109 protein-coding genes (2 of these 109 running past the window's edge) are annotated in these 114,375 nt (G+C 59.9%); 85 read left to right on the top strand and 24 right to left on the bottom strand.

The features are described from left to right. From cpaB to ACEN8Z_RS24590, 8 genes are all read left to right on the top strand, one after another. Positions 1–211 carry the 3' end of a Flp pilus assembly protein CpaB gene (gene cpaB, locus ACEN8Z_RS24625; RefSeq protein ID WP_495595966.1) on the top strand. It extends 599 nt beyond the left edge of the window, so 211 of the gene's 810 nt are visible here — the last part of the coding sequence; its start codon lies beyond the left edge, outside the window; its stop codon occupies positions 209–211. 75 nt (positions 212–286) lie between these two features. Then, positions 287–1,618, top strand: a complete 1,332-nt coding sequence (locus ACEN8Z_RS24620; protein WP_495595965.1) for a TadE/TadG family type IV pilus assembly protein — start codon at positions 287–289, stop codon at positions 1,616–1,618. A gap of 8 nt (positions 1,619–1,626) precedes the next feature. Continuing rightward, positions 1,627–2,112: a TadE/TadG family type IV pilus assembly protein gene (locus ACEN8Z_RS24615; protein WP_495595964.1), complete on the top strand. Its 486-nt coding sequence runs from the start codon at positions 1,627–1,629 to the stop codon at positions 2,110–2,112. Continuing rightward, a complete protein-coding gene (locus ACEN8Z_RS24610) occupies positions 2,112–2,606 on the top strand; it encodes a TadE/TadG family type IV pilus assembly protein (RefSeq protein WP_495595963.1) in 495 nt (164 codons plus the stop codon). The genes ACEN8Z_RS24615 and ACEN8Z_RS24610 overlap by 1 nt, the downstream gene beginning before the upstream one ends. After that, positions 2,600–3,820, top strand: coding sequence for an AAA family ATPase (locus ACEN8Z_RS24605; RefSeq protein WP_495595962.1), 1,221 nt, complete (start codon positions 2,600–2,602; stop codon positions 3,818–3,820). The genes ACEN8Z_RS24610 and ACEN8Z_RS24605 overlap by 7 nt, the downstream gene beginning before the upstream one ends. 3 nt (positions 3,821–3,823) lie before the next feature. After that, positions 3,824–5,260, top strand: coding sequence for a TadA family conjugal transfer-associated ATPase (locus ACEN8Z_RS24600; protein WP_495595961.1), 1,437 nt, complete (start codon positions 3,824–3,826; stop codon positions 5,258–5,260). A 2-nt stretch (positions 5,261–5,262) separates the two neighbouring features. Further along, a complete protein-coding gene (locus tag ACEN8Z_RS24595) occupies positions 5,263–6,249 on the top strand; it encodes a type II secretion system F family protein (protein ID WP_495595960.1) in 987 nt (328 codons plus the stop codon). Between the two features lie 29 nt (positions 6,250–6,278). Continuing rightward, the gene (locus ACEN8Z_RS24590) at positions 6,279–7,244 is read left to right on the top strand and encodes a type II secretion system F family protein (RefSeq protein ID WP_495595959.1); all 966 of its coding nucleotides are present in this window, start codon (positions 6,279–6,281) and stop codon (positions 7,242–7,244) included. Between the two features lie 199 nt (positions 7,245–7,443). Here ACEN8Z_RS24590 and ACEN8Z_RS24585 read toward each other — a convergent pair whose 3' ends face one another. From ACEN8Z_RS24585 to ACEN8Z_RS24570, 4 genes are all read right to left on the bottom strand, one after another. After that, entirely contained in the window at positions 7,444–7,713 is a 270-nt protein-coding gene (locus ACEN8Z_RS24585) for a DUF3613 domain-containing protein (protein WP_495595958.1), read from the bottom strand. Positions 7,714–7,731: 18 nt separating this feature from the next. Then, positions 7,732–8,445: a tetratricopeptide repeat protein gene (locus ACEN8Z_RS24580; RefSeq protein ID WP_495595957.1), complete on the bottom strand. Its 714-nt coding sequence runs from the start codon at positions 8,443–8,445 to the stop codon at positions 7,732–7,734. A gap of 119 nt (positions 8,446–8,564) precedes the next feature. Further along, on the bottom strand, positions 8,565–9,788 hold the full coding sequence (locus ACEN8Z_RS24575) for a type II and III secretion system protein family protein (protein ID WP_495595956.1): 1,224 nt from the start codon (positions 9,786–9,788) through the stop codon (positions 8,565–8,567). A 635-nt stretch (positions 9,789–10,423) separates the two neighbouring features. Then, the gene (locus ACEN8Z_RS24570; RefSeq protein WP_495595955.1) at positions 10,424–11,050 is read right to left on the bottom strand and encodes an alanyl-tRNA editing protein; all 627 of its coding nucleotides are present in this window, start codon (positions 11,048–11,050) and stop codon (positions 10,424–10,426) included. 90 nt (positions 11,051–11,140) lie between these two features. On the opposite strand from ACEN8Z_RS24570, the gene ACEN8Z_RS24565 reads away from it, so the two are divergent. Then, positions 11,141–12,139 (top strand): LysR family transcriptional regulator, encoded by a 999-nt coding sequence (locus ACEN8Z_RS24565; RefSeq protein WP_495595954.1) that lies wholly within the window; start codon positions 11,141–11,143, stop codon positions 12,137–12,139. A 57-nt stretch (positions 12,140–12,196) separates the two neighbouring features. Here the strand turns inward: ACEN8Z_RS24565 and ACEN8Z_RS24560 are convergent, their stop codons facing one another. Together ACEN8Z_RS24560 and ACEN8Z_RS24555 are read right to left on the bottom strand one after the other, a co-directional pair. After that, positions 12,197–12,604 carry a PA2817 family protein gene (locus tag ACEN8Z_RS24560; protein WP_150705363.1) on the bottom strand — a complete coding sequence of 136 codons (408 nt, stop codon included), beginning with the start codon at positions 12,602–12,604 and terminating at the stop codon, positions 12,197–12,199. Between the two features lie 74 nt (positions 12,605–12,678). Next, on the bottom strand, positions 12,679–15,126 hold the full coding sequence (locus tag ACEN8Z_RS24555; protein WP_495595953.1) for an acyl-CoA dehydrogenase: 2,448 nt from the start codon (positions 15,124–15,126) through the stop codon (positions 12,679–12,681). 249 nt (positions 15,127–15,375) lie between these two features. Here ACEN8Z_RS24555 and ACEN8Z_RS24550 point away from each other — a divergent pair, with 249 nt between their 5' ends. The 4 genes from ACEN8Z_RS24550 (at position 15,376) to ACEN8Z_RS24535 (ending at position 18,544) form a co-directional block, all read left to right on the top strand. Continuing rightward, positions 15,376–16,035 carry a transglutaminase-like domain-containing protein gene (locus ACEN8Z_RS24550; protein WP_495595952.1) on the top strand — a complete coding sequence of 220 codons (660 nt, stop codon included), beginning with the start codon at positions 15,376–15,378 and terminating at the stop codon, positions 16,033–16,035. Positions 16,036–16,078: 43 nt separating this feature from the next. After that, positions 16,079–16,702 carry a glutathione S-transferase family protein gene (locus tag ACEN8Z_RS24545; protein ID WP_495595951.1) on the top strand — a complete coding sequence of 208 codons (624 nt, stop codon included), beginning with the start codon at positions 16,079–16,081 and terminating at the stop codon, positions 16,700–16,702. Between the two features lie 133 nt (positions 16,703–16,835). Next, a complete protein-coding gene (locus tag ACEN8Z_RS24540; RefSeq protein ID WP_007996639.1) occupies positions 16,836–17,768 on the top strand; it encodes an ABC transporter ATP-binding protein in 933 nt (310 codons plus the stop codon). Then, complete coding sequence (locus tag ACEN8Z_RS24535; protein WP_007996641.1) at positions 17,765–18,544, top strand: ABC transporter permease; 780 nt, start codon at positions 17,765–17,767, stop codon at positions 18,542–18,544. The genes ACEN8Z_RS24540 and ACEN8Z_RS24535 overlap by 4 nt, the downstream gene beginning before the upstream one ends. Before the next feature lie 180 nt (positions 18,545–18,724). On the opposite strand, the gene ACEN8Z_RS24530 is transcribed toward ACEN8Z_RS24535, so the two are convergent. Further along, a complete protein-coding gene (locus tag ACEN8Z_RS24530; protein ID WP_007996643.1) occupies positions 18,725–19,243 on the bottom strand; it encodes a DUF2062 domain-containing protein in 519 nt (172 codons plus the stop codon). Positions 19,244–19,378: 135 nt separating this feature from the next. On the opposite strand from ACEN8Z_RS24530, the gene ACEN8Z_RS24525 reads away from it, so the two are divergent. The 12 genes from ACEN8Z_RS24525 to ACEN8Z_RS24470 all read left to right on the top strand — a co-directional run bounded on the left by ACEN8Z_RS24525 (position 19,379) and on the right by ACEN8Z_RS24470 (position 30,838). Next, complete coding sequence (locus ACEN8Z_RS24525) at positions 19,379–21,613, top strand: DNA internalization-related competence protein ComEC/Rec2 (protein WP_495595950.1); 2,235 nt, start codon at positions 19,379–19,381, stop codon at positions 21,611–21,613. A 98-nt stretch (positions 21,614–21,711) separates the two neighbouring features. Next, positions 21,712–22,347: a MotA/TolQ/ExbB proton channel family protein gene (locus ACEN8Z_RS24520; RefSeq protein ID WP_033052763.1), complete on the top strand. Its 636-nt coding sequence runs from the start codon at positions 21,712–21,714 to the stop codon at positions 22,345–22,347. Further along, positions 22,344–22,772, top strand: coding sequence for an ExbD/TolR family protein (locus tag ACEN8Z_RS24515; protein WP_116263332.1), 429 nt, complete (start codon positions 22,344–22,346; stop codon positions 22,770–22,772). The genes ACEN8Z_RS24520 and ACEN8Z_RS24515 overlap by 4 nt, the downstream gene beginning before the upstream one ends. Beyond that, positions 22,772–23,782, top strand: coding sequence for a tetraacyldisaccharide 4'-kinase (lpxK, locus tag ACEN8Z_RS24510; RefSeq protein WP_495595949.1), 1,011 nt, complete (start codon positions 22,772–22,774; stop codon positions 23,780–23,782). Before ACEN8Z_RS24515 ends, lpxK begins: the two co-directional genes overlap by 1 nt. Before the next feature lie 24 nt (positions 23,783–23,806). Beyond that, complete coding sequence (locus tag ACEN8Z_RS24505; RefSeq protein WP_003179363.1) at positions 23,807–23,992, top strand: Trm112 family protein; 186 nt, start codon at positions 23,807–23,809, stop codon at positions 23,990–23,992. Then, a complete protein-coding gene (gene kdsB / locus ACEN8Z_RS24500) occupies positions 23,989–24,753 on the top strand; it encodes a 3-deoxy-manno-octulosonate cytidylyltransferase (protein WP_007995874.1) in 765 nt (254 codons plus the stop codon). Before ACEN8Z_RS24505 ends, kdsB begins: the two co-directional genes overlap by 4 nt. Continuing rightward, positions 24,753–25,217 (top strand): low molecular weight protein-tyrosine-phosphatase, encoded by a 465-nt coding sequence (locus ACEN8Z_RS24495; RefSeq protein ID WP_495595948.1) that lies wholly within the window; start codon positions 24,753–24,755, stop codon positions 25,215–25,217. The genes kdsB and ACEN8Z_RS24495 overlap by 1 nt, the downstream gene beginning before the upstream one ends. After that, positions 25,214–26,233, top strand: a complete 1,020-nt coding sequence (murB, locus tag ACEN8Z_RS24490; RefSeq protein ID WP_495595947.1) for a UDP-N-acetylmuramate dehydrogenase — start codon at positions 25,214–25,216, stop codon at positions 26,231–26,233. The genes ACEN8Z_RS24495 and murB overlap by 4 nt, the downstream gene beginning before the upstream one ends. Positions 26,234–26,473: 240 nt before the next feature. Further along, positions 26,474–26,944 carry a (2Fe-2S)-binding protein gene (locus ACEN8Z_RS24485; RefSeq protein WP_495595946.1) on the top strand — a complete coding sequence of 157 codons (471 nt, stop codon included), beginning with the start codon at positions 26,474–26,476 and terminating at the stop codon, positions 26,942–26,944. Further along, complete coding sequence (locus ACEN8Z_RS24480; RefSeq protein WP_495595945.1) at positions 26,941–29,262, top strand: xanthine dehydrogenase family protein molybdopterin-binding subunit; 2,322 nt, start codon at positions 26,941–26,943, stop codon at positions 29,260–29,262. The genes ACEN8Z_RS24485 and ACEN8Z_RS24480 overlap by 4 nt, the downstream gene beginning before the upstream one ends. Then, positions 29,262–30,245 (top strand): XdhC family protein, encoded by a 984-nt coding sequence (locus tag ACEN8Z_RS24475; RefSeq protein ID WP_495595944.1) that lies wholly within the window; start codon positions 29,262–29,264, stop codon positions 30,243–30,245. Before ACEN8Z_RS24480 ends, ACEN8Z_RS24475 begins: the two co-directional genes overlap by 1 nt. Further along, on the top strand, positions 30,242–30,838 hold the full coding sequence (locus tag ACEN8Z_RS24470; protein ID WP_495595943.1) for a nucleotidyltransferase family protein: 597 nt from the start codon (positions 30,242–30,244) through the stop codon (positions 30,836–30,838). The genes ACEN8Z_RS24475 and ACEN8Z_RS24470 overlap by 4 nt, the downstream gene beginning before the upstream one ends. A gap of 172 nt (positions 30,839–31,010) precedes the next feature. Here ACEN8Z_RS24470 and rne read toward each other — a convergent pair whose 3' ends face one another. Beyond that, a complete protein-coding gene (gene rne, locus ACEN8Z_RS24465; protein ID WP_495595942.1) occupies positions 31,011–34,232 on the bottom strand; it encodes a ribonuclease E in 3,222 nt (1,073 codons plus the stop codon). 701 nt (positions 34,233–34,933) lie between these two features. Here rne and rluC point away from each other — a divergent pair. The 3 genes from rluC to ACEN8Z_RS24450 are packed head-to-tail and all read left to right on the top strand — an operon-like array spanning position 34,934 to position 37,559. After that, the gene (rluC, locus tag ACEN8Z_RS24460; protein WP_095963753.1) at positions 34,934–35,896 is read left to right on the top strand and encodes a 23S rRNA pseudouridine(955/2504/2580) synthase RluC; all 963 of its coding nucleotides are present in this window, start codon (positions 34,934–34,936) and stop codon (positions 35,894–35,896) included. After that, complete coding sequence (locus ACEN8Z_RS24455; protein WP_495595941.1) at positions 35,883–36,545, top strand: HAD-IA family hydrolase; 663 nt, start codon at positions 35,883–35,885, stop codon at positions 36,543–36,545. The genes rluC and ACEN8Z_RS24455 overlap by 14 nt, the downstream gene beginning before the upstream one ends. Before the next feature lie 24 nt (positions 36,546–36,569). Continuing rightward, complete coding sequence (locus tag ACEN8Z_RS24450) at positions 36,570–37,559, top strand: S49 family peptidase (protein WP_495595940.1); 990 nt, start codon at positions 36,570–36,572, stop codon at positions 37,557–37,559. A gap of 203 nt (positions 37,560–37,762) precedes the next feature. On the opposite strand, the gene ACEN8Z_RS24445 is transcribed toward ACEN8Z_RS24450, so the two are convergent. Then, positions 37,763–38,341 (bottom strand): Maf family protein, encoded by a 579-nt coding sequence (locus tag ACEN8Z_RS24445; protein ID WP_495595939.1) that lies wholly within the window; start codon positions 38,339–38,341, stop codon positions 37,763–37,765. A 105-nt stretch (positions 38,342–38,446) separates the two neighbouring features. Between ACEN8Z_RS24445 and ACEN8Z_RS24440 the strand changes: the two genes are divergently transcribed. The 16 genes from ACEN8Z_RS24440 to ACEN8Z_RS24365 all read left to right on the top strand — a co-directional run bounded on the left by ACEN8Z_RS24440 (position 38,447) and on the right by ACEN8Z_RS24365 (position 51,786). After that, positions 38,447–38,974: a YceD family protein gene (locus ACEN8Z_RS24440; protein WP_007942001.1), complete on the top strand. Its 528-nt coding sequence runs from the start codon at positions 38,447–38,449 to the stop codon at positions 38,972–38,974. 13 nt (positions 38,975–38,987) lie between these two features. Continuing rightward, positions 38,988–39,170 carry a 50S ribosomal protein L32 gene (gene rpmF / locus ACEN8Z_RS24435; protein WP_003179396.1) on the top strand — a complete coding sequence of 61 codons (183 nt, stop codon included), beginning with the start codon at positions 38,988–38,990 and terminating at the stop codon, positions 39,168–39,170. Positions 39,171–39,174: 4 nt separating this feature from the next. After that, positions 39,175–40,185 (top strand): phosphate acyltransferase PlsX, encoded by a 1,011-nt coding sequence (gene plsX, locus ACEN8Z_RS24430; RefSeq protein ID WP_495595938.1) that lies wholly within the window; start codon positions 39,175–39,177, stop codon positions 40,183–40,185. 125 nt (positions 40,186–40,310) lie between these two features. After that, positions 40,311–41,249 carry an ACP S-malonyltransferase gene (gene fabD / locus ACEN8Z_RS24425; protein ID WP_495595937.1) on the top strand — a complete coding sequence of 313 codons (939 nt, stop codon included), beginning with the start codon at positions 40,311–40,313 and terminating at the stop codon, positions 41,247–41,249. A gap of 16 nt (positions 41,250–41,265) precedes the next feature. After that, a complete protein-coding gene (gene fabG / locus ACEN8Z_RS24420; RefSeq protein WP_007997043.1) occupies positions 41,266–42,006 on the top strand; it encodes a 3-oxoacyl-ACP reductase FabG in 741 nt (246 codons plus the stop codon). Positions 42,007–42,203: 197 nt separating this feature from the next. Next, positions 42,204–42,440 (top strand): acyl carrier protein, encoded by a 237-nt coding sequence (gene acpP / locus ACEN8Z_RS24415; protein ID WP_007987170.1) that lies wholly within the window; start codon positions 42,204–42,206, stop codon positions 42,438–42,440. A gap of 108 nt (positions 42,441–42,548) precedes the next feature. Continuing rightward, the gene (fabF, locus tag ACEN8Z_RS24410; protein ID WP_007997045.1) at positions 42,549–43,793 is read left to right on the top strand and encodes a beta-ketoacyl-ACP synthase II; all 1,245 of its coding nucleotides are present in this window, start codon (positions 42,549–42,551) and stop codon (positions 43,791–43,793) included. Then, positions 43,793–44,608: an aminodeoxychorismate lyase gene (gene pabC / locus ACEN8Z_RS24405; RefSeq protein ID WP_495595936.1), complete on the top strand. Its 816-nt coding sequence runs from the start codon at positions 43,793–43,795 to the stop codon at positions 44,606–44,608. Before fabF ends, pabC begins: the two co-directional genes overlap by 1 nt. A 3-nt stretch (positions 44,609–44,611) precedes the next feature. Further along, positions 44,612–45,844: an endolytic transglycosylase MltG gene (gene mltG / locus ACEN8Z_RS24400; RefSeq protein ID WP_007997049.1), complete on the top strand. Its 1,233-nt coding sequence runs from the start codon at positions 44,612–44,614 to the stop codon at positions 45,842–45,844. Positions 45,845–45,863: 19 nt separating this feature from the next. Next, entirely contained in the window at positions 45,864–46,496 is a 633-nt protein-coding gene (tmk, locus tag ACEN8Z_RS24395; RefSeq protein ID WP_495595935.1) for a dTMP kinase, read from the top strand. Continuing rightward, positions 46,489–47,475: a DNA polymerase III subunit delta' gene (locus tag ACEN8Z_RS24390; protein ID WP_007997053.1), complete on the top strand. Its 987-nt coding sequence runs from the start codon at positions 46,489–46,491 to the stop codon at positions 47,473–47,475. The genes tmk and ACEN8Z_RS24390 overlap by 8 nt, the downstream gene beginning before the upstream one ends. 72 nt (positions 47,476–47,547) lie before the next feature. Beyond that, a complete protein-coding gene (locus tag ACEN8Z_RS24385; RefSeq protein WP_495595934.1) occupies positions 47,548–48,345 on the top strand; it encodes a TatD family hydrolase in 798 nt (265 codons plus the stop codon). A 342-nt stretch (positions 48,346–48,687) separates the two neighbouring features. Further along, positions 48,688–49,326 (top strand): TetR/AcrR family transcriptional regulator, encoded by a 639-nt coding sequence (locus ACEN8Z_RS24380; RefSeq protein ID WP_007997056.1) that lies wholly within the window; start codon positions 48,688–48,690, stop codon positions 49,324–49,326. 137 nt (positions 49,327–49,463) lie between these two features. After that, positions 49,464–50,432, top strand: coding sequence for a GTP 3',8-cyclase MoaA (locus ACEN8Z_RS24375; RefSeq protein ID WP_495595933.1), 969 nt, complete (start codon positions 49,464–49,466; stop codon positions 50,430–50,432). Positions 50,433–50,600: 168 nt separating this feature from the next. Beyond that, positions 50,601–51,209 (top strand): DUF4823 domain-containing protein, encoded by a 609-nt coding sequence (locus ACEN8Z_RS24370; protein ID WP_007997387.1) that lies wholly within the window; start codon positions 50,601–50,603, stop codon positions 51,207–51,209. A 16-nt stretch (positions 51,210–51,225) separates the two neighbouring features. Then, positions 51,226–51,786, top strand: a complete 561-nt coding sequence (locus tag ACEN8Z_RS24365) for a DUF1285 domain-containing protein (RefSeq protein WP_495595932.1) — start codon at positions 51,226–51,228, stop codon at positions 51,784–51,786. A 280-nt stretch (positions 51,787–52,066) separates the two neighbouring features. On the opposite strand, the gene ACEN8Z_RS24360 is transcribed toward ACEN8Z_RS24365, so the two are convergent. Both ACEN8Z_RS24360 and ACEN8Z_RS24355 read right to left on the bottom strand, forming a co-directional pair. Continuing rightward, positions 52,067–52,393 (bottom strand): hypothetical protein, encoded by a 327-nt coding sequence (locus ACEN8Z_RS24360; protein WP_495595931.1) that lies wholly within the window; start codon positions 52,391–52,393, stop codon positions 52,067–52,069. Positions 52,394–52,474: 81 nt separating this feature from the next. Continuing rightward, complete coding sequence (locus ACEN8Z_RS24355) at positions 52,475–53,680, bottom strand: MFS transporter (protein ID WP_495595930.1); 1,206 nt, start codon at positions 53,678–53,680, stop codon at positions 52,475–52,477. A 291-nt stretch (positions 53,681–53,971) separates the two neighbouring features. Here ACEN8Z_RS24355 and ACEN8Z_RS24350 point away from each other — a divergent pair, with 291 nt between their 5' ends. The 6 genes from ACEN8Z_RS24350 (at position 53,972) to ACEN8Z_RS24325 (ending at position 59,889) form a co-directional block, all read left to right on the top strand. Continuing rightward, positions 53,972–54,454: a GNAT family N-acetyltransferase gene (locus ACEN8Z_RS24350; protein WP_007997380.1), complete on the top strand. Its 483-nt coding sequence runs from the start codon at positions 53,972–53,974 to the stop codon at positions 54,452–54,454. A gap of 260 nt (positions 54,455–54,714) precedes the next feature. Then, positions 54,715–55,707 carry a 2-dehydro-3-deoxygalactonokinase gene (locus ACEN8Z_RS24345; RefSeq protein WP_495595929.1) on the top strand — a complete coding sequence of 331 codons (993 nt, stop codon included), beginning with the start codon at positions 54,715–54,717 and terminating at the stop codon, positions 55,705–55,707. Between the two features lie 19 nt (positions 55,708–55,726). Continuing rightward, positions 55,727–56,347, top strand: coding sequence for a 2-dehydro-3-deoxy-6-phosphogalactonate aldolase (locus tag ACEN8Z_RS24340; protein WP_495595928.1), 621 nt, complete (start codon positions 55,727–55,729; stop codon positions 56,345–56,347). A 47-nt stretch (positions 56,348–56,394) separates the two neighbouring features. Further along, positions 56,395–57,543, top strand: a complete 1,149-nt coding sequence (gene dgoD, locus ACEN8Z_RS24335; protein WP_495595927.1) for a galactonate dehydratase — start codon at positions 56,395–56,397, stop codon at positions 57,541–57,543. Between the two features lie 171 nt (positions 57,544–57,714). Next, positions 57,715–59,025 carry an MFS transporter gene (locus ACEN8Z_RS24330; RefSeq protein WP_108229806.1) on the top strand — a complete coding sequence of 437 codons (1,311 nt, stop codon included), beginning with the start codon at positions 57,715–57,717 and terminating at the stop codon, positions 59,023–59,025. A gap of 60 nt (positions 59,026–59,085) precedes the next feature. After that, complete coding sequence (locus ACEN8Z_RS24325; RefSeq protein WP_495595926.1) at positions 59,086–59,889, top strand: IclR family transcriptional regulator; 804 nt, start codon at positions 59,086–59,088, stop codon at positions 59,887–59,889. Positions 59,890–60,066: 177 nt separating this feature from the next. Here ACEN8Z_RS24325 and ACEN8Z_RS24320 read toward each other — a convergent pair whose 3' ends face one another. Then, positions 60,067–61,731 carry an electron transfer flavoprotein-ubiquinone oxidoreductase gene (locus ACEN8Z_RS24320; protein ID WP_008004324.1) on the bottom strand — a complete coding sequence of 555 codons (1,665 nt, stop codon included), beginning with the start codon at positions 61,729–61,731 and terminating at the stop codon, positions 60,067–60,069. Positions 61,732–62,279: 548 nt separating this feature from the next. On the opposite strand from ACEN8Z_RS24320, the gene ACEN8Z_RS24315 reads away from it, so the two are divergent. The 10 genes from ACEN8Z_RS24315 to ACEN8Z_RS24270 all read left to right on the top strand — a co-directional run bounded on the left by ACEN8Z_RS24315 (position 62,280) and on the right by ACEN8Z_RS24270 (position 72,051). Then, positions 62,280–63,029: an electron transfer flavoprotein subunit beta/FixA family protein gene (locus ACEN8Z_RS24315; RefSeq protein WP_007987229.1), complete on the top strand. Its 750-nt coding sequence runs from the start codon at positions 62,280–62,282 to the stop codon at positions 63,027–63,029. Further along, entirely contained in the window at positions 63,030–63,959 is a 930-nt protein-coding gene (locus ACEN8Z_RS24310; RefSeq protein ID WP_495595925.1) for an electron transfer flavoprotein subunit alpha/FixB family protein, read from the top strand. Between the two features lie 196 nt (positions 63,960–64,155). Further along, complete coding sequence (locus tag ACEN8Z_RS24305; protein ID WP_495595924.1) at positions 64,156–64,992, top strand: substrate-binding periplasmic protein; 837 nt, start codon at positions 64,156–64,158, stop codon at positions 64,990–64,992. Between the two features lie 9 nt (positions 64,993–65,001). Then, entirely contained in the window at positions 65,002–65,358 is a 357-nt protein-coding gene (locus ACEN8Z_RS24300; protein ID WP_442099310.1) for a DUF4398 domain-containing protein, read from the top strand. Next, positions 65,355–66,167, top strand: a complete 813-nt coding sequence (locus ACEN8Z_RS24295) for an OmpA family protein (protein ID WP_495595923.1) — start codon at positions 65,355–65,357, stop codon at positions 66,165–66,167. The genes ACEN8Z_RS24300 and ACEN8Z_RS24295 overlap by 4 nt, the downstream gene beginning before the upstream one ends. Positions 66,168–66,368: 201 nt before the next feature. Continuing rightward, the gene (locus ACEN8Z_RS24290) at positions 66,369–67,808 is read left to right on the top strand and encodes an aminotransferase-like domain-containing protein (RefSeq protein WP_007973699.1); all 1,440 of its coding nucleotides are present in this window, start codon (positions 66,369–66,371) and stop codon (positions 67,806–67,808) included. 80 nt (positions 67,809–67,888) lie between these two features. Continuing rightward, positions 67,889–68,368: a translation initiation factor 2 gene (locus ACEN8Z_RS24285; protein ID WP_495595922.1), complete on the top strand. Its 480-nt coding sequence runs from the start codon at positions 67,889–67,891 to the stop codon at positions 68,366–68,368. A gap of 166 nt (positions 68,369–68,534) precedes the next feature. Further along, positions 68,535–68,789 (top strand): YkgJ family cysteine cluster protein, encoded by a 255-nt coding sequence (locus ACEN8Z_RS24280; protein WP_008004333.1) that lies wholly within the window; start codon positions 68,535–68,537, stop codon positions 68,787–68,789. A 96-nt stretch (positions 68,790–68,885) separates the two neighbouring features. Next, positions 68,886–69,491, top strand: a complete 606-nt coding sequence (locus ACEN8Z_RS24275; protein ID WP_277530731.1) for an START domain-containing protein — start codon at positions 68,886–68,888, stop codon at positions 69,489–69,491. A 466-nt stretch (positions 69,492–69,957) separates the two neighbouring features. Next, positions 69,958–72,051, top strand: coding sequence for an LTA synthase family protein (locus tag ACEN8Z_RS24270; RefSeq protein ID WP_495595921.1), 2,094 nt, complete (start codon positions 69,958–69,960; stop codon positions 72,049–72,051). 57 nt (positions 72,052–72,108) lie between these two features. Here ACEN8Z_RS24270 and ACEN8Z_RS24265 read toward each other — a convergent pair whose 3' ends face one another. Continuing rightward, positions 72,109–72,267, bottom strand: coding sequence for a DUF3309 family protein (locus ACEN8Z_RS24265; RefSeq protein WP_177318962.1), 159 nt, complete (start codon positions 72,265–72,267; stop codon positions 72,109–72,111). 279 nt (positions 72,268–72,546) lie between these two features. On the opposite strand from ACEN8Z_RS24265, the gene ACEN8Z_RS24260 reads away from it, so the two are divergent. The 3 genes from ACEN8Z_RS24260 to csrA all read left to right on the top strand — a co-directional run bounded on the left by ACEN8Z_RS24260 (position 72,547) and on the right by csrA (position 74,099). Further along, a complete protein-coding gene (locus ACEN8Z_RS24260) occupies positions 72,547–73,362 on the top strand; it encodes an SDR family oxidoreductase (RefSeq protein WP_495595920.1) in 816 nt (271 codons plus the stop codon). Positions 73,363–73,426: 64 nt separating this feature from the next. Beyond that, positions 73,427–73,759 carry a YnfA family protein gene (locus tag ACEN8Z_RS24255; RefSeq protein WP_007985350.1) on the top strand — a complete coding sequence of 111 codons (333 nt, stop codon included), beginning with the start codon at positions 73,427–73,429 and terminating at the stop codon, positions 73,757–73,759. A gap of 154 nt (positions 73,760–73,913) precedes the next feature. After that, positions 73,914–74,099 (top strand): carbon storage regulator CsrA, encoded by a 186-nt coding sequence (csrA, locus tag ACEN8Z_RS24250; protein WP_495595919.1) that lies wholly within the window; start codon positions 73,914–73,916, stop codon positions 74,097–74,099. A gap of 5 nt (positions 74,100–74,104) precedes the next feature. On the opposite strand, the gene ACEN8Z_RS24245 is transcribed toward csrA, so the two are convergent. The 5 genes from ACEN8Z_RS24245 to mnmC form a co-directional block, all read right to left on the bottom strand. Further along, entirely contained in the window at positions 74,105–74,332 is a 228-nt protein-coding gene (locus ACEN8Z_RS24245; protein WP_003199186.1) for a YheU family protein, read from the bottom strand. Between the two features lie 211 nt (positions 74,333–74,543). Beyond that, on the bottom strand, positions 74,544–75,734 hold the full coding sequence (locus ACEN8Z_RS24240; RefSeq protein WP_008004349.1) for an osmoprotectant NAGGN system M42 family peptidase: 1,191 nt from the start codon (positions 75,732–75,734) through the stop codon (positions 74,544–74,546). A gap of 156 nt (positions 75,735–75,890) precedes the next feature. Further along, the gene (ngg, locus tag ACEN8Z_RS24235) at positions 75,891–77,639 is read right to left on the bottom strand and encodes an N-acetylglutaminylglutamine synthetase (RefSeq protein ID WP_495595918.1); all 1,749 of its coding nucleotides are present in this window, start codon (positions 77,637–77,639) and stop codon (positions 75,891–75,893) included. Positions 77,640–77,642: 3 nt separating this feature from the next. Beyond that, complete coding sequence (locus tag ACEN8Z_RS24230) at positions 77,643–79,415, bottom strand: N-acetylglutaminylglutamine amidotransferase (RefSeq protein WP_495595917.1); 1,773 nt, start codon at positions 79,413–79,415, stop codon at positions 77,643–77,645. Between the two features lie 170 nt (positions 79,416–79,585). After that, entirely contained in the window at positions 79,586–81,565 is a 1,980-nt protein-coding gene (mnmC, locus tag ACEN8Z_RS24225) for a bifunctional tRNA (5-methylaminomethyl-2-thiouridine)(34)-methyltransferase MnmC2/FAD-dependent 5-carboxymethylaminomethyl-2-thiouridine(34) oxidoreductase MnmC1 (RefSeq protein WP_495595916.1), read from the bottom strand. Positions 81,566–81,701: 136 nt separating this feature from the next. Between mnmC and pap the strand changes: the two genes are divergently transcribed. From pap to ACEN8Z_RS24210, 3 genes are all read left to right on the top strand, one after another. Beyond that, positions 81,702–83,213 (top strand): polyphosphate:AMP phosphotransferase, encoded by a 1,512-nt coding sequence (gene pap, locus ACEN8Z_RS24220; RefSeq protein WP_495595915.1) that lies wholly within the window; start codon positions 81,702–81,704, stop codon positions 83,211–83,213. Positions 83,214–83,327: 114 nt separating this feature from the next. Further along, positions 83,328–84,512, top strand: a complete 1,185-nt coding sequence (locus ACEN8Z_RS24215; protein ID WP_495595914.1) for a thiolase family protein — start codon at positions 83,328–83,330, stop codon at positions 84,510–84,512. 232 nt (positions 84,513–84,744) lie between these two features. Beyond that, positions 84,745–85,704 (top strand): DMT family transporter, encoded by a 960-nt coding sequence (locus ACEN8Z_RS24210; protein WP_495595913.1) that lies wholly within the window; start codon positions 84,745–84,747, stop codon positions 85,702–85,704. A gap of 110 nt (positions 85,705–85,814) precedes the next feature. Here the strand turns inward: ACEN8Z_RS24210 and ACEN8Z_RS24205 are convergent, their stop codons facing one another. After that, positions 85,815–87,209, bottom strand: coding sequence for a class II fumarate hydratase (locus ACEN8Z_RS24205; protein ID WP_495595912.1), 1,395 nt, complete (start codon positions 87,207–87,209; stop codon positions 85,815–85,817). A gap of 191 nt (positions 87,210–87,400) precedes the next feature. Between ACEN8Z_RS24205 and ACEN8Z_RS24200 the strand changes: the two genes are divergently transcribed. The 7 genes from ACEN8Z_RS24200 (at position 87,401) to ACEN8Z_RS24170 (ending at position 95,216) form a co-directional block, all read left to right on the top strand. Beyond that, positions 87,401–87,925, top strand: coding sequence for a DUF2059 domain-containing protein (locus ACEN8Z_RS24200; RefSeq protein WP_007997268.1), 525 nt, complete (start codon positions 87,401–87,403; stop codon positions 87,923–87,925). Positions 87,926–87,937: 12 nt separating this feature from the next. Beyond that, on the top strand, positions 87,938–88,237 hold the full coding sequence (locus tag ACEN8Z_RS24195) for a BolA family protein (protein ID WP_007973667.1): 300 nt from the start codon (positions 87,938–87,940) through the stop codon (positions 88,235–88,237). Positions 88,238–88,339: 102 nt separating this feature from the next. Beyond that, the gene (gene trhO / locus ACEN8Z_RS24190; protein ID WP_495595911.1) at positions 88,340–89,281 is read left to right on the top strand and encodes an oxygen-dependent tRNA uridine(34) hydroxylase TrhO; all 942 of its coding nucleotides are present in this window, start codon (positions 88,340–88,342) and stop codon (positions 89,279–89,281) included. A gap of 3 nt (positions 89,282–89,284) precedes the next feature. Beyond that, positions 89,285–89,920, top strand: a complete 636-nt coding sequence (locus ACEN8Z_RS24185) for a DsbA family protein (protein ID WP_116263279.1) — start codon at positions 89,285–89,287, stop codon at positions 89,918–89,920. Beyond that, the gene (locus ACEN8Z_RS24180) at positions 89,913–91,730 is read left to right on the top strand and encodes an ABC transporter ATP-binding protein (RefSeq protein WP_495595910.1); all 1,818 of its coding nucleotides are present in this window, start codon (positions 89,913–89,915) and stop codon (positions 91,728–91,730) included. Before ACEN8Z_RS24185 ends, ACEN8Z_RS24180 begins: the two co-directional genes overlap by 8 nt. A 188-nt stretch (positions 91,731–91,918) precedes the next feature. Continuing rightward, on the top strand, positions 91,919–94,378 hold the full coding sequence (locus tag ACEN8Z_RS24175; RefSeq protein ID WP_495595909.1) for an EAL domain-containing protein: 2,460 nt from the start codon (positions 91,919–91,921) through the stop codon (positions 94,376–94,378). A gap of 76 nt (positions 94,379–94,454) precedes the next feature. Next, positions 94,455–95,216 carry an iron-containing redox enzyme family protein gene (locus ACEN8Z_RS24170; protein ID WP_495595908.1) on the top strand — a complete coding sequence of 254 codons (762 nt, stop codon included), beginning with the start codon at positions 94,455–94,457 and terminating at the stop codon, positions 95,214–95,216. Positions 95,217–95,351: 135 nt separating this feature from the next. Here ACEN8Z_RS24170 and ACEN8Z_RS24165 read toward each other — a convergent pair whose 3' ends face one another. From ACEN8Z_RS24165 to ACEN8Z_RS24145, 5 genes are all read right to left on the bottom strand, one after another. Beyond that, positions 95,352–96,278: a GGDEF domain-containing protein gene (locus ACEN8Z_RS24165; RefSeq protein ID WP_495595907.1), complete on the bottom strand. Its 927-nt coding sequence runs from the start codon at positions 96,276–96,278 to the stop codon at positions 95,352–95,354. Positions 96,279–96,655: 377 nt separating this feature from the next. After that, the gene (locus tag ACEN8Z_RS24160; protein WP_007999919.1) at positions 96,656–97,396 is read right to left on the bottom strand and encodes a YciK family oxidoreductase; all 741 of its coding nucleotides are present in this window, start codon (positions 97,394–97,396) and stop codon (positions 96,656–96,658) included. 174 nt (positions 97,397–97,570) lie between these two features. After that, positions 97,571–98,242, bottom strand: coding sequence for an N-acetylmuramic acid 6-phosphate phosphatase MupP (gene mupP, locus ACEN8Z_RS24155; protein WP_007999922.1), 672 nt, complete (start codon positions 98,240–98,242; stop codon positions 97,571–97,573). A gap of 4 nt (positions 98,243–98,246) precedes the next feature. Continuing rightward, the gene (ubiG, locus tag ACEN8Z_RS24150) at positions 98,247–98,945 is read right to left on the bottom strand and encodes a bifunctional 2-polyprenyl-6-hydroxyphenol methylase/3-demethylubiquinol 3-O-methyltransferase UbiG (RefSeq protein WP_007985381.1); all 699 of its coding nucleotides are present in this window, start codon (positions 98,943–98,945) and stop codon (positions 98,247–98,249) included. A gap of 57 nt (positions 98,946–99,002) precedes the next feature. Then, positions 99,003–100,337 carry a TRZ/ATZ family hydrolase gene (locus ACEN8Z_RS24145; RefSeq protein WP_495595906.1) on the bottom strand — a complete coding sequence of 445 codons (1,335 nt, stop codon included), beginning with the start codon at positions 100,335–100,337 and terminating at the stop codon, positions 99,003–99,005. Positions 100,338–100,445: 108 nt separating this feature from the next. Between ACEN8Z_RS24145 and mtnA the strand changes: the two genes are divergently transcribed. The 12 genes from mtnA to ACEN8Z_RS24085 form a co-directional block, all read left to right on the top strand. Beyond that, the gene (gene mtnA / locus ACEN8Z_RS24140) at positions 100,446–101,522 is read left to right on the top strand and encodes an S-methyl-5-thioribose-1-phosphate isomerase (protein ID WP_495595905.1); all 1,077 of its coding nucleotides are present in this window, start codon (positions 100,446–100,448) and stop codon (positions 101,520–101,522) included. 430 nt (positions 101,523–101,952) lie between these two features. After that, positions 101,953–104,607: a DNA gyrase subunit A gene (gene gyrA, locus ACEN8Z_RS24135; RefSeq protein WP_495595904.1), complete on the top strand. Its 2,655-nt coding sequence runs from the start codon at positions 101,953–101,955 to the stop codon at positions 104,605–104,607. Positions 104,608–104,837: 230 nt separating this feature from the next. Beyond that, positions 104,838–105,923 (top strand): 3-phosphoserine/phosphohydroxythreonine transaminase, encoded by a 1,086-nt coding sequence (serC, locus tag ACEN8Z_RS24130; RefSeq protein WP_218501436.1) that lies wholly within the window; start codon positions 104,838–104,840, stop codon positions 105,921–105,923. Then, positions 105,923–107,017: a prephenate dehydratase gene (gene pheA, locus ACEN8Z_RS24125; RefSeq protein ID WP_007999931.1), complete on the top strand. Its 1,095-nt coding sequence runs from the start codon at positions 105,923–105,925 to the stop codon at positions 107,015–107,017. The genes serC and pheA overlap by 1 nt, the downstream gene beginning before the upstream one ends. Positions 107,018–107,030: 13 nt before the next feature. Next, complete coding sequence (gene hisC, locus ACEN8Z_RS24120) at positions 107,031–108,143, top strand: histidinol-phosphate transaminase (RefSeq protein WP_007999933.1); 1,113 nt, start codon at positions 107,031–107,033, stop codon at positions 108,141–108,143. 28 nt (positions 108,144–108,171) lie between these two features. After that, positions 108,172–110,379 (top strand): bifunctional prephenate dehydrogenase/3-phosphoshikimate 1-carboxyvinyltransferase, encoded by a 2,208-nt coding sequence (locus ACEN8Z_RS24115; RefSeq protein WP_495598187.1) that lies wholly within the window; start codon positions 108,172–108,174, stop codon positions 110,377–110,379. After that, positions 110,376–111,065, top strand: a complete 690-nt coding sequence (gene cmk, locus ACEN8Z_RS24110) for a (d)CMP kinase (protein ID WP_007973641.1) — start codon at positions 110,376–110,378, stop codon at positions 111,063–111,065. Before ACEN8Z_RS24115 ends, cmk begins: the two co-directional genes overlap by 4 nt. 120 nt (positions 111,066–111,185) lie before the next feature. Continuing rightward, positions 111,186–112,877, top strand: a complete 1,692-nt coding sequence (gene rpsA / locus ACEN8Z_RS24105) for a 30S ribosomal protein S1 (RefSeq protein ID WP_007973639.1) — start codon at positions 111,186–111,188, stop codon at positions 112,875–112,877. Between the two features lie 207 nt (positions 112,878–113,084). Beyond that, positions 113,085–113,366 (top strand): hypothetical protein, encoded by a 282-nt coding sequence (locus ACEN8Z_RS24100; RefSeq protein WP_495595903.1) that lies wholly within the window; start codon positions 113,085–113,087, stop codon positions 113,364–113,366. 151 nt (positions 113,367–113,517) lie between these two features. After that, entirely contained in the window at positions 113,518–113,841 is a 324-nt protein-coding gene (ihfB, locus tag ACEN8Z_RS24095; protein ID WP_007999939.1) for an integration host factor subunit beta, read from the top strand. After that, a complete protein-coding gene (locus ACEN8Z_RS24090; RefSeq protein WP_495595902.1) occupies positions 113,834–114,079 on the top strand; it encodes a lipopolysaccharide assembly protein LapA domain-containing protein in 246 nt (81 codons plus the stop codon). Before ihfB ends, ACEN8Z_RS24090 begins: the two co-directional genes overlap by 8 nt. Positions 114,080–114,303: 224 nt before the next feature. Continuing rightward, positions 114,304–114,375 carry the start of an LPS O-antigen chain length determinant protein WzzB gene (locus tag ACEN8Z_RS24085; protein ID WP_495595901.1) on the top strand. Its footprint extends 957 nt past the window's final position, so only the first 72 of its 1,029 coding nucleotides appear in the window; it begins with the start codon at positions 114,304–114,306; its stop codon lies beyond the right edge, outside the window.

The raw sequence follows: 114,375 nt of genomic DNA, 5'->3' as shown, positions 1-114,375 counted from the left end.
GACGGCGCAGACCGAAGGCAAGTTGCAACTGGCGCTGCGTAACCCGCTGAACCTAGAGAAGAAAACCGCGGCCGTTGCGCCTGCCACACCGCTTATGGCGGTGGCTACCGCCACAGAGCCAAAACGCGTAGTGCCGCGTGGTAATGGAGAGAGTGGCAGAGCCGTCACCATTATCCGCGGGATCGAGGCCAATGTAGTCAGAATTCGCTGACAGGGCGCAACAGGTGCCTGGGCACCACGGTATTGGCGCAGCCGATCCGGATCGGTATCGGCAATCGAGGGCTTGATGATGAATCTTCGTATTCAGCGGCCGTTCACTTCGACGCCAAGGCGCCAGGAAGGATCGGTGAGCGTATTGATGGTGATCGCGTTGGCGGCGATGGCCATGATGGCGGCATTGGCTCTGGACGGCGGGCATATGATGCTGAACAAAACGCGCCTGCAGAATGCGGTGGACGCCGCCGCCCTGAGTGGCGCAAAAACCCTGAGTCAGGTGGAGGGTGGCGTCAACAGTGCTAGCACGACGCGGACTGCCGCGCTCAATACGCTAACGCAAAATGCCAATGCCACGGGCAACAGCGAATTGGCCACGGCTGTCGGCGGCAACGCAAATTTTGCAGTGGTGGAACTGGCAAGCAGTGTCTATGGCCCGTTCTCCTATCCCGGTCCGGCGGATGCCAAGTATGTTCGGGTATCGGTACCGAGTTATAACCTGACGGGTTTTTTCTGGAATTTCGCACAGGCATTCGGCGCTGGCGGCCTGGGAGCCAAAGCGGTGGCGGCGATCGCCACCGCTGGCCCCAGCCCTACCAGCCCGTGCGATCTCGCACCTTTGATGGTCTGTGGCGACCCGACTAAATACAACCCGGGCGCCGGCCTGTTCTGGGGCTTCCAGTTTGGTGATTTGAAAGTATTGAAGACGGCTTCCGGCAACAAGTCGCCCATTGGTCCAGGCAACTTTCAGTTGCTCGATTTTGGCTCGGGCGGCAATGCGGTCAGGGAGGAGATGGCCGGAGGCGGCAAGGTCTGCCGCAATGTGGGAGACAACGTCACGACCGAGCCTGGCAACAAGGTCGGCCCTGCGTCTCAAGGCCTGAATACGCGCTTCGGCATCTACGACGGCGGCCAGATCAGTGCCTCGGCCTATCCGCCGGACCTGGTGACCACGTTCAGTAACCCCGCAATCACTGACGACGGCACAGGCCCGAAGTACCAGGGGCAAACCGTTACCTCGAACAATGGCAATCTCACGGCGGGCGGCAACCCGATACTGGACTACAACGACTGGCGTGCGAGCGTTGCCGCGTGTGTGGCAGGGGGCAGTGGCTGTCAGGGCAATGGGGTGTTCGAGCGCCGGATGCTGAAAATCGTGGTGGGCAACTGTGCCGGGAAAAATAATGGTTCAACCTCGATCCCCGTCCTCGGTTTTGGCTGTTATTTCGTGGTGCAGCCCATGGATGGTGGGGGCGGGGAAGCGGAGATCTTCGGCCAGTTCGTGAAGGAGTGCGAAGGCGACAACGTAGCCGGCCCCTCGCCGTCAACCGATTCCGGACCTCAGATCATTCAGCTCTACAAAACCTATCTCACCGGCAGCGGCACTCCGAGCACTGACTCATAGGGGGCGTCATGAGACTTCACGGATTTAAACATTGGCAGCGCCAGCAAGGCCTGGCCATGGTGGAGTTCACCCTCGTGTTGCCGGTGTTGCTGTTGCTGTTACTGACCTTCGGTGAATTCGGCCGCATGTTCTATCAGTACAACTTGTTGCTGCAGGCCAGCCGTGATGCCAGCCGTTTCGTCGCCAGCCAGGCCTGGAACTCGACGCTCGGCGCTGCCATTGTTCCGAGTGGCAGCACGCTGGAGACCCAGACGAAAAACGTTGCGGTGTATGGCGTACCGGTCAACACCGGGACCGCTGTGGTGTCAGGGTTGACGACTGGCAACGTGGTCGTTGCCGCAGTGGGCACCAACCATGTGCGAGTCACCATCACCTACAACTTCTGCCCGGTGATTGGCGCTGGTAATTGTGCCGGCTCGATTCCAGGATTTTTTGGTAGTCAGATTGCGCTGAGCATTCCGCTGGTCGCCACTACCGTCATGAGGGCACTGTGATGAATCGCAAACGCATGCGTGGCGTCTATGTTGTGGAGTTCGCCATCATCGGCATGCTGGTATTCACGCTGTTGTTCGGCGTGCTGGAAATGGGCCGGCTATACTTCACTGTCAATGCGCTGGATGAGGCCGTGCGGCGGGGGGCGCGTCTGGCGGCGGTGTGCAACATCAGCGATCCGGTGGTCTTGCGGCGGGCGATCTTCAACGCCGCGACCGACGCCGGTACGAGCCAACTGATCACGAGTCTGGCCACCAGCAACCTGACGCTGACCTATCTGGACGTCAACGGTGCTGTGATAGCCAACCCCGGCGACCTGGTCAGCGTCAACGGTTTTCGTGCCATCCGCTATGTCCAGTTGAGTCTGCAAAACTTCGTTTTCAATCTGTTTATTCCCGGGTTCGGCGTGCCCATTACCCTGCCTACATTCAGGGCAACGTTGCCACGTGAAAGTCTCGGGCGTCATTCCGATTCCGGGGAGATCACGCCATGCTGAATACCAGGGACACTCCACTCTCCAGTTCGACCGGCAAAGCCGGGCTCAGGTTGCTGATCAGCAGCCGTGATGCCACGTCGTTGCGCGACCTGCAGAGCGTCTGCCAGCGCATGCCCAGCCTGGAGGTGAGCACTCGACTGGTCAGCAATGGGCATGTCGACCCGCTCTACGGCCTGGACCGGATGCCCGATCTGCTGCTGTTGCGCGTCAGCCACCTGTGGCGTGAAGAGCTGTCGGCACTGTTGCAGCGCCCGGCCCATGAGCGTCCACCGATGTTGGTGTGCGGGCTGCTGAGCGAACAGGAAGGCATGCGCCTGGCGATGCAGGCCGGCGCCCGTGACGTGCTGCCGGAGCCCGTCGCCGAGACAGAACTGGTCGCCGCCTTGAATCGGCTGGTCATGGAGGTTCGGACCGGCAGCGGGACAGAAGGGAAATTGCTCGCCGTGATCAGCGCCAAGGGCGGATCCGGCGGCACCATGCTGGCTTGCAACCTGGCTCAGCAGCTCAGCATGAAGGGCGGCAGTACCCTGTTGTTGGATATGGACCTGCAATTTGGCAGCGTGACGCATTACCTGGATGTGGCGCAAACACACAGCCATCTGGAGGTGTTGCATCAGATCGACGGCATGGACAGTGTTGCGCTACGCGGTTTTTGCAGCCACTTCAGCCCGACCTTGCATGTGCTGGGTGGCCGGGCCGGTGAGCTGTGTCTGCCGCAGGATGCCCAACCCGAGCAACTTGATACCCTGATGCAATTGGCCCGCGCCAGCTATGACTGGGTAGTGATCGATCTGCCGCGGCAAATCGACCACCTCACCGGTTCCGTGCTGGAACAGGTGGATAGGGTGTACGTGGTGGTGCAGCAGAGCGTCAGTCATCTGCGCGATGCCAGCTCCCTGGTGCGGATTCTTCGCGAAGACCTCGGCGTGCGTGGGGATCAATTGCAGATAGTGGTCAACCGCTATGACAAGACGGCAGCGGTCAGCCTCAAGGATATCGGCGAGGCGCTGCGCTGCACGAACCTGTCGAAATTACCCAACGACTTCAACCTGGTCAGCCAGAGTCAGAACACTGGCGTGCCGTTGGGTCTGCATGCGCCGAAGGCGGCGATCACCGTTGCCCTGCGCAACGTGGCCGATGACCTGCTCGGCAACCAGGTGGCTGGAAAAAAAGGCGTGTTCAAACGCGCCTTCAACCGTTTTTTCGGGGGGTGACCCATGATCAGCGACTTTCGTAACCGCTTGCGCAAACAGACCGGTAAACCCGCCACATCGCAGGCTAACCAGCCGGGTGACGACCTGCTGGATCCGGCAGAGGAAATAATGGCGTGGGAGCGCGCAACTCCGGACGTTCTTTACGAAACCAAAAGTCAGGTCACCCCGGTGGAAGCCGAGTGGCGAGAAAAGATCTACCAGCAGTTGCTCAAGGTCATGGACCTGTCCTTGCTGGACTCCCTTGAACAGGCTGAGGCCGCGCGGCAGATTCGTGATATTTGCCAGCGCCTGCTCGATGAACATTCTGCACCGGTGAGTACGTCCAGCCGCCAGTTGATCATCAAGCAGATCACCGACGAGGTGCTCGGCCTTGGTCCTCTGGAACCATTGCTGGCTGATCACAGCGTGTCCGACATTCTGGTCAACGGTCATGCCTCGGTCTATGTCGAGCGCTTTGGCAAACTGCAACGCACCGATGTGCGCTTTCGCGATGATCAGCATTTGCTGAACATCATCGACCGCATCGTCTCCAGCCTGGGTCGGCGTATCGACGAGTCCTCGCCGTTGGTGGACGCCCGGCTCAAGGATGGTTCGCGGGTCAACGCGATTATCCCGCCGCTTGCCATCGACGGCCCGAGCGTATCGATCCGGCGCTTTGCGGTGGACCTGCTCAATACCGACAGTCTGATCCAGGTGGGGACGTTGACCCCGGCCATTGCCCTGCTGCTCAAGGCGATTGTCCGTGGGCGCTTGAACGTGCTGATTTCCGGCGGTACCGGTTGCGGCAAGACCACCATGCTCAACGTCCTGTCCAGTTTCATTCCGCACAACGAGCGGATCGTCACCATCGAAGACTCGGCTGAACTGCAACTGCAGCAACCCCATGTGGTGCGCCTGGAAACCCGGCCTTCGAATATCGAAGGGCGTGGCGAGGTGAGCCAGCGGGAGTTGGTGCGCAACAGCCTGCGGATGCGTCCGGACCGCATCGTGATCGGCGAAGTACGCGGCGTCGAGGCGCTGGACATGTTGACAGCAATGAACACCGGCCATGACGGCTCGTTGACCACGATCCACGCCAACACCGCGCGCGATGCATTGGGGCGGATCGAGAACATGGTGTCGATGACTGGGGCGACCTTCCCGATCAAGGCCATGCGTCAGCAGATTGCATCGGCCATTGATGTAGTCATCCAGCTGGAACGTCAGGAGGACGGCAAGCGCCGCCTGGTCAGCGTGCAGGAGATCAATGGCATGGAAGGCGAGATCATCACCATGACCGAAATCTTCTCCTTCGCGCGCCATGGCATGGGCGAAAACGGCGAAGTGCTGGGTGATTATCGGCCCAGTGGCATGATCCCCGCCTTCCGTGATGTGCTGGCCAAGCGCGGTATCGAGCTGCCGCTTACGATGTTCAGGCCTGAATGGATGGAGGCACGGTAATCATGAGCCAGGTTCCTGGTGAATATATTCTGATGTTCCTCGGTATGGTGTTTATTGCCGTCTTCCTCCTGTCCCAGGGCGTGGCAGTGCCGGTATTCGGTGAGGCCGGCAAGATGCGCAAGCGCATCCGCGGCCGCTTGCATGTATTGGAGAAGGCCAACAATCTGCCCAATATGCAAACGGTATTGAGGCAGAAGTACCTGACGCGTTTGTCGCCACTGGAGGCCAGGCTTGAGCAACTGCCCTTTATGGAAGCATTGACGCAAATGATTGAGCAGTCCGGGCACGAATACCGGGCCTATCGGGTATTGCTGCTCGGGCTGGTGCTGGGGGGCTCGGCGGGTATCTTGATCTGGATGGGCTCGTCAGTCTGGTGGATGGCGCTGATCGCGGGTTTCGCGGTCTTCTGGTTACCCATACTGAAAATCTCTCGTGACCGTGGCAAGCGTTTCGCTGAGTTCGAGGAAGGCCTGCCGGACGCGCTGGATGCCATGTGCCGCGCTTTGCGCGCCGGACACCCCTTCAACGAAACCCTGCGCCTGGTGGCCGAGGAACACAAGGGGCCGGTGGCTCATGAGTTCGGCCTGACCTTCGCCGATATCAACTATGGCAACGATGTGCGCCGGGCCATGCTCGGCCTGCTGGAGAGGATGCCCAGCATGACGGTGATGATGCTGGTGACCTCGATCCTCATCCATCGCGAGACCGGCGGCAATTTGACTGAAGTGCTGGAGCGTCTGAGTCGCCTGATCCGCGGGCGCTTTCGCTTCCAGCGCAAGGTCAAGACCCTGTCGGCCGAAGGGAGGATGTCGGCCTGGATACTGGTGGCCATTCCCTTCGTGCTGGCGGGGGCGATCGTGTTCACCACCCCTAAATACATGCCGTTGCTGCTCAATGATCCGGTGGGCCATAAGCTGATACTCGGGGCTTTTGGTTCCATGTTGGCCGGGATTTTCTGGATTCGCAAAATCATCCGGATTCAGGTTTAAGCGGGGTTCACTACCGGGAGGTACAGGTCATGGATTTTTTGCTCGGGTTGTTCAGTCGGGTCACGGGGAACGAGGAGATGGCGCGCCTGTTGTTCCTTGGCGCGATCGGTTTGAGTACGGTGCTTGCGGTCGTCGCTGTGATCTTGCTGATGCAGGGGCTTCAGGACCCGGTGCAGCGTCGTCTGACGCTAATCAAGCGTGGTCATTTAGGTAACACGACCGGGCAGGAAGCACCGGGTAATCTGCAGCTGTTGCTGGAGCGGGTCGGCCAGCGCTTTGCCTCGGCCGAATCGGCTCAGACTTCGGTCACCCAGACCCTGTTGATGCATGCGGGGTACCGCTCCTCGTCGGCGGTGCAGATGTACTGGGCGGTACGCTTGATGTTGCCCCTGTTATTGATGGGTATTGCGTTGCTGCTGTTGCCGATGATTCCCAAGGTTTCCCTGATCATGGGGCTGCTGTTGGTGGTCTTGATGGCTGGAGTCGGATGGTTGATGCCAGCGCTGTATGTCGCAAAGCGCAAGCAGATGCGACAAGGCCGACTGCGTGCCGCGTTTCCGGATGCACTGGATCTGATGGTGGTGTGCGTGGAGTCGGGCCTGGCCTTGCCTACGACCATCGAACGGGTGGCTGAGGAGATGTCGGTCAGTCAGGCCGAACTGGCTGAAGAACTGGCCATGGTCAATGCACAAATCCGCGCGGGCATTTCCAGTACCGAGGCGCTCAAGCAACTGGCTGTGCGCACTGGCTTGGATGACGTACAAGGGCTGGTCAACCTGTTGGCGCAGAGTATCCGTTTTGGTACCAGTGTGGCCGACACCTTGCGCATCTATGCCGATGAGTTCCGTGACCGGCGTACGCAGGCCGCTGAAGAGATGGGGGCGAAAATTGGCACCAAAATGATATTCCCGCTGATTTTTTGTCTGTGGCCGAGCTTCTTCCTGATAGCCATTGGCCCCGCCATGATCGGGGTACTCAAGGCATTCGGTAAGTGAGCAGGAGTGGCTTGCCGTCGAACAGGATGGCTGTACTGCATAAGAACGGGATGGAGCAGGCGAATAGAGTGCATTCACTCCAATCGCTTGCTTCAACTTGTAGTACCTGGACTGTATTTTCCTACACTCGTGATTGAGCCTGGCTTTTTAGCTAGGCCACTCTGGACTACGCCAGAGGCTGATCACCCATCGACAGGCCTCAGTTGCCGATGGTCATTTTTCCCGCTGCATCCTGGTCATAAAATTCCGGAATCGGGTAGTTGAAGCTATTCAGCCAGCGCTGCATGGCCAGGTCGCGTTCGGTGGCCGAAGCGGTTTGCAGTTTAGGGGAGGCAACCACGCCGCGAATCTGCAACTGCAACCACTGTTCGGTGCCTTGTTGATACGGCGAGGAGGGGCCCGGCTCAATAGCCCAGGCAGTGGTGGACAGGCAAGCCATGCACAGGATCAACAGCCTTTTGGTACTCATCTCGACTCCTCGTACGTTCTACTTGTTCGCACTGGAAGAGGTATCGGCTACCTCGGTTCCGCGATTGCCCTCGCTAGCCACCACTTTTTTGGCGGAGGCCTTGAGTTTTTCCGCGCGGGTTTGAGCCTCTACGACTTGCTTGGGGCTCAAGTCGGCGCGGGTCACCAGTTCGGCAGCCGCCTTCCAGTTATCCTGGTATATCAGCAGCGTCACCATATTGAGTGCCGCCAGTGTGTTGGCCTGCTTGAGCTCCATGGCGGTCATGAACTCAAAGCGTGCTTCAGGGATCCGTCGCTGATTGAGATAGACGACCCCCAGGTCATTGCGCATCCTTTCGTCAGTGGGGGCCATCTTCACCGCACGCTCGAGGTGAGTGGCGGCGCTGGCGTTATCATTCCTGGCGGCGGCCAACTGGCCCAGGCCATGTTCCCCTTCAGCCGCCAGACAGGTGCCGAGCAAGCTTTCGTACAACGGCTGCGCGTCGCCGCTACGCCCCATCAGGCGCAGCACCCGAGCCTTGCGCAGGCGAACCTGGACCAGGTTATCGGGCAAACCTTCCAGATTCGCCAGGCTGGCATACAAACGGCCTTCGTCGGCCATGCTGTCGGCCAGGTTCAGGGACAGTTCTTGTTCCGAACCGGGCTTGGCACAGCTGGCCGGTCGCGAAGACAGGCCATTGCTGGCACAACCTGCGAGCATTAATGTCGCCGCTATTGCAATGACTGCTTTCATTGAAGGTCCTCTGGCTACAACAGGTTGAACGCCTGGCCAATGGCAATAAGGCTGGCCCGGCCAGCGTGCAACGTCACCGTTACGAGTGAGGGCGAGACAAGTCCGGTTCAGGCTCCGGCTCATTGCGAAAGCCCGCTACGACTGTCGAAGTCGCCATTCTCCAGGAAGAACATGCGGTAGAAGTTCGGGTCGTAATTACGCAGTTGCTCGCCAGGCAATGACGGTAGTTGTGCATTGGCCGCCAGTGGCTGGACCAGATGCGGGGTGACAACCATCAGCAGTTCGCGCTCTTCACGGTTGATGGTGTTGTCGCGGAAAAACGCGCCCAGAACCGGGATATCGCCCAGCCCCGGAAACTTGTTCACCTGGGAATCGTTGTGGGTGCTGATCAGGCCGCTGATGACGAAGCTTTCGCCGTCGGCCAGGGAGATGCTGGTATCGGTACGGCGCACGGTCAGGGCCGGGACGACCGTGCCGGCGATGCTCACGGCGTTGGTGAAGTCCAGCTCACTGACCTCCGGTGCCACCTTCAGCGCGATACGGTTTTTCCCGATGATGGTCGGCGTCAGGCTCAGGCGGATACCGAATTCCTTGTACTCGATGGACACGCTATCGCTGCCTGAACTGGGCACCGGAATCGGTATTTCACCGCCAGCCAGGAAGCTCGCACTCTGCCCGCTGAGCGCTACCAGGCTTGGCCGCGCCAGGGTGTAGGCGAAACCACTACCTTCCAGCGCGTTGAGCGCCACCAGGGTATTGCCGGTAGCAAACGTGAGGTTGAACTGGTCGTTTCTCACCGGTATCGACGGCGTGACAATACCGCCGATGGTGGGCAAGGTTCTCGGCGAGCCGAACAGGAAGTTGCCGCGGATGCCGAAAATCGAGGCGGAGGCTTCCTTGAGCTTGGTCCGGCTGACTTCAACGAAGCGGATATCGGTCTGCACCTGGCTCGGCAGCAGCGGGTCGTCGGAAGGCACCGACGGCACGCTGGTCAGCGCCGCTGTGGCTTTACCCTTGACGAACACCATGCTTTGGCGCGGCGTTTTCGAGCAGGCGGTCCAGACCATCAGGCTGGTGGTCCCCGGCGCAAGGCCCGTGAGTATGAAAGCACTGCTGCCGCTGGGTTGCACGTCGGCAATTTTCGGGTCACCCACCGCCAGTTGCGTTACCGGAACGGGGCTGCGCAGTTCACTCTGCAGCCCCTGACCGACCTCGTACGTTGTCGGCCAATTGTCCAGTTGCGGGCAATTGGCCGGCGCGGCCTGAGCCGCATCCACGCTGAGGCCCACCCAGAACAGGCCATGGATAATTCGCTTGAAAGCGGGCTCGGTACGAAAGCTCATTAAGTACATCCTCACTGGATAGGCCGTCTTTAGGCGGACTGAGTTGTCTCGGATCACTTCACGGGGATCGGGCTATCCCCCCCCATGCGCCAGACCCGTTATCCATGGCCTTGGGGTTACTCCTTGCGTGCGACACACGAGCGGGCGCAATTCGCTGGTCTGGCTGGACAGCGAGCGACCTTTGCTGAAACGGTTTTTAGTGATCCGGTTACCTGGACTGCCCGCCAGAGCGATACTTGCGGCCATGGACGGCGGTGTCCGACGACCTGGTTCCCCCGGAAAGTAATCGGCAATGCAGGTACAGAGCCGGAAAACGCCTGCCAGGATCATGGTGAGGTAACTCCTTTTGCCAATCCGCTGTCTGATCACTGAAGCCGACGTGGAAAATCGAGCCGTCATGACTTCTTATTGTTTGAAGGTAGTTCAATCAAACCAAAGTGCCATGAGTTAAACGAAAACTATTGGTGCAAAGGCTGGAGACAGGCGGGTGGGCAGGGTCGCAGCGCAGTGCAGTTGCCCGATGTCGAAGGGGTGTGCCGAGGCAAAAAAAGGCCCGCCAGTCTGACTGAGCGGGCCTTTTGCGTTCCGGGCAATGCTGCATCGATAAAATCAGGCGTCTCACCAACGCCCTGTGCTCAGTCGACCAGGTAGTGGACGGACAGCGTGCCTTTCTTTTGCGAAAGGCTGTTGATCGTGACCGCGCCCAAATCTTTCAGGCTACGTACATGGGTGCCGCCGCAACCGTAGGCGGGCAGTTCTCCGAAGCCGATTTCCCGGACACCTTCGCGCAGTGAGGTCAGGCGCGGCAGGTTGTGGTCGATCCACTGTCCGATGCCGTGCTCAATTGCCTGGGCCTCAACATCCTGCGGTGAATTGCCCGGCTTGAATTGCACACGGCCTTCACCAGGCCAGTGATGCGCCTTGATCGGTATCCAGCCCATGGCTTGTACAAAGTGGCCGATCAAATGCCCGGCCGAATGCATGCGCGTGTTGAACAACCGGCACTGCTCGTCGACGCGGATTTGCGTCATGCCGGTTTTTACCGGTCGGTCGACAAAATGAATGATCCGCTCGGGATCCTGAATCACGCGCAGCACCTGGCTTTCGCCGATCCAGCCAGTGTCCGAAGGCTGTCCGCCGCCTTGAGGGTGGAACAGGGTCGCTCGCAAGACCACGGCAAACTCGTTTTCGTGGGGTGTGCATTCCAGGACTTCCACGTTGGCCTTGAGCTCATCACTATGGAAAAAAAGGCGCAGCGTCATATTTCAGGCTCGAATTGAATTTCTGTTTTTTATTATAGGAAACCTGTAAATACGTGATAATCAGGCCAAACATCAAAGGACTGTTGCGCTGTGAGCATAAATCTTCTGCTGCCGCTGCTGGGTGAAATGGCGATTTTCGTCAAGGTTGTCGAGGTGGGCAGTTTCTCCGAGGCGGCTCGTCAGTTGGGTTCTTCGCCCTCGGCGGTCAGTCGCAGCATTTCGCGTCTGGAGAAGGCGCTCGCCACCCGCTTGCTGCAACGAACCACGCGCAAGTTGCGCCTGAGTGACGGTGGCGAGGAGGTGTTCAAGCGCTGCCAGGAAATGGTCAATGCCGCCCGGACGGTGATGGAAGTCAGTGGTCAGTTCACGGATGAGCCCGAGGGGCTGGTGCGTATCAGCGTGCCGAAAGCAGTAGGCCGAATCGTGATTCACCCGCACATGCCGGAGTTTTTGCGCCGTTATCCCAAGGTGGATGTGGAGCTGTTGCTTGAGGACCGCCAGGTCGATCTGATCGACGATCACGTCGACCTGGCGATTCGCATCACTGACCGGCCGCCTGCGGGGCTGGTGGGACGGCGATTACTGACCATCGATCATTTGCTCTGCGCCACACCGCAGTATCTGGCCGAGCACGGTACGCCGACTCACCCCCATGACTTGCTCAATCACAGTTGCATTTACTTGGGCGAAACCCCGAGCGATGCGCGCTGGAAATTCAAGAAGGGTAGCCAGTCGGTCACCGTCGGTGTGCGTGGGCGATATGCCGCCAATCACACCGGCGTACGTTATGGCGCGGTGTTGCAGCACATCGGGATTGGCAGCCTGCCGTATTTCACGGCGCGCCATGCCCTGGAGAAAGGGTTGATGGTGCAAGTGCTGCCGGACTGGACCTTTCTGGCGTCCTACCACGGAGGTGCCTGGTTGCTGCATTCGCCAACCCGATACCTGCCGCCAAAGCTACGGGTGTTGATCGATTACCTGGTGGAGTGCCTGGAGAAGGAGCCGACGCTGGGCAAGCCGGGTAAGTCGAATGGTCCGGGCTGGTCGCCATCGGAGTATGAACTACCGGAGAGTGACGGCTTGTTCTGAGCGAAAAAAAGGCCCGCATGTTCAACCATGCGGGCCTTTTGCATGACCAGTCGAGGATCAGTGCTTGCTGTCCTGGTTTGACATCGCCAGCAGTTGTTTTTCCTGGTTCCAGTCGAAAGGTTCGTCGTTCTGTTCGGCTTCGAAGCGGCGTTCTTCCAGTGCCTGATACAGGTCGATTTCATCATCGGGCATGTAATGCAGGCAGTCACCGGCGAAATACCACAACAGGTCGCGCGGAACCAGGTGAGCGATTTGCGGATAGCGAGTGATGACCTGGCACAGGATGTCCTGGCCCAGGTACTGGCTTTCGATCGGGTCGACAGGCAGTAACGCAAGCAGTTCGTCGAAGCGCTCAAGGAACAAGGCATGACTTTCGTCGGGAACCTGCTCGGCCTCACCTACGGCGACCAGGATACTGCGCAGGTGGTCGAGTAAAACGAGATGATCGGCAACGATGTTGGACACGAGATAAGTCCTCAAGAGCAAAACGGGCGCGGAAGTATAAAGCGCCCGCGCCCGTTTTTACATGTCTGGAGGGATCAGCGGACTTTTCCCTTGGCCAGTGCCAAAGCCTTTTTGTCAAAGTCATCGACATCGATCACCTTGCGCCGGGCCGCTTCGGCTTCACGCAGGGTTTGGGCCTCCACCGGCTGCAACACGCCAGCCTCGAGCGCGGCATCGATCACCGACTCACCGGCCAGCGGTTTGACCTGGCCACTCTTGAGTGCCACGTGCAGCTTTTTCTGCAGTGGCTGTGCGGCGCTCAACAGATTGCAGGCGTGTTGCAATGCCCCGACCGGATCGTCGCTCGCTTGTGGGCGATAGCAACCCTGGAGCAATTCCTCCAGAGCAGGGTCGCCCTTGGCGCGGCCAATCAACGCAGCGACTTCGGCACCGAGTTTGTCCGATGGCCCTTTGTGCCGGCGACCGAACGGGAACACGATCACCCGCAACAGGCAGCCCACGACTTTGTTCGGGAAGTTGCTCAGCAGTTCATCCATGGCCCGTTCCGCCTGCCCCAGGCTTTCCTCCATGGCCCAGGCCAGCAGCGGCGTCATGTACGGCGGTGAGTCGAGATCGTGGTAGCGCTTGAGTGCGGCCGAGGCCAGGTAAAGGTTGCTCAGCACGTCACCCAGCCGTGCGGACAGACGTTCCCGGCGTTTCAACTCACCACCCAGCAGCATCATGCTGAGGTCGGCGAGCATGGCGAAAGCAGCGGCCTGACGATTGAGTGCGCGGAAGTAACCCTGGCTGAGTTTGTCGCCCGGGGTGTGTTCCAGGTGCCCGAAACCAAGATTCAACACTAGCGTACTGGCGGCGTTGCCCACGGCAAAACCGATGTGCTTGAGCAGCAGCTCATCGAATTCTCTGAGCGCCTGATCCTTGTCTTCACGGCCGGTGAGGGCCATTTCCTTGAGTACGAAGGGATGGCAGCGAATCGCGCCCTGGCCGAAGATCATCAGGTTGCGCGAGAGAATGTTTGCGCCTTCCACGGTGATGAAGATCGGCACGCAGTTCCATTTGCGGCCGAGGTAATTGTTCGGCCCCATGATGATCGCCTTGCCGCCGTGCACGTCCATCGCATCGTTGATGCAGTCGCGGCCGCGCTCGGTCAGGTGGTACTTGAGAATCGCCGACAGTACCGACGGTTTCTCGCCCAGGTCGACCGCATTGGTGGTCAGCATGCGGGCGGCGTCCATCATCCAGGTGTTGCCGCCAATGCGCGCCATGGCTTCCTGAATGCCTTCGAAAGCGGCAATCGGCACATTGAACTGCTCGCGAACCTGAGCGTATTGGCCCGTCACCAGGCTGGTGAACTTGGCCATGCCGGTGCCCACCGCCGGCAGGGAAATCGAACGCCCGACCGACAGGCAATTCATCAGCATCATCCAGCCTTTGCCGAGCATCTCCTGGCCGCCGATGAGGAATTCCAGCGGGACGAACACGTCCTTGCCTGAGTTCGGGCCATTCATGAATGCGGCGCCCAACGGCAGATGGCGGCGGCCGATCTCGACGCCTGCGGTGTCGGTCGGAATCAGCACCAGGCTGATGCCCAGGTCTTCCTTGTCGCCCAGCAGGTGATCAGGGTCGTAAGCCTTGAAGGCCAGGCCGAGGAGGGTGGCCACCGGGCCGAGGGTGATGTAACGCTTTTCCCAGTTCAGGCGCAGGCCGAGGACTTCCTGACCCTGCCATTCACCTTGGCAGATCACTCCGGAGTCCGGCATGCCGCCGGCGTCGGAGCCGGCCAGCGGGCCGGTAAGGGCAAAGCACGGGATGTCGTCGCCGCGTGCCAGACGTGGCAGGTAATGATTGCGTTGTTCGTCGGTGCCGTAGTGCAGCAGCAATTCGGCCGGGCCGAGGGAGTTGGGGACCATCACGGTAGTTGCGAGGTCGCCGCTGTGGCTCGCCAGTTTCATCGCCACTTGCGAGTGGGCATAGGCAGAGAAACCCTTGCCGCCAAACTCTTTGGGGATGATCAGGGCGAAAAATCCGTTGTCCTTGATGAATGTCCAGGCTTCGGGTGGCAGGTCCATGGATTGACCGAGCTGCCATTCACTGACCATGGTGCAGAGTGTTTCGGTCGGCCCGTCGATGAAAGCCTGTTCCTCTTCATTCAATTGCGCTTTGGGATAGGACAGCAGTTTGCTCCAGTCCGGACGGCCACTGAACAGTTCGCCGTCCCACCACACCGTGCCGGCGTCGATGGCATCGCGTTCGGTTTGTGACATGGGTGGCAGGGTTTTCTGGAACCAGTTGAACATCGGCGCGCTGAGCAATTTGCGGCGCAGGTCGGGCAGCAGCAAGGGCGCGGCGACGGCGGCGATCAATACCCAGTAAACCAGCAACAACCAGCCCGGCGCACGGCTGAAAGCGCCCATTGCCACGACATAGACGGCCACGATGGTCAGGGCGGGCAGCGGGGCGATGCGGCGGTGGGCCAAATAAGCAATTCCGACCAGCAGAACCAGTATCCACAACAGCAGCATAATCATTCCTCCGTGAAACCAGGGCGAACCAGCCCACAGAGCTTAGACCGCATCCGCGAAACAGGCTGGTTGGAGCGATGTGATTGGAATCGTGGGAAACCCCGGATGATTTTCGTGCGACAGATGGGCCGCAAACGTGAAAAAAACGTTCATTGAGCGAGCGGCAAAGCGCCCATGTTTGGCCGAAATGTCGTTATCTCTGTGCTGAAGCTCTCGCTAGACTCGGGGCTTCCCCAGGAGATTATTCTCATGCACGAGTATCTGAGCCCCGGCCGCTTCATCGATAGTGACCATCCGTCCGTGGTGGAGTTCGCTGAAAAACACCGCGGCGCCAGTCGCGATCCGCTTGAACAGGCGATCAATCTCTATTACGCCGTGCGCGAAGCGGTGCGCTACAACCCGTACACATTCAGTCGCGATCCGCAGACCCTGCGCGGTAGTTATGCATTGGCGGCCGGGGAGAGTTACTGCGTGCCCAAGGCCACGTTGCTGGCCGGTGCCGCGCGGCATTGCGCGATTCCCGCGCGGATCGGCCTGGCGGATGTGCGCAATCATTTGTCGACGCCACGGCTGCTTGAATTGCTCAAGAGCGACATGTTCGCCATGCACGGCTACACCGAGTTTTATTTGCAGGATCGCTGGGTCAAGGCGACACCAGCGTTCAACCGCAAACTCTGCGACCTGTTCAATGTGGCGCCGCTGGAATTCGACGGGATCAACGACAGCGTTTTTCATCCCTTCAACCGCGATGGCGCGAAGCTGATGGAGTACCTCGTCGATCACGGCCAGTTCGCCGACGTACCTGAAGCGTTCTTTTTCGAACACCTGGAAAAATGCTATCCGCACCTGTTCGGTGAGCAACAGCAACCGCTGTCGGGTGACATGCAGAGCGATTTGAGACGCGCCTGATCCGGCGTATGCTGCCTGCCCACTTACCGAAAAAGAGGCGGTCATGCTGAAGATCTGGGGTCGGAAAAACTCATCGAATGTCAGAAAGCCATTGTGGGCCGCCGAAGAACTGGGCCTGGCCTACGAGGCTATCGATGCCGGTGGCGCCTTTGGTGTCGTCGATACACCCGAGTACCGCGCGATGAACCCCAACGGTCGGGTGCCGGTGCTGGATGACGATGGTTTTGTGTTGTGGGAATCCAACGCCATCGTGCGTTACCTGATGGCCCGTCACGCCGACGGCACGGCCTGGTATCCGGCGGATCTGCAAGCCCGCGCCAGCGCTGACAAATGGATGGACTGGACCACCTCAAGCTTTGCCGGCCCGTTCCGTACCGTGTTCTGGGGTGTGCTGCGTACCCCGGCAGACCAGCAGGACTGGCCTGCCATCAAGGCGGCGATCAAGGAATGCGACACGCTGCTGGCGATGGCCGATCAGGCGTTGGCGAGCAAGCCCTATCTGTCCGGAGACGAGATCGGCATGGGCGATATTCCCCTGGGCAGTTTCATTTATGCCTGGTTCGAGATGCCGATCGAGCGTGCGCCACAACCGCATCTGCAGGCCTGGTACGCACGATTGAAACAGCGTCCGGCGTACCGGAAAGCCGTCATGACTGCGTTGACTTAATACTCACTATCGACACACTTGACTGTACTTGTGTGGCGGCGACAAGCACCATTGCGCACATGCGACGTGGTTGCAATGCGCGCCGCCCGCCCTTACCTGACCCTTTCTTCCCTTCTTGGTGCGTAAATCAGATATGAGTTCCGCTCTGTCCATCCGGCAGCTAACCAAAACCTACGGCAACGGTTTCCAGGCCCTGAATGGTATCGATCTGGATGTCGCCGAAGGTGACTTTTTCGCCTTGCTCGGCCCGAACGGCGCCGGCAAATCCACGACCATCGGCATTCTCTCGACCCTGGTGAACAAGACCAGCGGCACGGTGAATATCTTCGGTCACGACCTGGACAGGAATCCTGCGCAGCTCAAACGCTCCATTGGCGTGGTGCCTCAGGAATTCAACTTCAACCAGTTCGAAAAGACCTTCGACATCGTCGTAACCCAGGCCGGCTACTACGGCATCCCGGCGAAAATCGCCAAGGAACGCGCCGAGCAGTACCTGACCCAGCTGGGCCTGTGGGACAAGAAGGACGTGCCGTCGCGTTCGCTGTCCGGCGGCATGAAGCGTCGGCTGATGATCGCCCGCGCCCTGGTTCATGAACCGCGACTGCTGATCCTCGACGAACCGACTGCCGGGGTGGACATCGAGCTGCGTCGCTCGATGTGGAGCTTCCTCACCGAGCTGAACCAGAAAGGCATCACCATCATCCTCACCACCCACTATCTGGAAGAGGCTGAGCAGTTGTGCCGTAACATCGGCATCATCGACCATGGCACCATCGTCGAGAACACCAGCATGCGTCAGTTGCTCAGCCAACTGCATGTCGAAACCTTCCTGCTGGACCTCAAGGGCGTCCTGCCAGCCGCGCCTCAATTGCTCGGCTACCCATCCCGGCTGATCGACAGCCACACCCTGGAAGTCCAGGTGGACAAGTCCATGGGCATCACCGCGCTGTTCACCCAGCTGGCGCAACAGAACATCGAAGTGTTGAGCCTGCGTAACAAAACCAATCGCCTCGAGGAGTTGTTCGTGTCCCTGGTGGAGAAAAATCTGTCGAAGGTGGCGGTATGAGTTCCGAGCTGCGCCCCAACCTCGTTGCCCTCAACACCATCGTTTACCGTGAAGTCCGGCGTTTCACCCGGATCTGGCCGCAGACCTTGCTGCCGCCGGCCATCACCATGGTCCTGTACTTTGTGATCTTCGGTAATCTGATCGGTCGGCAAATCGGTGACATGGGTGGCTTCACTTACATGGAGTACATCGTGCCGGGGCTGATCATGATGTCGGTGATCACCAACTCCTACGGCAACGTGGTGTCGAGTTTCTTCGGGAGCAAGTTCCAGCGGTCCATTGAAGAACTGATGGTCTCGCCGTTGTCGCCGCACACCATTCTGATCGGCTACACCCTGGGCGGCGTGCTGCGCGGTTTGATGGTGGGGATCATCGTGACCCTGCTGTCGCTGTTCTTCACCCATTTGCAAGTGCATCACCTGGGCGTGACCATTCTGGTGGTGGTGCTGACCGCGACGATCTTCTCGTTGCTGGGTTTCATCAATGCGGTGTTTGCGCGCAATTTCGATGACATCTCGATCATTCCGACCTTCGTGCTGACGCCACTGACCTACCTGGGCGGGGTCTTCTACTCGATCACCTTGCTGCCGCCGTTCTGGCAGACCGTGTCCCTGGCCAACCCGGTGCTGCATATGGTCAACGCATTCCGTTACGGCATTCTCGGCGTATCGGATATCCGCATCAGCGTGGCGATCGCCTTCATGCTGGTGGCGACCGTGGTGCTGTATCTCGGTTGTGCACGGTTGCTGGTCAGCGGGCGCGGGATGCGTACCTGAGGACGACCGAGTCGTCTGTATCGTCGGAACGCCGCCCGGAGCAAGCCCGCTCCCACAGGTTTCTGGTGTGAATGCGATTCATGTCACTCAGCAGATCCTTGTGGGAGCGGGCTTGCCCGCGATGGCGTCAGTCCAGACCCTGCATAAAAAATCGGCCTCCAAATGGAGGCCGTTTTGCATTTATCTCATCCGGCTCTTCTTGCGCCGCTTCCATTGTCTGGCCACCCACCAGCGCCAATACGCCATTACCATGAAGTAGGACAGCGCACCGAGTGCCAGCCCCGTCACGACCGAGCCCAACAGAAACGGTTGCCACAAGGTCGAGATTTCTCCCCTGATCCATTCCCAGGTCAGCGAGTCCGGCAACTGTCGGGCGGGAACGTCCATCAGCCAGGCGCCGGCCTGGTAGGTGCAGAAGAATACGGCGGGCATGGTGATCGGGTTGGTCAGCCAGACCAGGCTCACGGCAATCGGCATGTTGCCGCGCACGATGATGGCGAGAATTGCCGCCAGCAGCATCTGCAGCGGGATCGGCAGGAACGCGGCGAACAGACCCACCGCCATGGCGCGGGCAACGGAGTGGCGGTTGAGGTGCCACAGGTTCGGGTCATGCAGCAGCGTGCCGAGAAAGCGTAAGGACTTGTGTTCCCTGATGCTCATCGGGTCTGGCATGTAACGTTTGAATAAGCGCCGGGGCATAAGGCTTCTCGGTCGGTCAAGGCGGCAAGTATGTCTGGATTCTATGAGCTGCCCATTCAGACTTTGTGACAATTATTGACGACGCCCATGCGACGGGCGGGCTAAGCCTTGAAGGGTACTCTCAAGGACGGGCTTATGCGCACAGGGATGATGGCGCTGGCGTTGGGTCTGCTGACCTTGCGCTTTTTACCGGCATTGCCGCCGGTCTGGTTGTGGCTGGCGATGCCGGTGGCGGGTTTGATGTTGCTGCCGTTCAGGACCTATCCGGCGGCGTTTTTTCTGTTTGGCTTGAGTTGGGCCTGCGCGAATGCGCAGTGGGCGCTGGATGACCGCTTGCCGCCGGCCCTGGACGGAGAAACCCGCTGGGTCGAAGGGCGGGTCACAGGTTTGCCCAGGCATGACGACAGTGTCGTGCGTTTCGAATTGACCGATATCCAGTCCCGACGTACCCGGCTGCCGCGGCAAATGCGTCTGGCCTGGTATGGCGGGCCGCCGGTGAACAGTGGCGAGCGCTGGCGCCTGGCCGTCAAGTTGAAGCGCCCGGTCGGGCTCCTCAATCCGCAGGCCTTCGACTACCAGGCCTGGTTGCTGGCACAACATATCGGGGCGACCGGGACGGTCAAGGACGGCGAACGCCTTGCGCCAGCCCAATGGGCCTGGCGTGATGCAATCCGTCAGCGTTTGCTGGCGGTGGATGCCCAAGGGCGAAGCGGCGCGCTGACGGCATTGGTACTCGGGGACGGCGCCGGGCTGAGTCGCGAAGACTGGCAGGTATTGCAGGACACCGGCACGGTGCATCTGTTGGTGATTTCCGGGCAGCACATCGGATTGCTGGCGGGCGTCGTGTATCTGCTGATTGCCGGCCTGGCCCGCTTTGGGCTATGGCCGAACCGTCTGCCATGGTTGCCCTGGGCGTGTGGCCTGGCATTCGCCGCTGCGCTCGGTTACGGGATGCTGGCCGGTTTCGGGGTGCCGGTGCGACGGGCCTGCCTGATGATTGGAATGGTGTTGTTGTGGCGTCTACGGTTCCGTCATCTCGGAGCATGGTGGCCACTGTTGTTGGCACTCAACGGCATTTTGCTGCTGGAGCCGCTGGCGAGTCTTCAGCCTGGTTTCTGGCTGTCTTTCGCGGCCGTGGCCGTCTTGATATTGACCTTTGGCGGCCGGTTGGGGCCGTGGCGTTGGTGGCAGACCTGGACCCGTGCCCAATGGCTGATTGCAATCGGACTGTGCCCGTTGTTGCTGGCACTGGGGTTGCCAATCAGTCTCAGCGGGCCGCTGGCCAATTTGTTCGCGGTGCCCTGGATCAGTCTGGTGGTCCTGCCGCCGGCGTTGCTCGGGACGCTGTTGCTGCCGGTGCCTTATGTGGGGGAGAAACTGCTTTGGCTGGCTGGGGGCTTGATCGACGGGTGGTTCAGGGGATTGGGGCTCATCTCCGGTCAGGTTCCCGCGTGGGTGCCCGCGGCAGTCCCGCTATGGGCCTGGCTAATCGGTGTCATTGGCACTTTTTTGCTCTTGCTGCCGCGGGGCGTACCGATGCGCCCGTTAGGGTGGCCCATGCTGTTGATGCTGGTTTTTTCGCCCAGGCCGATGTTGCAGGAAGGCATGGCCGAAGTCTGGCAACTGGATGTCGGTCAGGGTCTGGCGATTCTGGTGCGCACTCGGCATCACACGTTGCTGTATGACGCCGGACCGCGTTTCGGTGAGCTCGACCAGGGGGAACGGGTGGTGCTGCCGGCATTGCGCAAACTGGGGGTGAAGGGGCTCGACCTGATGCTGATCAGCCACGCCCATGCTGATCATGCCGGCGGTGCCCCGGCGATTGCCAGGGGCTTGCCGGTGAAACAGGTGGTCAGTGGTGAGCCGTCAGACTTGCCTGTGGAGTTGCAGGCAGAGCGTTGTGAGAGCGGTCGGCAATGGACCTGGGATGAAGTCGACTTCCAGCTTTGGCATTGGCCACTGGCCGGCGACAGCAATCAGAACTCCTGTGTCTTGCTGATCGAGGCCAATGGCGAACGGTTGCTGTTGAGTGGCGACATCGATGCCGCCGCCGAGAGAGCCCTGCTGGACGGTCCGTTGGCCCTGCCCACCGATTGGCTGCAGGCGCCTCACCACGGCAGTCGCAGTTCGTCGTCCATGGCCCTGTTGAATGTCCTGCAACCTAAGGGTGCGCTGATCTCCCGCGGGCAGGGCAACTCGTTTGGCCATCCGCATCCCACGGTCATCGCGCGTTATCAAAAACGTGGAATGGCGATCTACGACAGCGCCGAACACGGTGCCATTCGTCTGCAACTGGGGCGCTTCGAGCCGCCGTGGTCAATGCGTCAGGAACGGCGTTTCTGGCGCGATCCGCCGCCCTTGAAGCAATAACCGAGTGTTATCAAAGCCCGACCGGATGCGACATCACGGTCTTCGGTGCGTCCACCCCCTATGTTAGAGTGGCGCACTTTTTCGAGGGGACTGTCACTGTGTGGGAATTGGTCAAATCCGGCGGCTGGATGATGCTGCCGATCATTCTGAGTTCCATCGCGGCCATGGCGATCGTCGCCGAGCGTCTCTGGACCCTGCGCGCCAGCCGCGTGACCCCGGAGCACTTGCTCGGGCAGGTCTGGGTCTGGATCAAGGACAAACAGCTCAATAAAGAAAAACTCAAGGAACTGCGTGCCAATTCGCCTTTGGGCGAGATCCTGGCGGCCGGCCTGGCCAACTCCAGGCATGGTCGCGAGATCATGAAAGAGTGCATCGAAGAGGCCGCTGCCCGGGTGATCCACGAGCTGGAGCGCTACATCAACGCGCTGGGCACCATCGCCGCCATGGCGCCGTTGCTGGGTCTGCTGGGTACCGTGTTGGGCATGATCGAGATCTTCAGTTCGTTCATGGGCACGGGCATGACGACCAACGCCGCAGTGCTGGCCGGCGGTATTTCCAAAGCCTTGATTACCACGGCTTCGGGCCTGATCGTCGGTATCCCGTCGGTGTTCTTCCACCGGTTTCTGCAACGGCGCATTGATGAGCTCGTCGTGGGCATGGAGCAGGAAGCCATCAAGCTGGTTGAAGTGGTGCAGGGCGACCGTGACGTTGATCTGGCCGAGGGCAAAGCGTGAAATTCCGCCGCAAGCAACGGGAGAACGTGGACATCAACCTCGTGTCGCTGATCGACGTGGTGTTTGTCCTGCTGCTGTTTTTCGTGGTGACCACCACCTTTACCCGTGAAACCCAGTTGCGCGTTGAGCTGCCGGAAGCGGTCAGTGGCGCATCTGCCGACGACCAGACCCGGCAGCTCGATATCGCCATCAGTGCCGACGGTGTGTTCTCGGTGAACAACCATGTATTGCCGAAAAGCGACCTGGCCACGTTGATGGAAGCGCTGCAGAAAGAATCCAATGGTGATACCAATCTGCCGTTGTCCATCAGCGCCGACGGCAAATCCCGGCATCAGTCGGTCATCACTGCGATGGACGCCGCCGGCAAACTCGGTTTCAGCCACTTGCGCATGACCACCATCGAGGCGGCGCCCCCCGCGCCCTGATGGCCATGTCCAACCGATTGCTCGCCGCGTGGTATGACGGTCATCCGGCCCTGAAGCTGTTACAGCCACTGGAATGGCTGTACCGGCGCGTGGTCATGAACAAGCGCAAGCGCTTTCTGGCGGGTGAGGGCGAGATCTATCAGCCGTCGGTGCCGTTGATCGTCGTTGGAAACATCACCGTTGGCGGTACCGGCAAGACGCCGCTGATTCTGTGGATGATCCAGCATTGTCAGCGCAGCGGCCTGCGGGTCGGTGTGGTCAGCCGCGGCTACGGCGCCAAGCCGCCGCAGTTGCCGTGGCGGGTCGAGGCTGATCAGAGCGCCGATTTCGCCGGTGACGAGCCGTTGCTGATCGTCCAGCGCACGGGCGTGCCGTTGATGATCGACCCCAATCGCAGCAACGCCGTCAAAGCGTTGCTGGCCAGTGAACCGCTGGACCTGATCCTGTCCGACGACGGCATGCAGCACTACCGCCTGGCCCGCGACCTGGAGCTGGTGTTGATCGACGCCGCCCGCGGCCTGGGCAATCGCCGTTGCCTGCCCGCCGGGCCGTTGCGCGAACCGGTCGAGCGCCTGCAAAGCGTCGACGCGGTCCTCTACAACGGTGCCGCGGCTGACCGCGAGGATGGTTTTGCCTTTCAATTGCAACCCACCGCGCTGATCAATCTGCGCAGCGGCGAACGGCGTCCCCTCGACCATTTCCCCAGCGGCCAGGCCCTGCACGCGGTGGCCGGCATCGGCAATCCGCAACGTTTCTTCAAGACCCTCGAAACGCTACACTGGCAGCCGGTTCCACATGCGTTTGCCGACCACGCCGAATACAGCGTGGAGGCTTTGAATTTCACACCGTCGTTGCCGTTGGTGATGACGGAAAAGGACGCGGTGAAATGCCGTGCCTTTGCCGCCGCCGATTGGTGGTACCTGGCGGTCGATGCTGTGCCGTCGCCGGCCTTCGTGGCCTGGTTCGACACCCAGCTGATGCGCCTGCTGCCGGATCGTTTGTTGCCTTAACTCCGTTTTTTCCAGGGAATGCTCATGGACACCAAATTGCTCGATATCCTCGCTTGCCCGGTCTGCAAAGGCCCGCTCAAACTCAGCGCCGACAAGACCGAGCTGATCAGCAAGGGTGCAGGCCTGGCCTACCCGATTCGCGACGGCATCCCGGTGATGCTCGAATCCGAAGCGCGCACCCTGACCACCGACGAGCGCCTGGATAAATGACCACAGCCTTTACCGTCGTCATTCCATCGCGTTACGCCTCCACCCGCCTGCCGGGCAAGCCGCTGCTGCTGATCGCCGGCAAGCCGATGATCCAGCACGTCTGGGAACAGGCAAGCAAAAGCAGCGCCGAGCGGGTGGTGGTTGCCACCGACGACGCACGCATCATCGAGGCCTGCAACGGCTTTGGTGCCGAAGTGGTGCTGACCCGTGAAGATCACAACTCCGGTACCGATCGCCTGGCCGAAGTCGCGATGAAGCTGGGCCTGGCGCCCGACGCCATCGTGGTCAACGTCCAGGGTGACGAGCCGCTGATCCCGCCGAGCGTGATCGATCAGGTCGCCGCCAACCTGGCGGCCCACGCCGAAGCGCGCATGGCCACCCTGGCCGAGCCGATCGAAGACGCGGATACCCTGTTCAATCCCAACGTGGTCAAGGTCGTCAGCGACCTCAATGGCCTGGCGCTGACGTTCAGTCGCTCCACCTTGCCCTGGGCGCGGGATGCGTTCGCCGTGAACCGTGAGCAGTTGCCCGAAGGTGTGCCGTATCGCCGCCATATCGGCATCTATGCCTACCGCGCCGGTTTCCTGCAGGATTTCGTCAGCTGGGGTCCATGCTGGCTGGAAAACACCGAGTGCCTGGAACAGCTGCGAGCCCTGTGGCACGGCGTGCGGATCCATGTCGCCGACGCACTGATCGCGCCGCCAGCCGGCGTCGATACCGTTGAAGACCTTGAGCGCGTTCGTCGCCTGCTGGAGGCGTGATGCGGGTCCTGTTTGTCTGCCTGGGCAACATCTGCCGCTCTCCCACGGCCGAAGGCGTGCTGCGGCACAAGTTGCGTGAAGCGGGGCTGGCCGATCAGGTCGAAGTCGCTTCCGCCGGCACCGGTGACTGGCATGTCGGCAAGGCGCCGGACAAGCGCAGTCAGGCCGCGGCGAAGTTGCGCGGTTATGACTTGTCCGCCCAGCGTGCCCAGCAAGTCACCCGCGCCGATTTCGCCACCTACGACCTGATCCTGGCGATGGACAACAGCAACCTGCGCAACCTCAAGGCCTTGCAGCCCACCAAGGGCAAGGCCGAGCTGGACCTGTTCCTGCGTCGTTACCAGTCGCAAATCGATGAAGTGCCGGACCCGTACTACGACGGCGAACAAGGCTTCGAGCAGGTGCTGGACCTGATCGAGCGCGCCAGCGATTTGCTGGTGATCGAATTGAAGGGACGGTTATGAGTTTGCAGGTTCAATCACAGGTTTCGCTCAAGCCGTTCAACAGCTTTGGCGTGGATGTCCAGGCCCGGCTGTTTGCCGAGGCCCATAGTGACGCCGATGTGCGTGAAGCCCTGGCCTATGGGCTGGAACACAAAGTGCCGGTGCTGGTGATCGGCGGTGGCAGCAACCTTCTGCTGACGGCGGACATCGATTCGCTGGTGCTGCGCATGGCCACTCGCGGGATTCGCGTGCTGAGCGATGACGGTAGCCAGGTGGTGATTGAAGCCGAGGCGGGTGAGCCCTGGCATCCCTTTGTGCAACATACACTGTCCGTGGGACTGTCCGGCCTGGAAAACCTCAGTCTGATTCCCGGCACGGTCGGTGCGGCACCGATGCAGAACATCGGCGCTTATGGCGTCGAGATCAAGGACGTGTTCGCCGGCCTGACCGCCCTCGATCGCCAGACCGGCGAACTGCGCGACTTCACGCTGCAAGAGTGCAACTTCGCTTACCGCGACAGCCTGTTCAAGCAGGAACCGGGGCGTTGGGTGATCCTGCGTGTGCGTTTCGCTCTCGACCGTGCCGCGCACTTGCACCTCGAATACGGACCGGTACGTCAGCGCCTGACCGAACAAGGCATCGACCATCCGACCGCCAGTGATGTCAGCCAGGCCATTTGCAGCATCCGCAATGAAAAGCTTCCGGACCCGGCCGTACTCGGCAATGCCGGCAGCTTCTTCAAGAACCCTTTGGTGTCGGCGGCGCTGGCTGCACGGCTCAAGGGCGAATACCCGGACCTGGTGGCCTATGCGCAGCCGGATGGTCAGATGAAACTGGCTGCCGGTTGGCTGATCGAGCGGGCAGGGTGGAAAGGTTTCCGTGAGGCTGATGCTGGCGTGCATAAATTGCAGGCGCTGGTGCTGGTCAACTATGGCGGCGCGACGGGCCTGCAACTGCTGAACCTGGCGCAGCGCATCCAGAAAGACATTTTCGAGCGTTTCCATGTCGACCTGGAAATGGAACCGAACAGGTATTGAGCTAAGCTTTCAGGACGGATCAAAAAGCCCTGCACGATGTTTATTGTGCAGGGCTTTTTTGTTAATGCTCGGTTAACTTAGTCAGCTAACGATGCACTCTCTTGCTCCACCAAAGGCCCGGTGCAGACGTCTGTGTCCGCATAAGAGAGCCTATTAGCCTGAGTCGATCTGCGTGCGACCCACCGAGATCCAGCGGCAGATTGCTCGACCCCATAACGCGAGAACTATGCGGGCGTGCCCATGATTACCCTGAAACTCAATGGTCAAGACCATCAACTCGACGTCACCGAGGACATGCCGCTGCTCTGGGCGATCCGCGACGTGGCCGGTTATAACGGCACCAAATTCGGCTGCGGCCTGGGCCTGTGCGGGGCTTGCACCATCCATATCGAAGGGGCTCCGGCACGTAGTTGCATCACGCCCATCGGTTCAGTCGTCGGACAGAACGTCAGCACCATCGACAACCTGCACACCGATCCGATCGGCAAAGTCGTGCAGCAAGCCTGGCTCGACACGGCGGTCGCCCAATGCGGTTTCTGCCAGGGCGGGCAAATCATGTCGGCGACGGCGCTGCTCAAGACCAACCCGAACCCGAGCGACGAGCAGATCGAAGAGGCGATGGTCGGCAACATCTGCCGCTGCGGCACCTATAACCGCATCAAGACTGCCATCCGCCAGGCCTCCACTCACCTGAAGGAGGCCAAGGTATGAGCCGGTTACCGAATGATTTCGCCCTGAGCAACCTCAGTCGCCGTGGTTTTCTCAAGGGCGTGGGGGCGACCGGGGCGCTGGTGATCGCCGCGAGCTGGGGCTGGCAGGACGCTTTTGCCGAAGAAAAAGACAAGAAGTTCGGCGCCGACGGCATGCCCCACGGCTGGGTTGATGATCCCAAGGTCTATGTGAGCATCGCCGCCGATGGCACAGTGACGGTGATTTGCAATCGTTCAGAGATGGGCCAGGGGGTGCGCACCAGTTTGACCATGGTGGTGGCCGATGAAATGGAAGCCGACTGGGCGATGGTCAAGGTGCAGCAGGCCCCAGGCGATGAAGTGCGCTTCGGCAACCAGGACACTGACGGCTCGCGCAGCATGCGTCACTGGTACGAGCCGATGCGTCGATGCGGTGCCGCCGCGCGGACCATGCTCGAACAGGCTGCCGCCGCACAATGGAAAGTGCCGGTCGGCGAATGCCATGCGCTACTGCACAAGGTCGTCCATGAGCCTTCTGGCCGCGAGCTCGGATATGGCGCCCTGGCCTCCGCCGCAAGCGCCTTGCCGGTTCCGGCCCGCGACAGCCTGAAGCTCAAGCAACCCGCGCAATTCCGTTACATCGGCAAGGAAGGCACCAAGGCCATCGACGGTGAAGATATCGTCAACGGTCGTGCGGTGTACGGCGCCGACGTGCATTTCGACGGCATGCTCTATGCGACCATTGCGCGGCCGACAGTGTATGGCGGCAAAGTCAAAAGCTTCGATGACAGTGCGGCGATGAAAGTCCCCGGTGTGATCAAGGTGCTGCAGATCGAAAGCCGTCCGTTGCCCTCGGAGTTTCAACCCCTGGGGGGCATCGCCGTGGTGGCGAGTAATACCTGGGCGGCGATCAAGGGGCGCGAGGCGCTGAAAATCGAGTGGGACGACGGCCCCAACGCCCGCTACGACTCGATCACCTATCGCAAGGAGCTTGAAGCGGCCTCGCTCAAGCCCGGCAAGGTGGTGCGCAATACCGGCAACATCGAAAAGGCCATGGCCAACGCCGACAGCACGCTGGAAGCCTCCTACTACTTGCCGCATCTGTCACAGTCGCCAATGGAGCCGATGGTCGCCATTGCGCGGTTCAAGGACGGTGCGTGCGAAGCCTGGGGGCCAAGCCAGGCGCCGCAGGTCACCCGGGAACGGATCGGTGAGCGCCTGGGCCTGCCGTTCGACAACGTCACCTTCAACGTGACCCTGCTGGGTGGCGGGTTCGGGCGCAAGTCCAAGCCTGACTTCATCATCGAAGCCGCCATCCTCGCCAAGGAATTTCCCGGTAAAGCGGTGCGGGTGCAATGGACCCGCGAAGACGACATCCATTGTTCCTATTTCCACACCGTGTCGGCCGAATACCTCAAGGCCAGCCTGAACAAGGATGGCCTGCCGTCCGGCTGGTTGCACCGTACGGTGGCGCCGAGCATCACTGCGTTGTTTGCGCCGGGCATGAACCATGAGGCGGCGTTCGAACTGGGCATGGGATTCACCAACATGGCGTATGCGATCCCCAACATTCGCCTGGAAAACCCCGAGGCAACGGTGCATACCCGGGTGGGTTGGTATCGCTCGGTGTCGAACATTCCCCATGGCTTCGCGATCCAGAGTTTTGTCGATGAGCTGGCGCACAAGGCCGGGGAAGATCCGCTGAAGTACCAGATCAGATTGCTCGGACCGGACCGTCAGATCGATCCACGCACCTTGAGTGAAGAGTGGAACTACGGCGAATCCCCCGAGCGTTATCCAATCGACACCGCGCGCTTGCGCACGGTGCTGGAGACTGCCGCCAAAGCCGCCGGTTGGGGGCGTGAGTTGCCCAAGGGGCGCGGTCTTGGCCTAGCGGTGCATTACAGCTTCGTGACGTATGTGGCGGCGGTGATCGAGGTGGAGGTCAAAGACGACGGTACGCTGGTGGTACACAAGGCCGACATTGCCGTCGATTGCGGGCCGCAGATCAATCCCGAGCGGATTCGCGCGCAATTCGAAGGTGCCTGCGTCATGGGCCTGGGTAATGCGGTGCTCGGGGAAATCAGCTTCAAGGACGGCAAGGTCCAGCAGGATAACTTCCACATGTACGAAGTGGCGCGCATGTCCCTGGCGCCGAAAGAAGTGGCCGTGCATCTGGTGACGCCGCCGGGCGACGTCCCGTTGGGCGGTGTGGGTGAACCGGGCGTGCCACCGATTGCGCCGGCGTTGTGCAACGCGATCTTCGCCGCCACCGGCAAACGCATCCGCAGCCTGCCGGTTCGTTATCAACTGTCGGGCTGGCAGAAGGCTGAAGCCTGATGGACAGCGCCGATCTGAACGTCCTGCGCAGCGTGTTGCAATGGCATCGCGCCGGTCAACGAGTGGTGTTGTACAGCGTGGTCGAAACCTGGGGCACTGCGCCCCGGGCACCCGGCGCCATGCTGGCCTTGCGTGAAGACGGCATGGTGATTGGTTCGGTTTCCGGCGGGTGTGTCGAAGATGACTTGATCGCCCGGCTGCACGATGGCCGCCTTGCGCTTGATGGGCCACCGGTGCAACTGATCACCTACGGCGTGACCCGCGAGGAAGCCGCACGTTTCGGCCTGCCCTGCGGCGGCACCTTGCGCTTGACCGAAGAACGCATCGATGATGGGGATTGGGTCGAGCAGTTGCTCGTTCGTTGCGAGGCCCATGAAATCGTTGCGCGTGAACTGAACCTGGCCACCGGCGAAGTGCTTTTGCAGCCGGCCAATAAAGCTGACGTGTTGACGTTCGACGGACAGACCTTGCGTGCGATCTATGGCCCGCGCTGGCGCTTGCTGCTGATCGGCGCGGGGCAGCTGTCGCGCTATGTGGCGGAAATGGCCCGGCTGCTGGATTTCGAGGTATTGATTTGCGATCCGCGTACCGAGTTCGTCTACGGCTGGGAAGAGCAACACGGACGATTCGTTTCAGGTATGCCGGATGAGGCGGTATTGAATATCCAGACCGATGAACGTACGGCCATCGTGGCCTTGACCCATGATCCGCGTCTGGACGACATGGCGCTGCTCACGGCCCTGGACTCCAGGGCTTTTTACGTCGGGGCGCTGGGGTCGCGGATCAACAGCCAGAAGCGCCGGGAAAACCTGGCTCAACTGGGGTTGTCGAAGTCGGCGATTGACCGCTTGCATGGTCCGATCGGTTTGCACATCGGCAGTCATAATCCAGCGGAAATTGCCTTGTCGCTGATGGCGGAAATCGTGGCGGTCAAAAATGGCGTCGAACTGAAACAGAAGAAAATCCTGCAGGAGAGCATATGAGCGAGTCCATCGGCGTCATCGTGTTGGCGGCGGGGCAGGGCAGCCGGTTTCGTCAGGTGGCGGGCGCCGAAAAGGACAAGTTAGTGGCCGATTGCACCGGGCGTGACGGTGCAGTGCGATCCGTCATCGAGCACACATTGGTCAACCTGCCAGCGGCGCTGGACAAGCGCGTACTGGTCACCACTGCTGACCGCCCGCAAGTGATTCGCATGGCTCAGGCCTATGGTTGCGAGATTGTACTGATCGAGTCGACGGGAATGGGGGACAGCATTGCCGCTGGAGTCGCTGCCTGCAAGCAACTCGATGGTTGGCTGATGGTGCTGGGGGATATGCCGTTCATCCTGCCTTCCAGTATCGAGCAAGTGGTGGCGGGTATCAGCGATGACAGTATCAGTGTACCCGCGCAGGACGGTGAGTACGGGCATCCGGTCGGCTTCGGGCGGGACTTCGCTGCGGGGTTGATGGCGCTATCGGGGGATCGTGGCGCCAAATCGCTGTTTGCCCAAGGGCGGGTGGTTGAAGTGACCTTGGATGATCCCGGCGTGTTGTGGGATGTGGATTTGCCTGAGGCACTAACCTTCAGGCCAGCCTAGATCCTTGTGGGAGCGAGCTTGCTCGCGATAGCGGTGGATCAGCTAGCACCAATGTTGAATGTCATTCCGCCATCGCGAGCAAGCTCGCTCCCACAGGGGACTGGTGTGAATTCCGGATATAAAAAAAGCCCCGCCTGGATCACCAGGCGGGGCTTTTTAGTGGCCGATGGAATCAGACGAGAGGTTTAGGCTCGTGCTCTTTTTCCTGGGCTTGCTCGTGTTGCTCTACCGCTTCCTGAACGGAGCGCGGTGCTTCGTGGATCACCGACTCAGCCGGCTCGGCAGCCACTTCAGCGGCCAGAGCAGGCGCTGCCTCAACCACTTCAGCAGCAACCGGTGCAGGCTCGGCAGCGACAACCGCTTCAGCCGGAGCAGCAGCGGCAGCCAGTTCAGCTTCCTTCTGCAGACGCTCGGCTTCACGCTTGCGACGACGCACTTCGCGTGGGTCGTTAGGCGCACGGCCACTTGGCGTCAGGGCGCTGACAGGAGCGGCCTCGACTACCGGTGCAGGTGCTTCGGCAACTACCGGTGCTTCAACGACTGGCGCTTCAACCACCGGCGCTGGAGCCGGTTCTGCAGCGGCAACCACCGGCTCGGAAACCACGGCTTCAGCGGCTGGCGCAGCTGTTTCAGCAACGGCTGGCTCGGCCACCCAGTTGAACGCCGTTTGCTCTTCACGTACTTCGCGAACGGTTTCAGTCACGGTTTCGACAACCGCTTCTGCAACCACGGCAGGTGCTTCAACCTCTGGAGCCGGCTCGGCAGCCGCTTCAACGGCAGGTTTTGCCTCAGGCGCTGGCGCTACTTCGATTTCCGGCGCCGCAGTGACTTCAATCGGCGTGGTCGCTTCAACGACTGGCGCTTCAACCGGAGCAGTTTCCAGGGTCGCGGCAGTGGCGCGTTCGGCTTGCTCGTTGGCCTGTGCTTCGGCTGGAGCGCTGATCACGCTGCTGGCGACGGCTGCGGTAACAGCCAGGCCGGCGGCCAGATCGGCAACGCTCGGTGCTTCGGCGTTTTCGCCGGACTCGGACTCATCCGAACCTTCGATCACGTTGCCGTTGGCGTCACGCTGACGCTCGCGACGGTTGCTGCGACGACGCTGGCCACGGGAGCGGCGACGAGGACGATCACCCTCGGCGCTTTCCTGGCCGTCTTCCTGCAGTTGCTCTTCGCTGGTGGTCAGTTCTTCTTCGGCTGCAGCGGCGGCTTGCTCGGCACGTGGCTGGCGCTCTTCACGCGGTGGGCGTGGAGCGCGTTCTTCACGTGGCTGGCGAGCTGGACGCTCTTCAGCGGTAGCAGCAGCGGCCGGAGCGGCATCCAGAGGCTCGCGCAGTTCACGAACGCGCTCTTCGCGCTCGCCACGTGGCTTGCGATCTTCACGCGGTGCACGCGGTGCACGTTCTTCACGAGGAGCGCGTGGTGCGCGTTCTTCGCGGGCTACTGCCGGAGTCTCTTCACGGGATTCACGTGGCTCACGGACTTCGCGAGGCTGACGCTCTTCACGTGGCTCACGTGGTGCACGTTCTTCACGCGGTGCACGCTCCTCGCGAGGCTTGCGCTCTTCATCGCGGCGAACGTTACGGTTGCGGCTTTGCTGGCGCCCGTTGCGACGCTCTTCGTTGCGGGCCGGACGCTCGGCGGCAGGCTTTTCAACCACAACCGGAGCGACAGGCTCTTCCTTGGTGGCGAACAGGCTCACCAGCGACTTCACCAGACCTTTGAACAGGCTTGGCTCTGGCACGGCAGCCGGAGCCGGGGCTGGCGCGGCAACTTCGGTCGGAACCGGAGCGTTGGCGCGGGCCGGCGCCGTCTTGACCGCTGCTTCCTGGCGAACCAGGGTGCGGGTCGCAGCGGCAGGCTGGACTTCTTCCACTTCAGCAGCGGCAGCGGCGATTTCGTAGCTGGACTGGTTGGTGGCCGCTTCCGGGCTGTCATCACGCAGGCGCTGCACTTCGAAGTGCGGCGTCTCGAGGTGATCGTTCGGCAGGATGACGATGCGGGCGCGGGTGCGCAGTTCGATCTTGGTGATCGAGTTGCGTTTTTCATTGAGCAGGAATGCAGCCACCGGGATCGGCACTTGTGCACGAACTTCGGCGGTGCGGTCTTTCAGGGCTTCTTCTTCGATCAGGCGCAGGATCGCCAGGGACAGCGATTCAACGTCACGGATGATGCCGGTGCCGTTGCAACGCGGGCAGACGATGCCGCTGCTTTCGCCCAGGGATGGACGCAGGCGCTGACGGGACATTTCCAGCAGGCCGAAGCGCGAGATGCGACCGACTTGCACGCGGGCGCGGTCGGCTTCCAGGCATTCGCGGACTTTCTCTTCCACGGCGCGCTGGTTCTTGGCAGGGGTCATGTCGATGAAGTCGATGACGATCAGGCCGCCGATGTCGCGCAGGCGCAACTGACGGGCGATTTCTTCGGCGGCTTCAAGGTTGGTTTGCAGCGCGGTTTCTTCGATGTCGCTGCCTTTGGTGGCGCGCGCCGAGTTGATGTCGATGGACACCAGGGCTTCGGTCGGATCGATCACGATGGAACCGCCGGAAGGCAGTTCGACGACGCGCTGGAATGCGGTTTCGATCTGGCTTTCGATCTGGAAGCGGTTGAACAGCGGAACGCTGTCTTCGTACAGCTTGATCTTGCTGGCGTACTGCGGCATCACCTGGCGGATGAAGGTCAGGGCTTCGTCCTGGGCTTCAACGCTGTCGATCAGCACTTCGCCGATGTCCTGGCGCAGGTAGTCGCGGATCGCGCGGATGATCACGTTGCTTTCCTGGTAGATCAGGAATGGCGCGGCGCGATCCAGCGAGGCTTCCTTGATGGCGGTCCATAGTTGCAGCAGGTAGTCGAGGTCCCACTGCATTTCTTCGCTGCTGCGGCCCAGGCCGGCAGTGCGCACGATCAGACCCATGTCGGCCGGGGCAACCAGGCCGTTCAGGGCTTCACGCAGTTCGTTGCGCTCTTCGCCTTCGATGCGACGGGAGATACCGCCGGCACGCGGGTTGTTCGGCATCAGAACCAGGTAACGACCGGCCAGGCTGATGAAGGTGGTCAGGGCGGCGCCCTTGTTGCCACGTTCTTCTTTTTCGACCTGAACGATGACTTCCTGGCCTTCGCTCAGGACGTCCTTGATGTTGACGCGACCTTCCGGGGCTTTCTTGAAGTATTCGCGGGAGATTTCTTTGAGGGGCAGGAAGCCGTGGCGCTCAGAGCCGAAATCGACAAAGGCAGCCTCGAGGCTTGGTTCGATGCGAGTAATCCGGCCTTTATAGATGTTGGCCTTCTTCTGCTCGCGTGCACCGGATTCGATGTCCAGGTCGTAGAGGCGCTGGCCATCTACCAGTGCAACACGCAACTCTTCGGGTTGAGTTGCGTTAATCAGCATTCTTTTCATGTAGTACCGTCGGTTTCCGGGCTGCCGGAAACGGCGTTCGGCACACACGACTTCTCACGGTCGGTGTCAGGTGCGTCGGGAGTGGTTGGCCATTTCCCGTGTCCAGCGAAGTCCGGCCAATGTGGGCCTTCATCGCGACGTACGCGTCCTGCTTGCTGTGGCTACTTAAGCACTCAGTCAGGAGGAGGAATCAACCAGCGGCTGTGGACGAGATGAAGCGTCTTGAGAAAGCCTGTTGCTACACAGTCCGGCGGTTGTGCATCTCCACCCTACACGTATCCCTGATAATTCGGGTGCTGCCGCGCGCAGAATCCGCAGCGGGTTGGCATTTACCGTGAGCTCCGAAAGGGGAGGTCACGCATCATGGCTAATTTAGGCGTTGTTTCCGATGCCTTCGCTCGGGGTCATTCGCAACTGACTGCACTTTGTGAACTGGCCGTGAATATGGCTCGCAAAACGAGTGAAAACTCTGCTTTGTGGCGTGATTCAGGCCTCATGTCACCTGCGCTCGTTACACCTGCAAACTCCACCGTTACGTAGCGAAAGCCCCGTAGGACGGCCTCGCGTCCTGGTGAATTGCGTTGGTCAGGGCCGGTTTTTGACCGTTGGTCCGCTGTCCAGGCCGCTTTTGGCGACGTTCGCGACTATAGCAGCAATGATTAAGTGCTTCAATTCCATAAAAAATTGTTATCATCCGCAGCATGACGACGACTACCCCCCCGACTCCAGGCGTACAACTGCTTGAGGTCTCGCCGGAATATGCCGGCCAACGTATTGATAATTTCCTTCTCGCCCGACTCAAAGGCGTGCCCAAGACCTTGATTTACCGCATTTTGCGCAAGGGCGAAGTGCGCGTGAACAAAGGTCGGATCAAGCCCGAGTACAAGCTGCAGGCGGGCGATATCGTGCGCGTGCCGCCGGTTCGCGTACCCGAGCGCGACGAACCGGTGCCGCTGGCGCAAGGGCTGTTGCAGCGGCTCGAGGCGTCGATTGTCTTCGAAGACAAGGCGCTGATCGTGATCAACAAGCCTGCGGGCATTGCGGTGCACGGCGGTAGCGGCCTGACTTTCGGGGTGATCGAAGCCTTTCGTCAGTTGCGCCCCGATTGCAAAGAGCTCGAACTGGTTCACCGTCTCGACCGTGATACGTCCGGCCTGTTGATGATCGCGAAGAAGCGCAGCATGTTGCGCCACTTGCACACCGCATTGCGCGGTGATGGCGTCGACAAACGCTACATGGCGCTGGTCCGCGGTAACTGGGCGAGCTCGATCAAGCAAGTTCGTGCGTCGCTGGGCAAGAGCAATCTGCGCTCCGGCGAGCGCATGGTCGAGGTCGACGAGGAGGAGGGGAAGGAATCCGTGACCGTGTTCAAGGTCCTGCGCCGCTTCGGCGACTTTGCCACCCTGATCGAAGCCAAGCCGATTACCGGTCGGACTCACCAGATCCGCGTCCATACCTTGCACGCCGGGCATTGCATCGCTGGCGACACCAAGTATGGCGAGGAGGGTTTCAGCAAGGAAATCCGCGATCTGGGCGGCAAGCGCCTGTTCCTGCATGCCTACATGCTGACCGTGCCGCTTCCAGATGGTGGTGAACTGAAACTGCAAGCGCCGGTTGACGAAATGTGGGCCAAAACCGTGGAGCGATTGAGTGCGCCCATCTGATTACAAGCTGCTGATCTTCGATTGGGACGGCACGCTGGCCGATTCCATTGGCCGGATTGTCGAGGCGATGCATGTTGCCTCCCGGCGCTCCGGTTTTGAGCAGTGCGACGATTTTGCCGTCAAGGGCATCATCGGTCTGGGCTTGCCGGAGGCGATCCGCACCCTGTACCCCGAGATCGGTGATGCCGAGTTGATCGCGTTCCGTGAGCACTATGCCGAACATTACATTGCGTCGGAGGCTGTGCCTTCGCCGCTGTTCGAGGGCGTGGTCGAGTCGCTCGAGACATTTCGTGCCGAGGGTTATCATCTGGCTGTGGCGACCGGCAAGGCCCGTCGCGGGCTGGATCGGGTGTTGAAGTCCCATGGCTGGGAGAATTACTTCGATATCACCCGCGCCGCTGACGAGACCGCCAGCAAGCCCCATCCGTTGATGCTCGAGCAAATTCTCGCCCATTGCGAGGTTCGCCCGGAACAGGCGCTGATGGTCGGTGATTCGTCCTTTGATTTGCAGATGGCGCGCAATGCCGGCATGGGCTCGATAGCCGTCAGTTATGGTGCTCAATCGATCGATGCGTTGAGGTTGTATGAGCCGCGACTGGCCATCGACCGTTTTTCAGAATTGCATGCCTGGCTGAGTCAGCAGGCCTAACCGGTTGTTTTTGGGGTGGATGGCATGACCGACGAATGGAAAGCGCCCGCCAAGGCGAGCGCAGAGAGCGGGGACGACAGAAGCTGGAAGCTGCTGGAAAAGACGCTGCTGGCCGGCGTTCAGGAGCAGCGCCGGTCCCGTCGTTGGGGGATATTCTTCAAGCTGCTGACTTTTGTGTACCTGTTTGGCGCAGTTGTCCTGTTTTCGCCGCTGATGGATATGGAAAAAGCCGCTACTCGCAGCGCCCACTACACGGCGCTGATCGATGTGACAGGCATGATCGCCGACAAGGAATCGGCCAGCGCAGACAATATCGTTGGCAGCCTGCGTGCAGCTTTCGAGGATGAGAAGGTCAAGGGCGTCATTCTGCGCATCAACAGCCCGGGCGGTAGCCCGGTGCAGTCGGGGTATGTCTATGACGAGATCCGTCGTCTGCGCGGCCTGCACCCGGACATCAAGCTGTATGCGGTCATTTCCGATCTGGGGGCTTCCGGTGCTTACTACATCGCCAGCGCGGCAGATCAGATCTACGCCGACAAGGCGAGCCTGGTCGGCTCCATCGGTGTGACGGCGGCAGGTTATGGCTTTGTCGGTACCATGGAGAAGCTGGGTGTCGAGCGTCGCACTTACACCGCTGGCGAGCACAAGTCGTTCCTCGATCCGTTTCAACCAGAGAAACCGGAAGAAACTGCCTTCTGGCAGGGTGTGCTCGATACGACTCACAAGCAGTTCATTAACAGCGTCAAGCAAGGGCGTGGCGATCGCCTGAAGGACAAGGAACATCCGGAGCTGTTTTCCGGTCTGGTCTGGTCCGGCGAGCAGGCTCTGCCACTGGGGTTGATCGATGGGCTGGGCAATGCCAGTTCGGTTGCGCGGGATGTGATCGGCGAGAAAGAACTGGTGGACTTTACCGTTCAGGAGTCGACATTCGATCGTTTCTCGAAAAAACTCGGTGCCAGCGTGGCTGAGCATTTGGCGATGTGGATGGGTTTCAACGGTCCGTCGTTGCGCTGACTTTCATTGTGTAGAGAAGCCGGCCCAAGTGGCCGGTTTTTTTCGTTTGAACGCAATCTCCGTAGCAGCTGGCGAAGCCTGCGTTCGAGTGCGTAGCGCTCGCAATTCCGGTGCGAGATTCGCCTGTAAGGTCGCGGTGGATGTCTTGGCGAGCGCTGCGCACTCGAACGCAGGCTTCGCCAGCTGCTACATGCTTGTCTTAATCAGGGGATTCGTACGCCTTCGGCGAGCAGCATGTCCACGAGGCGAATCAAGGGCAGGCCGACGAGGCTGGTAGCGTCCGGGCCTTCGGTGCTTTGAAACAGGCTTACCCCCAGGCCCTCGGCCTTGAAGCTGCCAGCGCAATCGTAGGGTTGCTCTGCGCGCAGGTAGCGTTCGATGCATGCGGCGTCGAGTGTGCGCATGTGTACGGTGAACGGCACGCAATCGACCTGGCAGTGCCCGGTCTGGCTGTTGAGCAGGGCCAGGCCAGTCAGAAACGTCACGCTGGCACCGCTGGCGGCCAGCAGTTGTTCGCGGGCTTTTTCGAACGTGTGGGGCTTGCCGATAATCCGCTCTCCCAGCACGGCGACCTGGTCGGAACCGATTATCAGATGAGCGGTATGGCTGTCGGCCAGGGCGCGCGCTTTCTCTTCGGCGAGGCGCATGACCAGCTCAATGGCGGATTCGCCTGGCCGATGGCTTTCGTCGATATCCGGCGAGCTGCAAGTGAAAGGCAGTTGCAGGCGGGTCAGCAATTCCCGGCGATAGACCGAGCCAGAAGCGAGTAATAAAGGCAGCATGCGCATCTCCAGAAGGCAGGTGCGAATTCTAGCGAGGCTTCCAAGTGACGGACAGGGCTGAATTTCCTTTGACATGGGCGGGTGCATCCCTATAATGCTGCGCCTATGTTGAATGACCCGATTCCACCTCACGTTGACCCGCGCAAATTGGCTGATCGTGGCACCACCCTTCAAGGTGAAATGCTGCTGGCCGATTTGGAGAGACTCTGCGACCCGCTTTCCGACAATGTCGGTACGGTGCAGGCTAAATTCGTTTTTGAACGAGATGAACGTAAATCTGTGGTCATCCACAGCTTTATCGACACTGAAGTCAAAATGGTTTGCCAGCGTTGTCTTGAGCTGGTCACCCTGCCGATCCATAGCGAATGCAGTTACGCTGTGGTGAAGGAGGGTGCGAATACCCAGTCGTTGCCGAAAGGTTATGACGTGCTGGAACTGGGCGAAGATCCTTTGGATCTGCAGTCACTGATCGAGGAGGAGCTTCTGCTCGCCTTGCCCATTGTGCCTGCTCATCATCCGGAAGAATGCCAGCAGCCGGCGGGAGCAGATGAGCCCGAACCGAGCGAGGACGAGGTAACGCGGTCCAACCCGTTCAGTGTATTGGCGCAGTTAAAGCGTGACCCAAACGTTTAGGAGTTAATCAATTATGGCTGTTCAGCAGAACAAAAAATCCCGCTCTGCCCGTGACATGCGCCGTTCGCACGACGCTCTCGAGGCTAGCACCCTGTCTGTAGAAAAAACCACCGGTGAAGTTCACCTGCGTCACCACGTATCGCCAGAAGGCGTATACCGTGGCCGTAAAGTGATCGACAAGGGCGCTGACGAGTAATCACTTGTCCGCTCAAGTCATCGCGATTGACGCAATGGGCGGGGACTTCGGTCCCCGCAGCATTGTTCAGGCCAGCCTTGCTTGCCTGTCTGCCACACCCTCGCTGCACCTGACCCTCGTCGGTCACCCCTCCCTTCTTGAAGAATTGATCGCTGGCCATTCGGCCGTGGATCGCGCGCGCCTGTCGATTGTCCCGGCGAGCGAAGTCATTACCATGGACGAAAAACCCGCCCAGGCCCTTCGTGGCAAGCCCGACTCATCCATGCGCGTGGCACTTGAGCTTTTGCGTGATGGCAAGGTTCAGGCCTGTGTCAGCGCCGGCAACACCGGTGCATTGATGGCGTTGTCGCGATTCGTGCTCAAGACCTTGCCGGGCATTGACCGGCCGGCCATGGTCGCGGCGATCCCTACGCAGAAAGGTTACTGCCAGTTGCTCGACCTCGGTGCCAATGTCGATTGCAGCGCCGAGCATCTGCTGCAATTTGCGGTAATGGGGTCTGTTGCAGCGGAAACCCTGGGCATCGTCCGTCCACGTGTGGCTTTGCTGAACATCGGCACCGAAGACATCAAAGGCAATCAGCAGGTCAAGCTGGCTGCAACCTTGTTGCAAAGTGCCCGTGGTATCAACTACATCGGTTTTGTCGAAGGTGACGGTTTGTACCGTGGCGACGCGGATGTGGTGGTGTGTGACGGTTTTGTCGGCAACATCCTGCTCAAATCCAGCGAAGGTCTGGCGATCATGATTGCCGGGCGTATCGAGGCTTTGTTCAGAAAGAGCGTGGCCTCTCGATTGGTCGGTGCGCTGGCGCTGCCGTTGATGAAGCGTCTGCAGGCTGATCTGGCGCCGGCCCGGCACAACGGTGCGAGCTTTCTCGGATTGCAGGGAATTGTGGTGAAAAGCCACGGTTCTGCAGGGGTCCAGGGTTTTCAAAGTGCCATCCAGCGCGCCTTGATCGAGATTCAGGAGAATCTTCCCGAGCGCCTGCACGGTCGTCTGGAGGATTTGTTGCCTTAGGCGTTTTCGTCGGACAATGCTTAAATGTGACCGCTTGGTTCGATAGGCCATCCAACTGTCAGTTTCTTGCGTCCCCCAAGCGGGACGCCAACTCTCCGACGACAAGATCATTAGGGGCTTGTTACATGTCTGCTTCCCTCGCATTCGTCTTCCCGGGACAGGGTTCGCAGTCCCTCGGCATGCTCGCCGAGTTGGGCGCACAACATCCGGTTGTCCTTGAAACATTCAAAGAAGCTTCCGATGCACTGGGTTACGACCTGTGGGCACTGACCCAGCAAGGGCCGGAAGAGCAACTCAATCAAACCGATAAAACCCAACCGGCCATTCTGACCGCCTCTATAGCCTTGTGGCGTCTGTGGCTGGCGGAAGGTGGCGCGCGCCCGGCTTACGTTGCCGGGCACAGCCTGGGTGAATACAGTGCGCTGGTCGCGGCAGGCAGTCTGAGCCTGGGCGACGCGGTAAAGCTCGTCGAGCGTCGTGGCCAACTGATGCAGGAAGCCGTGCCGGCCGGACAGGGCGGCATGGCCGCCATTCTGGGCCTGGACGATGCAGATGTACTGGCAGCCTGTGCCGAAGCGGCGCAAGGCGAAGTGGTCAGTGCAGTCAATTTCAATTCGCCGGGCCAGGTGGTCATCGCCGGTGCCAAGGCTGCGGTCGAGCGCGCCATCGAAGGCTGCAAGGCACGTGGCGCCAAGCGCGCCATGCCGTTGCCGGTCAGCGTGCCGTCCCACTGCGAGCTGATGCGTCCGGCTGCCGAGCGTTTCGCCGAATCGATCGCGGCAATCGACTGGCAGGCACCGCAGATTCCTGTGGTTCAGAACGTCAGTGCCGAAGTGCCGGCCGATCTGGAAACCCTCAAGCGTGATCTGCTGGAACAGCTGTACAAGCCAGTACGCTGGGTTGAATCGGTCCAGGCGTTAGCCGCCAGGGGCGCGACCCAACTGGTCGAATGCGGTCCGGGCAAAGTGCTGGCCGGTCTGAACAAGCGTTGCGCCGAAGGTGTGTCGACATCCAACCTCAATACCCCAGACGCTTTCGCTGCCGCTCGTGCAGCGTTGGCCTGAATCAGGAGAAGCTTGCATGAGTCTGCAAGGTAAAGTTGCACTGGTCACCGGTGCAAGTCGTGGCATTGGCCAGGCTATCGCCCTGGAACTGGGTCGTCAGGGCGCCATCGTTGTGGGTACCGCGACCTCCGCGTCGGGTGCCGAGCGCATTGCCGCCACCCTGAAGGAAAACGGCATTCAGGGCACCGGCCTTGAGCTCAATGTCACCAGCGACGAGTCCGTGGCTGCGGTCCTGGCGAGCATTCAGGAGCAGTTCGGTGCGCCGGCGATCCTGGTCAACAATGCCGGTATCACCCGCGATAACCTGATGATGCGCATGAAAGACGACGAGTGGCACGACGTTGTCGATACCAATCTGAACAGTCTGTTCCGCCTGTCCAAGGGCGTTTTGCGTGGTATGACCAAGGCGCGTTGGGGCCGAATTATCAGTATTGGTTCGGTTGTGGGTGCCATGGGCAACGCAGGCCAAGTAAACTACGCAGCCGCCAAGGCCGGTCTGGAAGGTTTCAGCCGTGCACTGGCGCGTGAAGTCGGTTCGCGTTCGATTACGGTAAACTCGGTGGCCCCAGGGTTCATCGATACCGATATGACCCGTGAACTGCCCGAGGCGCAGCGTGAAGCCTTGCAGACGCAGATTCCGTTGGGTCGTCTGGGGCAAGCTCAAGAGATCGCGTCCGTGGTCGCTTTTCTTGCGTCGGACGGTGCGGCTTACGTTACCGGAGCTACAATCCCGGTGAACGGCGGGATGTACATGTAATTCAAATGTGACGGATTGCTTCAAAAAAATGTCATACGAGCTGTCTAAAATCCGTTATAAAGCTGCAATCTATTTTATAGGCATAGGGTCACCGGGTTTGAGGAGTGAAGCTTTCAGTTGAAAAGCTGAAAAGCCTTTCTATACACTTACCCACTGGCCAGCTGCCTGAATTTGTCCATTAGGAGTGAAAACAAGGTATGAGCACCATCGAAGAGCGCGTCAAGAAAATCGTTGCTGAGCAACTGGGCGTTAAAGAAGAAGAAGTGGTCAACACTGCTTCCTTCGTAGAAGACCTGGGTGCCGACTCCCTTGACACCGTTGAGCTGGTGATGGCTCTGGAAGAGGAATTCGAGACCGAAATCCCTGACGAAGAAGCCGAGAAGATCACTACTGTACAAGCCGCAATCGACTACGTTACTGCCCACCAGGCGTAATAGTTTGTAATCGTTGCTCGCTGTCATGGAAAAACCGCACTGCTATCACGGCGTGCGGTTTTTTCTTTAGGCCTGATGCAAAGTCGTCATTTGAAAAAGGAGAGTGCTGTGTCGCGTAGACGCGTCGTAGTCACCGGTATGGGTATGTTGTCGCCACTGGGCACGGATGTGCCGAGCAGCTGGCAGGGCATTCTGGCTGGCCGCAGTGGCATTGGTCTGATCGAACACACCGACCTTTCTGCCTATTCCACCCGTTTTGGCGGCTCGGTAAAGGGCTTCAATGTCGAGGAATACCTGTCGGTCAAGGAAGCCCGCAAGCTCGACCTGTTCATTCAATACGGTCTGGCCGCAGGTTTTCAGGCGGTACGCAACGCCGGCCTGGAAGTCACCGACGCCAACCGTGAACGCATCGGCGTGGCAATGGGCTCGGGTATTGGCGGACTGACCAATATCGAAGAAACCAGCCGCACCCTGCACGAGACCGGCCCACGACGGATTTCCCCGTTCTTCGTGCCAGGCTCGATCATCAATATGATTTCCGGCTTCCTGTCGATCCATCTGGGGGCACAGGGACCCAACTACGCCATCGCCACGGCTTGTACCACCGGTACACACTGCATAGGCATGGCAGCCCGCAACATCATGTACGACGAAGCCGACGTGATGATTGCCGGCGGCGCCGAGATGGCGGCCTGCGGTCTGGGCATGGGCGGCTTCGGTGCTTCCCGCGCGCTGTCGACCCGCAACGACGAGCCGACCCGCGCCAGCCGTCCATGGGACAAGGGCCGCGACGGCTTCGTGCTGTCCAATGGTGCCGGTGCGCTGGTTCTGGAAGAGCTGGAACACGCCAAGGCCCGTGGTGCAACCATCTACGCCGAACTCATTGGCTTCGGCACCAGCGGTGACGCCTACCATATGACTTCACCACCCGCCGATGGCGCGGGTGCTGCTCGCTGCATCACCAATGCGCTGCGCGATGCGAAGATCAATGGCGATCAAGTGCAGTACATCAACGCCCACGGCACGTCGACTCCCGCAGGCGACCTGGCCGAAGTCAATGCGATCAAGTCGGTGTTCGGCGAGCATGCCTACAAGCTGGCCGTCAGTTCCACCAAGTCCATGACCGGCCACCTGCTGGGTGCGGCGGGCGCGGTCGAGGCGATCTTCAGCGTGCTGGCGATCAACAGCCAGGTAGCACCGCCGACCATCAACCTCGATGAGCCGGACGAAGGCTGCGACCTCGATTTCGTGCCGCACACGGCGCGCAATATGGATATCGATGTGGTGGTGTCCAACTCTTTCGGGTTTGGCGGTACCAACGGCTCGCTGGTGTTCCGCCGGTTCGCAGGCTGATGGACAGCTGGGTCGACGGTCAGCCGGCTGACGCTCTGTCGCTGAAGGATCGCGGCCTGGCTTATGGCGATGGTCTGTTCGAGACCATCGCCGTGCGTAACGGACAGCCTGTGTTGCTGGAGCGACATCTGTCGCGTCTGGCGGATGGCTGTTCACGTCTGGCGCTTGCCGCCGATCAGGCGTTGATCCGCAGCGAATTGCAGGCCTATGCCGCCGCATTGGGTGACGGGGTGCTCAAGCTGATCCTCACTCGCGGCGACGGCCTGCGCGGTTACGCCCCCGATACTTCGGCTCAGGCCCGACGCATTCTGCAAGGCAATCCACCTGCGGCTTACCCTGCTGCGCATGGCGAGCAAGGTGTTCGTTTGTTTCCTTGCGCCACGCGATTGTCCAGACAGCCATTACTTGCCGGCCTCAAGCACCTGAACCGTCTTGAACAAGTCCTCGCCCGTGCCGAATGGCAGGACACCGAGCATGCCGAAGGCTTGATGCTCGATCAGGCCGGGCGCGTGATTGAAGGGGTATTCAGCAATTTGTTCCTGGTGCGTGATGGCGCACTCATCACCGCTGACCTCAAGCGCTGCGGCGTGGCCGGCGTGATGCGTGGCGAAATATTGTTTCAGGCCCGGTCGCTGGGAATCCCCACGCAAATCACCGATATCCCCCTCGAACAGCTGCAATGGGCTGATGAAGCCTTTGTCTGCAACAGCGTGTATGGTATCTGGCCGGTGCGCGCATATGCTGCTCTTCACTGGCCGGTTGGGCCGCTCACCCGTAAACTCCAAACCATTGCCCGTGCGCTACTGGATGCTTGATACGTGAGACGTAAACTCTTGCTGCTGCTGGAAACCGGAGTGGTTCTGGCGGGGCTGCTGTTGGGTGCTTCAGCCTGGAAAATTCATTCGGCGCTGGTACAGCCGTTGAACATTGCCCAGGAACAATTGCTGGATGTGCCCAAGGGCACTACGCCGACCCGCACCTTCTACCGCCTCGAAGCCAATGGCGTCATCAAGGACGCGTTCTGGCTGCGCGTGTATTGGCGCTTCAATCTTCCCAAGCAACCCCTGCACAGCGGCGAATATCGCCTGCAACCGGGCATGACCGTCGAAGGCCTGATCGACCTGTGGAAACGCGGGGAAATGGTTCAGTACAGCCTGACCCTGGTCGAAGGCTGGAATTTCCGTCAGGTCCGCGCAGCGCTGGCCAAGGAAGAGAAGCTCGATCACAGCCTCAACGGTTTGAGCGATAGCCAGGTCATGGACAAGCTCGGTCACACCGGGATTTTTCCGGAAGGGCGCTTCTTCCCTGACACCTACCGTTACGTGCGCGGCATGTCCGATATCGAACTGCTGAAAACCGCTTACGACCGCCTTGACGAAGTGCTCGCCAAGGAATGGGAGCAGCGCGCTGTGGATGCGCCGTACACCGAACCCTACCAGGCGCTGATCATGGCCTCGCTGGTGGAAAAGGAAACCGGAGTGCCACAGGAACGCGGGCAAATTGCAGGTGTGTTTGTACGGCGCATGGCGATGGGCATGCTGCTGCAGACCGATCCGACGGTGATTTACGGTCTCGGCGACCGCTACAGCGGCAAGCTGACCCGGGCTCACCTCAAGGAAGCGACGCCCTATAACACCTACGTGAATGCGGGCCTGCCACCGACCCCGATTTCGATGGTCGGTCGCGAAGCCATTCATGCGGCGCTCAATCCGGTGGAGGGCAACAGCCTTTACTTCGTGGCGCGCGGTGATGGCACTCACGTGTTCTCCGATGACCTGGATGCCCACAACAATGCTGTGAAGGAGTTCCAGCTCAAGCGTCGCGCCGATTACCGCTCCAGCCCGGCACCTGCTTCCATGCCTGAGACACCGCCGACCCAGACTGAACAAACCGGGACTCAGGAGGCCAAGGCTGCGCAAGAGTTGGCCCCGATCCCGGCCGCTTCACCCAACACGGCTCCCGAGGCGCTGCCGCAGGTGGCGCCGCAAGATCCTGCGCCGGTTCCTGAAACGCCGGCCCTCGATGCCAACGCGTCGAAAAGCCCGCAATGACTCTGACTAAGGACTGCCTGTGACTGGCTTGTTTATTACTCTGGAAGGCCCAGAAGGCGCCGGCAAGAGCACCAATCGCGAATACCTGGCCGAGCGCTTGCGCGCCGCCGGCATCGAGGTGGTACTGACCCGCGAGCCAGGTGGCACGCCGTTGGCCGAGCGCATCCGTGAAGTGCTGCTGGCCCCGGCCGACGAAGTCATGAACCCGGATACCGAGTTGCTGCTGGTGTTCGCGGCGCGTGCCCAGCATCTGGCCGAAGTGATTCGCCCGGCGATGGCCCGCGGTGCCGTGGTCTTGTGTGATCGTTTTACCGATTCGACTTACGCCTACCAAGGCGGCGGCCGTGGCTTATCGCTGGAGCGCATCGCGACCCTGGAAACTTTCGTTCAGGGCGATCTGCGTCCGGACCTGACGCTGATTTTCGATCTGCCTGTCGAGGTCGGCCTGGCCCGCGCCAGCGCCCGCGGTCGCCTGGATCGCTTCGAACTCGAAGGCCGGACCTTCTTCGATGCCGTACGCAATGCCTTCCTCAAGCGGGCCAAGGCGGATCCGGCGCGTTATGTGCTGGTCGATGCGGCCCAACCGTTGGCACAGGTTCAGCAATCGCTGGATGCCTTGCTGCCGCGCCTGCTGGAGTTGAGCCGTGGCTGAGGCCTATCCGTGGCAGGAAAGCCTCTGGCAGCAACTGGCTGGTCGCGCCCAGCATGCTCACGCCTACCTGCTGCATGGCCCGGCCGGGATCGGCAAGCGGGCACTGGCCGAGCGCTTGATGGCCAGTTTGCTGTGCCAGCGCCCGACCGCGCTGGACGCCTGCGGCGAATGCAAATCCTGCCTGCTGCTCAAGGCTGGCAGTCACCCGGATAACTACATCCTGGAGCCGGAAGAAGCCGACAAGGCGATCAAGGTCGATCAGGTTCGCGACCTGGTCGGTTTTGTGGTGCAGACCGCGCAGTTGGGCGGGCGTAAAGTGGTGCTGATCGAGCCGGCCGAGTCGATGAACATCAACGCTGCCAACGCCTTGCTCAAAAGCCTTGAAGAGCCGTCCGGCGACACCGTTCTGTTGCTGGTCAGTCACCAGCCGAGCCGCTTGTTGCCAACCATCAAGAGTCGCTGCGTGCAGCAGGCCTGTCCGCTGCCGGGCGAGGCCATGAGCTTGAAATGGCTGGCTCAGGCGTTGCCGGAATGTTCCGAAGAGGAGCGCATCGAGCTGTTGACGCTGGCCGCCGGTTCGCCACTGGCGGCGGTCAATCTTCAGGCCCAGGGCGTGCGTGAACAGCGCACGCAAGTGGTGGAGGGGGTGAAAAAACTCCTCAAGCAACAGCAGTCGCCGACGCAACTGGCCGAAGAATGGAAAAACATTCCGATGTTGCGCCTGTTCGATTGGTTCTGCGATTGGTCGAGCCTGATCCTGCGCTATCAGTTGACCCAGGACGAAGCCGGCCTCGGCCTGGCCGACATGCGCAAGGTCGTGCAATACCTGGCGCAGAAAAGTGCCCAGGGCAAAGTCCTCGATATTCAGGACTGGATCCTCGCCCAGCGACAGAAAGTCTTGAGCAAGGCCAACCTCAATCCGGCCTTGCTGCTGGAGGCATTGCTGGTGCAATGGGTGTCGTTGCCTGCCCAAAGATGACTGTCTACGCCTAGACTCTGAGTATCGGAACACCCGACCGTCCCACCCATTCGATGTAAGTTGCAGCCCTTTATGCTCGTAGATTCCCATTGTCACCTTGATCGCCTCGACCTGGCCGCCCACGACGGCTCCCTGGATGCCGCCCTGGATGCCGCCCTGGAGGCTGCCCGGCAACGCGGGGTAGGGCACTTTCTGTGTATCGGTGTCAGCGCGGACAACGCGGCCGATGTCAAAGCCCTGGCCGAACGTTATGACGATGTCGACTGCTCGGTGGGCGTGCACCCTCTGGATGTGCCGCCGGGCGCCGCGCCAGCGCTGGACTGGCTGCTGCAGGAGCTCAATCACCCGCGTGTGGTCGCGATCGGCGAAACCGGCCTGGACTACCACTACGAGCCGGAAGCGGCGCAGTTACAGCAGGAATCGTTTCGCCTGCACCTGCAAGCGGCGCAGCAGACCGGCAAACCGGTGATCATCCACACCCGTGGCGCCCGCACCGATACCCTGGACTTGTTGCGTGAAGCGGCGCTGCCCCAGGCAGGCGTATTGCATTGCTTTACCGAAGACTGGGAGATGGCGAAGGCCGCGCTGGACATGGGCTATTACATTTCCCTTTCCGGGATTGTCACTTTTCGCAATGCCGACGCGTTGCGCGATGTGGCCAGCAAGGTGCCGGCCGACCGGTTGCTGGTGGAAACCGACTCGCCGTACCTGGCGCCGATTCCCTATCGCGGCAAGCCGAACCTGCCGCAGTACGTGCGTGAGGTAGCGGAATTTCTGGCAATGTTGCGTGGTGAACCCTACGAGCGATTTGCCGAGCAGACCACGGCGAATTTCAAGCGGCTGTTCCCGCTGGCACACGTAAAAGGTTAAATCGCAGGCAAAAAAAACCCGGGTTCTGGGGGGTGAATCCGGGTTAAGACCATTAGGAGTAAAACAATGGCACGCGGTCCGTTGGTACCAATATCGGCGTGACACTTGGGGGAGATGCCCCGCCGACAGTTCAAGTATTGATCAGGATTGCGCCTAGTCCAGTTTGCTGGTCAGGGTTTTTAAACAAATTTGGAATACGTGCGCTTCGGAAGAGTTCTCATCAACCTCTAAACGTCCGCGGAATGACCAGAAAGCGCAGATATGGTCGGATGATCCGTGCATTTTTGCGCAAGTTAGGCATAATACGCGGCTTCGAATTTTGACCCCGACAGACCTTTTCTTATGCATAAAGAACCTCGTAAGGTCCGTGAGTTTCGTCGCCGCGAGCAGGAAATTCTCGATACCGCGCTCAAGCTGTTCCTCGAACAAGGTGAAGACAGTGTCACCGTCGAGATGATTGCTGATGCCGTCGGTATCGGCAAAGGCACGATCTACAAACACTTCAAATCCAAGGCGGAAATCTATCTGCGCCTGATGCTCGACTACGAGCGCGATTTGAACGCTCTGCTGCATTCGGCCGATGTCGACAAGGACAAGGAAGCCCTGTCCCGGGCGTACTTCGAATTCCGCATGCGCGATCCACAACGCTATCGCCTGTTCGACCGCCTCGAAGAGAAAGTGGTCAAGGGCAACCAGGTGCCGGAGATGATCGAGGAGCTGCACAAGATCCGCGCCTCGAACTTCGAACGCCTGACCCTGCTGATCAAGGGCCGGATCAGCGAAGGCAAGCTGGAAGATGTGCCACCTTACTTCCATTACTGCGCGTCCTGGGCGCTGGTGCACGGTGCCGTCGCGCTGTATCACTCGCCGTTCTGGAGCAATGTGCTGGAAGATCAGGAAGGCTTCTTCCAGTTTTTGATGGATATCGGCGTGCGCATGGGTAACAAGCGCAAGCGCGACACCGACACGCCCAGCAGCTGAGCCATTCAGTTGCCTTATTGCGCCATGATTTCGCTACTTGGCGCAGTGCCGCAGGAATATACTCAGGTAGAGGACTTGCTAAAACTTGATTTCTGAGTCAAGTTTTAGCGGCCCGATATTCTTCCGCCGGAGTGACCATGATCGTTGACCGTCAAGGCAGGCGTTTTCGCAACTTGCGAATCAGTCTGACCTCAGCCTGCAATTACGCCTGTACCTACTGCGTGCCCAACGGCAAGCGGCTGGTGGCTGCGCAGGATGAATTGTCGGCCGAAGCCATGGCGCGCGGTGTGGCTTATCTGATTGAAGCGGCGGGGATCGAGCGTCTGCGCATTACCGGCGGCGAGCCGCTGGTCAGCCCGAAACTCGAAGCGTTCATGACGGCGGTCGGGCAGATGGGCCTGGAAGACATCAGCCTGACCACCAATGGCCAGTTACTGGTGAAGAAACTGCCGCTGCTGGTGAACGCCGGCATTCGGCGCCTCAACGTTTCCCTCGATACCCTTGATGCGAGTGCGTTCCGCAGCATTGCCCGGGGCGGCGATCTGGCCACTGTGCTCAACGGCATGAGCGAGGCAAGTGCGGCCGGCATGAAAATCAAGGTCAACATGGTGCCGCTGCGCGGGCAGAACCTTGACCAAGTGATGCCGCTGCTCGACTACTGCCTGGAGCGCGGTTATGAACTGCGCTTCATCGAGCTGATGCGCATGGGCCACCTGGCCAACGATTCCAACGCTTTTCTGCAACAGTTCGTCAGCCTCCAGCAGTTGCTGAGCCTGATCGGCGAGCGCTACGAATACCTGCAGGCCGATGCTCCGGTCGATGCGACGGCCGTTCGCTATGAAATTCCCGGCCAGGGTTATTTCGGCGTGATCGCCAACGAGAGCGTGCCTTTCTGCCGGACCTGTTCTCGCTTGCGCTTATCTTCCACCGGGTGGCTGCATGGCTGCCTGTCATCGAGTAATCGCCATTACATCGGCGACCTGCTGGACAAGCCGCGTCATCAGGCGCTGCCGGCCTTGCAGAGACTCCTGGTCAAAGCCTTGGGCGACAAACAGGAAGTGGCGTTCTCCGGTGGCGCGACTGTCATGAAAATTATCGGCGGCTGATCCTCCGTAATCGCGAGCAAGCTCGCTCCCACAGGTAATATGCAGTTCCCTGTGGGAGCGAGCTTGCTCGCGATTCGGTCTGTCAGATGCCGCTGTTCATGAGCTGGCGCAAAAGCTGCATCCTACGGCCATTCGCCGGTTTTCCGACACCGGCCTCTGGAGGATAGGATGCGTAGCCTGGTTTTGCTGCTGGCCGTTTTGGCACTTGGTGGCTGCATGAACGTCAGCGATATGGCCGAAGGGACTCGTTACCATATGAGCGACGCGGGGTTGCTCGATCACAGCGACAGCCGTCGTGTAAACAACCTGCGCATCCAGCCGGACTCGTTCGTCTACATCGCCCAAGGCGCTTTCATGCCGCCGGGCAGCGCGGTTTATCCACGGCCCAACGTGATTGCCGAAGTCGCGTTCGATGGCTTCGTCGAATACTTCCCGATGGTCCGCCGTGCCCCTGCGCCGGAAGGCCTCGACCAGGCCATGGTCGAAGCCCGTGCCGCCGGTGCGCACTATCTGCTCTACACCCGATTTGCCAAGTCTGACGACCGTATCGGCAACTCGGACGAGTGGCTGGATCAGGAGGCCCTGGATCGTCTCGGCATCGACAGCGGTATGATTCAGATCATGTTGATCGAGACCAGCACCCAGTATTTGATTGATACTGCGACCATCAAGAGTCGTGGCGGTTTACTGACGTTCCACGATAAAAAACCCGAAGACCTGATGGGCCCGCCGCTGGAGCAATATGCGCGCGGCCTGTTGGGGCTCAGCGACCAGTAATCCCGAGGAGAACGCCATGAGTGGCCCGCAAAAAGCCAACGACTTGCTGGGGCAAATCCCCAAGACCAAAGGCTTGCCGCCGGTGCACCTGTGGAATCCCGATTTCTGCGGCGACATCGACATGCGCATCGCCCGGGACGGCACCTGGTATTACCTGGGCACCCCGATCGGGCGCAAGCCGATGGTCAAACTGTTCTCCACCATCATTCGCCGTGATGGCGATGATTACTTCCTGATCACTCCGGTCGAAAAGGTCGGCATCAAGGTCGACGATGCGCCCTTTGTGGCGATTGCCGTTGAAGTGGAAGGTGAGGGCGATGCGCAGCTCCTGCGCTTTACCACGAATGTCGACGAAACCGCTGAGGCCGGCACCGAGCACCCGATTCGCGTGGTCATCGACCCGGTAACGCAGGAGCCAGCCCCCTACGTGCATGTGCGCAGCAATCTTGAAGCGTTGATCCATCGCAATGTGTTCTATCAATTGGTGGAACTGGCGGTGAGTCGCGAGATCGACGGCCAGCGCTGGCTCGGTGTATGGAGTGGCGGTGAGTTTTTCCCCATCGGTCTTGAGCCCTGACCCATAACTCTGTGGGAGCGGGCTTGCTCGCGAATACGGCCTGTCTGACATGTAAGTGTCGGATATGACGACGCCTTCGCGGGCAAGCCCGCTCCCACAATTGTTCTATTCAAAGCCAAAAATTCAGGTGCGTCGCAAGCCCCCTGTGGGAGCGGGCTTGCCCGCGAAGAGGCCCTGAAACTCAACACATGATCTGGCACTGACTTGCCTTGCGCAGCGCCTCAATCAATTCCTGCCAGCGCAATATTCTTCGCCCGGGCTTCTGTCCTCAAACGGGCAACTATTGGTTGTCGTCGTCATCACCCGAACCACCGCTGGTGGTCGAGCCGAGTCCGCCGCTGCTGGGTGTTTTGCTGCCTGGTAAAGTCATACCGCCCTGACGTCCTGCATCATTGCCTTGAACCCGTGGGTCGGTGCCGGTGGAGGGCGGCAGGTTGTGGTCGATGGTCGTGCCATCGGTGTTCATGCCGGGGGCACTCTGGATCGCCGGTGCCCTTGGCTTTTCCACCGGGTTGGTCGGGCCGGTGCTCGAGCCGATGGTCCCGGCGATCGCGGCAGAAGACAGCAAGACGGTGAGAACGAGGGCGGTCAACCTGGACAGGATCATGGTGTTGTCTCCAACGGATAGAGTCCTTACCTGATTAGTACGCCCTCGATCTGGATGGGTGCATTATTGGCGACGAACGGCTCAGACCTGCTCCAATGCCCTGACCGCTGTAGCTCTTCTCCAGATCAACCGGCCCACGGTGATCAACCAGTTGAGCGAAGCGACCGCCAACACCGTGAGCAACAGCGTGGCCATGCCTTGCTCGACGATGATTTTCCCGGCCAGCAACGGAAAGCCGAACACGCCGATGAAGTACGACAGGCTGAACAGCAGCAAGGATTGTGCGGTGGTGCCGTTCGGCGCTTCATTGGCGGCCAGACCGTTGATCACCGAGTAGGTCAGGCCGTAACCGATCCCGAGCATCACCGCCGCGAGCACGTAGCTGACGCTGCTGTCGACGACAAAACCGAACATCACGATCGACGCCAGCATCAGCCCCGAAAGCAGACACGATGCACGGAATGGATCGCGCTTGACCACGAAACCGGCAACCAGCATGCGGCCGCTGATCGCCGCGCTCATGAAGCCGAGGAAGAACAGCGAATAGTCGAGCGAGCGTGCTGCGGCATAACTGGTTTGAAAGCTCGACAGACCGCCGAACACACAGCCACCCAGACCGACCATGATGATCGGGAATACGGCCCTGGACGACAGCACCTGACCTGCTGCACGCCAGGAAATCCGCGACACGTTGCTCGATTGCGCGGGCGCCGGTTTCAGTTGTCGATCCAGGCGCCAGAACAGCAATACCCCGATCAGGCTGGCCAGCGCCGCCAGATAAAACGCCGCCGTCACCGGATAACCGAGCGCACTCGCCGCGCGGCCGAGCAACGGGCCACTGCCGATCCCGGTCATCATGCTGCCCGACAGCAGGGCGAAGTACCTGGCACGCTGTGCGGGTGTCACCAGGCTTGCCACGATGATCGGCCCGAGGGTGTAGAACACGCCCCAGCCCAGGCCCAGCAGCAGCCCGAAAAACAACAGCGGTTGACCGAAGCCCGGAGTCAGGGCGAAGCCCAGGCTGGCCGCTACCAGCAATACACCGAACAGCGCCACCGATCGGGCGGCACCGAGCAAGTCGGACAAGTGACCGGAAACAATCACCGCTGCAAAGGTACTGAGCATCGCTGTCGAAATCACACTGCCGGCGTCGTGCTCGTTGCCACCACGAGAGCTGATCAACAGCGACAGCAAAAAAGTCGAGCCGTAGGACAACGACAACAGGTAACTGGCGAGGCAAAACAGGCCGAACAACTTGCTTGAGACAGGGGGTGTTGCGGTGGGCATGACGCGGTTCCTTGACTGGATAAACAAGCAGGTCATCTATCTACCACGTCAGGCATCCATTTCAGGTCCGAGCTTCACGATTTCAGGATTAGTGCAGGCCGGAGTAAACACCCTTTCAGGAGCGAGTTCGCTCGCGAAAAACACAAGGACACCACATTTATTCAGGCCGCACACGTAATCGTTGACGACCATCGCGAGCGAGCTCGCTCCTACAGGTGTTGGGACAGTTCCCTCGCCACAAATACCGCGCCGACTTAGTATGGCGTTTTCCTCTTTTGACAAGGCACGTCCATGACGATCGAAATCCGCCCGGCGACCCCCAGTGACGCACCGCAAATCCTCGCGTTCATCACTGAACTGGCCGACTACGAACGTGCTCGCCATGAAGTCATCGCCAGCGTTGCCGATATCGAGCGCAGCCTGTTCAGCGAAGGCGCCACCGCCCATGGCCTGATCTGCCTGCGCGACGGCGCACCCATCGGTTTCGCGGTGTTCTTCTTCAGCTATTCCACCTGGTTGGGCAGCAATTGCCTGTACCTCGAAGACCTTTACATCACTCCGCAACAGCGCGGCGGTGGTGCGGGCAAGACCCTGCTGCGGCATCTGGCGAAAATCGCCTGCGCCAACGACTGTGGCCGTTTCGAGTGGAGCGTGCTGGAGTGGAATACGCCGGCTATCGAGTTCTACAAATCCCTGGGCGCGCAGCCGCAGGAGGAGTGGGTTCGGTATCGGATGGATGGAAAAGTATTGCGCGAGTTCGCCGAGGGCAATTGAGCGGTATCCCTTGTAGGAGCGAGCCTGCTCGCGAAGAAATCGAAAGTACCACGGGGTGTCAGGCTTTGCGCTTTATCGTTGACGACCATCGCTAGCAAGCTAGCTCCTACAGGGGAATGCATTCCAGGGAGCTACCGTAGGCGGTGGTTTTTTTTGTCATTATCTCAATATATGGGATTGATATTTATATATTGAGATTATCCGGCGTCTGGGTTTATAGTCCTGCTCACTCACTGCCAAAAACCAAAACAGGTGAAGCGATGCAGGCGCAATTGATCGCGCTCGATTGGGGGACGACCTCACTCCGTGCTTACAAATTGGCTGAAGGTGGCCAGGTGCTCGAACAGCGTTCGCTGTCGTCGGGGATCATGCAGCTGCCGAAAGCGCCGCGAATCATTGCCGGCCGGAAATGCACCGACGGTTTCGAACTGGCCTTCGATGAGGCTTGCGGCGACTGGCTCGATACCCAGCCGGATTTGCCGGTGATTGCCTGCGGCATGGTCGGCAGCGCCCAGGGCTGGAGCGAAGCGGCCTACCGCGACACGCCGGCGAACGTCGCCACTCTCGGTACTTCCTTGCAAACTGTGCGCAGCCTGCGCGGCGTCGATGTGCACATTGTGCCCGGCGTCATCCAGCGTTCGCATTTGCCGAACGTGATGCGCGGCGAAGAAACCCAGGTGCTCGGTGTGCTGCAAAACCTGGCGGGCGAGACGGGGGCTGATCTGCTGATCGGTCTGCCGGGCAGCCACTCGAAATGGGTGGAAGTAGCCGACGGCTGCATCGTGCATTTCGATACGTTCATGACCGGCGAAGTTTTCGCCGTGCTCAGTGAACACAGCATTCTCGGACGCACCCAACAGCGTGGCGCGTCTTTCGATGGCGATGCGTTTGATCGCGGTGTGCGGGTCGCGTTGTCGGCGGACGGTGAAATCGGTCCTCTGTCGACGATGTTCAGCGCCCGCAGTCTGGGCCTGACTGGCGAATTGAGCGCTACCGCCCAGGCGGATTATCTGTCCGGCCTGCTGATCGGCCACGAATTGTCAGCCCTGGCCGGCGTGCAACGGCGTCGGCGCAACAGCGTGCACCTGCCTTCGATCATCCTCATCGGTAATACCCGACTCTGTGCCCGCTACAGCCGTGCGCTCGACGCCTGCGGTTTTGCCCGGGTCGCCTTGGCCGAACAGGCCACCGAACGCGGATTGTGGCAACTGGCGCTCGCCGCCGGCCTGGTCACGTCCACCGCATCCCGTTAAACCTGCCTGGAGGCCTGACATGCTCAAACAAGCGCTGGCACAAAACGGCCTGATCGCGATCCTGCGCGGCCTGCGCCCGCAAGAAGCGGCTGCCATCGGCGAAGTCCTGTACGCCGCCGGATTTCGCGTCATCGAAGTGCCGCTCAATTCCCCGGAGCCGTACGAAAGTATCCGCATCCTGCGCAGTATCTTGCCCGCTGACTGCCTGATCGGTGCTGGCACGGTGTTGACGCCGGAGCAGGTCGTACAGGTGAAAGCCGCGGGCGGCCAGGTGATCGTCATGCCCCATAGCGATCCGAAGGTGCTGCGTGCGGCGAAAGCGGCGGGCCTGTACCTGTCGCCGGGTGTCGCTACGCCGACCGAAGCCTTTGCGGCGCTGGCCGAAGGCGCGGATGTGCTGAAGATGTTCCCGGCCGAGCAGATGGGCCCGGCGGTCGTCAAAGCCTGGCTCGCGGTGCTGCCCGCCGGAACCATTATTGTGCCGGTCGGCGGCATCACCCCGGACAACATGCAGGTGTTTATCGACGCCGGTGTCAAAGGTTTCGGCCTCGGTTCCGGCCTGTTCAAACCGGGCATGACGCCTGCGAAAGTGGCGGCCAATGCCAAGGCCTATGTCGCTGCCTGGAAAGCCCTTCGCTAAGACTTTTTGGCGCTGCGAGCGCTGCATCCAATAAGAGAGACAAGCAGATGAAAATCACCAAGCTGACCACCTTCATCGTTCCGCCGCGCTGGTGCTTCCTCAAGGTCGAAACCGACGAGGGTGTAACCGGGTGGGGCGAGCCCGTGGTCGAAGGCCGCGCCCACACCGTTGCCGCTGCCGTTGAGGAATTGTCCGACTACCTGATCGGCAAAGACCCACGCAACATCGAAGATATCTGGACCGTGCTGTACCGAGGCGGCTTCTACCGGGGCGGCGCGATCCACATGAGCGCCCTGGCCGGTATCGACCAGGCCCTGTGGGACATCAAGGGCAAGGCGCTGGGCGTGTCGGTCAGCGACCTGTTGGGTGGCCAGGTGCGGGACAAGATTCGTGTGTATTCGTGGATCGGCGGTGACCGTCCGGCGGATACCGCACGGGCGGCGAAAGAAGCGGTCGAGCGCGGTTTTACCGCGGTAAAAATGAACGGCACCGAAGAACTGCAATTCCTCGATACCTTCGACAAAGTCGACCAGGCCCTGGCCAACGTCGCCGCCGTGCGCGATGCCGTCGGCCCGAACGTCGGCATCGGCGTGGACTTCCATGGCCGGGTGCACAAGCCCATGGCCAAGGTGCTGATGAAGGAGCTTGATCCATACAAGCTGATGTTCATCGAAGAGCCGGTGCTCAGCGAAAACTATGAAGCGCTGAAAGAGCTGGCACCATTGACCAGTACGCCGATTGCCTTGGGGGAGCGGCTGTTCTCGCGCTGGGATTTCAAGCGTGTGCTCAGCGAAGGCTACGTCGACATCATCCAGCCGGATGCCTCCCACGCAGGCGGCATCACCGAAACCCGCAAGATCGCCAACATGGCCGAAGCCTACGACGTGGCGCTGGCGCTGCATTGCCCGTTGGGCCCGATTGCCCTGGCGGCCTGCCTGCAACTGGACGCGGCCTGCTACAACGCGTTCATCCAGGAACAGAGCCTGGGCATCCATTACAACGAGAGCAACGACCTGCTCGACTACGTGAAAGACCCACGGGTGTTCGACTACGACAAAGGCTTCGTGACGATCCCGAACGGCCCGGGCCTGGGCATCGAGATAAACGAGGAATACGTCATCGAACGCGCCGCCATCGGCCACCGCTGGCGCAACCCGATCTGGCGCCATGCCGATGGCAGTTTTGCCGAGTGGTGAGAGCTCTCTGACCCACCACCATCCCCTGTAGGAGCGAGCCTGCTCGCGATGGTGTGTCAGTAAGACATCAATGCTGAATGACACACCGCTATCGCGAGCAGGCTCACTCCTACAATGGGGCTGCACCAGTTTTTAGAACGACCTCAATAACTATAAGAAGAGGCACCCCTCATGCAACCGCAAACCCTCACCGGGCAGGCGTCGTTGGTGACGCCCAGTCGCAAGCGTTTTTTCATCATGGTCCTGTTGTTCATCACCGTGGTGATCAACTACCTGGACCGCAGCAACCTGTCGATTGCCGCCCCGGCATTGACCAGTGAGTTGGGCATCGATCCGATTCACGTCGGCCTGATCTTCTCCGCCTTCGGCTGGACCTACGCCGCGATGCAAATCCCCGGCGGCTGGCTGGTGGATCGCGTGCCACCGCGCATCCTTTACAGCGTCGCCTTGCTGCTGTGGTCGGTGGCCACGGTGATGCTCGGCTTCGCCGGCAGCTTCATCGCGCTGTTCGTGCTTCGCATGGCCGTCGGTGCCCTGGAGGCGCCGGCGTATCCGATCAACAGCCGCGTGGTCACCACCTGGTTCCCCGAGCGCGAGCGCGCCACGGCCATCGGTTTCTACACCTCCGGGCAATTCGTCGGCCTGGCCTTCCTGACGCCGGTACTGGCCTGGCTGCAGCACGAATTCGGCTGGCACATGGTGTTCGTCACCACTGGCGCGGCGGGCATTCTGTGGGCGGTGATCTGGTACGCGGTGTATCGCGAGCCCCGGGATTTCAAAGGCGCCAATGACGCGGAAATCGACCTGATTCGCGAGGGCGGCGGGTTAGTGGATATCCAGGCTGAACAAGCCAAAGTCAAAGCCAAATTCAGCTGGACCGATCTCGGTATCGTTCTGAGCAAACGCAAGTTGTGGGGCATCTACCTCGGCCAGTTTTGCCTCAACTCGACGTTGTGGTTTTTTCTGACGTGGTTCCCGACCTACCTGGTGAAATATCGCGGCATGGACTTCATCAAGTCCGGCCTGTTGGCGTCACTGCCGTTTCTCGCAGCCTTCGTCGGCGTGCTGTGTTCGGGGTTCTTCTCCGACTGGTTGATCCGTCGCGGCTACACGGTGGGTTTCGCCCGCAAGTTGCCGATCATCAGCGGCTTGCTGATTTCCACCTCGATCATCGGCGCCAACTTTGTCGAGTCGACGCCGCTGGTGATTGCCTTTCTGGCGCTGGCGTTCTTCGGCAATGGCCTGGCTTCCATCACCTGGTCGTTGGTGTCGACGCTCGCCCCGGCGCGATTGCTCGGGCTGACCGGCGGGGTGTTCAACTTCATCGGCAACCTGTCGGCGATTGCCACGCCTATCGTGATCGGCTTCCTCGCGACCGGTGATTCTTTCGCCCCGGCGATCACCTACATCTCGGTGCTGGCGTTGATTGGTGCACTTTCCTACATCTTGCTGGTGGGTAAGGTCGAGCGTATCAAGTTGTAGTCGTGGCATTCGGGCGACCATAATGCCGCCCGTTCACTCGCTCAACGGTAAAGGCTGGATATGCAGGAAGACGCCCCAAAAATCGCCAAGGATGCCGCTCCGACCGGCACCCAGACCCTGCTTCGCGGGCTGGGTGTGGTTCAGGCTGTGGCTAGCGGCGCCCGCGATCTCAAGGAAATCGCCCGGCTGATCGGCACCACGCGCAGCACCACCCATCGCCTGGCCAGTTGCCTGGTGGACGAACGTTACCTGCGGGTGGTGCCGCAAGTCGGTTATCTGCTGGGGCCGAAGCTGATCGAGTTGGGCTTTCAGGCCCGTGAAGAGCTGCCATTGGTGACCCTGGCCGGGCCGTATCTGGATGAGTTGTCGGCGTTGACCGGCGACACCATTCACCTGGCGATTCGTGAAGGCGACGAAGTGCTGTACCTGCACAAGAATCCTGGGCGCAATGGCCCGGAAATGCGCTCGCGGGTCGGCCATCGCATGCCGTTGGCGCGGACCGGGATCGGCAAGGCGCTGATGCTCGATGATTCGCCGCAAGAGTGGCAGCGCCTGTACGAAGTCAGCCTGCCGGTGGGTGGGAAAAATCAATTCTGGCCGAAGCACCCGGAGCAATCCTGGGAGCAGTTCGAGCAGCGTATGGTCGAGTACGTGGCCGGCGGCTACGCCTTCGATCTGGAAGATAACGAGCCGTCGATCCGTTGCGTGGCGGCGCCGGTCCGCGATGCCAGCAAGCGCATCGTCGCCGGCATCAGCATCGCCAGCACCGTGCCGTACATGCCGCTGGAAAAAATGGCCGAGCTGATTCCCCTGATCAAGGGCGTTACGGCGCGGTTATCGGCAGAACTGGGTCTCAAGGTTTAAACATATTCCCCCTGTAGGAGCGAGCCTGCTCGCGATGCGGTGTGTCAGTCGACATCTATTCTGGATGATCCACCGCTATCGCGAGCAGGCCCGCTCCTACAGGGATTGGCGTGATGCCCTGGATCGCAGGCAACAAAAAGGCCCCCATTCGGGAGCCTTGATGTTCAGCGTTCGGCTTTACATGTTCGGGTAAGTCGGGCCGCCAGCGCCTTCCGGTGCCACCCAGGTGATGTTCTGTGCAGGGTCCTTGATGTCGCAGGTCTTGCAGTGAACGCAGTTCTGGGCGTTGATCTGGAAGCGCTTCTCGCCGTCTTCCTTGGTGATCACTTCATACACACCAGCCGGGCAGTAACGCTGGGCAGGCTCATCGTACAGCGGCAGGTTCTTGCTGATCGGGATGCTTGGATCGGCCAGCTTCAGGTGGCACGGCTGCTCTTCTTCGTGGTTGGTACCGGAAATGAACACCGAGCTGAGCTTGTCGAAGCTGATCTTGCCGTCGGGTTTCGGGTAGTCGATCTTCTTGCAGTCGGCCGCCAGCTTCAGGCAAGCGTAATCCGGCTTGGTGTCGTGCAAGGTGAACGGCAGTTTGCCGCCGAAGATATTCTGGTCCAGCCAGTTGAAACCACCACCGACGATGGCGCCGAACTTGTGGATCGCCGGGCCGAAGTTGCGGCTGGCGAACAGTTCTTCGTAGAGCCAGCTCTTCTTGAATGCGTCGACGTAAGTGGTCAGTTCTTCGGTGCCATCCTTGTCGGCGAACAGTGCATCAGCCACGGAATCGGCGGCGAGCATGCCGGACTTCATCGCGGTGTGGCTGCCCTTGATCTTGGCGAAGTTCAGGGTGCCGAGGTCGCAACCGATCAATGCGCCGCCCTTGAAGACCATTTTCGGCAGCGAGTTCAGGCCGCCCTTGCAGATGGCGCGGGCGCCGTAGCTGATGCGCTTGCCGCCTTCCAGGTACTGCTTGAGCACCGGGTGATGCTTGAGGCGCTGGAACTCGTCGAACGGCGACAGGTAGGTGTTGCTGTAGGAAAGGTCGACGATCAGACCAACCACTACCTGGTTGTTTTCCAGGTGATAGAGGAACGAACCACCAGTGTTCTCGGTGCCCATGATGTCCATCGGCCAACCGGCGGTGTGCACCACCAGGCCAGGCTGGTGCTTGGCCGGGTCGACTTCCCAGATTTCTTTCAGGCCGATGCCGTAGTGCTGGGCATCAGCGTCAGTGTCCAGGTTGAAGCGCTTGATCAGCTGCTTGCCGATGTGGCCACGGCAGCCTTCGGCGAACAGCGTGTACTTGCCACGCAGTTCCATGCCCGGGGTGTACAGGCCTTCCTTCGGATGGCCTTCGCGATCGACGCCCAGGTCACCGGTGATGATCCCGCGCACCACGCCGTTCTCGTCGATCAACGCCTCCTGAGCGGCGAAGCCCGGGTAGATTTCTACGCCCAGGTTTTCGGCCTGCTGGGCCAGCCAGCGGCACAGGTTCCCGAGGGAGATGATGTAGTTGCCTTCGTTGTGCATGGTCTTGGGCACAAAGAAGTCTGGAACTTTCTGCGCGCTTTCAGCGTTCTTCAGAACGAAGATGTCGTCGCGGGTGACGGGCGTGTTCAGCGGCGCACCGAGTTCTTTCCAGTCCGGGAACAGTTCGTTCAGGGCGCGTGGTTCGAACACGGCACCGGACAGAATGTGAGCACCGACTTCGGAGCCTTTTTCGACCACGCAGACGCTGATTTCCTTACCGGCTTCGGCGGCCTTCTGCTTCAAGCGGCAGGCGGCGGAAAGACCAGCGGGGCCGGCACCGACGATGACCACGTCGAATTCCATGTATTCGCGTTCCACAGGTTATCTCCTACTCAAGGCTCAACAGTTTTTTTTCTAATTTGGAGGTTGGGTGTCGCATCCATGAATCCCGGCACAACGCCGGAAGCGGACAATCGATTGACCACCTTTCTCTTTGGGTGGCGCATTATATCTACACCACTCTCAGCGTCCAATACAAACGTTTGTTTGAATTGGCTCAAAGCCAGAGAAATCAAAGTCACGCGCCTTATGAACGGCTATTTTGCCGTATTGACCGGAATAGGCGTTCCGGTCAAGATACGGGCGGTTTTGCGCTCGCCGTAGGCTGGCTGTTGGTTTCAAGAGCACCTCTAAAGACAGGGCGATGGCAGTAGAGAGTGATGCACTGCGTGGGGTTGATGCGCAGTTTACACGCCGCGATGTTGAATGACTCGTCAGTCACCACTGACGAACGGTCATTCACATGATGAGCGATGGTCACTTGACACGTTTGCCGGCGTTTTTAGAGGTGCCCTTGCGCCCGATGAGCATCAACCGCCAGGTTCGCCTAGGCGACTTTCTTTTCACCGGAGAGTAACGAGGAATCCATGAAGGTTCTTGTAGCTGTCAAACGCGTTGTGGATTACAACGTCAAGGTCCGCGTCAAGGCGGACAATTCCGGCGTCGATCTTGCCAACGTCAAGATGTCGATGAACCCGTTCTGCGAGATCGCCGTTGAAGAAGCCGTACGCCTGAAAGAGAAAGGTGTTGCGACTGAAATCGTCGTCGTCTCCGTCGGCCCGTCCACCGCTCAAGAGCAACTGCGCACCGCGCTGGCTCTGGGTGCCGACCGCGCCATCCTCGTCGAATCCGCCGAAGATCTGACTTCCCTGGCCGTTGCCAAACTGTTGAAAGCTGTTGTCGACAAGGAACAGCCTCAGCTGGTGATCCTTGGCAAACAGGCCATCGACAGCGACAACAACCAGACTGGCCAGATGCTCGCTGCCTTGAGCGGCTACGGTCAGGGCACGTTCGCCTCGAAAGTCGAAATCAGCGGCGACAGCGTAGCTGTAACCCGCGAAATCGACGGCGGCGCGCAGACCGTTTCCCTGAAGCTGCCGGCCATCGTCACCACCGACCTGCGTTTGAACGAGCCGCGCTACGCGTCTCTGCCAAACATCATGAAAGCCAAGAAGAAGCCTCTCGAAGTGCTGACTCCGGACGCTTTGGGCGTTTCCACCGCCTCCACCAACAAGACCGTGAAAGTCGAAGCGCCGGCTGCACGCAGCGCGGGTATCAAGGTCAAGTCGGTGGCTGAACTGGTCGAGAAACTGAAAAACGAAGCGAAGGTAATCTAAATGACTATCTTGGTTATTGCTGAACACGACAACAAAGTGCTGGCCCCGGCCACGCTGAACACCGTGGCTGCCGCTGCCAAAATCGGTGGCGACATACACGTTCTGGTCGCTGGCCAGGGCGCTGGCGCCGTGGCTGAAGCCGCTGCGAAAGTCGCTGGCGTGGCTAAAGTGCTGGTGGCCGATAACGCCGCCTACGCTCACCAGCTGCCGGAAAACGTTGCGCCGCTGGTTACCGAGCTAGGCAAGGGTTACAGCCACATCCTGGCTGCCGCCACTTCCAACGGCAAAAACATCCTGCCGCGCGTTGCCGCTGCACTGGACGTTGACCAGATCTCCGAGATCATCTCGGTAGAAAGCGCTGACACCTTCAAGCGTCCGATCTACGCCGGTAACGCCATCGCTACCGTTCAATCGAACGCTGCGGTCAAGGTGATCACCGTGCGTGCCACCGGTTTCGACCCGGTTGCAGCTGAAGGTGGCTCCGCTGCCGTTGAAGCGGTTGGCGCTGCTCACGACGCTGGTATCTCCAGCTTCGTCGGCGAAGAACTGGCCAAGTCCGATCGTCCGGAACTGACCGCTGCCAAGATCGTCGTTTCCGGCGGCCGCGGCATGCAGAACGGCGACAACTTCAAACACCTGTACGCCCTGGCCGACAAGCTGGGCGCTGCCGTGGGTGCTTCCCGCGCCGCGGTCGACGCAGGTTTCGTACCGAACGACATGCAGGTCGGTCAGACCGGCAAGATCGTTGCTCCACAGCTGTACATCGCGGTCGGTATCTCCGGCGCGATCCAGCACCTGGCCGGCATGAAAGACTCCAAAGTGATCGTTGCGATCAACAAGGACGAAGAAGCGCCGATCTTCCAGGTGGCCGATTACGGCCTGGTGGCAGACTTGTTCGAAGCCATCCCTGAGCTGGAGAAGCTGGTCTAATCCGGCTACTTCACTTATAAAGAGCCCGGCCTTTTGGTCGGGCTTTTTTTTGCTCTCTGTAGGAGCGAGCCTGCTCGCGATGGACTCGAATGCGCCGCGTTTTTCCAGAATGAACGCGTCATCGTTAACGTCCATCGCGAGCAAGCTCGCTCCTACAAGGGGGGGGCATAACCGGGTATGAGTGGAGTGTGAAGCCATGGATCTGCGCTGTGTGTGGAGCTTGCTGGGATTGACGCTATTGCCAGCGCTGTCTTTCGCCGCAGGCAAATGTGAGCGCCTGGTGGTGACCGGCAGCCCGGACGCGCCACCGTATCTGTGGCAAGACCCGCAGAATCCCAAACACCTGATCGGTGCCAGTGCCGATTTGCTGCAGCAAGTGGCGGGGGAGTCAGGGCTCAAGGTCGAACTGCTTTATGCCGGCAAACGCGCCCAGGCCCTGGACGAAGTGCGCAGTGGACGCATGGACATGCTGGCGGACGCACCGTTGACGGTCAGCGAACTGGAAACCCTGGATTACATCCATCCACCCTTGCTGGTAAACGACTATCTGGTCTGGACTCGCAAGGACTCGACGCTGGTCTACAACGAAGCACAAGACCTGCACGGCCATCCCGGTGCCGTGTCGGAAAAGGCCCGATTGACCCCGCAATTCAGCACCTTTGCCGCACAGCAACTGACCCTCACGCGCACGTCCAACCTGACCCTGGCCTTTCAAAAACTGCTGTTGGGCGAGGTCGAATTTGTCCTGGCAGGGCGTTACTCGGGCATGGCGACCGCACAGACACTGGGCATGGGCGGTGATCTGGTCGCGCGCTCGCAACCGGTCGACAAGGCTGGCCTGTACCTGGCGATTTCCCATGACTCGGCCTGCAACGATCCGTGGTTGCGCGGACAGTTGGCCAAAAAGATGACAGAATTGCCCGCGTCCGGACTGACGGAAGCCGTGCTGATGCGCAATATCGAGCGTTGGAAGGCACAACGCTCACAACCGCAGCAACCCTCGCAACAACCCGTCAGTACCCCAAAACAGTAGGGATATTTAGTGAGTATTCGACCTCTTTTCGCTGCCGTGGCCTTTGCGGTCCTGGCGGGTTGTGCAACCGATCCTGCGCCGAGTGAACAAATGCGCCTGACCGAGCAGGCACTCGAACAGGCCAAGGCCGTGGGCGCCACGGCAGACGATGTGCCGGAAATGAAACTGGCCGAAGACAAGTTCAACCGCGCCAAGGGCAACATGACTGATCAATCCTTCAAAAACGCACGCATGCGGGCCGAACAGGCCGAACTCGATGCGCGTCTGGCTGAAGCCAAGGTATTGACGGCCAAGAGCGAGGAACAGTTGAACGTGCTTGATACCCGCATCACCCGCCTGCGCAAGCAACTGGGAGATGCCGAATGAGCCTCAAGACTAGAGCCCTCGGCGGTTTGATCCTGGCAGGCTGCGCTAGTCTCTTTGGCTGCGCCAGCCAGCACAGCGAGTCCGCGTTGCAGCAGGCCGGTGCCGACTTTCAGAAGGTCAAGGAAGACTCCAATGTGCTGCGAATCGCCCCCAAGGACGTGATTCGCGCCGGTGAGTCCCTGGCCCGTGCCGATCGCCTGTCCAGCTATTGGGGCAGCGGTTCGGACGTGGTGCATTACGCCTACCTGAGTCAGCGCTATAGCGCCATTGCCCGGGAACACACCAATCAGGTGCTCAACGAAGAGCAAGCGGCGAAGCTCGAACTGGAGAGGCAGCGCCTGCAATTGGCACTGCGTGAATCCAAACTGTTCAGCGTGCAGCAGCAAGGCAAATGGCTCGAAGAGCAGATTCTGGCATTAACCACCACCCAGACCGACCGCGGTCTGGTGATGACATTGGGCGACATGCTGTTCGACACGGGCGAAGCGGAATTGAAACCATCAGCCAACCGTGTGGTATTGAAGATCGTGCAGTTCCTGCAACTCAACCCCAAGCGTGTGGTGCGAATCGAAGGTTATACGGACAGTACCGGGGGCAAGCAGGAAAACCTCAAGCTGTCCCGCGACCGTGCGCAATCGGTGGCTGACGTGCTGATGGACCTGGGTATCGATGACAAGCGTATCCAGGTCGAGGGTTATGGCGACGAGTATCCGGTGGACGCGAATGCGTCGGAACGGGGCCGGGCGCAGAACCGTCGGGTGGAAATTGTGTTTTCCGACGAAAAAGGCCAGCTCGGCGCTGCCCGCTAAGGGTTGCGTCGCTGGAAAACCCGGCCTGCCATGCAGCGCCGGGTTTTTTTATGTTCGCCGAATACCGCACAAAACAGTACAGATTTTGCTGACACTGCACTGTATGGTCGACTATTGTGGCAACTGTCCCAGTACACTTCTAAACTGTTCCGGTATTGTTTTACACAAGAATAAAATGCCCGTGAAATCGAGTGCTGCGTCATGACCAATCTTTTGCTCTATCAACGTATTGCTCAACAACTGGCCGAAGACATCCGCCGTGGGGTCTATCAGCCGGGAGAGCGCGTGCCTTCGGTACGCAAGATGAGCTCGCAGCTCAATGTCAGCCACGCAACGGTGTTGCAGGCGTATGCCAATCTCGAGGATCAGGGGCTGATCCGCGCCCGGCCGCAGTCGGGTTACTACGTGCACCAGACACCGGCACTCACCGCACCGACGCCGGATATCGCCCGGGTCGAGCGCCCGGGGCTGGTCACCCGCAGCAGTATCATTCAACAAGTCCTGGTCGAATCCCGTCGTGAAGGTGTCTTCCCGCTGGGCGCTGCCGTGCCGAGTGTCGACTATTTGCCGGTGCGGGCACTGCATCAGCAATTGGCCAAGGTCACCCGTTTCCATAGCCCGCGGGCCTTCAGCTACATGTTCAGCCCCGGTTTCGAGCCATTGCGCCGGCAGGTGGCGATCCGCATGCGCGATGCCGGCGTGGTGGTCGATCCGTCGGAGGTGGTGATCACTCACGGCTGCGTCGATGCGCTGCAGATGTCCTTGCGCGTCTTGACCCGTCCGGGCGATCTGATCGCGGCCGAGTCGCCGACCTATTACGGGTTGCTGCAACTGGCCGATCTGTTGGGCCTCAAGGTCATCGAGATCCCCAGCGATCCGGCCACGGGCATGAGCCTGGAAGCCCTGCAACTGGCGGCCAACCAATGGTCGATCAAGGCGTTGGTGCTGACCACCCGACTGAGTAATCCATTGGGCGGCACCATGCCGGAGGAGCGGCAGAAACAATTGCTGCGCCTGGCGTCGGACTTCGATATCCAGATTGTCGAAGACGATATCTACGGCGAGTTGATGTTCGAGCAGGGGCGCACCAAGTCCCTCAAGGCTTATGACCGGCTGGACCGGGTGATCTATTGCTCAAGCTTCTCTAAAACCCTGTCGCCTGGCGTGCGGATCGGCTGGATGATTGCCGGCAAGTATCAGCAGGAAATCCAGCGCTTGCAGACCTTCAGCACGCATTCTGCGTGCAGCGTTACCCAGATGGGCATTGCCGCTTACCTGGAAAATGGCGGGTACGACCGGCATTTGCGCTTCATCCGTCAGGAATACCGTAAGAACCTCAGTGCCTTCCAACTGGCCGTGCAGCAGTATTTTCCGGAAGGCACGCAGATGACCCGGCCTACCGGTGGCTTCATTCTGTGGGTCAGTCTGCCGGGGCGGGTCAACACGCAAGAGTTGCACGTACGGGCATTGCAGCAGGGCATCAGTATTGCGCCGGGTCTGATCTTCAGTAACACCGAGCAGTTCAATCACTGCATTCGCCTCAATTGCGGCACGCCGTGGAACCGTGAAGCCGAGCGCGCATTGATGACCTTGGGCATGCTGGCCACCCAACTCTGCCAGGAAATGGCCGGCGGTTTGTAACAGGCTGCTACTGTGCTTGTCTTGTGGGCTGCAACAGGCGAGCATATGCACCTCTGCCGTTTGCACCCACCGTTGGATACATGAAACCGACTCTTCCTGCCGCCTGGCTTTTGCTCTGCCTGTTTACAAGTATTCAGCCGGCATCCGTCGTGGCGGCTACCGAGCAGGAACAGACTACCGGCAGTTTCCACGTCGCACCGATAAAAGCCGAACCTGTAAAAAAAACCTCGTCGACCAGGAAACCGGCGACGCCCGTGAAAAAGCGTCCGCCCGTTGCCTCCAAATCGAAACCGGCCAGCGAGGTGGTAAAGACTGAGCTTCCGTCTGCGAATCTGGATCTGAGCTTGCCTCGGGACATGGTTCAGGAGCTGAAGCCGCCGGGAACGGTGACATTGCCCAAGCGCGAACCGTTATTGCCACCGATGTTTGGCGAAAAGAGCGGCAGCAGTCCGTTCCAGCTCAACGGACGCTTGCTCAGCAATGAAATGCAGCTGCAACTGCGAAATGAAGAGCGCCGCGAGGTCGAAGGCGCGGCACTGGATTTCGAGTTCAAGCAGTAACGTCATCCCGATCCGCGAACCGCAGACCAGACGCTTTGTCGGAGACTGGTCGGTCACGTTCGTTTGCACTGAAAAACCCGCTCGCAGGTAATTTAAAACAACTGTTTTAGCGGGTACTCTGTGCCCCGTCCATTAACACATTGCTCATCGCGAGGAGCTTGTCGTCATGAAATGCCGTGAGGGCTGTGGCGCTTGTTGCATTGCCCCTTCCATCAGTTCACCGATTCCCGGTATGCCCAATGGCAAAGCTGCGGGGGAGCGTTGCCTGCAACTTTCCTCCGATAACCTGTGCAATATTTTCGGCCAGCCGGAACGGCCGGCGGTGTGTTCTGCCTTCGAGGCCGACCCCGAGGTGTGCGGAAGCAGCAGCGAAGATGCGATCCGGTTGATTGGCTGGTGGGAGCAAATGACGGCGGCGTGATGTGTGGGCTCGCCCCTCCGATCACCTGCGAAAGACCTGAAGGTAATCGGAGGTGCAAGCCCAACGAACAGAACTTCAACAATAAGGAATAAGACTATGGGTTCGCTGCATCGTATTGCTGTGCTGTGTGGTTTGACGGTTGTGCTGGCTACCTCGACGGCCCAGGCCGAAGACTGGAAAGTCAAAAAAGACGAAGACGGCATCAAGATCTCCCTGAGTGAAGTGGCCGGTTCCGACTACAAGGCCTACCAGGGCGTCACGCTGATGAAAACCACCATAGCCAAGCTGCGTGCGTTGCAGGACGACGTGTCCGGAGCCTGCGCCTGGATTCACGAATGCAAGACCCAGAAGCTGCTCAAGCACGAAGGTAACCAGAGCTGGACCTACACTCAGTTCAACACCCCGTGGCCGGTTACTCCGCGTGATTCGGTGCTGCACGTCACCACCATCGAAGGTGCCGATGGCAGCCTGACTCGCAAGCTCGAAGGCGTACCGAAATACCTTCCTGAAGAAAAAGGTTTCGTCCGGGTCGCCAAGGTCGACGGTTTCTGGAAGTTCGTACCCAAGGGCGACCAGATCGAAGTGACCTATCAGGTGCACACCGAACCGGGCGGCAGCGTGCCGTCGATGGTGGCCAACAAGTTCGTGGTGGATGCCCCGTTCAATACCTTGAAAGCCCTGAAAGAACGCGCCGAGAAGTAACCGCGCCGCTCTTTCGATAACGCCCCGACTTGTTCGGGGCGTTTTTCTTTGCGCAATAGGGAAAATGCCGCTCAGTTAAACCGTCACGCGACCTGTAGCAGCTGGCGAAGCCTGCGTTCGGCTGTGCAGCAGTCGTATAACCCGGAGCCCCCGGTCTTCCTGAAGAACCGCGTCGGCTGATCTTACGACTGCTTCGCAGCCGAACGCAGGCTTCGCCAGCTGCTACAAAGAACGTGTTTTGCCTGGGGTTTATTGTGTTTCCGGATATGCGTTGCACGAAATTTTCACAAAGTGTCCAAGACAATTCGTCCGCGCCAACATTGCGGACAGTAATCAATGGCAATGCTGCCGTTGATCGTGCAACATTTGCGCACCGCGCAATCCCCGGGGCCTGGTACTGGCCAAAAAGAGGGCAAGGCGCAGCTGTATTTTTGAAACTTCAACTTCCAATGGGTCCTAAAACGACATGGCAATTCCGGACGCCCTGAATCAGCAGCGAGCTTCTAGTCGCCTGCTGCAACCGACCGTCAAATCGCATCTGGCCTACACGCTGTTGTGTGCCCTGGTCATGATGGTCATGTTCAGCCTGCTGCGCGTCGCGCTGCTGGTTTACAACCGCTCGATGATCCTCGACACACCGGCCTCGACCTTCCTCGAGGCATTCGCCAACGGTCTGCGTTTCGACGTGCGTCTGGTGGTCTATCTCAGTATTCCGTTGCTGCTGGCATTGTTCAGCGCCCGGGCCATGGCGGCACGCGGGCTGTTCCGTCTGTGGCTGACGATCGTCTCCAGCATTGCGCTGTTCCTGGGCCTGATGGAGATGGACTTCTATCGTGAGTTCCACCAGCGTCTCAACGGCCTGGTCTTCCAGTACGTCAAGGAAGATCCGAAAACCGTGATGAGCATGCTCTGGTACGGTTTTCCGGTGGTCCGTTACCTGCTGGCATGGGCCGTGGGTACCTGGATCCTGAGCCTGGCATTCAAGGGCGCCGACCGTGCGACCCGTCCCCGTGGTCCGTTCAGTGGCGGCAGCATCGGCACGCGCCAGGTTGCGCCGTGGTATGCGCGTATCGCGGTATTCGTGGTTTGTTTACTGGTTTGCGTGGTCGCCGCGCGTGGCACTCTGCGCCAGGGCCCGCCGCTACGCTGGGGTGACGTCTATACCACCAACTCGAACTTCGCCAACCAGTTGGGCCTCAATGGCACCCTGCAATTGGTGGCCGCCGCCAAGAGCCGGATGTCCGAAGAGCGTGACAACATCTGGAAAGCCACCTTGCCTCAAGAGCAAGCCCAGCAAATCGTGCGTGACATGCTGGTGCTGCCGGACGAAAAACTGGTCGAGGCCGACATGGCCGCCGTACGTCGTGACTACACGCCGCCGGCCGACAAGACCCTGCCGATCAAGAACGTCGTCGTGATCCTGATGGAAAGCATGGCCGGTCACTCGGTGGGTGCTTTGGGCGGGCCGGGGAACATCACGCCGTACCTCGACAAGCTTTCGAAGGAAGGCCTGCTGTTCGACCGCTTCTTCTCCAACGGTACCCATACCCACCAGGGCATGTTCGCCACCATGGGTTGCTTCCCCAACCTGCCGGGTTTCGAATACCTGATGCAGACCCCGGAAGGCAGCCACAAACTGTCTGGCCTGCCGCAGTTGCTCAGTGCCCGTCACTATGATGACGTGTATGTCTACAACGGTGATTTCGCCTGGGACAACCAGTCGGGTTTCTTCAGCAACCAGGGCATGACCAACTTCATCGGCCGCAACGACTTCGTTAACCCGGTGTTCTCCGACCCGACCTGGGGCGTGTCCGACCAGGATATGTTCGATCGCAGCCTGCAAGAGCTCAAGGCCCGTGAAAACGGCAAACCGTTCTACGCCTTGCTGCAAACCCTGTCCAACCACACGCCCTACGCCTTGCCGACGCCATTGCCAGTCGAGCCTGTGACCAATCGCGGAAGCCTGAACGAACACTTGACCGCCATGCGTTACGCGGACTGGGCGCTGGGCCAGTTCTTTGAAAAGGCCCGCAAGGAGCCGTACTTCAAGGAAACCCTGTTTGTCATCGTGGGTGACCATGGTTTCGGCAACGAACAGCAGATCACCGAAATGGACCTGGGCCGCTTCAACGTGCCGATGTTGATGATCGCACCGGGCATCCAGGAGAAGTTCGGCCAGCGTGACCACACCGTGGGCACCCAGATCGATATCGTGCCGACCATCATGGGGCGCCTGGGCGGCGAGACTCGCCAGCAATGCTGGGGCCGCGACCTGCTCAACCTGCCTGAAGGCGATAAGGGTTTTGGTGTGATCAAACCTTCGGGTAACGAGCAGACCACGGCTATCCTCAGCGACGACCGGATCCTTGTGTTACCGAAGGAAAAGGACATGGCGCCAAAGTTGTACCAGTACGAAATGGGCGCTACGCCGCACGCCGAGATCATTGCGGATGCACCGCGTACCGCCGAGATGAAGCTCAAGCTCGAAGCGTTCCTGCAAACAGCGACCAAGAGCCTGCTGGACAACACCGCCGGTGTAGTTCACGGCACGCCGCAATAGGTTGTGACGCAACAGAAAAGAGGCCCTTCAAGGGCCTTTTTTTTGCCTGGCGGATTTTTATATTCGGCCAAGCAAGAGCAGGATCAACAACACCGCCAACACCACGCCGATAATTCCGGACGGGCCATAACCCCAACTTCTGGAGTGCGGGAAGACCGGCAAACCACCGATCAGTAACAGGATCAGAATGACGAGAAGTATTGTGCCCATGTCTATTTCCTTGTCGAAAATGCAGTGGATTGACCATGCCAATCAAGGTCAGCGGGAATGAAGTAAATTCGAGCTGCTTAAAAATTCCGACTCTTGCACTTACAGGATAATTCCAGGTTTTTTTAAAGTATTTCGAACAGGCTCTTATTTCGTTTGTGGTTGCCTTGGTTACTTCAGGCGCTCCCGCGGTTTGCTCGGGCCATTCAGCAATCTGATGGAGCGTGGGTCGGGCAATTTCCTTCGCTACACTCGGTGCATCTTCCGAGAACAACAAGGCTGTTTGCTATGCAAAATCGCATGATGATCACTGGTGCAGGCTCTGGCCTGGGTCGCGAAATCGCGCTGCGCTGGGCGCGTGAAGGCTGGCAACTGGCCTTGTCGGACGTCAGCGAGCCCGGCTTGCAGGAAACTCTCAAGTTGGTCCGTGAAGCCGGTGGCGACGGTTTTATCCAGCGCTGCGACGTACGCGATTACAGTCAGTTGACGGCGTTCGCCCAGGCCTGCGAAGTCAAGCTCGGCGGTATCGATGTCATCGTCAATAACGCTGGCGTAGCGTCTGGCGGGTTCTTCAGTGAGTTGTCCCTGGAGGACTGGGACTGGCAGATCGCGATCAACCTGATGGGCGTGGTCAAGGGCTGCAAGGCTTTCCTGCCTCTACTGGAAAAAAGCAAAGGCAAGATCATCAACATCGCGTCCATGGCCGCGCTGATGCAAGGCCCGGCAATGAGCAACTACAACGTGGCCAAGGCGGGTGTGGTGGCGTTGTCCGAAAGCCTGCTGATCGAGCTGGCGCATCAGGAAGTCGGCGTACATGTGGTGTGTCCTTCGTTCTTCCAGACCAATCTGCTGGACTCCTTCCGCGGCCCGACCCCGGCCATGAAGGCCCAGGTCGGCAAGTTGCTGGAAAGTTCGCCGATCAGTGCCGCCGACATCGCCGATTACATCTACCGGCAGGTCGCCGCCGGCGAGTTCATGATCCTGCCCCACGAACAGGGCCGCATGGCCTGGGCGATGAAACAGAAGAACCCGCAGTTGCTCTACAACGAAATGACGGTCATGGCCGATAAAATGCGGGCCAAGGCCAGGCAATCCGCAAGCTGATCTTGCCCATAGGCAACGCGGTGGTTAGGGTGGCCGCCATTGGCCATCCTCGCGAGACATTTGCATGCTCAATTACCTGTGGTTTTTCCTCGCCGCGCTGTTCGAAATTGCCGGTTGCTTTGCCTTCTGGATGTGGCTGCGCCAGGGTAAAAGCATGTGGTGGGTGGTGCCGGCGCTCCTCAGCCTGACCCTGTTCGCCCTGCTGCTGACCCGTATCGAAGCCGCCTATGCCGGCCGCGCCTACGCCGCTTACGGTGGCATCTACATCATTGCGTCAATCGGCTGGTTGGCCGTGGTCGAGCGGATTCGTCCGCTGGGTTCGGACTGGCTTGGCGTGGCGCTGTGTGTGATTGGCGCGAGCATCATTCTTTTCGGGCCGCGATTCTCCGCGTCCTGACAGGTCGTCCCTACAATCACCCGGTGTGTCAGACGTTTCCGTCAGCGGGGTGGCTCAGGGGCTGTCAGTCCAGTCCGGTTTGCTGTCGGAGCATTGTAGGCGTACCACGGGCCGGGCATCTTCAAGGGCCAGTAACCCCTGAAGGACACTCCTCATGCTCGTACTCACTCGCCTTGTGGGCGAAACGATTTCCATCGGTGACAACATTTCCGTGCGCGTTCTCGCGATCAACGGAAGCAACGTGCGCTTTGGCGTCGAAGCGCCTCAGGACGTCAATGTGCACCGCTGCGAAATCTACCAACGCATCCAGAACAAACTGGCGAAAACCAAGGGACGCTGAAGGCCTCAGTCAAACAGGTGCTTGGGCACGTCATGCTTGAGCATCAACTGGCATTGCTCGCTTTCCGGGTCGAAGACAATCAGTGCCTGGCCCTTGGTCAGCGCCTGACGCACGCGTAGTACGCGGGTTTCCAGCGGTGTGTCGTCACCATTGTCGGTGCCGTCGCGGGTCACGAAATCCTCGATCAGGCGGGTGAGGGTGTCGACTTCAAGTTGGTCGTGGGGAATCAGCATAGGCACCTCGGTTGGATCAATGGCGCGATGCTACGGCGATTGCGAGATTGCCGCTAGTTTGGTCGTTTTCTATTGTCCGATCCGCCGCCATCGCGAGCAAGCTCGCTCCCACAGGGTTCAGCGGCGAATCGGGTAATTGTGCTCACCACCGATCAACTGTAGGAGCGAGCCTGCTCGCGATGGCGGTTTACCAGGCAATGAAGATCCTGGATCAACTCTCCGACCGCTGCCCCACCAGGCTGTCCACCGACGGCACCCGCGTGTCGCTTTCCATCTGGGTGTCGTGCTCAAGTTGATGGCTGAAGCGGTCCAGTGACCCCTTGGCCGGTTGCGCATCGCTGGCAAACACTGGCGGGCTGAGGATGTACGCACCGAGCAGGCGGCTCAGGGCGGCGAGGCTGTCGATGTGGGTGCGCTCGTAACCGTGGGTGGCGTCGCAGCCGAAGGCGAGCAGGGCGGTGCGAATGTCGTGGCCGGCGGTGACCGCCGAATGTGCGTCGCTGAAGTAGTAACGGAACAGGTCGCGGCGTGCCGGCAGCTCGTTGTCGCTGGCCAGGCGCAGGAGGTGGCGCGACAGGTGATAGTCATACGGCCCGCCGGAATCCTGCATCGCGATGCTCACGGTATGCTCGCTGGAGTGTTGGCCAGGCGCCACCGGTGCGATGTCGATGCCGACGAACTCACTGACGTCCCAGGGCAATGCCGCCGCCGCGCCGCTACCGGTTTCCTCGGTGATGGTGAACAGCGGATGGCAGTCGATCATCAGGTCTTCGCCACTGTCGACGATGGCTTTGAGCGCCGCCAGCAGCGCCGCCACTCCGGCCTTGTCGTCGAGGTGGCGGGCGCTGATGTGGCCGCTTTCGGTGAACTCGGGCAACGGATCGAAGGCGACGAAATCGCCGACGCTGATGCCCAACGACTCGCAGTCGGCGCGGGTGGCGCAATAGGCATCCAGACGCAACTCGATGTGATCCCAACTGATCGGCATCTCATCCACGGCGGTATTGAATGCGTGCCCGGAGGCCATCAGCGGCAAGACACTGCCGCGGATCACGCCATTGTCGGTAAACAGGCTGACCCGACTGCCTTCGGCAAAGCGGCTGGACCAGCAGCCGACAGGCGCAAGGCTCAGGCGGCCGTTGTCCTTTACCGCACGCACCGCCGCGCCGATGGTGTCCAGGTGGGCGGAAACGGCGCGGTCGGGGCTGTTTTTCTTGCCTTTGAGCGTGGCGCGGATGGTTCCGCGACGGGTCATTTCGAAGGGAATGCCGAGTTCTTCAAGGCGTTCGGCGACATAGCGCACGATGGTATCGGTGAACCCGGTGGGGCTGGGAATGGCGAGCATTTCCAGCAGGACTTTTTGCAGGTAGACGAGGTCCGGTTCGGGGATTTTGCTGGTCATGGAAACTCCTGATGAGTTGAGCGCATCGATGGTTTCGATGAGGGATTTGTGTTGTCAGTCAGGCCGCCATCGCGAGCAAGCTCGCTCCCACAGGGGAATGCGATCACATGTGGGAGCGGGCTTGCTCGCGAAGGGGCCAGTCCAGACAACACATGGCTAAGAGACCACCGGCTGACTGTGCGGAAACAGCAAATCCACAAACCGCTCCGCCGTGGGTTGCGGTTCATGATTGGCCAGCCCGGCCCGCTCGTTGGCTTCGATAAACACGTAGTCCGCCCGGTCAGCGGCGGACACCATCAGGTCAAGGCCGACCATGGGAATGTCCAGCGCCCGCGCTGCCCGCACGGCGGCGTCCACCAGCGTCGGATGCAGGATCGTCGTCACGTCCTCAAGAACACCTCCTGTATGAAGGTTCGCTGTACGCCGTACGAACAAATGCTCGCCAGCCGGCAGAATGCTGCTGTAGTCGTACCCGGCGGCACGCAAGGTGCGCAGGGTTTCCTGATCCAGCGGGATCTTGCTTTCGCCGCCCGTGACCGCTTGTCGCCGCCGGCTCTGGGCTTCGATCAAGGCGCCAATGGAATGCTGGCCGTCGCCGACCACTTCGGCCGGCCGGCGAATCGCGGCCGCGACCACTTCAAAACCGATCACCAGAATTCGCAGGTCGAGGCCTTCGTGGAAGCTTTCCAGCAGCACGCGGCTGTCAAATTGGCGAGCGGTCTCGATGGCTTGCTGAACCTCGTCGATGGTCCGCAAATCGACCGCCACGCCTTGGCCCTGTTCACCGTCCAGTGGTTTGACCACCACGCGCAGGTGCTCATCGAGAAACGCCAGATTGTCATCGGCATTACCAGCCAGTTGCTGAGCCGGCAGGTTCAGTCCGGCAGCCTTGAGCACTTTGTGGGTCAGGCTTTTGTCCTGGCACAGACTCATGCTGATGGCGCTGGTCAGGTCGCTCAGGGATTCACGGCAGCGTACCCGGCGCCCGCCATGGCTGAGGGTGAACATCCCGGCGTCAGCGTCATCGACCTGAACATCGATGCCACGACGATGAGCTTCCTCGACAATGATCCGCGCGTATGGGTTGAACGCCGCTTCCGGGCCTGGCCCGAGAAACAGCGGCTGATTGATGCCGTTCTTGCGCTTGATGGCGAAGGTCGAGAGGTTGCGAAAACCGAGCTTGGCGTAAAGGCTTTTCGCCTGGCGGTTGTCGTGCAGTACGGACAGGTCGAGGTACGCGAGACCGCGACTCATGAAGTGTTCGATCAAGTGCCGCACCAGCACCTCACCGACACCCGGCCGCGCACAATGCGGGTCGACCGCCAGGCACCACAGGCTGCTGCCGTGTTCCGGATCGTTGAAGGCTTTTGCATGATTGAGGCCCATGACGCTACCGATGACCGCGCCGCTATCCTCGTCTTCGGCCAGCCAGTACACCGGGCCGCCCAGGTGGCGCGCAGTGAGCCGGGTGGCATCGATCGGCAGCATGCCGCGCGCCTGATACAGCTGGTTGATAGCCTGCCAGTCGGCATCGCTTTGCGCGCGTCGGATGCGAAAACCACGAAACACCCGGGTCGCTTGGCGGTAATCGCTGAACCACAGACGCAAGGTATCGGACGGGTCAAGGAACAGCTGGGTCGGCTCCAGCCCCAGCACTTGCTGGGGGGCGGCGACGTACAGGGCAATGTCCCGTTCGCCGGGCTGCTCGTTGAGCAACTCCCCGGCGAGGCTCGCGGCATCGGCAAAGGTGTGGCCGATCAGCAAGCGGCCCCAGCCACAATGCACGGCAATTGGCGCCCCGCCGAGTTCACTGCCATCCTCGGCCAGACGTGCCTGCAAGCGTTCGTAGGAAGGCGACTGGCCGCGCAACAGGCGTTGGCTGAAAGCCGTGGCATGAGGTTTCATCGGTCAGATTCCTTGTTCGCTGAGCCACAGGTTGAGGGCCGCCAGTTGCCACAGCTTCGAACCGCGCAACGGCGTCAGTTGCCCCTGTGGATCAGTCAGCAGACGGTCGAGCATCGCAGGCTTGAACAGGCCGCGATCCTGGCTGGGATCGAGCAGTAACTCGCGCACCCAGTCCAGCGTATCGCCCTGCAAATGCTTGAGGCCCGGCACCGGGAAATAACCTTTCTTGCGGTCGATCACTTCACTGGGAATCACTTGTCGTGCGGCTTCTTTCAAGACTTGCTTGCCGCCGTCCGGCAGTTTGAAATGCCCCGGAATCCGTGCCGACAGCTCCACCAGGCGGTAGTCGAGAAACGGCGTGCGCGCTTCCAGGCCCCAGGCCATGGTCATGTTGTCGACGCGTTTGACCGGGTCGTCCACCAGCATCACCGTGCTGTCCAGACGCAAGGCCTTGTCCACCGCCGCATCGGCACCGGGCTTTGCGAAATGGGCTTTGACGAAGTCACCGGCGGCGTCATTGGCGGTCAGCCATTTCGGTTGCACGGTGGCGGCGTAGTCGTCGTAGCTGCGGTCGAAAAATGCTTCGCGGTACGCGGCATACGGATCGCTCGCACCGTCCACTTGCGGATACCAGTGGTAGCCGGCAAACAGTTCGTCGGCACCCTGGCCGCTTTGCACCACCTTGCAGTGTTTGGCCACTTCCCGGGACAACAGGTAGAAGGCAATGCAGTCATGGCTGACCATCGGCTCGCTCATGGCCCTGAACGCGGCAGGCAGTTGTTCGATGATCTCTTTTTCATCGATGCGCAACTGGTGATGCTGTGTGCCGTAGTGTTGGGCGATCAGGTCGGAGTACTGGAACTCGTCACCGCGCTCGCCACCGGCATCCTGAAACCCGATGGAGAAAGTCGACAGATTTTCCACGCCGACTTCTCGCAACAAGCCCACCAGCAAACTCGAGTCGACGCCACCGGACAACAGCACGCCGACATCCACTGCCGCCCGTTGGCGGATGGCGACCGCTTCGCGGGTGCTGTCGAGCACACGGTCGCGCCAGTCTTCGAGGGTCAGATTCATCTCATCGGCGTGAGGGCCGTAGGGCAGGGTCCACCAGGTTTTCTGCTCGGTGCGGCCATCGGCTTCGATGCGCATCCAGGTGGCGGGCGGCAGTTTTTCAATACCCGTCAGCAAGGTGCGCGGTGCCGGGACCACAGCGTGGAAATTCAGGTAGTGATTGAGTGCCACGGGATCGAGGAGCGGATTGATGTCGCCGCCCTTGAGCAAGGCCGGCAGCGCGGAGGCAAAGCGCAAGCGCTGGTCGGTGCGCGACAGGTACAACGGTTTCACGCCGAGACGGTCGCGGGCGATGAACAGCCGTTGGGCATCGCGCTCCCAGATGGCAAAGGCAAACATGCCGTTGAGTTTCGGCAAAAGCGCTTCGCCCCAGGCGTGATAGCCCTTGAGCAGCACTTCGGTGTCGCCACCGGAGTAGAAGGCGTAACCCAGGCCTTCAAGCTCGGCGCGCAGTTCCGGAAAGTTGTAGATCGCCCCGTTGAAGGCCAGGGACAAGCCCAATTGAGGGTCGATCATCGGCTGCGCCGAGCCGTCCGACAGGTCCATGATTTTCAGGCGCCGGTGGCCCAGGGCAATCGGTCCCTGGCTATGAAAACCCCAGGCGTCGGGGCCGCGAGGGGTCAGGTGATGGGTGATTCGTTCAATGGCTGCAAGGTCTGCAGGTTGATGATCAAAACGTAACTCGCCAGCTAATCCGCACATAAGTTCCTTACCGGTTTTTCCGTTGGGGAGGGTCATTCGATACCACGCCAAAACGGCAGGTACTCAGAAAGTGACCCTCCTCGGTAAGGGGAGTTTTAGATCGATGGGTTATATGCCGACAGACCACGGCCGAATCCCCCCCGTGAGGGCGACTTCGGCTGCTGTATCGACTACTTGCCCCGGATCAATCGCCGCAAGGCAAACCGATTGGGATGACAGGCTTCTGCCACGCTTCTGGGCAGCGGAAGGGGTTCGTTGTCCAGCCAGGCTGCCAGCAGTTCCCCGGACAATGGTGCTGTGATCAGGCCGCGCGAGCCGTGACCGCTGTTGATGTACAAGCCGTCAAGCCATGGGCATTCGACGTCCGGCACCTGCCGGGCATCCTTGCCCAGCGCTGCATAAGCCTGAGTGAACGCCCGGGTGTCGGCCAAGGGGCCGACGATCGGCAAGTAGTCGGGGCTGGTGCAACGAAATGCAGCGCGACCCTGGAGGCTTTCGGGAGCAAGTTTATCGGCCCGTAAACGCTCGACCAGATCGTGGGAAATCTCTTCGAGCATGGCCAGGTTGCCCAGGTGTTCTGCCGTGGTCGGTGTCAGGTCATCGCTCTTGAAATCGAAACTGGCCCCGAGGGTGTGTTCGCCCAAACGGGCGGGGGCGACATAGCCTTCGGCACACACTACAGTGCTCAGGGCCTGGCTTTGCGGGGTTTGCGCCAGGCGCGTGATTTGCCCGCGAATGCGTTTGAGCGGTAACCCGGCGCTCTCGGGGAAACGCTGGATTTCAGCAGCACCGGCAAGTACCACCACCGGCGCGCTGGCGAGCAAGCGTTCGCCGTCCCAGGCCTGCCACTGGCCCGCAACCTTGCGCAGTTGCAGCGCATCGTGATGGGTGAGCAATTGAATCTGTGGATGTGCAGCCTGCCACTGGCACAACGCCGGTGGGTGGACCCAGCCGCCTTCCGGATAGAACAGGCCGCCGTGTGCCAGCCCGATACCGGCCACGGCCTGTGCCTCGGGTTGATCCAGCAGGTGCAACAAGTCCGGCGCAAACGCTGCCGCCAATTGCAATTGGCGTTCGGCTTCCTTGGCGTTGAAGGCCAGTTGCAACACGCCGCAATCGTCCCAGTCGCGGCCCCGTTGCAAGTGTTCGAGCAGTCGTCGGGTGTAGCCGAATCCGCTGACGATCATTTGCGACAGCGCCGTGCCATGCGCCGATAACTTCAGGTACAGCACGCCCTGCGGGTTGCCCGAGGCTTCCTGGGCTATGGTGTCGTGGCGTTCCAGCAGCGTCACTTGCCAGCCCCGCGCGGCAAGGCTGGCGGCGCTGGCACAACCCGCCAACCCGGCGCCGATCACCAGTGCCTGACGCTCGCCGGTCAGCGGTGCCGGGCGGGCAAACCAGGGTTTATCCAGGGCCGGGGCAGGCGTTTCCCGGGGCCAGCCGAGGAACTCGCCGCGCAGGATTTCCCATTTGTGGCCGATGCCGGGGGTGCGTTTCATCTTGAAGCCGGCGGCGTTGAGCAGGCGCCGTACCCACCCGGTGCTGGTGAAGGTGCTGATGGAAGCACCGGGGGCGGTCAGGCGTGCGAGTTCGGCAAACAGTTCGGCGGTCCACATGTCGGGGTTTTTCGCCGGAGCGAAACCGTCGAGGAACCAGGCGTCGATCCGGGCGTCGAGTTGCGGCAGTTGTTCCAGCGCGTCGCCGATCAGCAAGGTCAGGGTGACGCGGCCGTGGTCCAGCGTCAGGCGCTGAAAACCCTGATGGATCGCCACGTACTGCGCCAGCAATTGATCGGCAAACGCCTTGAGTTCCGGCCACAGCGCCAGGGCCCGTTGCAAGTCGGCCGGGCTCAAAGGGTACTTCTCGACGCTGACAAAATGCAGCCGTGCACCGGCCGCCGCGTGTTGCTCGAACACCTGCCAGGCACACAGAAAATTCAGCCCGGTGCCAAACCCCGTTTCACCGATGACCAGCCGCCCGCCCTCGGGCAAGGCGGCAAAGCGTTCGGCCAGACGGTTCTGTTCGATGAACACATAGCGGGTTTCATCCAGCCCCGACTTATCGGAGAAGTACACATCGTCGAACACTCGCGAGTACGGACGACCTTGGTCGTCCCAGTCGAGTTGGGCGTGGGGCAGTACAGGTTTCATGGCAGGCTCGGCTACGGCAAGGTCGCCATTCTAGCCGATCGACGGCATGGTCAAGCTCTTTGTGGCGTTAGGGAAAATCTCTGCTGACCTTCAGCTCAATCCGCTAGTCTTGCTCACATCTGGAAGGGAGCCGCTCATGTTTGAATCTGCCGAAATCGATCACGCCATCGACAAAGACACCTATGACGCCGAAGTACCGGCCCTGCGCGAAGCGTTGCTCGAAGCGCAATTCGAATTGCAGCAGCAACGCCGCTTTCCGGTGATCATTTTGATCAACGGCATCGAAGGTGCCGGCAAGGGCGAGACGATCAAGGTACTCAACGAGTGGATGGACCCGCGCTTGATCGAAGTGCGCACGTTCGATCAGCAAACCGACGAAGAGTTGGCGCGGCCGCCGGCCTGGCGTTACTGGCGGATGCTTCCGGCCAAGGGCCGCATGGGGATTTTCTTCGGCAACTGGTACAGCCAGATGCTGCAGGGACGGGTCCATGGCGAGTTCAAGGACCCACGGCTCGACCAGGCGATCAACGGGGCCGAGCGCCTGGAAAAAATGCTCTGCGATGAAGGTGCGCTGATCTTCAAGTTCTGGTTCCACCTCTCCAAGAAGCAAATGAAGGCACGCCTCAAGGCATTGGCCGACGATCCGCTGCACAGCTGGCGCATAAGCCCGCTGGACTGGCAGCAGTCGCAAACCTACGACCGCTTCGTGAAGTACGGCGAACGGGTCTTGCGCCGCACCAGTCGCGACTATGCACCCTGGCATGTAATCGCCGGGGCGGATGCACATTATCGCAACCTGGCCGTGGGGCGGATTCTGCTGGCGGGCCTGCACGACGCATTGACGCGGCCGACGATCCATCCGGAAAAGGTCAGCGCGGCGCCCGTATTCCCCAGTGTCGATCAAGTGAACCTGCTCGACAGCCTGGACCTGACCCTGCACCTGGACAAAGAAGATTACGAGGAGCAGCTGATCACCGAGCAGGCGCGGTTTTCCGGGTTGATGCGTGACAAACGCATGCGCCGGCACGCACTGGTGGCGGTATTCGAGGGCAACGACGCGGCCGGCAAGGGCGGGGCGATCCGCCGGGTAGCGGCAGCGCTTGATCCACGTCAGTACAGCATCGTGCCGATTGCCGCGCCCACCGAAGAAGAACGGGCGCAACCGTATTTGTGGCGCTTCTGGCGTCATCTTCCGGCCCGGGGCAAGTTCACCGTGTTCGACCGCTCCTGGTATGGCCGGGTGTTGGTGGAGCGCATCGAAGGTTTTTGCAGCCCGGCGGACTGGCTGCGTGCCTACAGCGAGATCAACGATTTCGAGGAACAGGTTACTGACGCCTGCGTGATCGTGGTCAAGTTCTGGCTGTCCATCGACAAACAGACGCAACTGGAGCGCTTCCAGGAGCGCGAGCAGACTCCCTTCAAACGCTTCAAGATCACTGAGGATGACTGGCGCAACCGTGAAAAGTGGGATGACTATCGCGCGGCAGTCGGCGACATGGTCGACCGTACCAGCACCGAGATCGCGCCATGGACCCTGGTGGAGGCCAACGACAAGCGCTGGGCACGGGTCAAAGTCTTGCGCACTATCAACTGGGCACTCGAGGAGGCTTTCGAAAAATCCGACCGGCATGAGCGCAAGAAGCGTTAGGACAAGGATTGAAGCGATGGTTACGCATACGCGAGGTGAATGATTGTCGCGGTTGGTGAAGGGCTGGACTTATGCTCGGTCCACTCTCAACCGATAACAACAATGAGGTATGCCATGCGTGAAGTGGTGATCGTCGACAGCGTACGGACCGGCCTGGCCAAATCCTTTCGCGGTAAATTCAACATGACCCGCCCGGACGACATGGCGGCACACTGTGTCGATGCACTGTTGGCGCGCAGCGGTATTGATCCGGCGAGCGTCGAGGACTGCATCGTCGGTGCCGGCTCCAATGAAGGCGCCCAGGGTTTCAATATCGGGCGCAACGTCGCGGTGCTCTCGCGCCTGGGCACTGGCACGGCCGGCATGACCCTCAACCGCTTCTGTTCCTCGGGCTTGCAGGCGATCGCCATCGCCGCCAACCAGATCGCTTCGGGTTGCAGCGACATCATCGTCGCCGGCGGGGTCGAGTCCATCAGCCTGACCATGAAGAGTGTCAATACCGACAACCTGATCAACCCGCTGCTCAAGGAACAGGTGCCGGGCATCTACTTCCCGATGGGCCAGACCGCTGAAATCGTCGCGCGTCGGTACAGCGTCAGCCGCGAAGAGCAGGACCTGTATGCGCTGCAAAGCCAGCAGCGCACCGCCGAGGCTCAGGCCGCCGGGTTGTTCAATGATGAAATCGTGCCGATGGCGGTGAAGTACCGTGTCGAAGACAAGGCCACAGGTCAGGCACAGATCCTCGATGGCATCGTCGACCGCGATGACTGCAACCGCCCGGACACCACCCTGGAAAGTCTGGCCGGGTTGAAACCGGTGTTCGCCGAAGATGGCTCGGTCACGGCGGGCAATTCGTCGCAGCTGTCTGACGGCGCGTCCATGACCCTGGTGATGAGCCTGGAAAAAGCGCTGGAACTGGGGCTCAAGCCGAAAGCGTTCTTCCGCGGTTTTACCGTGGCCGGTTGTGCGCCGGACGAGATGGGCATCGGCCCGGTGTTTTCGGTACCGAAACTGCTCAAGGCCAAAGGCTTGCGGATTGACGATATCGACCTGTGGGAACTCAACGAAGCGTTTGCCTCGCAGTGCCTGTACAGCCGCAACCGCCTGGAAATCAACAATGCCCGGTACAACGTCAACGGCGGCTCGATTTCCATCGGCCACCCGTTCGGCATGACCGGCTCGCGCCAGGTCGGGCATCTCGTTCGTGAATTGCAGCGACGCAATCTGCGTTACGGCATCGTCACCATGTGCGTGGGGGGCGGAATGGGGGCTACGGGGTTGTTTGAGGCGGTGCGCTAGGTCTCCGCACTTTGTGTTGACTGCCATTTAGCTTTCGCGAGCAAGCCCGCTCCCACATTGAACGGTGTACGCGGTCAAATGTGGGAGCGAGCTTGCTCGCGAATGCAGGCGCCGCAGTCTTTCACATTGCGACCCGCACAGTTTCATTCGCGGCCAGACCGTAACTGTCCCTGTGTGCGTCACCGCTCTGCGCCTAGAATGACGACTCCTGTCAGTTGGCGTTGGGGTTCACATGCACATTTCATCGGGTCGCTGGGTTTACGGTCTGTTCCTGGCCTTGCTGACCGCGTTGTTGTGGGGAATCCTGCCGATCAAGCTCAAGCAGGTGTTGCTGGTGATGGACCCGGTGACGGTGACCTGGTATCGCCTGATGGTGTCCGGCGGCTGCCTGTTCATTTACCTTGCGGCCACCAGGCGTCTGCCCAGCCGCAAGGTGCTCGGTCCGCGCGGTGGCTGGCTGGTGCTGATGGCGGTGCTCGGCCTGGTCGGTAACTATGTGTTGTATTTGATGGGCCTGAACCTGCTCAGCCCTGGCACGGCGCAACTGGTGGTGCAAATGGGGCCGATCATGCTGCTGATCGCCAGCCTGTTCGTGTTCAAGGAGCGTTTCAGCCTGGGGCAGGGGATCGGGCTGCTGGTGCTGCTGATCGGTTTTGCGCTGTTTTTCAACCAGCGCCTGAGTGAATTGCTCACCTCGCTGACCGACTACACCGCCGGGGTGCTGCTGGTGCTGCTGGCGTCCACGGTCTGGACCTTCTATGCCCTGGGGCAGAAGCAATTGCTGACGGTGTGGAATTCGCTGCAGGTGATGATGGTGATCTACCTGTTTTGCGCGCTGCTGTTGACGCCGTGGGTGCATCCGCTTGAAGTACTGCAATTGAACCCGTTGCAGGGTTGGTTGCTGCTGGCATGCTGCCTCAACACCCTGATTGCCTATGGCGCGTTTGCCGAGGCCCTGGCCCATTGGGAAGCCTCCCGGGTCAGCGCGACGCTGGCCATCACGCCGCTGGTGACCTTTGCCGCAGTTGCCATGGCAGCGTGGCTGTGGCCCGACTATGTGCATGCCGAGACGATCAATGGTTTGGGTTATGGCGGCGCGGTGCTGGTGGTGCTGGGGTCGGCGCTGGTGGCGTTGGGGCCTTCGTTGATTGCCGGGTTGCGGGCGCGGCGGATGCGGATTGCGGCAGGTTAATCCGCGTTATCGTTCTTCGCGAGCAAGCCCGCTCCCACATTGAACTGCGAACACGGTCAAATGTGGGAGCGGGCTTGCCCGCGAAGACGGACTTTCAGGCGCTACAGAGTTCAGCCCTTGGCCCCGGCCTCCAGCATGTTCTCCGGCCTTACCCAGGCATCGAACTCCTCATCGGTCAGATACCCCAACTGCAACGCCGCCTCGCGCAAGGTCAGTCCTTCGCTGTAGGCCTTCTTGGCGATCTCCGCCGATTTGTCATAGCCAATGTGCGGGTTGAGCGCCGTCACCAGCATCAGACCTCGTTCCAGGTGTTCAGCCATTTTTTCCGCATCCGGCTCCAGACCCGCCACGCAGTGCTGCTGGAAGTTGCTGCAGCCATCGCCCAGCAAGCGGATCGATTGCAGCAGGTTATGGATGATCACCGGTTTGAACACGTTCAGCTGCAAGTGGCCCTGACTGGCCGCAAAGCCGATGGCGACGTCGTTGCCCAACACCTGGCAGGCCAGCATCGACAACGCTTCGCACTGGGTCGGGTTGACCTTGCCCGGCATGATCGAACTGCCTGGTTCATTGGCCGGCAGCTTGACTTCGGCGAAGCCGGCGCGCGGACCGGAACCCAGCAGGCGCAGATCATTGGCGATTTTCATCAGCGTCACGGCGAGGGTTTTCAGCGCACCGGACAGCGTGGTCAGCGGCTCATGGCCGGCCAGTGCGGCGAACTTGTTCGGCGCGGTGATAAACGGCAAACCGGAGAGGGCGGCCAATTCTGCGGCGATGGCCTCACCGAACCCGTGAGGTGAATTCAGCCCTGTGCCGACGGCCGTCCCACCTTGGGCCAGCTCACAGACCGCGGGAAATGCGCTGCGGATCGCCCGCTCGGCGTAATCGAGTTGCGCGATGAAGGCCGAGATTTCCTGGCCGAAGCTGATCGGTGTCGCATCCATCATGTGGGTTCGGCCGGTCTTGACCAGTTTCATATGGCGAGCAGCCAGCTCGGCCAGGCCGCCGGACAGTTCGCTGATCGCCGGCAGCAGGTGCTGCTGCACCGCCTGGGCGGCCGCGATATGCATGGCGGTGGGAAAACAGTCGTTGGAACTCTGGGAACGATTGACGTGATCGTTGGGGTGCACCGGGGACTTGCCGCCACGGGGGTTGCCGGCCAGCTCGTTGGCGCGACCGGCGATCACTTCGTTGACGTTCATGTTGCTCTGGGTGCCGCTGCCGGTTTGCCAGACCACCAGCGGAAACTGGTCGTCGTGGTCGCCGGCGAGCACTTCGTCGGCCGCCTGCTCGATCAAGCGGGCGATATCGGCGGGCACGTCGCCATTTCGATCATTGACCCGTGCCGCGGCTTTCTTGATCAGCGCCAGGGCATGCAACACGGCCAGCGGCATGCGTTCGTTGCCAATGGCGAAGTTGATCAGCGAGCGTTGCGTCTGAGCGCCCCAGTAGGCTTCATCCGGGACTTCAACCTCGCCGAGGCTGTCGGTTTCGATACGGCTCATCTTGCTCACTCCTGTAGGTCCGATTGCGCAGTTTAGGCCGAGATCGACGGCCGTGGTTCCATCAGTCTGTATTTGACCATTCAACCCCTCTAAATCAGGCGCGACAAGGCTTGGGGTTGAGTGACAGACTTTTTTAGGCGCAGAATGGACGCCCTTGGGGTCTTACCTCGCCAGCTAGAAAAGGAAACTCGATGACTCGTCTTCGTGCCATCTGTACCGCCGTTGCTTTGGTCTGCGCCAGCGGCCAGGTTCTTGCCGACACCGCCAGCCATAACGCCAGTGCCGAGGCTTTCCTGACCATGGCGCACGCTGACAAACTGGGCACCCCGGTGTACATGCAAGTACAGCAGATGTTCGCCCAACGTTTCGAACAGACCAAAGCCCCAGAGTCGAAAAAAGCCGTGCTGGAAACCTACCAGGCCAAGGCCAACGCCGCTCTGGACCAGGCCATTGGCTGGAACAAGCTGAAACCGGACATGGTCAAGCTCTACACCACCAACTTCACCGAATCCGAGCTCAAGGACCTGGTTGCGTTCTACCAGTCGCCACTGGGCAAGAAAGTCCTGGAAAAAATGCCCCAGCTGACCCAGCAATCGGCCCAGATGACCCAGGCCAAGCTGGAAAGCGCGGTGCCGGTGGTCAACAAGCTGCTGGCCGACATGACGGCCGAGCTGACGCCGAAAGACGCGGCTGCTCCAGCCAAGAAAAAGCCTTAAGCGGAGTCCGGTATGACCATGCAACAACGCATCGAATCGACGCTGGCCCTGCTCCAGCCCGAGCACCTGCAAGTGCTGGATGAGAGCCATATGCACAGCCGGGGATTGCAGACCCACTTCAAGGCGGTGGTGGTCAGCGCGCAGTTCGATGGCCTGAATCGGGTCAAGCGTCACCAAAAGGTCTACGGCACGCTCGGCGAGCTGATGGGCGAGTTTCATGCGTTGGCGCTGCATACCTACACGCCCGAGGAATGGGCACAGATCGACGCGGCCCCGGCCTCGCCGACCTGTGCCGGCGGCAGCAAGCACTAAACACCGGTTTTTTGCTAGAATCCGCAACGCGCCGCTCACCCGGCGCGTTTTTTTTCGCATCCGGTTCACCCCTTACGAGGGTAGCCACCTGGAGATTTACCCATGACACAACAGATTGTCGTGGCGGCACTGTATAAGTTCGTCACCCTGGAAGATTACGTCGCCCTGCGCGAGCCCCTGCTGCAAGCGATGGTCGACAATGGCATCAAAGGCACGCTGCTGATTGCCGAAGAAGGCATCAACGGCACCGTGTCCGGCAGCCGCGAAGGCATCGACGGGCTGATGGCCTGGCTCAAGAACGACCCACGCATGGACGACATCGACCATAAAGAGTCGTACTGCGATGAGCAGCCGTTCTACCGCACCAAAGTAAAACTCAAGAAAGAAATCGTCACCCTCGGTGTGGAAGGCGTGGACCCGAACAAAAAGGTCGGCACCTACGTCGATCCACAGGACTGGAACGCGCTGATCAGCGACCCGCAAGTGCTGTTGATCGACACCCGTAACGATTACGAAGTCTCGATTGGCACCTTCGAAGGCGCCATTGACCCGAAAACCACCAGTTTTCGCGAATTTCCAGACTATATCAAAGCCAACTTCGACCCAGCCGTGCACAAGAAGGTCGCGATGTTCTGCACCGGCGGCATTCGCTGCGAGAAGGCGTCGAGCTACATGCTCAGCGAAGGTTTCGATGAGGTCTATCACCTCAAGGGCGGCATCCTGAAGTACCTTGAAGAGGTGCCGCAGGAAGAAACCAAGTGGCAGGGCGACTGCTTTGTGTTCGACAACCGCGTGACCGTGCGCCATGACCTGAGCGAAGGCGACTACGATCAATGTCATGCCTGCCGCACACCGGTCAGCATCGAAGACCGCGCGTCCGAGCATTACGTGGCTGGCATCAGTTGCCCGCATTGCTGGGATAAGCTGAGCGAGAAGACCCGTCGCAGCGCCATCGACCGGCAGAAGCAGATCGAACTGGCCAAGGCTCGTAACCAGCCTCACCCGATCGGCTACAACTACAAGCAAGTATCCTCCGAGGCCTGAACCATGTCTGCGCGCCTGCTCTATGTGATGGACCCGATGTGTTCCTGGTGCTGGGGGTTTGCCCCGGTGGCCAACGCACTGGTCGAGCAGGCGCAAGCCGCAGGCGTGGATGTGCACTTGATTGTGGGCGGCTTGCGCACCGGTAGCGGTGCGGCACTTGAACCGACCACCCGGCGTTACATCTTCGAGCATTGGCAGGCGGTCACCGAGGCTACAGGCCAGCCATTCAAGCTCGAAGGCGCGTTGCCCGAAGGCTTTGTCTACGACACCGAACCTGCCTGTCGGGCATTGGTGACGGCGCGCAGCCTGGCACCGGATTGCGCGTGGAAACTGCTCGGGCTGATTCAGCACGCGTTTTATGCCGAAGGTCGCGATGTCACACAGGCCAGTGTGCTGGTGGAGTTGGCGGAACAAGCCGGATTGCCACGTATCGAGTTCGCCGGCGCTTTCGACCGGGCCGATATGCACGCAGCCACCGCCGCCGATTTCACCTGGGTCCAGGACCTGGGCATCGCCGGTTTTCCTACTCTGCTGGCTGAGCGTAACGGTCAATTGGCCTTGCTGACCAACGGCTACCAGCCTCTGAGTGTGCTGTCCCCGCTGCTCGGCCGCTGGCTGGAGCGCGCTGCCTGTGCATGATCTGCCCGATGACGTCGCTACCGCTAAACGTGTTGACCGTCTGAGCTGGGCGGAAATCCGTCGCCTGGCCCTGCATCACAAGAAATCCCTGTGGATCGCCAACGGCGTGGCCGTGCTGGCGACCTTGTGCAGCGTGCCGATTCCCTTGCTCCTGCCATTGCTGGTGGACGAGGTGTTGCTGGGGCACGGTGACGCCGCGCTGAAGATCATGAACCACGCGCTGCCCGATGGCTGGCAAAAAGCTGCGGGCTATATCGGCCTGATGCTGCTGGTGACCTTGACCCTGAGGTGTACGGCGTTGCTGTTCAACGTGGTGCAGGCGAAATTGTTCGCCGGGTTGGCCAAGGACATCGTTTACCGCATTCGCATACGCCTGATCGAACGGCTCAAACGCATTTCGCTGGGCGAATATGAAAGCCTGGGCAGCGGCACCGTAACCACGCACCTTGTGACTGACCTGGACACACTGGACAAATTCGTCGGCGAAACACTCAGCCGTTTCCTCGTGGCCATGCTGACCCTGGTCGGTACTGCCGGCATTCTGATGTGGATGCACTGGAAACTGGCCTTGCTGATCCTGCTGTTCAACCCGCTGGTGATCTACGCCACGGTGCAGTTGGGCAAGCGGGTCAAGCACCTGAAGAAGCTCGAGAACGACAGCACCTCGCGCTTTACCCAGGCGCTGACCGAAACCCTGGATGCCATCCAGGAAGTTCGCGCCGGCAACCGCCAGGGGTTTTTCCTCGGTCGCCTGGGGCAACGCGCCCGGGACGTGCGTGACTACGCGGTGAATTCGCAATGGAAAACCGATGCGTCGAACCGTGCCAGCGGTTTGCTGTTCCAGTTCGGCATCGATATTTTCCGGGCCGCGGCGATGCTCACCGTGCTGTTTTCCGACCTTTCAATCGGCCAGATGCTCGCGGTATTCAGCTACCTGTGGTTCATGATCGGTCCGGTGGAGCAACTGCTGAACCTGCAATATGCCTACTACGCTGCCGGCGGTGCGCTGTCGCGGATCAACGAACTGCTGTCCCGCGCCGATGAGCCCGAATACCCGGGCGGAGTCGATCCGTTCTACGGTCGCGAGACGGTCGGGCTGGAAGTGCAAGGGTTGAGCTTCGGTTATGGTGATGAACTGGTCTTGAACCAGATGAACCTGTCCATCGCCCCCGGCGAAAAGGTCGCGATCGTCGGTGCCAGTGGCGGCGGCAAGAGCACGCTGGTGCAACTGCTGCTGGGCTTGTATACGCCGTTGGCCGGCACCATTCGCTTCGGCGGTTCGAGCCAGCAAGAGATCGGTCTGGAAACCGTGCGGGAAAATGTCGCCGTGGTCCTGCAACATCCGGCGCTGTTCAACGACACCATCCGGGCCAACCTGACCATGGGCCGCGAACGCAGTGACGAGGCCTGCTGGCAGGCATTGGAAATCGCCCAATTGCACGGCACGGTCCGGGACTTGCCCAATGGCCTGGACAGCATCGTCGGGCGCTCAGGCGTGCGTTTGTCCGGCGGGCAGCGTCAACGCCTGGCCATCGCCCGGATGGTACTGGCCGAGCCCAAGGTGGTGATTCTGGACGAGGCCACCTCGGCGCTAGATGCCGCCACCGAATACAACCTGCACCAGGCACTGGCGCGGTTTCTGAGCAACCGCACCACGTTGATCATTGCCCACCGTCTTTCGGCGGTAAAACAGGCCGATCGTGTGCTGGTGTTCGACGGCGGGCAGATCGCAGAGGATGGCGATCATCAGCAACTGATTGCCGACGGTGGGCTGTACGCCAAGCTTTACGGTCATCTGCAACGGTTGTAGCGAGATGAGATCAAGGTTGCAGGACGCTACTTCAATACTATAAAAAAACATCGTCGCGACCAGGTTTAGCGGCCGCGATACTCCCTCCGGGCATAGCTTGTCGCTTGCCGGGATCGGAATCGCAACCTAGTCTAGCTACAGCGATTTCGTCCGGAAGACGAGCAAGCGGTGCTAATGCAAGGGACCTCATGAATCAAACGCGGACTCTCGGAACGCCACGGCTGTTGGGCATCGTCTGGCCATTTATCGCAGTTGTGGTGTTTCAAGCCCTGTTGGGCGGCGTTAGCCTTTACGTGCTGTCGGCGGTTCGCGGCTATGTTGCCGGCGAAAGCCTGTGGTCCAAGGGCCAGAAAGACGCCATCTATTACCTCAACCTCTACGCCGACAGCGGCGACGAAGCGATTTTTCATAAATACCAGAACGCCATTTCCGTGCCTCAGGGCGGGCATGAGTTGCGTGTGGCGCTGGATCATCAACCGCCGAATATCGAGGCGGCACGTGTGGCGATCCTCAAGGGTGGCAACCATCCGGATGACATCACCAGTGTGATCTGGCTGTACCTGAATTTCCGGCACTTCAGTTACCACCAGAAAGCCATCGACCTTTGGAGGGTGGGGGACGCGTATCTGGTGCAACTCGATACCATTGCGCGGGAGATGCATCAGCGCATCACCACCAGGCAGGCCACCGATGCCGATATCAAGTACTGGAAGGATCAGATATTCGTCATCAACGAAAGTGTGACACCGGCGGCGAAGGCCTTCAGCGATGCCTTGGGCGAAGGCTCGCGGATGATCCTGCGACTGTTGCTGGTGACCAACCTCGCCACCGCCCTGGGCTTGATTGCATTGGCCTTGATGCGCACCCATAAACTGCTCAAGCAGCGCCATGCCTTCGCCGATGCGCTGCAGTTGGAGAAAGAACGGGCGCAGATCACCCTGCAATCGATTGGCGACGGCGTGATCACCACGGATGTTTCCGGTGCGATCGCCTACATGAATCCGGCGGCCGAGGCGTTGACCCACTGGAAGGCCGAGCAGGCGACGGGGTTGCCGCTGGCGGCGCTGTTCAACTTGCTGGACGAAGATGCCCAGACCGATGGTCTCACCCTGATCGAGCATATTCTCAGCGGCCAACTCAGTGGCGGCAGTAAGCACTCCAAGCTGATTCAACGCCTGGACGGCAGCACGGTGTCGGTCACGCTGGTGGGCGCGCCAATCCGCAATGCCGGTAAAGTCAGCGGGACGGTGCTGGTGCTGCATGACATGACCCAGGAGCGGCAATACATTGCCAATCTGTCGTGGCAGGCGACCCACGACGCCTTGACCGGCCTTGCCAACCGCCGCGAATTCGAATATCGCCTGGAACAGGCGCTGCACAACCTGACCCGCTACTCGGGTCGCCATGCCCTGATGTTCCTCGATCTGGATCAGTTCAAACTGGTCAACGATACCTGCGGCCACGCGGCGGGCGATGAGCTGTTGCGGCATATCTGTGCGCTGTTGCAATCCGGGCTGCGCGAAGGCGATACCCTGGCGCGACTTGGTGGCGACGAGTTCGGCATTCTGTTGGAAAACTGCGCACCGGAAGCGGCGGAGAAAATTGCCGAGAGCCTGCGTCAGACCGTGCAGAATCTGCACTTTGTCTGGAAGGGTCGGCCTTTCGTGACCACTGTCAGTATCGGGCTGGTCCACGTTGCGCAGAATCCGACGACGCTCGAAACCTCGCTGCGTGCTGCCGACATGGCGTGCTACATGGCCAAGGAAAAAGGCCGGAACCGGGTCCAGGTCTATCATCCGGATGACTCGGAATTGTCCCTGCGCTTTGGCGAAATGGCCTGGGTGCAGCGTTTGCACATGGCGCTGGAGGAGGACCGCTTCTGCCTGTACTCCCAGGAAATTGCCCCCTTGGGCCATGTCGAGCAGGGCGGCGGGCACATTGAAATTCTGCTGCGATTGCATGATGAAGCCGGGCGGATGATCTTGCCCGACAGCTTCATTCCGGCAGCTGAACGCTATGGTCTGATGAGCTCGCTTGATCGTTGGGTTGTGCAGAACGTGTTCAAGATCATTGCCCAATGCCGGGCCGAGCAAGGACACGGGCCGCTGGCCATGTGTGCGATCAATCTGTCAGGCGCGACGATCGGGGATGAAGCGTTCCTGGACTTTTTGCGCGAACAGTTTGTGACGTATTCGATTCCGCCTGAAATGATTTGTTTTGAAATTACTGAAACCAGTGCTATTTCAAATCTTGGCAGCGCCATTCGATTCATTAATGAACTCAAAGGCTTAGGATGCTATTTTTCACTGGATGACTTTTGTGCCGGAATGTCCTCATTCGCGTACCTGAAACATTTGCCTGTAGACTTCCTGAAGATCGACGGGAGTTTCGTAAAGGATATGCTGGACGACCCGATTAACCGCGCCATGGTCGAAGTGATCAATCACATCGGCCATGTGATGGGTAAGCGCACGATTGCCGAGTTTGTCGAAACGCCCCAGATCGAGCAGGCATTGCTGGAAATCGGGGTGGATTATGCTCAAGGGTATGTGATTGAACGCCCGCATCTGTTTACCAGCGATAGTCTGCTAAGTCGTCCTGCCAGGCTCCAGCCGCTGTTGTTCAAGGCGCCTGGCACGTTCCGTTGAAACTCCTGTCGGTCTTACAATCACAATCAAAAGGAGCTCGACAGTGATCGACACATTCAACCGAACCGGACCGCTCATGGAAGCTGCAAGTTACCCTGCCTGGGCCCAGCGCCTGATCCAGGATTGCAGCGAGAGCAAGCGCCGGGTTGTCGAACACGAACTGTACCAACGCATGCGAGACAACAAGCTCAGTGCGAAGACCATGCGCCAATACCTGATCGGTGGTTGGCCGGTGGTCGAACAGTTCGCGTTGTATATGGCACAAAACCTGACCAAGACCCGTTTTGCCCGTCATCCCGGCGAAGACATGGCCCGTCGCTGGCTGATGCGCAATATCCGTGTCGAATTGAATCACGCCGACTACTGGGTGCACTGGAGCCGCGCACACGGTGTCAGCCTGGAAGACCTGCAGGCACAGCAGGTAGCACCGGAGCTTCACGCCTTGAGCCATTGGTGCTGGCACACCAGTTCAGCCGACTCGCTGATCGTCGGGATTGCCGCCACCAACTACGCCATCGAAGGGGCGACCGGGGAATGGTCGGCGGTAGTGTGTTCCAACGGTATCTATGCCGCCTCGTTCCCCGAGGAAGATCGCAAGCGGGCGATGAAGTGGCTGAAGATGCATGCCCAGTACGACGATGCCCATCCATGGGAAGCCCTGGAAATCATCTGCACATTGGCGGGCACCAACCCGAGCAAAACCCTGCAGGAGGAGTTGCGCCAGGCTGTTTGCAAAAGCTACGACTATATGTACCTGTTTCTCGAACGTTGCATGCAATTGGAGCACGCAGAACGGGCACCGGTCGTTCGTGAGCGGATGGCACTGGCCGAAGGCTGATTCAATGTCTGCTTGAAACAACTGTGGGAGCGGGCTTGCTCGCGAAAGGGACCTGACATTCAACGATGATGTTGACTGGCAGTTCGCATTCGCGAGCAAGCTCGCTCCCACATTGGTTTGTGTTGTGGCTGAATATCAGCCCGCCATCTCCAGTCGGTTGCGACCTTCGCGCTTGGCCACATACAACGCGCTGTCTGCCCGTCGCAACAGGCTTTCGGCAGACTCGCCGGGTAACAGGGTCGAACAGCCGAGGCTGACCGTCAGCACGATCGTATGACCATCGGCCTGATACTCTTCAGACTGCGCTGCAAACCGCAACCGCTCACCGACCATGGCCGCCGCCTCGCGGCTGGTATTCGACAGCAGGATCAGGAATTCTTCACCGCCATAGCGGAACACCATGTCCACGTTGCGCAGCTGGTTTTTGATCAAGGCAGCGACCGCCTTGAGTACGACATCGCCAGTGCTGTGGCCATGAGTGTCATTGACTTGCTTGAAATGATCGATGTCCAGCATCAGCACCGACAGCGGTTGCAGATGGCGTCGGGACAGCTCGATTTCCCTTTGTAGCGTCTGGTCCATGGCGATGCGGTTACCGGCACCCGTCAGAGGGTCGCGCAGTGCGCTTTGGGTGGCGGTACGGTAAAGCAGTGCGTTGCGCATCGGGAAAAGCAGCGCGGCCAGCAGTGATTCGAGATTGCCTTGTTCCTGTTCGCTGAAACGCTGATTGCGACGGAAAACCAGCTCACCCAGGTGTTCGCCTTCATGGCTTAGGCTGTAACTGATGGAGTGGTGGCCGCGTTGGCCGAACTCCAGGCGCAGGTCAGTGCTCTTGTGCTGGTAGCACAAGGCGTCCAGCGGCACCAATCGCTGAATCTCGCGATAGAAGGTCCCAAGAATGCGTTGCGGCTCAAGACTGGTTTGCAACTGCAGGCCCAGTCGCTGGCGCAATTGCGCAAGACTGACGGGCCTTTCCAGAAGGGGCGGCTGCTGACCAAAGCCCAGGCGCTGCAATTTGGCGCTATCGAAGTCAATTGCGTTGGTCTGGGAAGGTGGTTTCATAAGGCGTGCGCCCCTAAGCAGTAAGGCTGTCTTACAAGCAGGGTGAGAGCGGCTTAGGGCTGCGCGTCGTACTGGTCCGTCAGTCCCGTAGGACATTTCGTACAAGTTTAATCCGCTTTGTGGAAGATGAGTAACTTCTGCACTCACGCTTCACCCCGGTCTGCTTTCACGTTGCGTGTCTGAGCAAACTTAGAGCGAAAGTCGTGCCATTCGGTTCAGCTGAATAAAATCTATGCTAAATCAATTGGTTGGGATTTTTTTGCTACACATGTAGCGTTGGGTGTGACATTTGTTTGGCAGGTGCCTGGCTCGAATTCGATAGCCTTCAAGTGCCGCGACGGGAAGCCGGCGCGGCACCAGAAAGCGACGTACGGTCGTTACTGAGCGTTGAACGCCTGACCATTGATACCGGTGCTGTCCGGGCCCATCAGGTAAAGGTAGACCGGCATGATCTCCTCGGGCGTCGGGTTGTTCAGTGGATTTTCACCCGGGTAAGCCTGGGCGCGCATGCTGGTGCGGGTGGCGCCCGGGTTGATGCTGTTGGAGCGTACCGGGGCCACGGTATCGACTTCGTCAGCCAGGGTTTGCATCAGGCCTTCAGTGGCGAACTTGGAGACGCCGTAAGCGCCCCAATACGCACGCCCTTTGCGGCCGACGCTGCTGGAAGTGAACACCACCGAGGCGTCCTGCGACAGCTTGAGCAGCGGCAGCAGCGTGCTGGTGAGCATGAACATGGCGTTGACGTTGACTTGCATGACCCGCATGAAGTTTTCGCCAGAAAGTTGTTCGATCGGCGTGCGTGGGCCGATGATCGAGGCATTGTGCAGCAGGCCGTCGAGATGCCCGAATTCGCTCTCGATCATTGCGGCCAGCTCATCGTACTGATGGGGCAGGGCGGTTTCGAGGTTGAACGGGATGACCGCCGGTTGTGGATGGCCGGCAGCTTCGATTTCGTCGTAAACCTGGGTCAGATTGGCTTCGGTCTTGCCCAGCAATAGTACGGTTGCGCCGTGGGCCGCGTAGGTTTTTGCCGCGGCGGCGCCGATACCGCGACCTGCGCCGGTGACCAGAATGACCCGATCCTTGAGCAGTTCGGGGCGGGCGGAATAATCAAACATAAAAACCTCACAAACAGAAGACAGATCGCAGCGCGGCCATTCGCGGGCAAGCCCGCTCCCACAAAGACTGAGGGTGTTCACACATTTTGTATCCACCAGGGGAACCTGTGGGAGCGGGCTTGCCCGCGAAGGCGTCAGGCATCACGCCACTTCCCTGGAGCCTGAAACCGGATCTCAGCAGCTACACAAAGCGCTATCGAGCACTTTGCGCAACTCCAACGGATGATCGACAACCACATCCGCACCCCAGTGACGCGGGTTATCGTCCGGGTGGATATAGCCGAAGGTCACCGCAGCAGTCTTGGTGCCGGCATCGCGGCCCGACTCGATGTCGCGCAAGTCGTCGCCTACGAACAGCACGCTGGCCGGGTCCAGGTCGAGCATCTTGCAGGCCAGGATCAGTGGCTCCGGATCCGGTTTGCTGTTCTTCACGTGATCCGGGCAGATCAGCAGCGCCGAACGTTCGGCCAGTCCCAGCTGTTGCATGATCGGTTCGGCGAAACGCAATGGCTTGTTGGTGACCACACCCCAGATCAGGTTGGCTTTTTCGATGTCGGCGAGCAGCTCGGCCATGCCGTCGAACAGCTTGCTGTGAACGGCACAACCCACGAGGTAGCGCTCCAGGAATTCCAGGCGCAACTCTTCGAAACCCGGCGATTCCGGGTCCATGGCGAAGGTCACTGCGACCATTGCCCTGGCGCCACCGGAAATCTCGTCGCGAATGTGCTTGTCGTTCATCGGTGGCAAGCCGCGGTCGGCACGCATCGCCTGACAGATCGCAATGAAGTCCGGCGCGGTGTCGAGCAGGGTGCCGTCCATGTCGAAAAGAACTGCTCTGATTGGCATCGGCTTATTCCTCGCGCAGGGTCTGGATCATGTAGTTGACGTCCACATCGGCCGCCAGTTTGTAGTGTTTGGTCAGTGGGTTGTACGTCAGGCCGATGATGTCCTTGACGGTCAGACCGGCCATGCGGCTCCAGGCACCGAGTTCGGAAGGGCGGATGAATTTCTTGAAGTCGTGGGTGCCGCGGGGCAGCAGCTTCATGATGTATTCGGCGCCGACGATGGCGAACAGGTACGCCTTCGGATTGCGGTTGATGGTGGAGAAGAACACCTGGCCGCCGGGCTTGACCATGCGGAAGCAGGCGCGGATCACCGAAGACGGGTCCGGTACGTGCTCAAGCATTTCCAGGCAGGTGACCACGTCGAACTGCTCGGGCATCTCCTCGGCCAGGGCTTCGGCGGTGATCTGCCGGTATTCGACGTTGACGCCCGACTCCAGCTGATGCAACTGGGCAACCGCCAGCGGCGCTTCGCCCATGTCGATACCCATGACGGTCGCGCCGCGCTGGGCCATGGCTTCGCTGAGGATGCCGCCGCCGCAACCGACGTCGAGGACTTTCTTCCCGGCCAGGTTGACCCGTTCGTCAATCCAGTTGACCCGCAGCGGGTTGATGTCGTGCAGCGGTTTGAATTCGCTTTCGCGGTCCCACCAGCGATGGGCCAGGGCCTCGAATTTGGCGATTTCGGCGTAGTCGACGTTGCTCATGGTCTAAGTCCTCTAAAACTTGAAAAATCCTGTTGCCCCGGATGTGTTCCGGGGGGCTTACGATTCGATACGGCCGCTGATGCGCTGGCCCCAGGCCTTCGCGACAGCGCCAAGCTGTTGTTCATCCAGGCGTGTCAGGCCACGGTCGTCGAGCAGTTGCTTGCCGGCTACCCAAAGGTGTTTCACGCAGTCCCGGCCGGTGGCGTATATAAGTTGCGAAACCGGGTCATAGACCGGCTGCTGGGCCAGGCCGGAGAGGTCGAAAGCGACCATGTCCGCGGCCTTGCCGATTTCCAGCGAGCCGGTTTCGGCCTCGATACCCAATGCCCGGGCGCCGTTGAGGGTGGCCATGCGCAAGGCGCGATGGGCATCCAGCGCGGTGGCCGAGCCGGCGACAGCCTTGGCCAGCAAGGCCGCGGTGCGGGTTTCGCCGAGCAGGTCCAGGTCATTGTTGCTCGCCGCGCCATCGGTGCCGACCGCGACATTGACCCCGGCCTCCCATAAACGCTCGACGGGGCAGAAGCCGCTGGCCAGCTTCAGGTTCGACTCCGGGCAATGAATCACATTGCTGTTGCTTTCTACCAGCAGTGCCAGGTCTTCATCGCTGATCTGGGTCATGTGAACCGCCTGGAAGCGCGGCCCCAGCAAACCCAGGCGAGCCAGGCGGGCCAGCGGGCGTTCACCGCGCTGCTCGACCGATTGCTGCACCTCGAACGCTGTTTCATGCACGTGCATGTGGATCGAGGCGTCCAGTTCTTCGGCGATCACCCGGATTTTTTCCAGGTTTTCGTCGCCTACGGTGTAGGGTGCATGGGGGCCGAAGGTGATTTTGATGCGCTCGTGGTGCTTGAGATCGCCAAACAATTCGACGCCCTGACGAATGGCTTCGTCCGCCGTAGCAGCGCCCGGAATAGGGAAATCGAGGATCGGAATCGCGATCTGCGCGCGAATACCGCTGTTGTGCACGCGCTCGCTGGCAACCTTCGGGAAGAAGTACATGTCAGAAAAACAGGTGATGCCGCCTTTGATTTGCTCTGCGATGGCAAGGTCGGTGCCGTCGCGCACGAAGTCCTCGTCGACCCACTTGGCTTCGGCGGGCCAGATGTGGTTTTCCAGCCAGGTCATCAATGGCAGGTCATCGGCCAGGCCACGGAACAGCGTCATCGCCGCGTGCCCGTGGGCATTGATCAGCCCGGGGCTGAGCAACATGTCGGGCAATTCGCGGATTTCGGTTGCGTTAAGCTTCAGCGCGGCGGAACGTGGGCCGATAAAGACGATGCGTCCATCACGGATGCCCACGCCATGTTCCTTGAGGACAACACCAGCGGGTTCGACGGGTACCAGCCAGGTCGGCAGCAATAACAGGTCGAGCGCAGCGGCAGTGTTCGGCATCGAGGGTCGGTTCCAGTGCTTTTGTAAAGGATGGCGAAGTATACCCGAGCGTCTTCGCGGGGGGATCGCTATAATCGGCGGCTTTTGTTCATGAGTGCGGGGTGAGGGATGCGCGATCGACTGTTGGCTGCGGAAAAGGTAAAGGCCATCGATTGGCGTGATGGCGCTCTCCATCTGCTGGATCAGCGTATTTTGCCGTTCGAGGAAAACTGGATCGCCTACACCAGCGCCGCTGGCGTGGCCGAGGCCATTCGCTCGATGGTGGTGCGCGGTGCGCCGGCAATTGGTATCAGTGCCGCTTATGGCATCGTACTGGCGGCCCGCGCCCGGATTGCCGAAGGTGGCGACTGGTACGCTGCGCTGGAAGAGGATTTCATGCTGTTGGCCGATTCCCGTCCTACTGCGGTCAACCTGTTCTGGGCGCTGGGTCGCATGCATGATCGGCTTGATCGCCTGAAAGACAATGCCGATCCGCTGGAGGTGCTGGAGGCCGAGGCCATAGCCATTCACGAAAGTGATCGCGAAGCCAACCTGACCATGGCGCAACTGGGTGTCGACCTGATCCGCAAGCATCAGGGCAACGCTCAGGCGATCCTGACCCACTGCAACACCGGCGCGCTGGCCACGGGCGGCTTTGGCACGGCGCTGGGGGTGATTCGTGGTGCATTCATCGAGGGGATGGTCGAGCAGGTATATGTCGACGAAACCCGTCCATGGCTGCAGGGCTCGCGACTGACCGCGTGGGAGCTGGCCAATGAAGGCATTCCCGTGACCCTCAATGTCGATTCCGCCGCGGCGCATATCATGAAGACCAAAGGCCCTACCTGGGTCATCGTCGGTGCTGACCGGATCACCGCCAATGGCGATGTGGCCAACAAGATCGGCACCTATCAACTGGCCGTCAACGCCATGCACCACGGCGTGCGCTTCATGGTAGTGGCACCGAGTTCGACCATCGATATGAACCTGGCCAGCGGCGATGACATTCCGATTGAAGAGCGTGATGGTCGCGAGTTGCTGGAGGTCGGTGGCAAGCGCGTCGGGGCCGACGTCGATGCCTTTAATCCGGTGTTCGACGTGACCCCGGCAGACCTGATCGATGCGATCGTCACCGAAAAAGGCATCGTCGAACGCCCGGATACGGCGAAGATGGCGCAGTTGATGTGCCGTAAGCGTCTGCATTAATTATTGTTGGCGTCTGTTCAATCGCTTTCGTCGGATCGCCGCCCGGAGCAAGCCCGCTCCCACAGTGTTTTATGGTGTTCACAAAAACTGTGGGAGCGGGCTTGCCCGCGAAGAGGCCCTCAAAGCCAACAAATCAACCCGAATCAGCCACAAATTCTCCATTCAACGCAGCTCTAAGCCTCTCTCGTCCCCTTCAGGCCTGTCACCGGTCAACTAACTACTCTCCATGCGCATCTGGGGGATAGGTGCGTGGCGGCTCTTGTGATAACATCCGGCGGTTTCCATGGTTGCCCCGCGGGGTGACCTTTACTGCGCAGATCCATGGCATAACTCGTTGATTTGTCGTAAGTCGGTACATGGCACTCAGCCTGTATCGGCGAGCTTCGTTGGTCCTGACGAAGTTTCACCAGAAAAAGGAATCAGGCTTCTCATGGGCGAACTGGCCAAAGAAATCCTCCCGGTCAATATCGAAGACGAGCTGAAGCAGTCCTACCTCGACTATGCGATGAGCGTAATTGTCGGGCGGGCACTGCCGGATGCGCGCGATGGCTTGAAGCCCGTGCACCGGCGTGTGCTGTTCGCGATGAGCGAGCTGGGCAACGACTTCAACAAGCCGTACAAGAAATCTGCCCGTGTTGTCGGTGACGTGATCGGTAAGTATCACCCGCACGGTGATACTGCGGTGTACGACACCATCGTCCGGATGGCGCAGCCATTCTCCCTGCGCTACCTGCTGGTAGACGGCCAGGGCAACTTCGGTTCGGTGGACGGCGACAATGCCGCGGCCATGCGATACACAGAAGTGCGCATGACCAAGCTGGCGCACGAGCTGCTGGCTGACCTGCATAAAGAAACCGTGGACTGGGTGCCGAACTACGACGGCACCGAAATGATCCCGGCGGTCATGCCGACCCGTATTCCCAACCTGCTGGTCAACGGCTCCAGCGGTATCGCCGTGGGCATGGCGACCAACATTCCGCCGCACAACCTCGGTGAAGTCATCGACGGTTGCCTGGCGCTCATCGACAACCCCGAGCTGACTGTCGATGAACTGATGCAATACATCCCCGGTCCGGACTTCCCGACCGCCGCGATCATCAATGGTCGCGCCGGTATCATCGAAGCCTACCGCACCGGCCGCGGCCGCATTTACATGCGTGCCCGCTCGATGATCGAAGACATCGACAAGGTCGGTGGCCGCCAGCAGATCGTCATCACCGAACTCCCTTACCAGCTGAACAAGGCGCGTCTGATCGAGAAGATCGCCGAGCTGGTCAAAGAGAAGAAGCTCGAAGGTATCACCGAACTGCGCGACGAGTCCGACAAGGACGGTATGCGCGTGGTGATCGAGTTGCGTCGCGGCGAAGTGCCTGAGGTCATCCTCAACAACCTCTACGCCCAGACCCAGCTGCAAGCAGTGTTCGGTATCAACATCGTCGCGCTGATCGACGGCCGTCCGCGGATCCTGAACCTCAAGGACCTGCTGGAAGCCTTCGTCCGTCACCGCCGCGAAGTGGTGACCCGTCGTACCGTGTTCGAACTGCGCAAGGCGCGCGAGCGTGGCCACATTCTTGAAGGTCAAGCGGTTGCCCTGTCGAACATCGACCCGGTCATCGCCCTGATCAAGGCCTCGCCAACGCCATCGGAAGCCAAGGAGGCGCTGGTCAGCACCCCTTGGGAATCCTCGGCTGTGGTGGCGATGGTGGAACGTGCTGGCGCCGATTCGTGCCGTCCGGAAAACCTCGATCCGCAATACGGTCTGCGCGACGGCAAGTACTTCCTGTCGCCAGAACAGGCGCAAGCCATTCTGGAACTGCGTCTGCACCGCCTGACCGGTCTGGAACACGAAAAACTGCTGGCCGAGTATCAAGAGATCCTCAACCAGATTGGCGAGCTGATCCGCATCCTCAACAGCGCCACGCGCCTGATGGAAGTGATCCGCGAAGAGCTGGAAGTGATTCGCGCCGAATACGGTGACGTGCGTCGTACTGAAATCCTCGATGCCCGTCTCGACCTGACCCTGGGTGACATGATCCCGGAAGAAGAGCGTGTCGTGACCATTTCCCACGGTGGCTATGCCAAGACCCAGCCGCTGGCTGCGTATCAGGCCCAGCGTCGTGGCGGTAAAGGCAAGTCGGCAACCGGCGTCAAGGATGAGGACTACATTGCTCACCTGCTGGTTGCCAACAGCCACACCACGCTGCTGCTGTTCTCCAGCAAGGGCAAGGTGTACTGGCTGAAAACCTACGAAATCCCTGAAGCGTCCCGTGCTGCACGTGGTCGTCCGCTGGTCAACCTGCTGCCGCTGGACGACGGTGAGTACATCACCACCATGCTGCCGGTCGAGGAGTACACCGAAGGTCACTACATCTTCATGGCCACCGCCAACGGTACCGTGAAGAAGACCCCGCTGGAATCCTTCAGCCGTCAACGCAGCGTCGGCCTGATCGCGCTGGAGCTGGACGAAGGCGACGTGCTGATTTCCGCGGCCATCACCGATGGCGAGCGTGAAGTCATGCTGTTCTCCGACGGCGGCAAGGTTACCCGCTTCAAGGAATCCGACGTTCGCGCCATGGGCCGTACCGCCCGCGGTGTGCGCGGCATGCGTCTGCCGGAAGGCCAGAAGCTGATTTCCATGCTGATCCCGGAAGAAGGCAGCCAGATCCTCACCGCTTCCGAGCGTGGTTTCGGCAAGCGCACGGCGATCACTGAGTTCCCTGAGTACAAGCGTGGCGGGCAGGGCGTTATCGCCATGGTCAGCAACGAGCGTAACGGCCGTCTGGTCGGTGCGGTACAGGTGCTCGACGGCGAGGAAATCATGTTGATTTCCGACCAGGGCACCCTGGTCCGTACCCGTGTCGACGAAGTCTCCAGCCTGGGCCGTAACACCCAGGGGGTGACCCTGATCAAACTGGCCAACGATGAAACGCTGGTTGGGCTGGAGCGGGTTCAGGAGCCGTCGGAAGTCGAGGGTGAAGAGCTCGAAGGTGAAGTGGGTGACGGGTTTGTCGGTGAGGTCGTAATTGACGACGTTGCCGAAGACCAGCAACTCGACGCCGCTGCTGACGAAGAACCACAGGAATAAGCGGGTAAGCAGGGGGCGGATGAGAATTCGCCCCCTTGTTGTTTGTCCCTTTGGAAATTAATAACACCCATGTAGGAGCGAGCTTGCTCGCGATGGACGTTAACGATGACGCGGGAAGCCTGGCATCCCGCGGCGTTCTCAGGTTTTTCGCGAGCAAGCTCGCTCCTACAGAGTGTCGATTGATGTTGCGATTTATTGCGTGATACCACCAAATCAGAGCGAGATTGGATGTGAGCAAGAGAGCCTATAACTTCTGTGCCGGTCCTGCGGCGCTTCCCGAAGCTGTCCTGCAGCGCGCCCAGGGTGAACTCCTCGATTGGCACGGCAAGGGTCTGTCGGTCATGGAAATGAGCCATCGCAGTGATGAGTTCGTGTCCATTGCCACCAAGGCCGAGCAGGATCTGCGTGATCTGCTGAATATCCCCTCGAACTATAAAGTGCTGTTCCTGCAAGGTGGCGCCAGCCAGCAATTTGCTCAGATTCCGCTGAATCTGCTGCCGGAAAACGGCTCGGCCGACTATATCGATACCGGTATCTGGTCGCAGAAAGCCATCGAAGAAGCGTCGCGCTACGGCCACGTCAACGTTGCCGGCACCGCCAAGCCTTACGACTATTTCGCCATTCCCGGCCAGAACGAGTGGAAGTTGTCGAAAGACGCGGCCTATGTTCACTACGCGCCGAACGAAACCATTGGCGGCCTGGAATTCCAGTGGATTCCCGAGACCGGTGACGTTCCGCTGGTGGCTGACATGTCCTCCGACATCCTGTCGCGTCCGGTGGATGTTTCGCGTTTCGGCATGATCTACGCCGGCGCGCAGAAAAACATCGGTCCGAGCGGCATCGTGGTCAACATCGTTCGCGAAGACCTGCTGGGCAACGCCCGCTCCATTTGCCCGACTATGCTCAATTACAAGGTCGCGGCCGACAACGGCTCGATGTACAACACTCCGCCGACCCTGGCGTGGTACTTGTCCGGCCTGGTGTTCGAGTGGCTGAAAGAGCAGGGCGGTGTCGAAGCCATCGGCAAGCTCAATGAAGTCAAGCAGCGCACGTTGTATAGCTTCATTGATGCCAGCGGCCTGTACAGCAATCCGATCAACAAGTCGGACCGCTCGTGGATGAACGTGCCGTTCCGCCTGGCAGACGATCGTCTGGACAAGCCGTTCCTGGCCGGTGCCGACGAGCGTGGTCTGTTGAACCTCAAGGGTCACCGTTCCGTGGGCGGTATGCGCGCCTCCATCTATAACGCCGTCGACATCAACGCCGTCAACGCGCTGGTTTCGTACATGGCAGAGTTCGAGAAGGAACACGGCTAATGTCTGAGCAAGAACTCAAGGCACTGCGTCTGCGCATTGATGCCCTGGACGAAAAGGTCCTGGAGCTGATCAGTGAGCGTGCGCGCTGCGCCCAGGAAGTCGCGCGAGTAAAGATGGCCTCGCTGGCCGAAGGCGAAGTGCCGGTGTTCTATCGTCCTGAGCGCGAAGCTCAAGTGCTCAAGCGTGTCATGGAGCGTAATCAGGGGCCGCTGGGCAACGAAGAGATGGCGCGGTTGTTCCGTGAAATCATGTCTTCGTGCCTCGCGCTCGAGCAGCCGCTGAAAGTGGCTTATCTTGGCCCTGAAGGCACCTTCACTCAAGCTGCGGCCATGAAGCACTTTGGTCACGCGGTGATCAGCAAGCCGATGGCGGCGATTGACGAAGTGTTCCGTGAAGTGGCGGCCGGTGCGGTGAATTTTGGCGTGGTGCCGGTGGAAAACTCTACCGAAGGTGCGGTCAACCACACCCTCGACAGCTTCCTCGAGCATGACATGGTGATCTGCGGCGAAGTCGAGCTGCGTATCCACCATCATCTGTTGGTCGGTGAAAACACCAAGACCGACAGCATCAGCCGCATCTACTCCCACGCCCAGTCCCTGGCCCAGTGCCGCAAGTGGCTGGACTCCCACTACCCGAATGTCGAGCGTGTGGCGGTGTCCAGCAACGCCGAAGCCGCCAAGCGGGTCAAGGGCGAGTGGAACTCGGCGGCGATTGCCGGCGACATGGCGGCCGGCCTGTACGGCTTGACCCGTTTGGCCGAGAAGATCGAAGATCGCCCGGACAACTCCACGCGCTTCCTGATGATCGGTAATCAGGAAGTGCCGCCGACCGGCGACGACAAGACTTCTATTATCGTCTCTATGAGCAACAAGCCAGGTGCGCTTCATGAGTTGTTGGTGCCGTTCCACGACAATGGCATCGACCTGACGCGAATCGAGACTCGTCCGTCGCGCAGCGGTAAATGGACCTACGTGTTCTTCATCGATTTTGTCGGCCATCATCGCGACCCGCTGGTCAAAGGTGTGCTGGAAAAGATCAGTCAGGAAGCAGTGGCACTCAAAGTGCTGGGCTCCTACCCGAAAGCAGTTCTCTAAGGGGCGGTAGCAAATGAGTGGCAATTTCCTCGCTTTGGCACAGCCGGGCGTGCAACAACTTTCGCCTTACGTTCCGGGCAAGCCCGTGGACGAACTGGCGCGTGAGCTGGACCTCGATCCAGCCAGCATCGTCAAACTGGCGAGCAACGAAAACCCGCTGGGCCCCGGCCCCAAGGCGCTGGCGGCCATCCGCGAGGCGCTGGCCGAGCTGACCCGCTATCCGGACGGCAACGGTTTTGCGCTCAAGACCCTGCTGGCCGAGCAGTGCCGTGTCGAGCTCAATCAAGTGACGCTGGGCAATGGTTCCAACGACATTCTTGAATTGGTCGCGCGTGCTTATCTGGCGCCGGGCCTGAATGCCGTGTTCAGCGAGCATGCGTTCGCGGTCTACCCGATTGCCACTCAGGCAGTTGGCGCACAGGCCAAGGTCATCCCGGCCAAAGATTGGGGGCATGACCTGCCTGCCATGCTGGCGGCGATCGATGCCAATACCCGCGTGGTGTTCATCGCCAACCCGAACAACCCGACCGGGACCTGGTTCGACGCCGAGGCACTGGACGAATTCCTGCAGGATGTTCCGGAGCATGTGCTGGTCGTACTGGACGAGGCCTACATCGAGTACGCCGAAGGCAGCGATCTGCCGGATGGCCTGGACTTCCTGGCGGCTTATCCGAACCTGCTGGTTTCCCGCACCTTCTCCAAGGCCTATGGCCTGGCAGCGTTGCGCGTGGGTTATGGCTTGTCCACGGCGGTTGTCGCAGACGTGCTGAACCGTGTACGCCAGCCGTTCAACGTCAACAGTCTGGCCCTGGCCGCTGCTTGTGCGGCGTTGAAGGATGAAGAATATCTGGCGCAAAGTCGCCAGTTGAACGAGTCCGGCATGCAGCAACTGGAAGCCGGTTTCCGTGAACTGGGGCTGAGCTGGATTGCGTCTAAAGGCAATTTCATCTGCGTCGATCTCGGTCAAGTCGCGGCCCCGGTGTTCCAAGGCTTGCTTCGAGAGGGCGTAATCGTGCGTCCGGTGGCCAATTACGGCATGCCGAATCACCTGCGCATCACCATTGGCCTGCCGGCAGAGAACAGCCGCTTCCTTGAGGCGCTGACCAAGGTTCTGGCTCGTGGTTGATGTCACTGCACTGCAATCTGCTGAACCTATGATCGGTCGCCTGGTGGTGGTCGGTCTTGGGCTGATCGGCGGTTCGTTTGCCAAGGGTTTGCGTGAAAGCGGTCTGTGCCGCGAAGTGGTCGGGGTCGATCTCGATCCGCAATCGCGCAAACTCGCGGTCGAGTTGGGTGTGGTGGATCGCTGCGAGGAAGACCTGGGCGTCGCTTGTCAGGGCGCCGACGTCATCCAGCTGGCGGTGCCGATCCTGGCCATGGAGAAAGTGCTCGCGCGCCTGGCCGGCATGGATCTGGGGCAAGCGATCCTGACCGATGTCGGCAGTGCCAAGGGTAATGTGGTGCGTGCGGCCACCGAGGCATTTGGCAGTATGCCGTCATGCTTCGTGCCGGGGCACCCCATTGCCGGGTCCGAGCAAAGCGGGGTGGAAGCCTCCAATGCCGAGCTGTTCCGTCGCCACAAGGTAATCCTGACTCCGCTGGATCAGACCGATCCGGCAGCCCTGGCAGTAGTCGACCGTTTGTGGCGCGAGCTGGGCGCCGATGTCGAGCACATGCAGGTTGAACGTCACGACGAAGTGCTGGCCGCGACCAGTCATCTGCCGCACTTGCTGGCGTTCGGTTTGGTCGACTCACTGGCCAAGCGCAATGAAAATCTTGAGATCTTCCGTTACGCTGCGGGCGGTTTCCGCGATTTCACAAGAATCGCCGGAAGCGACCCGGTCATGTGGCACGACATCTTCCTCGCCAACCGTGAAGCTGTCCTGCGCACACTCGATACATTTCGCAGCGACCTCGACGCCTTGCGCGACGCGGTCGATGCAGGGGATGGGCACCAATTGTTGGGCGTTTTCACTCGCGCCCGGGTTGCCCGCGAGCATTTCAGTAAAATCCTGGCCCGCAGGGCCTATGTGGACGCTATGAATTCCAACGATCTGATTTTCCTGGCTCAACCTGGTGGCCGCCTGTCCGGCCGGATTCGCGTACCAGGTGACAAATCGATTTCCCACCGTTCGATCATGCTCGGTTCCCTGGCTGAAGGTGTCACCGAAGTCGAAGGCTTCCTCGAGGGCGAAGATGCCCTGGCGACCTTGCAGGCATTCCGTGACATGGGCGTCGTGATCGAAGGCCCGCACCACGGTCGCGTGACCATTCACGGTGTCGGCCTGCATGGCCTGAAGCCGGCGCCGGGCCCGATCTATCTGGGCAACTCCGGTACTTCGATGCGTCTGTTGTCCGGTTTGCTGGCTGCGCAGAACTTTGACAGCACCCTGACCGGCGACGCTTCGCTGTCCAAGCGCCCGATGAATCGCGTGGCCAATCCGCTGCGTGAAATGGGCGCGGTGATCGAAACCGCCGCTGAAGGTCGTCCGCCGATGACCATTCGTGGTGGCAACAAGCTCAAGGGGCTGACCTACACCATGCCGATGGCCAGTGCCCAGGTTAAGTCCTGCCTGCTGTTGGCCGGTCTGTATGCCGAAGGCAAGACCACGGTTACCGAGCCTGCTCCGACCCGTGACCATACCGAGCGTATGCTCCGTGGCTTCGGCTACCCGGTAACGGTCAACGGTGCGACCGCATCGGTCGAGTCCGGTAACAAACTGACCGCGACCCACATTGAAGTCCCGGGTGATATTTCGTCCTCGGCGTTCTTCCTGGTGGCGGCGTCGATCGCCGAAGGTTCGGAACTGGTGCTGGAGCACGTCGGCATTAACCCGACCCGTACCGGTGTGATCGACATCCTGCGCCTGATGGGCGCCGACATCACCCTGGAGAACCAGCGTGAAGTGGGTGGCGAACCGGTAGCAGACCTGCGCGTACGTGCAGCTAAACTCAAAGGTATCGAGATTCCCGAGGCGCTGGTTCCACTGGCGATCGACGAGTTCCCGGTGCTGTTCGTGGCTGCCGCGTGTGCCGAAGGGCGCACCGTATTGCGGGGTGCCGAAGAGCTGCGGGTCAAGGAGTCGGACCGTATCCAGGTCATGGCTGATGGTTTGCTGGCGCTGGGCGTCAAGTGCGAGCCAACCCCGGATGGCATCATCATCGACGGCGGTCAGATCGGCGGCGGTGAAGTGCACGGTCACGGCGATCACCGTATCGCCATGGCGTTCAGCGTTGCTTCGCTGCGCGCCAGTGCGCCGATCCGCATTCATGATTGCGCCAACGTCGCGACGTCGTTCCCGAACTTCCTGGCGCTGTGCGCACAGGTCGGTATTCGCGTGGCACAAGAGGCGCAGTCGTGAACAACATTGCACCGGTCATCACCATCGATGGGCCAAGCGGCTCGGGCAAGGGCACGGTAGCCGGGATCCTGGCCAAGCGCCTGGGCTGGAACCTGCTCGATTCCGGTGCGTTGTACCGATTGCTGGCCTTCGCCGCGCATAACCATGGTGTCGACCTGACCAATGAAGAGCTGCTGAAGAAACTTGCCGCTCATCTGGATGTGCAATTCATCGCGGCGACGGACGGTCAGTTGCAGCGCATCATTCTGGAAGGTGATGAAGTCAGCGATGTCATTCGCACCGAAAGCGTCGGTTCCGGCGCTTCCCAGGTGGCTGCGCTGCCAGCCGTACGCGAGGCGCTGCTGCAGCGCCAACGTGCTTTTCAGGAAGCGCCGGGCCTTGTTGCGGATGGTCGCGACATGGGCACCGTGGTTTTTCCTGACGCGCCGCTGAAGATTTTTCTGACCGCCAGTGCCGAGGAGCGGGCACGCCGTCGATATTTGCAGTTGAAGGGCAAGGTCGAGGGTGTTAGTCTGTCGAGTCTGCTAGATGAGATACGTGCGCGCGATGAGCGTGATACCCAGCGAGCGGTGGCCCCGCTCAAACCGGCGGCTGACGCCATACAGCTGGATTCCACGGAATTATCCATCGACCAGGTGCTGGAACGCATCATGAGCGAGATCGCCATTCGCGATATCGCCGGGTGACCAAGAAGGCCGCAGGGGACCAGTCATAGTCCTGCGGTGGCTTCTTTTAAATGAAACTAACCCACACCGTCTGGGGTGTGGAGATGGGCGTATTCTTCGCCCTCATCAACAGGAATTAAAATGAGCGAAAGCTTTGCGGAACTCTTTGAAGAAAGCCTAAAAACCCTGAACCTTCAGGCAGGCTCCATCATCACCGGTGTTATCGTTGATATCGATTACCAGGCTCGCTGGGTAACCGTTCACGCTGGCCTGAAGTCTGAAGCACTCATCCCGCTTGAGCAGTTCTACAACGACGCTGGCGAACTGAACATCAACGTCGGTGACGAAGTTCACGTTGCTCTGGACTCGGTTGAAGATGGCTTTGGTGAAACCAAGCTGTCCCGTGAAAAAGCCAAGCGCGCTGAATGCTGGATTGTTCTGGAAGCAGCCTTCGCAGCCGAAGAAGTGGTCAAGGGCGTTATCAACGGTAAGGTTAAAGGCGGCTTCACTGTCGACGTTAACGGCATCCGTGCGTTCCTGCCAGGTTCTCTGGTTGACGTCCGTCCAGTGCGCGACACCACGCACCTGGAAGGCAAAGAGCTGGAATTCAAGGTCATCAAGCTGGACCAGAAGCGCAACAACGTTGTCGTTTCCCGTCGCAGCGTCCTGGAAGCCGAGAACTCCGCCGAGCGCGAAGCTCTGCTGGAATCCCTGCAGGAAGGCCAACAAGTCAAAGGTATCGTCAAGAACCTCACCGATTACGGCGCATTCGTCGATCTGGGTGGCGTCGATGGCCTGCTGCACATTACCGACATGGCCTGGAAGCGTATCAAGCATCCTTCCGAAATCGTCAACGTTGGCGACGAGATCGATGTCAAGGTTCTGAAGTACGATCGCGAGCGCAATCGTGTTTCCCTGGGCCTGAAGCAACTGGGCGAAGATCCATGGGTTGCTATCAAAGCCCGTTACCCGGAAAGCACTCGTGTTACCGCTCGTGTAACCAACCTGACCGACTACGGCTGCTTCGCTGAGCTGGAAGAAGGCGTTGAAGGTCTGGTACACGTTTCCGAAATGGACTGGACCAACAAGAACATCCACCCTTCGAAAGTCGTACAAGTCGGCGACGAAGTGGAAGTTATGGTTCTGGACATCGACGAAGAGCGTCGTCGTATCTCCCTGGGCATCAAGCAGTGCAAATCTAACCCATGGGAAGATTTCTCTGGCCAGTTCAACAAGGGCGATAAAATCTCCGGCACCATCAAGTCGATCACCGATTTCGGTATCTTCATTGGTCTGGACGGCGGCATCGACGGTCTGGTTCACCTGTCCGACATCTCCTGGAACGAAGTGGGCGAAGAAGCCGTACGCCGCTTCAAGAAGGGCGACGAGCTGGACACCGTCATCCTGTCGGTTGACCCAGAGCGCGAGCGCATCTCCCTGGGTATCAAGCAACTGGAAAGCGATCCGTTCTCCGAGTACGTTCAAGAGAATGACAAAGGCGCCATCGTTAAAGGCATCGTGAAGGAAGTTGACGCTAAAGGCGCCATCATCACTCTGGCCGACGATATCGAAGCGACTCTGAAAGCCTCCGAAATCAGCCGTGACCGCGTTGAAGACGCGCGCAACGTTCTGAAAGAAGGCGAAGAAGTAGAAGCCAAGATCATCAGCGTTGACCGCAAGAGCCGTGTAATTCAGCTCTCGATCAAGTCGAAAGACGTTGAAGACGAGAAAGAAGCAATCCAGAGCCTGCGCGACAAGCCAGTAGCTACTGATGCTCCTGTGGCCACCACTCTGGGTGACCTGCTGCGTGCACAAATGGAAAAACAGAACTAAGTTCTGATTTCTGTAAAAAGGGGCGACTTCGGTCGCCCTTTTTTGTGCCTGGAATTTGGTGAGTCGCGTCGGCTTTACCAGCTTGAGTCGTGAACCAAAAATGCTGAAGAATTGTCTGATTGTTTAGCCGGATCAAACGCTTATTAACAGCTAGTCTTTAGACTGAGACAAATGATCGCCCGGTAGGCTTCTGGCAAAAGGAAGTGAATGAACAAGCTCATTGTCGCAGTAGTAGTTCTGGTGCTAGCGGGTTGTACCACCAACGCCAAAACTCACGTGGTGCATGGGGTTAGCGGTATTGAGGTCGATTGTTCCGGGCTCGGCTCGAAATGGGAAAAGTGTTACAAGCGCGCGGCTAAGGAGTGTAAAGGGGCTGGTTACAAAGTTTTGACGAGGTCTGATGATCTCAAGGAAGAGGAGGAGGGCTTCCCCTTTGGATTCAACCCGGCAGGCTTCCTGACGCGCACCCTGTTGGTGATCTGCCGATGAGGCCGTGATTGCTCAGAGGTCTTCCACTTTCCAGGAATCGAGCATTTTGTGGTGGTGGGATAGATGGCAAAACTCGGACTGTTCAAAATCGTGCGGGCATGCTAAAACCTTTGAAGCGCTTACCTAGCTGCTTGAAAAAGAAGGGAAAAATATGACGAAGTCGGAGTTGATCGAACGAATTGTCACCCATCAAGGGCTGCTCTCATCCAAGGATGTGGAGCTGGCTATCAAGACCATGCTTGAGCAAATGTCCCAATGTCTGGCTACCGGGGATCGTATCGAGATCCGGGGGTTTGGCAGCTTCTCTCTGCACTACCGCGCGCCACGGGTCGGCCGTAACCCGAAAACCGGTCAGTCTGTCAGTCTCGACGGCAAGTTCGTTCCGCATTTCAAGCCGGGTAAAGAACTGCGGGATCGGGTGAATGAGGAAGAGGATGAGTTCGACAGCGAACATCGGGGTGACGGGCGTGCGTAGATTCAGTCGCCTGTTGCGGGTTCTGCTGCTGTTGGCGTTGTTGGCCTTCATCCTTCTGTTCACTCTGGAAAACCAGCAGGCAGTCGCTTTGGTGTTCCTGGGCTTCAGTTTTCCCCAGCTGCCCGTCTCGGTATTGTTGCTGGGGGGCTTGTTGCTCGGTCTGATTGCCGGGCCGGCCATGGGTATGTTGGTCGTATGGCAACGTGGTCATAAGCGTCGCCGTGCCAATGCCAAGTAGAAGCAATAATATCTACAGATATCGATTCGGTTTTTGGTACCGCCGAGTACAGTATAATTAGAAATTGACTCGAGGCAATCAGGGAGCTTTATCGGACAATCTTCGAAGTCAACGTTTTTGGATTTGGTAGCGTGCTTGTTTGGCTCGTCAGTGTGTTAGTAGGCTGGGGGGTACTAATAAAGGCGGATTGATGGCAATGGTTAAACTGAAGGGCAAATAGTAATATGCAAAGCAATAATAACGCTGTTATTTTTTCAGATGAGTTCGACTTGCTGGAGCTTTTCAACGCTCTATTG

It is taken from the genome of Pseudomonas sp. Pseusp10 (assembly GCF_059492225.1).
This window is presented reverse-complemented; position numbering and strand designations above follow the sequence as displayed.

Coding starts and splice junctions, on each gene's coding strand:
- ACEN8Z_RS24620 (WP_495595965.1), top strand. CDS start 287: ATGATGAATCTTCGTATTCAGCGGCCGTTCACTTCGACGCCAAGGCGC.
- ACEN8Z_RS24615 (WP_495595964.1), top strand. CDS start 1,627: ATGAGACTTCACGGATTTAAACATTGGCAGCGCCAGCAAGGCCTGGCC.
- ACEN8Z_RS24610 (WP_495595963.1), top strand. CDS start 2,112: ATGAATCGCAAACGCATGCGTGGCGTCTATGTTGTGGAGTTCGCCATC.
- ACEN8Z_RS24605 (WP_495595962.1), top strand. CDS start 2,600: ATGCTGAATACCAGGGACACTCCACTCTCCAGTTCGACCGGCAAAGCC.
- ACEN8Z_RS24600 (WP_495595961.1), top strand. CDS start 3,824: ATGATCAGCGACTTTCGTAACCGCTTGCGCAAACAGACCGGTAAACCC.
- ACEN8Z_RS24595 (WP_495595960.1), top strand. CDS start 5,263: ATGAGCCAGGTTCCTGGTGAATATATTCTGATGTTCCTCGGTATGGTG.
- ACEN8Z_RS24590 (WP_495595959.1), top strand. CDS start 6,279: ATGGATTTTTTGCTCGGGTTGTTCAGTCGGGTCACGGGGAACGAGGAG.
- ACEN8Z_RS24585 (WP_495595958.1), bottom strand. CDS start 7,713: ATGAGTACCAAAAGGCTGTTGATCCTGTGCATGGCTTGCCTGTCCACC.
- ACEN8Z_RS24580 (WP_495595957.1), bottom strand. CDS start 8,445: ATGAAAGCAGTCATTGCAATAGCGGCGACATTAATGCTCGCAGGTTGT.
- ACEN8Z_RS24575 (WP_495595956.1), bottom strand. CDS start 9,788: ATGAGCTTTCGTACCGAGCCCGCTTTCAAGCGAATTATCCATGGCCTG.
- ACEN8Z_RS24570 (WP_495595955.1), bottom strand. CDS start 11,050: ATGACGCTGCGCCTTTTTTTCCATAGTGATGAGCTCAAGGCCAACGTG.
- ACEN8Z_RS24555 (WP_495595953.1), bottom strand. CDS start 15,126: ATGCTGCTGTTGTGGATACTGGTTCTGCTGGTCGGAATTGCTTATTTG.
- ACEN8Z_RS24550 (WP_495595952.1), top strand. CDS start 15,376: ATGCACGAGTATCTGAGCCCCGGCCGCTTCATCGATAGTGACCATCCG.
- ACEN8Z_RS24545 (WP_495595951.1), top strand. CDS start 16,079: ATGCTGAAGATCTGGGGTCGGAAAAACTCATCGAATGTCAGAAAGCCA.
- ACEN8Z_RS24540 (WP_007996639.1), top strand. CDS start 16,836: ATGAGTTCCGCTCTGTCCATCCGGCAGCTAACCAAAACCTACGGCAAC.
- ACEN8Z_RS24535 (WP_007996641.1), top strand. CDS start 17,765: ATGAGTTCCGAGCTGCGCCCCAACCTCGTTGCCCTCAACACCATCGTT.
- ACEN8Z_RS24530 (WP_007996643.1), bottom strand. CDS start 19,243: ATGCCCCGGCGCTTATTCAAACGTTACATGCCAGACCCGATGAGCATC.
- ACEN8Z_RS24525 (WP_495595950.1), top strand. CDS start 19,379: ATGCGCACAGGGATGATGGCGCTGGCGTTGGGTCTGCTGACCTTGCGC.
- lpxK (WP_495595949.1), top strand. CDS start 22,772: ATGGCCATGTCCAACCGATTGCTCGCCGCGTGGTATGACGGTCATCCG.
- ACEN8Z_RS24505 (WP_003179363.1), top strand. CDS start 23,807: ATGGACACCAAATTGCTCGATATCCTCGCTTGCCCGGTCTGCAAAGGC.
- kdsB (WP_007995874.1), top strand. CDS start 23,989: ATGACCACAGCCTTTACCGTCGTCATTCCATCGCGTTACGCCTCCACC.
- ACEN8Z_RS24495 (WP_495595948.1), top strand. CDS start 24,753: ATGCGGGTCCTGTTTGTCTGCCTGGGCAACATCTGCCGCTCTCCCACG.
- murB (WP_495595947.1), top strand. CDS start 25,214: ATGAGTTTGCAGGTTCAATCACAGGTTTCGCTCAAGCCGTTCAACAGC.
- ACEN8Z_RS24485 (WP_495595946.1), top strand. CDS start 26,474: ATGATTACCCTGAAACTCAATGGTCAAGACCATCAACTCGACGTCACC.
- ACEN8Z_RS24480 (WP_495595945.1), top strand. CDS start 26,941: ATGAGCCGGTTACCGAATGATTTCGCCCTGAGCAACCTCAGTCGCCGT.
- ACEN8Z_RS24475 (WP_495595944.1), top strand. CDS start 29,262: ATGGACAGCGCCGATCTGAACGTCCTGCGCAGCGTGTTGCAATGGCAT.
- ACEN8Z_RS24470 (WP_495595943.1), top strand. CDS start 30,242: ATGAGCGAGTCCATCGGCGTCATCGTGTTGGCGGCGGGGCAGGGCAGC.
- rne (WP_495595942.1), bottom strand. CDS start 34,232: ATGAAAAGAATGCTGATTAACGCAACTCAACCCGAAGAGTTGCGTGTT.
- rluC (WP_095963753.1), top strand. CDS start 34,934: ATGACGACGACTACCCCCCCGACTCCAGGCGTACAACTGCTTGAGGTC.
- ACEN8Z_RS24450 (WP_495595940.1), top strand. CDS start 36,570: ATGACCGACGAATGGAAAGCGCCCGCCAAGGCGAGCGCAGAGAGCGGG.
- ACEN8Z_RS24445 (WP_495595939.1), bottom strand. CDS start 38,341: ATGCTGCCTTTATTACTCGCTTCTGGCTCGGTCTATCGCCGGGAATTG.
- ACEN8Z_RS24440 (WP_007942001.1), top strand. CDS start 38,447: ATGTTGAATGACCCGATTCCACCTCACGTTGACCCGCGCAAATTGGCT.
- rpmF (WP_003179396.1), top strand. CDS start 38,988: ATGGCTGTTCAGCAGAACAAAAAATCCCGCTCTGCCCGTGACATGCGC.
- fabD (WP_495595937.1), top strand. CDS start 40,311: ATGTCTGCTTCCCTCGCATTCGTCTTCCCGGGACAGGGTTCGCAGTCC.
- fabG (WP_007997043.1), top strand. CDS start 41,266: ATGAGTCTGCAAGGTAAAGTTGCACTGGTCACCGGTGCAAGTCGTGGC.
- acpP (WP_007987170.1), top strand. CDS start 42,204: ATGAGCACCATCGAAGAGCGCGTCAAGAAAATCGTTGCTGAGCAACTG.
- pabC (WP_495595936.1), top strand. CDS start 43,793: ATGGACAGCTGGGTCGACGGTCAGCCGGCTGACGCTCTGTCGCTGAAG.
- ACEN8Z_RS24385 (WP_495595934.1), top strand. CDS start 47,548: ATGCTCGTAGATTCCCATTGTCACCTTGATCGCCTCGACCTGGCCGCC.
- ACEN8Z_RS24380 (WP_007997056.1), top strand. CDS start 48,688: ATGCATAAAGAACCTCGTAAGGTCCGTGAGTTTCGTCGCCGCGAGCAG.
- ACEN8Z_RS24375 (WP_495595933.1), top strand. CDS start 49,464: ATGATCGTTGACCGTCAAGGCAGGCGTTTTCGCAACTTGCGAATCAGT.
- ACEN8Z_RS24370 (WP_007997387.1), top strand. CDS start 50,601: ATGCGTAGCCTGGTTTTGCTGCTGGCCGTTTTGGCACTTGGTGGCTGC.
- ACEN8Z_RS24365 (WP_495595932.1), top strand. CDS start 51,226: ATGAGTGGCCCGCAAAAAGCCAACGACTTGCTGGGGCAAATCCCCAAG.
- ACEN8Z_RS24360 (WP_495595931.1), bottom strand. CDS start 52,393: ATGATCCTGTCCAGGTTGACCGCCCTCGTTCTCACCGTCTTGCTGTCT.
- ACEN8Z_RS24355 (WP_495595930.1), bottom strand. CDS start 53,680: ATGCCCACCGCAACACCCCCTGTCTCAAGCAAGTTGTTCGGCCTGTTT.
- ACEN8Z_RS24350 (WP_007997380.1), top strand. CDS start 53,972: ATGACGATCGAAATCCGCCCGGCGACCCCCAGTGACGCACCGCAAATC.
- ACEN8Z_RS24345 (WP_495595929.1), top strand. CDS start 54,715: ATGCAGGCGCAATTGATCGCGCTCGATTGGGGGACGACCTCACTCCGT.
- ACEN8Z_RS24340 (WP_495595928.1), top strand. CDS start 55,727: ATGCTCAAACAAGCGCTGGCACAAAACGGCCTGATCGCGATCCTGCGC.
- dgoD (WP_495595927.1), top strand. CDS start 56,395: ATGAAAATCACCAAGCTGACCACCTTCATCGTTCCGCCGCGCTGGTGC.
- ACEN8Z_RS24330 (WP_108229806.1), top strand. CDS start 57,715: ATGCAACCGCAAACCCTCACCGGGCAGGCGTCGTTGGTGACGCCCAGT.
- ACEN8Z_RS24325 (WP_495595926.1), top strand. CDS start 59,086: ATGCAGGAAGACGCCCCAAAAATCGCCAAGGATGCCGCTCCGACCGGC.
- ACEN8Z_RS24315 (WP_007987229.1), top strand. CDS start 62,280: ATGAAGGTTCTTGTAGCTGTCAAACGCGTTGTGGATTACAACGTCAAG.
- ACEN8Z_RS24310 (WP_495595925.1), top strand. CDS start 63,030: ATGACTATCTTGGTTATTGCTGAACACGACAACAAAGTGCTGGCCCCG.
- ACEN8Z_RS24305 (WP_495595924.1), top strand. CDS start 64,156: ATGGATCTGCGCTGTGTGTGGAGCTTGCTGGGATTGACGCTATTGCCA.
- ACEN8Z_RS24295 (WP_495595923.1), top strand. CDS start 65,355: ATGAGCCTCAAGACTAGAGCCCTCGGCGGTTTGATCCTGGCAGGCTGC.
- ACEN8Z_RS24290 (WP_007973699.1), top strand. CDS start 66,369: ATGACCAATCTTTTGCTCTATCAACGTATTGCTCAACAACTGGCCGAA.
- ACEN8Z_RS24285 (WP_495595922.1), top strand. CDS start 67,889: ATGAAACCGACTCTTCCTGCCGCCTGGCTTTTGCTCTGCCTGTTTACA.
- ACEN8Z_RS24280 (WP_008004333.1), top strand. CDS start 68,535: ATGAAATGCCGTGAGGGCTGTGGCGCTTGTTGCATTGCCCCTTCCATC.
- ACEN8Z_RS24275 (WP_277530731.1), top strand. CDS start 68,886: ATGGGTTCGCTGCATCGTATTGCTGTGCTGTGTGGTTTGACGGTTGTG.
- ACEN8Z_RS24270 (WP_495595921.1), top strand. CDS start 69,958: ATGGCAATTCCGGACGCCCTGAATCAGCAGCGAGCTTCTAGTCGCCTG.
- ACEN8Z_RS24260 (WP_495595920.1), top strand. CDS start 72,547: ATGCAAAATCGCATGATGATCACTGGTGCAGGCTCTGGCCTGGGTCGC.
- ACEN8Z_RS24255 (WP_007985350.1), top strand. CDS start 73,427: ATGCTCAATTACCTGTGGTTTTTCCTCGCCGCGCTGTTCGAAATTGCC.
- csrA (WP_495595919.1), top strand. CDS start 73,914: ATGCTCGTACTCACTCGCCTTGTGGGCGAAACGATTTCCATCGGTGAC.
- ACEN8Z_RS24245 (WP_003199186.1), bottom strand. CDS start 74,332: ATGCTGATTCCCCACGACCAACTTGAAGTCGACACCCTCACCCGCCTG.
- ACEN8Z_RS24240 (WP_008004349.1), bottom strand. CDS start 75,734: ATGACCAGCAAAATCCCCGAACCGGACCTCGTCTACCTGCAAAAAGTC.
- ngg (WP_495595918.1), bottom strand. CDS start 77,639: ATGAAACCTCATGCCACGGCTTTCAGCCAACGCCTGTTGCGCGGCCAG.
- ACEN8Z_RS24230 (WP_495595917.1), bottom strand. CDS start 79,415: ATGTGCGGATTAGCTGGCGAGTTACGTTTTGATCATCAACCTGCAGAC.
- mnmC (WP_495595916.1), bottom strand. CDS start 81,565: ATGAAACCTGTACTGCCCCACGCCCAACTCGACTGGGACGACCAAGGT.
- pap (WP_495595915.1), top strand. CDS start 81,702: ATGTTTGAATCTGCCGAAATCGATCACGCCATCGACAAAGACACCTAT.
- ACEN8Z_RS24215 (WP_495595914.1), top strand. CDS start 83,328: ATGCGTGAAGTGGTGATCGTCGACAGCGTACGGACCGGCCTGGCCAAA.
- ACEN8Z_RS24210 (WP_495595913.1), top strand. CDS start 84,745: ATGCACATTTCATCGGGTCGCTGGGTTTACGGTCTGTTCCTGGCCTTG.
- ACEN8Z_RS24205 (WP_495595912.1), bottom strand. CDS start 87,209: ATGAGCCGTATCGAAACCGACAGCCTCGGCGAGGTTGAAGTCCCGGAT.
- ACEN8Z_RS24200 (WP_007997268.1), top strand. CDS start 87,401: ATGACTCGTCTTCGTGCCATCTGTACCGCCGTTGCTTTGGTCTGCGCC.
- ACEN8Z_RS24195 (WP_007973667.1), top strand. CDS start 87,938: ATGACCATGCAACAACGCATCGAATCGACGCTGGCCCTGCTCCAGCCC.
- trhO (WP_495595911.1), top strand. CDS start 88,340: ATGACACAACAGATTGTCGTGGCGGCACTGTATAAGTTCGTCACCCTG.
- ACEN8Z_RS24185 (WP_116263279.1), top strand. CDS start 89,285: ATGTCTGCGCGCCTGCTCTATGTGATGGACCCGATGTGTTCCTGGTGC.
- ACEN8Z_RS24175 (WP_495595909.1), top strand. CDS start 91,919: ATGAATCAAACGCGGACTCTCGGAACGCCACGGCTGTTGGGCATCGTC.
- ACEN8Z_RS24170 (WP_495595908.1), top strand. CDS start 94,455: ATGGAAGCTGCAAGTTACCCTGCCTGGGCCCAGCGCCTGATCCAGGAT.
- ACEN8Z_RS24165 (WP_495595907.1), bottom strand. CDS start 96,278: ATGAAACCACCTTCCCAGACCAACGCAATTGACTTCGATAGCGCCAAA.
- ACEN8Z_RS24160 (WP_007999919.1), bottom strand. CDS start 97,396: ATGTTTGATTATTCCGCCCGCCCCGAACTGCTCAAGGATCGGGTCATT.
- mupP (WP_007999922.1), bottom strand. CDS start 98,242: ATGCCAATCAGAGCAGTTCTTTTCGACATGGACGGCACCCTGCTCGAC.
- ubiG (WP_007985381.1), bottom strand. CDS start 98,945: ATGAGCAACGTCGACTACGCCGAAATCGCCAAATTCGAGGCCCTGGCC.
- ACEN8Z_RS24145 (WP_495595906.1), bottom strand. CDS start 100,337: ATGCCGAACACTGCCGCTGCGCTCGACCTGTTATTGCTGCCGACCTGG.
- mtnA (WP_495595905.1), top strand. CDS start 100,446: ATGCGCGATCGACTGTTGGCTGCGGAAAAGGTAAAGGCCATCGATTGG.
- gyrA (WP_495595904.1), top strand. CDS start 101,953: ATGGGCGAACTGGCCAAAGAAATCCTCCCGGTCAATATCGAAGACGAG.
- pheA (WP_007999931.1), top strand. CDS start 105,923: ATGTCTGAGCAAGAACTCAAGGCACTGCGTCTGCGCATTGATGCCCTG.
- hisC (WP_007999933.1), top strand. CDS start 107,031: ATGAGTGGCAATTTCCTCGCTTTGGCACAGCCGGGCGTGCAACAACTT.
- ACEN8Z_RS24115 (WP_495598187.1), top strand. CDS start 108,172: ATGATCGGTCGCCTGGTGGTGGTCGGTCTTGGGCTGATCGGCGGTTCG.
- rpsA (WP_007973639.1), top strand. CDS start 111,186: ATGAGCGAAAGCTTTGCGGAACTCTTTGAAGAAAGCCTAAAAACCCTG.
- ACEN8Z_RS24100 (WP_495595903.1), top strand. CDS start 113,085: ATGAACAAGCTCATTGTCGCAGTAGTAGTTCTGGTGCTAGCGGGTTGT.
- ihfB (WP_007999939.1), top strand. CDS start 113,518: ATGACGAAGTCGGAGTTGATCGAACGAATTGTCACCCATCAAGGGCTG.